Genomic DNA, 114,551 nt, shown 5'->3' with positions numbered 1-114,551 from the left:
ATTCGTGGTCTTCGTCGGCCCCTCGGGCTGCGGAAAATCCACACTGCTGCGCATCATCTCGGGGCTGGAGCCCGCCAGCGCCGGCGACATTCGCATCGACGGCGAGCGCGTCAACGATGTCAGCGCTGCACACCGCGGCTGCTCCATGGTGTTCCAGTCATACGCGCTCTACCCGCACATGAGCGTCTACGACAACATGGCCTTCGGCCTGGAAAACCTGGGCGTGGCCAAGGCTGTGATCGAAAGCAAGGTCAATGCCGCAGCCGCCATGCTGCAACTGACGCCGCTGCTGCAGCGCAAGCCCACCCAGCTTTCCGGCGGCCAGCGTCAGCGCGTAGCGATAGGCCGCTCCATCGTGCGCGAACCCAGGCTCTTCCTGTTCGACGAGCCGCTGTCTAACCTCGATGCCGAGCTGCGCGTTTCGATGCGCGCCGAGATTCGCGACCTGCATGCCCGGCTTGGCGCGACCATGATTTACGTGACACACGACCAGGTCGAGGCCATGACCATGGCCGACAAGATCGTGGTGCTGCGCGCCGGCCGCATCGAGCAGGTCGGCTCGCCGCTGGAGCTGTACAACCGGCCCTGCAACCAGTTCGTGGCCGGCTTCATCGGCAGCCCACGCATGAACTTCGTGCCGGTAGCGCAGATGCCTGGCGCCAGTCCCGGAACCCACACCGTGGGCATCCGGCCCGAACATGCGCAGCTCACCAACGACGGCCCGCTGGAGATGAAGGTGTCGCAGGTCGAGCAACTCGGCAGCACCAGCATCCTGCATGGCAACGTGGTGCCCGATGCGCCTTTTGAAATCATTTTGAGCGGGCAGACCAACATCCAGCGCGGCGACACCGTCAAGGTGACCGCACCTTCGGAACACCTGCATTTCTTCGACCAGAACGGCTTGCGTCTTTGAACCTGCGCCAGACGAAACATTGACCCGCCGACCATGCGCCTTGATCAAGCTCCCTCTTTCGCCCTGCAATCGCGCAGCGGCAACCACCTCGTCCTGAACAGCACCAGTGGCGCCACGGCCCACATCTGGGTGCTCGAAGAAGACATCGTTCGTGTGCTGGTGCTGCCGCAAGGACGGCTGCAGATGCCGCGCAGCTGGACCGTGGCGCCCGGACTTGAAAACTTGCCCGTTGAAGGCCGCGACCGCTTCGACGTGAGCGGCTTTTCGCTACCCGCGTTCGAGCTCAGGGAAGAAGGCGCACAGCTGCAGATCACCACAGCGGCCGTGCGCCTGACCATTGCGCTCGAGGGCTTCTTTTGTCGCTGGGAAAGCCGGCACCACGGTGTGTGGCAGGCCACCGCCGCCGACCGAACCACACAAAGCTACAACTTCGGATGGTGGGACGAAAAGGTCTACCACTACCTGCAGCGTGATCGCGGCGAGGCCTACTTCGGCCTGGGCGAACGCGCCGGCGACGCCAACCGCGCCGGCCAGCGCTACCGCATGTGCAACCTCGACCCCATGGGCTACAGCGCGCGCAGCACCGACCCGCTGTACAAGCACATCCCGTTCTACATCACCCGAAAGGGTGGTGAAAAAGACGCCGGCCTGTGCTTCGGGTTGTTCTACGACACCTTGTCCGACTGCAGCTTCGACATGGGCCGCGAGATGGACAACTACCACGGCCACTACCGATACTTCGTGGCCGACCACGGCGACCTGGACCTGTACTACATCGCCGGCACTGATCCGGCCGCCATCACGCGACGCTACACCTGGCTCACCGGCCGGCCCATCTTCCCGCCGCGCTACGCGCTGGGCTATTCCGGTTCGACCATGAGCTACACCGACTCACCGAATGCGCAGGAGCGCATGGGTGAATTCCTTGAACGCTGTGAAGAGCACGACATTCCCTGCGACTCGTTCCACCTGTCGTCGGGCTACACCTCCATTGGCCCGGGCCGCTACGTCTTCAACTGGAACCGCGAGAAGTTTCCCGACCCTGCGGTCTTTGTGAAAAGCTACCTGGACCGCGGCGTGCACCTGGTGCCGAACATCAAGCCCGCGCTGTTGCGCGACCATCCGCGTTTCGAGGAAGTCCGCCAGGCTGGCCTTCTTGTCAACGACCCGGATGGCCAGCCCACCGCCATACAGTTCTGGGACGGCACAGGCGCCTACCTCGACTTCACCAACCCCAAGACCATCGCTTGGTGGAAGAAGCAGGTGGCTGAGCAGCTGCTCGAATACGGCATCCCCGCCACCTGGAATGACAACAACGAATACGAGATCTGGAGCGACAAGGCGCTGGCCCACGGTTTCGGGGCGCCGCGTCCCGCGCGCGAAGCGCGCCCGCTGCAGACCTTGTTGATGATGCAGGCTTCGCACGCCGCGCAGACCGAGTTCGCGCCCGCGGAGCGGCCCTACCTGGTGTCGCGCTCCGGCGCCGCCGGCATGCAACGTTATGTGCAGACCTGGTCGGGCGACAACTACACCGACTGGGAAACGCTGCGCTACAACATCCGCATGGGCCTGGGCCTGGCGATGTCGGGTGTGTCCAACACTGGGCACGACATCGGCGGTTTCTCAGGCCCCGCGCCCGGCCCCGAACTGCTGGTGCGCTGGGTGCAGCACGGCATCTTTTTGCCGCGCTTTAGCATCCATTCATGGAACGATGACCAAACCGTCAACGAGCCCTGGATGTACCCCGAAGTGACGCCCCAGGTGCGCGAGCTGATTCGCCTGCGCTACCGGCTCATGCCTTACCTGTACGACCTGGTGTGGCGTTATCACAGCGCGTTTGAGCCCATCATCCGGCCGACCTGGCACGACTTCCCGGAAGAAACGCACTGCCTGGAAGAAAACGACGACATGCTGCTGGGCGCCAACCTGCTGGTGGCCTCGGTGGTCGAGCCCGGTCAGACGCTGCGCCCCGTGTGGTTGCCTGGCACCGGGGGGTGGTACGAAGTGCACACGGCGCGACACTTCGGCGCCGGCCAATCGGTAACGCTGGAGGCGCCGATGGACGGCGCGCCTCCGTTGCTGGCGCGGGAAGGCTGCGCCATACCGTTAAATCTCGGCGAGATCCATTTCGCAAAAGTGGAAGATGTGCGCGGTTTCCAGCTGTTTCCCTTCAAGGGAGCCGGAAATTTCGAGGCGACATGTTTTGAAGACGACGGCCATACCCAGGCCTGGCGCAGCGGCACATATGGGCAATGGCGCCTGCGCGTTGAGTCCACCGTACAAGATCTGCATATCGCGGTGTTTCGTGAAGGCGCACGGCCGCCAGCGCAAGGCAGCGTGGCTTTGCTGCTGCCAGCGGCTGAGCAACGTACGCTCAGTTTTTCCGGCGCGACGCTGGATCAGGATCAGCTTGATGGCGCCTGGAGGCAGTTGACTTTGAAGCTATAGCGAGGCAAGGCCAGCAGGCCCTTGGCCCTATGGCTCTGCGCCTTGTAGCTTCAGCGCTGGCGTTCGGTTTTGGCCTTTTTGCCAATGAATTGGGTCACGCCCAGCATCAACGACGTGCAAGCCACGATAAGCGTGGAGATGGCTGCGATGGTCGGATCCACCTGGTCGCGCAGGGCATTGAACATATTGCGCGTGAGTGTGGAGTTGTCGCCGCCTGAGACGAAGAGCGAAACAATGATTTCGTCGAACGATGTGAGAAAGGCCAGTACCGCGCCGGTGAAAACGGAAAAGCGGATCTGCGGAAAAGTCACCAGCCGGAAAGCTTCCTGCCGTGAGGCGCCCAGGCTGCGGGCCACCATCTCCTGGTTCAGGTCAAAGGTCTTGAGCGCCGAGCTGACCACCATCATGACCACCGGGATCGCCAGCATGCTGTGGGCCAGCACCAACCCTGTCAGTGTGTTGACGAGCTGCAGCTTGACGTAGACGTAGAACACGCCGATGCCGATCAGGATGACGGGCACCACGATGGGCGTGAGCAGCAGCATGGTCAGCAAGCCGGCATGGCGTATGCGCGAGACCAGCAGGCCATAGGCTGCCATCGTGCCCAGCGGCGTGGCGACCAGGGCCGTCAGTATGCCGGCTTTCAGCGAGGTGGCCGTGGCCTGCATCCAGGCGGCTGAGCTGAAATAGCTTTCGTACCAGCGCAGTGACCATTGCCGGGGCGGAAACTCCAGGTATTGCGAGTTGGAAAAGCTCATGGGGATGACCAGCAGGGTGGGCGCCACCAGAAAGATCATGACCAGCGCCGCGATGACGTACAGCCACAGGCGGCTGCCGCGGCGGATCTGGGTTTCAGTGACGGGTTGCCGCAGCCAGGTCTTCATGAAGTTCCCCTGTCGCGCAAGGCATCTTCCAGCTTGACCAGGCGCGAGGCCGCGAAAATAAGCAGCAGCGTCAGCAGCAGGAGCACCACGCCCAGTGCGCTGGCGGCGCCCCAGTTGAAGAAGATCTCGATGTCGTTGGCGATGCGGCTGGACACCATGATGACCTTGCCGCCGCCCAGCACCGCCGGTGTGATGTAGAAGCCCAGGCAGAGGATGAAGACGATCAAGGAACCGGTGAGCAGCCCAGGCATGGAGAGCGGGAAGAAGACCTGCCAGAAGGTGCGTGTGGGCGACGCGCCCAGGTTGACCGCAGCTTTGAGGTAGTCGCGATTGATGCCGCGCATGGTGGCGTAAAGCGGCAGCACAATGAAAGGCAGCATCACATGCACGGTGCCTATGAGCGTGCCGGTCAGGTTGTGTACAAGCTCCAGCGGTTGATTCCACAGGCCCAGTTCCATGCCCCAGCCGTTGATGAGGCCGCGCCGCTGCAGCAGCACCAGCCAGGCATAGGTGCGCACCAGCAGTGAGGTCCACAGCGGCAACAGCACCGCGATCATGCAGAGGTTGGCGATGCGTTTGGGAAGCTCGGACAGGAAGTAGGCCAGCGGGTAGCCCAGCAGAATGCAAATTCCGGTGGTCAGGAAGCTGACCTCGAAGGTGACCCAGAAGGTGCGCGCGTACGAGGGCTGCTCCCACATGCGGCGGTAATGCTCCAGGCTGAACGTGCCCGTGTCTGACAGCACCGAGAGATAAAACAGCCAGCCGACGGGCAGCACCATGATGACGGTGACCAGCAGTACAGCCGGCGACACCAGCGACAACAGCGCCCAGCGTTCGCGGCGCGCGCTGCCTGCCAGCGCTTCGGCGTTCTGTGCGATGTCGGCCGCAGCATTCATGCGGCGGCTTCCTGTGGCAACAGTACCGTGTCGCCAACCGCCAGGCCCAGCGTGAGCATGTCGCCAGCCGAAGGACAGGAATTGCCCGCATTGCTGCCCGACGCACCACGCACGCTGACGACGCTGCCGTCGGCGAGGGCCGCCTGCACCAGCGAGCTGTCACCCCGGTAGACGGTGGCGTGCACGCGGGCGTTCAGGATGTTCATGCTCGCGCCCAGTTGCGCGGCCACACCGCTGGCCAGAATCTTCAGCCGCTCGGGCCGCAGCATCAGCAAGCGCGGCCCGTCCTTTCCGGGATGGGTGGAAGTGGTGAGCGCCGTGCCATTGAGCACCACCGCGCCGTCGCGCACAGCCACCGGCACAAAGCTCGATTCGCCGATGAACTCGGCCACAAAGCGGTTGGCCGGCCGTTCATAAAGGGTGCGCGGCGTGTCGAGCTGGACGATGCGGCCGCCGTTGATCACTGCGACGCGGTCGGACATGGTCAGCGCCTCGCGCTGGTCGTGGGTGACGTAGACGGTGGTCATGCCCAGCTTGTCGTGCAGCTGGCGCAGCTCGATCTGCATGTGTTCGCGCAGCTGTTTGTCCAGGGCGGAAAGCGGCTCGTCCATCAGCATGATGCGCGGCTCGAACACCATGGCGCGCGCCAAGGCCACCCGCTGGCATTGCCCGCCCGACAGCTGGTGCACGCCGCGTTCGCCGTAGCCGGCCAGGCGCACCATCTCCAGTGCATGCTCCACGCGGCGCGCCACCTCTTCGCGCTTGACGCCGCGCAACTTCAGCGGAAACGCCACGTTGCCAGCCACCGTCATGTGCGGGAAGAGAGCGTAGTTCTGGAACACCATGCCGACGTCGCGCTTTTGCGGCGGCGTGCAGATCACCTCGGTCTCGCCGAACTTGAGGCTGCCGCTGTCGGGCCGCGTGAAGCCGGCCAGCACCGTGAGCAGCGTGGTCTTGCCGGATCCCGAGGGACCCAGCAAGGTGAGGAATTCGCCGCTGCGGATGTCCAGGTCAACGTGGTCCAGGGCATAGGCGGAGCCATAACGCTTGGTCACTTGCCGCAGGGTGATAGGCAGCGACGACTTGTTGCTCATGGATGCGCCTTCTCTTTTATCTTTGTTTTGCTTGCTTTGTTCTGTGGTCCCATCGGTCCGCCTGCACGGGGCAGCCCGCCTTTTTACTCGGTCAGCATGTTCTGGTACAGCTCGGAAGCCTTTGCTTCGTTCCTGGTGTACCAGTTCAGGTCGATGATGACCTGTTTGGCCGCGTTGTCCGGGTACGAAGGCAGCGTTTTGGCGTAGGCGGCGGGAATCGCCGGGCCGTCATAAGCTTTTTTGTTGGTCGGCCCGTAGGTGATGTACTTGGTGAACTCGGCCTGGTACTGCGGTTTGCTGATCTCGTTGAGGAACTTTACCGCCAGGGCCTTATTGGGCGCACCCTTGGGAATGCCGAAGCAGTCGTAATCCAGCAGGGCCTGGTTGAAGGTGTAGGCGACCTTGGCGCCGTCCTTGGCGACCACGTCGAAGCGGCCGTTCCAACCGGTGACCATGTCGACCTCGCCGTCCTTCATGAGCTGGGCATGCTGCGCGCCGGACGACCACCACACGGCGATGTTGGGCTTGAGCTCCTTGATTTTCTTGATAGCACGTTCGATGCCGCCGGGCGCCGACAGCACTTCATACACCTTGTTGGGCGGCACGCCGTCGGCCATCAGTGCCGGCTCCAGTGCTCCGGCCACGCCCTTGCGGTAAGAGCGCTTGCCGGGAAATTTTTTCACGTCCCAGAAATCGGCCCAGGTCTGCGGGCCTTTGTCGCCGTAGGTCTTGGTGTTCCAGGCCATCACGGTAGAGAACACGTCGCTGCCTACGCAGAACTCCTGCGTGAGGCCGGGTGCGAAGGAAGAAACATCAATGGCCTTGTAGTCCAGCGGATCCAGCAAGCCTTCGGCGCCGGCGCGGGCCGCGCTGCCCGACCCACTGGCCACGATGTCCCAGGTCACGGCGCCAGCCTTGACCTTCAGGCGCAGGTCGGCAATGCCGGTATAGGTTTCCTCCTTGATGGTGATGCCCAGTGCCTTGGCGGCGGGCTGGAACAGCGCCTTGCTCTGGCCCTCCTGGTAGGCCCCGCCGAAAGAGACAATAGTCAGCTGCGCGGCGGCGTTGCCGGAAAACAATGCGGCCAGGCACATCAGCGTGCCCAGCATCGCGGCACGGCTGCAGGCCGGTTTGTTCATAGACTTGTTCATCATTTCATCGACTCCTGTTGAACTGACACCCCAGAACTCCCCTGAAACCTCGATCACTTCAAGTGCTTCAAATGCTGCGACCGCCTCAAATACGTGCCGCTACGCTTTTGAGCTTGCTGTAGCTGCGCAGCGCCTCCAGCCCTTTTTCGCGGCCGAAGCCGGAGCGCCTGTTGCCGCCGAAGGGCACAGACACCCCGCCGGCAAAATATTCATTGATATAGATCTGGCCCGCATCAATGCGCCTGGCAAGCTGGTGCGCTGTGGCAAAGTCGCGCGTGAAGATGCCCGCGACCAACCCGAAGTCAGTGCCGTTGGCCAGCGCCAGGGCCTCGTCGATATCGTCAAACACCTGTACGCACAATACGGGCCCGAAAATCTCTTGCTGCACCGCTTCGTCGTCCGGCGCAAACCCGTCCAGGATCGTGGGCTCGTAAAACCAGCCTTTGCCGGTCAGCGGGTCGGTGGCGCACCGGCCGCCGCAGCGTACCTTCACACCGCGCGCCCAGGCGCGGTCCACGTAGCCGGCGATTTTGTCGAGGTGGACCCGTGAGTTCACCGCGCCCATACCGGCATCGCGCAGTCCGTGGCCCAGCGTCATGGCGCGCGCGCGCGCCACCAGCCTGTCCACGAAATCATCGTGGATGCGGCGGTCTATCACCAGGCGCGAGCCGGCCGAGCAGATCTGCCCGGCGTTTTCAAAGATGCCGCCCAGCACGTTGTCCACGGCTTTGGCGATGTCGCAGTCGGCCAATACCAGCACCGGCGATTTGCCGCCCAGTTCCAGCACCAGCCGGGTGACCTGGGGTGCGGCACCCTGCATCACATCAATGCCGGTGGCCACCGAGCCGGTGAAGCTGATGTGCTGCACGCCCGGGTGCCGCACCAGCGCGGCGCCGGCCTGCGCGCCGGTGCCGGTCACCACGTTGCACACGCCGAGCGGCATGCCGGCCTCCATGCAGAGCTGGGCCAGCATCAATGCCGTCAGCGGCGTCTGCTCCGCCGGTTTGGCCACTACTGTGCAGCCGGTAGCCAGCGCCGGCGCAATGCCGCGCGCGGCCGATGACAGCGGATAGTTCCAGGGAATGATGTGGGCGGTGACGCCGATGGGTTCGTGCACGGTGTAGGCAAGATAGTCCTCGCCCAGCGGAATGCTGTCGCCTTGGTGCTTGTCGCAGGCGCCCGCGTAGTATTCAAAAGTGGCCGCCGCGCTGGCGACGTCACCGCGTGCCTCCACCAAGCGCTTGCCGCTGTCCAGGGTTTCGGTGACGGCCAGCCGGTCAGCATTGGCGCGTATCAGGCCGGCGACCCGGTGCAGCAATTGGCCGCGCTGAGCCGGGGTGATCGTGCGCCAGGGACCGGCCAGCGCCGTTTGTGCGGCAAACACGGCGGCGTCCACATCGGCCGCATCGCCGGCGGCAAAGCTCGTGAAGGCCAGGCCGGTGCCCGGGTCCAGCGTTTCCATGCGCGCGCCGTTCTGTGACGGAACGAAAACACCATTGATCAGATGGCAATCAGGCAGGCCCGCGAGCGTGCCGCTCGTCTGCGCTTCGTGCACCAGTGCGTTCAGGGAGGCGGCCATGGTCAGGGGATCTCACTCATCTGGTAACGGGACTTTGCCAGCCATTCGGGGTTGATCTCGACCCCCCAACCCGGCGCGTCAGGCAGGGTAACCCGGCCGTCCCGCACGGTGTAGGGAGAGCTCACGAACAAACCTTCTTGCCAAGGGTAGTAGTCCGGCCCCTCGATCGACAGCTCCAGGTACTTGCCGGCGTTCGGTATGGCACAGAGCAGGTGCATGGTGAACAGGGTCACCATGGAAAGGTTGGCGCTGTGCGGTGTGCAGGGCAGCTGCGCGGCCTCGGCCATGCGGGCCACCCGCAGCGTGCGGGCGAGGCCGCCCATGTAGCAGACGTCAGGCTGGACGATATCGACGGTCTTCGATTCAATGATGTGTTTCCACAGCGGCATGTAGCAGTCCTGCTCGCCGCCGGTCACGTCGATGGACAGCGCCTCGCGCACCTCGCGCGTCTGCTCAAGTTCCCAATAGGGGCAGGGCTCTTCGAAGTGGCCGATGCCATGGTCTTCCAGCATGCGCCCCACTTCGATGGCGCGCCGCGGTGAATAGCAGCTGTTGGCGTCTACCAGCAGGGCTGGGCCTGCGCCAAGCGCGCCGCGCATGGCCGCGATGATCTCCTCGGTGCGGCCCGGCCACTCGTCCTTGTCATGGCCGTACTCGGCCCCCACACGAAACTTGAAGGCATTGAAGCCGCATTGGTCGCGCAGCGCGAGCATGCGCCTGACTTCATCTTGCGGCGTGATGTCGCGCTTCATGGACGATGCGTAGGCAGTCAGCGGCCGTGCCCTGCCGCCTATGAGTTCGCAGACGCGCTTGCCCTCGGCCTTGCCGCGCAGGTCCCACAAAGCGGTGTCCAGCCCGCAAAGGGCACGGTACAGGTGCGAGCCGGGGAACTTGTGTTCATGCTCGGCGATGGCGTCAACCAGGCCGTCGATGTCCAGTGCGTTGCGGCCCAGCGACCAGGGCGCAATTTGGCGGTGAAAGACCTGCGCGGCGATGTCGGCATGGTAGGGCGAGACCTGCCCCCAGCCTTGCGCGCCGTTGTCGGCGGTGACGCGCACAAAGCCCACGAAGGGGTCGCAAAAGGTTTCGAGTTTCCGGATAAGCATGCAGTAGCCCAAGCCGACAGGAGTGTTGGATGGAACCATCATCCCGCTCAAGTGGATTGCCGAAAAGGTCCATTTTGATTAATGCGTGATACCATTTTTCCCAACATAACAAAGGCAATCCATGGTCAAGCGTGCAGGCGGTTCGCTCTTGCTGTCGATCCGGATCGATCACAGCCACCACCATCCGGTGAGCACGCAGCTGTGCATGGCCTTGCGCGAAATCATCCTCTCGGGCGGCTTTGCCCCTGGTGACCGTTTGCCGGCCAGCCGCACGCTCGCGAATGACCTGGGGGTGTCACGCACCACGGTAGTTGAAGCCTTCAGCCGCCTCACGGCCGAGGGCCTGATCGATTCGCAGACCGGCTCAGGCACCTTCGTCAGCGCGGTGCTGGGGGCCGACAGGCCGATGCCGTCAAAGGCCAAAGCGTCCTCCCCTGAGCCCGCCGCGCCCAAGCTGTCGGCCATCATGGAGGAGGCCATCAGCCGCTTTGTGGAACGGCGCCGGCTGCCGCATGCGCCGCGCGCCTTCACCACCGCCCTGCCTGCCTTTGACGTGTTTCCCATGGCGCAATGGGCCAAGCTGTCGGCGAAGTGGCTGCGCGGCGACCAGAATGAAGTTTTGGGCTACGGCGACCCCTATGGGTCGATCCAGCTGCGCCGCGCGGTCGCCTCCCACCTGCGCGCGAACCGCGGCATCACTTGTGATCCCGAGCAGGTTTTCATCCTTGGCGGCGCCCAGCAGGCCTTTCACCTGATCGGCTCCATGCTACTCAATCCGGGCGACAAGGTCTGGTTTGAGAACCCGGGCGCCATCGGCGCGCGCAACAGCCTGGTTGCTTCAGGGGCCGACCTGATTCCCGTGCCCGTCGACGGACATGGACTGCGTGTGGAAGAAGGCCTGCGCCTGGCGCCGCGCTTTCGGCTGGCTTTTGTGACGCCCTCGCATCAGCAGCCCCTGGGTTGTGTGATGAGCCTGGCGCGCCGGTTCGCTTTGCTGCAGGCGGCCGAGCAAGCCGGTGCCTGGGTGATTGAAGACGACTACGACGGTGAGTTCTTCTTCGCCGGCAGGCCGCCGCCCACACTCAAAAGTGTGGACACCACGGGGCGCGTGATTTACGTGGGCACTTTCAGCAAGTCATTGTTTCCGGCGTTGCGCCTGGGCTATGTGCTGGCGCCTCCGGCTCTCGTGGGTACGTTCCAGACTGTCATGAGTCGATTCCTGCAGGGCGTTCCCTCGCACACCCAGGGCGTTGTGGCCGAATTCATCGACGAAGGGCATTTCGCCGTGCACGTGCGCCGCATGCGGCACATCTATTCCGAGCGGCACGAGGCCCTGGCCACCTCCGCCGGCAAGCACTTGCGCGGCTTGCTGGACGTGGTGCCCGCCAGCAGCGGCCTGCACACCGTGGGCTACCTGGCATCGCGGCTGGCGGAGTCCGACGTGTCGCAGGAGGCCGACCGGCGCGGCATTACGGCGTCGCCGCTGGGCCGCTTTGCCATCACGCCGCTCAGCGTCAGCGGCCTGGTGCTGGGATTCGGCAGCAGCCCACCGCCGGTGATCGAAGCCGGCGTCAAGGTGTTGGCCGATGTGCTGGACAGGCAGTTAAAGGCCAAGCCACAGCGCGCGGGGCGCAAGGCCGCCCTGGCGGCCTGAATCCTTTGTGCGCCGGCACCCCTGAATGGTCTGGCATTTAGTCTAAAACGGACCTGTGCATCAGGCCACCTGCCGTGAGATGCTCCATCCGGTGACAGAGTTTGATTTCATCGTTGTGGGCGCCGGGTCGGCCGGTTGTGTGCTGGCTCATCGCCTCAGTGAGTCCGGCGAGCACAGCGTGCTGCTGCTGGAGGCCGGCGGAAGCGACAGGCAATTTTGGCTGCGCGTCCCCATCGGATACGGCAAGTCCTTCTATAACCCGCAAGTGAACTGGATGTACCGCACTGCGCCCGAGCCGGCCCTGGCCGGTCGTGAGGCCTACTGGCCGCGCGGCAAAGTGCTGGGCGGCTCCAGCAGCATCAATGCCATGGTGTTCGTACGCGGGCAGCCGGCCGACTTCAACCAATGGGCCGCCCTCGGAAACACCGGCTGGTCATGGGACGACGTGCTGCCCTGGTTCAAGAAGCTCGAAGACAACGAGCAGGGCGCCGATGCCTGGCGCGGCGCCGGCGGGCCGCTGCGTATCAGCGACGTGAGCGGCCAGGTTCATCCCCTGTGCAAGGTCTACCTGCAGGCGGGCAGCCAGGCCGGGCTGCCGCGCAACTCCGATTTCAACGGTGGTTCGCAAGAGGGCGTGGGCATTTACCAGATCACGACCCGGGACGGGCTGCGCGCCTCGGCCAGCAGCGCTTACCTGCGCCCCGCGATGAAGCACACCAGGCTCAGCGTGCAGACGGATGCGCTCGCCACGCGCATTGTGTTTGACGGGCTGCGCGCCAGCGGCGTGGTGTACCGGCAAGGCGGTGAATTGCGCTCGGTCCGCGCGCGGCGCGAGGTGATTGTTGCGGCCGGTGCCGTCAACTCCCCGCAACTTTTGCAGCTTTCGGGCGTCGGCCCGGCGGCGCAGCTCAAGGCTCTTGGCATCGAGGTCGTGTGCGACTCGCCGGCTGTAGGCCAGAACCTGCAAGACCATCTGTGCATCGATCATCTCTACCGCTCCAGGCTGCCCACACTCAACAATCAATTGGGCCCCTGGCACGGCAAGCTGTGGGCCGGGCTGCAATATGCCTTGATGCGGCGCGGCCCGCTGGCGCTCAGCGTCAACCAGGGCGGCGGTTTCTTCCGGTCCCGGCCGGGCCTGGCTCATCCCAATATGCAGCTGTATTTTTCACCGCTGAGCTATCTGAAGGCCACGCCCGGCAAACGCGCGTTGATGGCGCCCGATCCGTATCCGGGCTTTTTGCTGAGCGCCCAGCCCTGCAAGCCCAGCAGCCGTGGCCAGCTGCGGCTGCGCTCGAACGACCCGATGGCACCGCCGCTGATAGAGCCCAACTCGCTGGCCACAGCGCATGACGTGCAGGAGATGATGGAGGCAACGCTGTTTTTACGGCGGCTGGCGGCCACACCCGCGTTCAGCGCGATCATCGACCAGGAACTGGTGCCCGGCCCCTCCATCCAGTCGAACGATCAGCTGATGGAAGACATCCGCCAGCGTGCTTCCACCGTGTTCCATCCCGTCAGCACCTGCCGCATGGGGCCTGACCCGGCGACGGCGGTGCTCAACCACCGCCTGCAAGTGCATGGCCTGGCGGGCCTGCGTGTGATGGATGCTTCGGCCTTTCCCTCGCTGACTTCAGGCAACACGAATGCGCCCACGATGATGCTGGCCGAAAAGGGTGCGGACGAAGTTTTGCGCGACGCGCGCAGTCAAAGGCCTTGAAGGATGACCGTGGATATTCTTGAACATTGCAAGCTCGCACCCTATTGGTGGGACGAAGTGCCGCGCCCCGTGCTGGAGCCGGCGCCCCTGCCCGAGAGTGTTGATGTGGCGGTGATGGGCGCGGGCTACACCGGCCTGCACGCAGCGCTGCAGACCGCGCGTGGCGGCCGTTCCACTTTGGTGCTGGATGCCGAGGACGCCGGCTGGGGCTGCAGCACCCGCAACGGCGGCCAGGTGTCCACCAGCATCAAGCCCGGCTTCGAGCTATTGGCTGCGCGCCACGGCAGTGGCAAAGCGTTTGACATCCTGCGCGAAGGACAGCGTTCGCTTGCCTGGGTGGGCGACTTCATCCGAAGTGAAGGCATTGACTGCAGCTACGGTCAGGTAGGGCGCTTTCATGCCGCGCACAACCCGGCGCAGTACGAAGCCCTGGCGGCCCGGCTGGCGCAGCAGCCCAAAGGCCTGGAGGTAGAAGCGCACATGGTGCCGCGCGCTGAACAGCGCAGCGAACTGGGCAGTGACGCCTATTGGGGCGGTGCGGTTTATACGCACCACTGCTCGGTTCATCCCGCGCGCTATCACCAGGGGCTGCTGGAGCGTGCGCTGGCCGCCGGCGTGCAAGTCGCGCCGCGCAACCCGGTTATCGGTATTGAAAGGCAGAACGGCTATTTCCTCGTGACTACGCCCAGGGGCACAGTACACGCGCGCGACGTGGTGGTGGCCACCAACGGCTACACCGGCAAGGTGACGCCGTGGCTGCGCCGCCGGGTGATTCCCATTGGCAGCTACATGATCGCCACCGAGCCCTTGCCCGAGGGCTTGATGGACAGGTTGATGCCGCGCAACCGCATCGTCAGCGATACGCGCAAGGTGGTGTACTACTACCGCGCCTCGCCTGATCGAAAACGCATCCTGTTTGGCGGCAGGGTGTCGCACCAGGAAACAGATTCCCGTGTCAGCGGGCCGCTGCTGCATGCCGAGATGGTGAAAATATTTCCGGAACTTACCGGTGTGCGCATTAGCCATTCCTGGTCGGGATTGGTGGCTTATACCTTTGACGAGCTCATGCATGTGGGCTTGCATGAGGGCCTTCATTACGCCATGGGTTACTGCGGCGCGGGCGTGGGCACCGCGAGCTATTTCGGCATGCGTGTGGGCCAGCAGGTGCTTGGCCTGAAAGAAGGGCACACCGCGTTGGATGGGTTGGCTTTCCAGACCAAGCCGTTTTATACCGGCAACCCTTGGTTCCTGGCTGCGTCAGTGCGCTACTACCGCTGGAGAGATAGGTGATGCCATGATCCGTAAACTTGGCACACCTTCCACTGCGCTTTCAGGCGCGCTGCAGGACTGGGGTACTGTGGGCTTACCGCTCAGCGAACCGGCTTGCACATTGCGCGGCGAAAAAGCGGTGTTGCCGTTAGACGGGCAACCGGAGATGGGTATCTGGGAATGCGCACCTGGCCACTATCGCAGGCAGGTGCGTTCGGCGGAGACCATGCACATACTCAGCGGCAGCGCGGTGTTCACGCCCGACGGCGGCGCGCCGGTGGCGCTGCGGCAGGGTGACGTGTATTTCTTTCCAGCCGACACAACCGGCGTGTGGGACATCCAGTCCACCATGCGCAAGGTCTACGTGCTGTTTAACCCACACTGAATCGCTTCGGCGCCTTTCGATACCGATGCCGATGCCCAAGCTCTGATTTTTCTCAGAGAGTCCTCCAGACGATATAAGACCTGCGCGGCCGGCTTGCCAGCGCCACCTTCGAGTCGCACCTGCAACCAATCAGGTTTCGGCTTCAGCCGTGTCGGTGATTCGTGGCTTGCCGGCATCAGGTCGGCCACGCCAGGCTCTGTGCCTTCAGAAGGTTTCCCATCCCCCGGTTTTCCATACATCTCTGGCATCGGGACATTGACCCGCGTGGGCAGGGAGCCTCAGGTAATAACAGGGGAAACCACAAGAGATACAAAAAGACACAGAAAGACTCAGAAGAACCGCGGAAGCGCTATGCCGTTTTTCTCCAGAACTATGCGAGAACGACATGCCCTGAAACAGGGCGCCTGGTGACAGATACGAACACGACCGCCGGTACTTCTCCCAATGAAACGGGGCCTTCTTCTCGAGCTTTCCGTCGCTGAAAAAACTGCTCCATATGCGTGCATGCAGCCAGGAAAAAAACGTGTTTCGAAAAAGTGGACCTTAGTTGCCTCGCAAAGTGGACCTTGTTGCAGGTATGCCCGGGTCCTAGCATTTACATGTCGAAACATTTTTGGTAACTCCATGACAGGTAGCGGTCAACGTAATTTTTCACATCTTCCTGGCCGGGGGCTATGGACGCGCGTTTTCCGGGGTTCCATGCCGCTTCGGCAGTTCGCAGTCGCCGCCAGCCTGGGCGCCCTGGCGTGCAACCTGTACGCCCAAACCTCCGCCGACCGCAACGAGGCCGCGCGGCAAAGCGAGATCATCCAGCGCCAAGCCCAGGAGCAACTGCAGCGCGACCTGGACGCCGCGCGAGGCGCGGAGCGGGCGCCATCGGGCCTGGATACAAAGAACTTCCTGCCGAAGGTGGACGGATCGGTTCCCAAGGGGCCCTGCCGGAACATCCAGACCGTCTCGATCAGCGGCGCTTCCCATCTGTCTGGGGCCTCACGCGAACGTGTCGTGCGTGAGTTCTCGGGGCGCTGCATTGGGGTGACGGAGATTGAGCAGATCCTGGGGGAGATCACCAAGGACTATGTCGAACGCGGCTTCATCACCAGCCGTGCCTACCTGCCGCCGCAAGATATGAGCACGGGAACGCTGGAAATCCAGGTCGTCGAAGGCGTGATCCAGGATATACAGATCAACGACGGCGGCTTCAAAAGTATCCGGCCTTTCAATGCCTTTCCGGCGAAAACCGGCGAGCTGTTGAACCTGCGAGATCTCGAACAGGGCATCGACCAGGTCAACCGCCTGTCTTCCAACAGCGCGCAACTGGACATCAAGCCGGGGGACGAGGCAGGTGCCAGCACCGTGGTGATCAACAACCAGCCGGCCACGCCTTTCCATGCCTCGCTGAGCTTTGACAACCAGGGCTCCGAATCCACCGGCAAGGACCAGGCCGGCCTGACGCTGATCGCCGACAGGCTGCTCGGCTTCAACGAACTCATGGTGCTCACGCATCGGCAGTCGGTGCCCAACGACCTGCAGCACAAGTCCTCCGTCAGCGACAGCTTCAGCATCGTGATTCCCTTTGGTTACTCGACTTTCACCGCGTCGAAGAGCCGGTCGACCTACGTCACCACCATCAATGCGCCCAGCGGCCTGCAACTCAGGTCTGATGGCGTTAGTTCTTCCGACAGCTTGAAACTGGAGCGCGTGATGTACCGCGACCAGCGCAGCCGCGTGTCGCTGTCCGGCGCGCTCACGCAGAAGGACTCGAAGAATTACCTCGAAGGTGAATACCTCGTGGTCAGCAGCCGGCGCCTCAGTGTGCTCGACCTGGGTATCAGCGCCAGTACCAACCTGCTGGGCGGCGTGATCTCGGTAGATATGGGCCTGTCCAAAGGCCTGAAGCGCGGCGCGGCCCTGGTCGACCCGGTGGGACTGCCCGACTACGCACCACGCGCGCAATTTGAAAAGCGCACCTACGGCGGCAGCTACTTCAGGCCGGTCACGCTGTTCGACACGGCGCTGACGTTTTCCAGCCAGCTCACCGGCCAGGACTCCAGGCACACCCTGTATGGGTCAGAGCAGATCTCCATCGGCGGCATCTACAGCGTGCGTGGTTTCAGCCGCAACAGCCTCTCGGGCGACAAGGGCTATTACCTGCGCAACGAGGTCTCGGTGAGGCCGACGTTCAACCTGGGTTCGGAGGCCATCGCCCCGCGCTTGTATGTGGCGCTGGACACCGGCAAGGTCGGCGGCAAGGTGCCCGGCCCCTTTGAAGGCAGCCTGACCGGCATGGCCGTCGGCGTGTCGGTCGCCTGGAAGGCCGTCAGTGTTGACCTGTCTTATGCCCGCCCGCTGTCCTTTCCCTCTTTCTTTTCCCGTGAAGCGCCCCAGACCTGGGTACGCATGAGTTTTTCAATCTAGAACAAAACCCTCTAAAAATAAAACGGAGTACCGCCATGCACAAACATGCCACCGCCAATCGCTCATTCAGGCTTGTATGGAGCGCCGCGCGCGGCGCCTACGTCGTCGCGCCGGAGACGGCCAGCGGCCGCTCAAAGAGCAGAGTATCCAGTGGAGGGCAGACCAGCCGGCTGGCCACCGCCATGGCGTTTGCTGCAGGCATCGCCTGGTGCGGCGGCGGCTTCGACGCCGCGGCCCAGGTGCTGCCTACGCCGACCACCGTGGTACCCGTCGGTGGCAACACCAAGGCCTACACCAACCCCAACGGCGTGCCTGTGGTGAACATCGCCACAGCCAACGCAGCGGGCCTGTCGAACAACCAGTACATCCAATACAACGTCGATACCAACGGCCTGGTACTCAACAACATCGCGAATGCGTCGGGCGGGCGTTCCTACCTGGCCGGCCAGGTGCAGGGCAACCTCAACCTCAGCGCGCCGGCCCGGGTCATCTTGAACCAGGTAGTCGCGCCCAACCGCAGCATGCTGGCGGGCTTTACCGAAGTGCTGGGCAGCAAGGCCGACGTGATCGTCGCCAACCCATACGGCATCACCTGCGGCGGCTGCGGCTTTATCAACACCGACCGCGTCACCCTGACCACCGGCTTGCCGACCATCGCGGCCGACGGGAGCCTCAGCGGTTTTGCTGTAACCGGCGGCGACATCCTGGTCAACGGCACCGGGCTCAATGCCTCAGCCCAGCAGATCCTGGACCTTGTGACGCGCTCGGTCCGGCTTGATGGACAGGTCAATGCGGCCGCCACCGGCGTCATCGGCGTCACGACCGGCAACAACCAATGGAACTACGGCTCCAGGACGGTCACCGGCAGCACCGCCGGTAGCGGCGCCGCGCCTTCGTTTGCGATTGACTCCACCGCGCTGGGCGGCATGTACGCCGGGCGCATCCAGCTGATCGCGACCGAGGCCGGCGTGGGTGTGCGCACGCTGGGCGAGGTCGCGGCCAGCACCGACGACTTCACGCTCAGCAGCGCCGGCAAGATCGACCTGCGAAACAAGGTCGCCGCGCAGCGCGACGTGACTGTCACCACAACCAGCACCGGTGCGGATGCCATCAACCTGGCGAACGCCCAACTGTCCGCCACACGCAACCTGCAACTGCAGGCCGCCACCGGCGGCGCCACCTTGAGCGGCGGCGTGCTGGTGGCCGGGGGCAACCTCGGCCTGTCGCTGGCCACGCTGTCCGACATCCAGAGCGGCGCGGCGATTACCGACAACAACAAGCGCTTCGGCGACACCGTGAATATCACGACGACGGGCGCCGCCGCGCTGGATGGTGTGAGCTGGGGCGCGGCGAAAGCCTTGAACGCGAGCATGGGCAGCCTTAGCGTGGGCGCTTCCGGCGGCACGCTGTCGGGCGGCACCACCACGACCCTGGCAACAGCGGGCGACATGAACCTGGGCAAGGCCACTGTCTGGTCTTCAGGCGATATGTCGTTGACGGCGGCCACCGGTGCCATACGCACGGCAGCGGGCGGGCAGGGCGTTGAAAGCAAAACCGGCAAGCTCGATATCTCGGCCGGCAACGGCCTGGACAATGACGGTGCCATCGCCGCGAGCAACGGCGCCATGACGATCAAGGTCAACGGAACGCTGGACAATTCCGGCACCCTGTACAGCAAGTCGGCCATGGCGATTTCGGACAAGGCCGGCGCCGCGACTGAAAACATCGTCAACAGCGGCACGCTGCTGGCGGACGGCACCCTGAACGTCAAGGCGGCGCAGGTGACCAACAGCGGCGACCTGCAGGGCACAGGCGGAAGCACCCTCACCGCCACCAGCCTGAACAACTCGGGCAAGTTCATTGCATCATCGACGGCGGGAACCTCGGCCACCCTGAACCTGGCCACGCTGGGCAACACCGGTGCTGGAACGGTGCAGGCCAACCAGGACCTGGCGCTCAACGTGTCCGGCTCGCTCACCAACGCCGGCAACGTCATCGCCGGCCGCAACCTCGCCGTCACCTCCACCGGCAGCGCCCTCGCGCTGACCAACCAGTCCGGCGGCACGTTGCAGGCCGGCGCCGCTACTGGCAGCACGCTCTCGGTGACAGGCCCAGCCGTCACGCTGAACAACAACACCGGCGCCAAAATGCTGGGCGATAAATTCACCGTGGCCGCGGCTACCGTGAACAACGATGGCACCTTGCAGGGCGGCACAAGCGCCAGCACGCTGGCCGTCACCGGAACGCTGACCAACAGCGGTACCGTCACCCTGGCTACTACCAGCGCCGGCAGCGGCACCATCAGCGCCAACAGCATCGCCAACAGCGGAACCTTGCAGTCCACCGGTGCCGCCACACTGAGTGCGGTTGCCGCGCTGAACAACACCGTGACCGGCAAAATCATGGCCGATCAACTGACCGTGACCGCGGCGACCCTGGTCAACGCCGGCGTGCTCCAGGGCGGTGCCGGCGTAAGCACGATCAACGTCACCAACACGCTGACCAATGCCTCCACAGGCACCCTGAGCCTGGCCACAGGCGCGGGCGGCAGCATCACCGCCAATTCGCTGACCAATGACGGGACGCTGCAGTCCAGCGGTGCGGCCACGCTGAATGTGACGACCGCGCTCAACAACAATGCGACCGGAAAAATCATGGCCGACCACCTGACCGTGGCGGCCGCCAACCTGGACAATTCCGGCGTGCTGCAAGGCGGCAACGGCGGCAGTACGATCAACGTCATCAACACGCTGACCAACAGCGGCATCTTGACTCTGACCACTAGCGCCGGCAGCGGCACCATCACCGCCGACACGATCACCAACAGCGGGACGCTGCAGTCCCCGAGTTCGGCGGCACTGAACGTCGCGACCACATTGAATAACAATGCGGCAGGCCGGATTCTGGCGGGCCACCTGACGGTGCGCGGCACCGACGCCGCCTATGCCGTGGACAACCAGGGCCTCATGCAAGCTGACACCGGACTGGATGTGAAAGGGCGGCTTGCCGGCAACGGCGTGACCATCGGGATCGGCGGTGGCGGCATGATGCTGGGAGAAACCGTAGACCTCAAGGGCCAGCGCCTGGTGATCGCCGACGGCGGGAGCCTGCGCTCGACCGGTGATATGACGGTGGTCGCCGACGCGCTGACGCTTGGCGGAACCACTGCGAAGATTGTGGGCTCCACCGGGGGCGGCAGAACCGATATCACCACCGCGAGTGCCTTCAGCAACCCCGGAGCCATCCATTCCGGCGGGACCCTGATATTCACTGCGCTTTCTCTCGACAACACATCCACAGGCGGCATGTCGGCGCTGGGCGACCTGACGGTGAAGGCCACAGCTGGCGACATCAGCAACTCCGGCGCGTTGTATGCCGGCAGCACGCTCACAGCGACCGCCGCTGGCCGCACCATCACGAACGTTGGCACCCTGTCGGGCCAGATCGGTACCATGGATAGCGGCACCGACATGACCCTGACCGCGGGCACCTTCATCAACAACAGCACCGTACGCGCCGGTAAAGACATCACGGTGAATGCGACTACCTTCAAAAATGAAGTACAGGGCGGAGACACCCGTCGCTTCGTCGAAGTGTCGCGGACCACACCGGATGATTCGAGTTCGGCGGGCGCCTACAAAGTGGACTCCTGGTACGGATTTCCCGACAACTACACCAACGAGTACTTCAAGGAGACCTGGAAGCTGGAGCAGCAGTACGCGAACAATGTGGCGCCAACCTTCACGCCGCAGATCGTGGGCGGGACCTCCGTCACCATCAAGGGTTTTTCGGGCACTACCAACGGCAACCGGGGTGCCATGATTTCAGCGCCCACGGTGACCATCAGCGGTAGCGGAGATTTCACCAACGACAGTCTTTCCCTCAGCTTCCAGAACTGGGACAGGACATGGGAACGTTATACCCACTACATCGCCCTGGGTCCCGCGGTGTACGAATCGAGAACACTCAAAAACAATTCCGGCAACCACCTGGTCCTCCCCGGAGTGCTCAGCACGCACAGCGGTGGAATTTATGCCTCCAGCCTGAATATGGGCGGTTTTTCCCTCACGGTCGCCGGCCCGCAGTTCCGCGCCGACCCCCAGACCAAGAGCGAGACGCCGGCCAATGGAGGCACCGGGCCCGACGCTGAGAGGCCGACGGGGCCGACCTCCCCGGTGCTCAACGTTTCTCCTGTGGGCGGCTTGACGTCCATCGCCTTTGGCGGGATCGTCATCCAGTTGCCCACCAACCCGAACGCTTATTTCGTGATGAAGCCGGGCGGATCAGCGTCTTATCTGGTGGAGACCAATCCACTGTTCGCCGCCGTCACCAACCTTTACGGCTCAAGTTACCTCGCGGGCCAGTTCGGCATGGACCCGGACCATCTCGCAAAACGCCTGGGCGATGCCAATTACGAGGCCTACCTGATACGCCAGCAACTGGTCGCGCAGACTGGTAAAAACCTGCTGGCTGGCTACCAGAATGAGTCCGATCTGCTGCAGGCGATGATGACAAATGGTGCCGTTGAGGCCAAAAGCCTGGACTTCATTTGGGGTGAAACCCCCACCAACGACAAGCTGGCCAAGCTGACGCACGATGTGGTGTGGATGGTCAAAGTCAGCGTCGCCGGCCAGGATGTGCTGACGCCCGTGGTCTACCTGTCGGCGAAAACCATTGCCGGCCTGCAGGGGGGCACCATGGTCGCCGCCGACACCATCACCATGACCGACATGCAGTCCGTCTCCAACAAAGGCGGCGCCATCGTCGCCAGCGGCGAGCTGAAAATCACTTCCAAAGGCGATATCACCAACCAGAGCGGAAGCATCAAGGGCGGCTCAGTCTCGCTCAAGTCCACGGAGGGCAGCATTGTCAATGAAACCTTGACGTCAACCGGTAGCACAGTGAGTGTGGGCGGGGTTTCCCAGACCAACGCGGGCTGCAACGAAGACGCGAAGTTCTGCAACACCACCATAGGCAATACCGCCGGGATTGAGGCGACATCGGGCAAGCTGACCCTGGATGCGAAAAATGACATCCGGGTGATAGGCGCGAACGTCAAGGCTGCGAAAGATGCCGAACTGATCGCGGGTGGAGGGATTACCTTCGACACTATCAAGGAAGTCTCCCGCACGTCGGAGTTTGGCTCGGAGAGGAAAGGCCTTTCGTCGATGCACTGGGAAACAGTTACCACAGAGACCAGGAACACCGGCTCCAGCTTGATTACCGGCGGCGACCTTACGCTGAAGAGCAATGGGGGCGACACCTCGCTGTACAGCGCCAATGTCGATGTCGGCGGAAACCTGACGGCCACGAGTTCCGGGAAACTGTTTGTGGGCACGCGCGAGGACACCAAGGACACCAAAACCATCGTGACGACCTCCATCGTGGCCGGGCAGGCCCTGTCCGCCGAAGCCCAAGCCAAAGCCGACATGGTGAAAGACCCGGCGACCGAGGTGGGACCCACGACCCGCGACTACTCCAAGGAGGACTACACCAGCGCCAAGCAGGTCGGTACCCTGGGAGGCGCGACCGTCGCGTTCACCGACAACCGGGACATCAATCGCGCCGCGGGGTCTCTTTTCTCCGCGACGACAACCACGGTCGTCGACAGCGACAAGAAGAGCAAAGCCTCCATCATCAGGGTAGGCGGCAACGCCACCCTGACGGCCTCGGCCGGGACGATCACGCTCCAGGGCTCGGACCTCAAGGCCAACGGCGACGTGACCCTGACCGCCAAAAATGTTGAGGTGCTCGCGGCCAAGGACGAGCACACGACCACGACCAAGACCGACAAGACTTCCGTCGGTATTTACGCGGACGGAAAATCTGTCTCCAGCACCGAGGCCGGCGCCTCGTCGGTGAACTTCAACGAAAAGGCCGACGTTCAGTTCAGGACCGAGAACGACGGGGCCGTGACCATAGGCGGCCGTACCGAAAACAAGACCACGGTGGAAAGCACCACGAAAAACACCGGCTCCAGAATCAGCTCCGGCGGCAAGCTCACGGTGACGGCGGCCGAAACGGCCAAATTCGTGGGGTCGCAAATGGCGTCCGGCGGCGACCTGAGCATTCTCGCGAAAGACATCACCAACGAGGCGGCCGAAGACAAACATTCAAAGACCACCACTTGGTCGCAGGAGACCCAGGGGCTCAGCGTAGACGCCAAATTCGACAGCCAGGCGTATGAGCGAAACCGCGCGACGTTAATCGGAACCCCGGGCGCGGGCGCCAAGGCGCTGGCGGACGGCAAGGCCGAAATCGGCGTCGGCTACCGTGTTAACCAGCGCTCGGGCTTCGAGAACTCCGGAAGCACCAACATGGTGGGAAACCAGTTCACGGCCGGTGGCAGTGTGACGCGCAAGGCGGGAACGACGGACAGCTCGGGTACTTTTACCGCATCGGGAACGATTGTCGACCAGGGAACGCAAATCACAGCCACGAGGGGGGATATCGTCCAGAGCGCAAAGACAATAGAGGACAAGGCGGTCCAAGATACGGCATGGCAAAACAAGTCCGAAACCAACAAGGACTACCGCGCGGGCCTGTACAAGGGCACTTGGGGCGAAGCGATTGCCGGTGTCCAGGCGGGCGGGGGCGGCTATGGCATGAACCCGGGCAACGACCCGACCATGGACCAGACCAGAGGAATCCGGGTCACGACGCTGGAGTCGACCAAAACCAAGAGCGACACTCTCACGGTCGCGGTAACTTCCAGCTATACGGCCGGCGGCAAGATCGACTCCACATCGACGGGAAAAACAACGCTGGCTGGCGCCACCCTGATTGCAGGAGGCGACGTAACGATCAAGGCCGGTGAATTCGAGTTCAAAGCCGCGGAAAACACCGACACGCGGCGAAGCACCAACGTTGAAATGAAAAATGAAGTGCGGGCGGGGATTGTCGACACCTTGAGCCAGGCCGACATGTCGGTGACCTCCGGTGTTATGGCCGAAACCGTCACTGGCTACGACCAGATGGTGATCAAGCAGAAGACAACGACAGCGCGGGCAGGATCGATCGCTTCGAACGGCGGCCAGGTAAAAATCACAGCCACTGGGGCGCTCGGCCAAGGCAACAACATACGCCTTGAGGGCACGAACATCGCGGCGGCGGCGAGTGTGGACGTCACATCCACCAACGGAAACGTGGTGCTTGACGCGGCCAAAACCACCACGACCAAGGACGGGCTGGGCGGCAGCGTGACCGAGAAAAACAGGGCTAAGGTCGCTCTGGGTGTCAGCGAGGAAACCGGCGTGGCATTGGAAGGTGGTGCCGGCATGGAGGCCAATACCGGCCACAGTCAGCAGAACTATGAAAGCGTCAAGAACACCGGCGTGAACATCAAGTCGGCTTCCGGTGATGTGACCCTGTCCGCGGGTAAGAACCTGACACTCAAGGGCGCCGCGGTGGAGGCCACCGCCGGCAATGTGAATCTCGGCGCCAAGACCGGCATAGCACTGCTGGAGGCCACTGATACTACGACGACCTCCATGAAAGGAAGCTCGAGCTTCGATACGGCGGGCTTCAAGACCACGGCAACGGGTTATGGAGGCTCCCTGGCTGCGGACGGCACCGTGCTGTTTGCGACCCATACCACCCAGCAGGGCCAGGTGACGACGATCAAGTCCGGCACCGGCAAGGAAACCTCGCTGGACACCGCGGCGGGCACGATCACGTCCCAAGGCGCCCAGCTTTCAGGCGGAACAACCGACCCCAGCCGCGCCATTACCAACACCGCCAAGTCCAACAGCGATGTTCGCACTGGCGGCGACATCGATATCGATGTGGTGTTTGCCGTGGGGATAAAACCCACCCGAACGGCGGAAGCCCAGCGTGTTGTCGACCAGGACATGTATGAGGTCAAAAACCGCATGCTTTTCGGTGCCAAGGACGAAGCCAAAGTCGAGCGTGTACAGGACAGGCAGGCGCTTGTGGCGCCAAGCCCCGCCGCTGCCCGGCCCGCCGTGCCAGCGCTGACGCCGCCGGCTCCCGTCACCACCCTTCCGCCCCCGACAACCCCCACTTCAGCGGCCACCCCGGCGCCGGCCCCTGTGAATACCTCCATGCCGGTTTTCGCGCTCGTCGCGGCCCCTGTGCCAAAGACCGCGCCCGTGGCGCTCGAGACGCGGGAAGCTCCGGAAGCCAGTGTGCAGGCGCCCAAACCCGGCGTCGCGCCGCAAGTCAAGGTGGCCGTGACCAAGCCGGCTATTAAGGCTCCGCCCGCCAAGGTGCCGCCGCGCGCCCCGCGCCATCCGCGCGGCAGATTGCTGGAGGCGACCGGGGCAGGGCAGGCGACAACGACCGCGCCAACCGCACCACCCGCGCCATCGGCAATGACGCCCGTCAGCGCGAATCAGCAAGCAGTGCCGATGACGGTTTCGGCCAAATCCTTGCCTTAGTCTTTGCCATACTCACTGACCCACTGCCGGGGAAACCCAAAACCCACGGCGGTGGCTGCGATTCTGGAAGGGGCTTCGAGTTTCCCGGCACCCTCCGGCGGGTGGGGCCGGCAAACCCGCACCATTTCACCCTCCCATATCGACACTGGAGCAACCCTTGGCACTTCAATGGCTCACCATGCCCATCCTGCGGCATTTCCATAGGAACGAGGCACCGGTGACGGAGACCATGCCGCCCGACCCTGGGGATGGTCCTGAATACCGCTTGCTCAAGTGGCCCGATCTACCGGACTCGCTTCATACCGCGGATGTGATGGGCGCTTTGTCCGTCATGACACAGCGGCCCGTGACATCCTGTTGGTTCGCCCAACGCGTGAAATGGCAAACCTGGAAGGCCATCGAATTCCTCGAGAGCCTGTGCATTTCGGGCGATGCCTGCCAGGTGACGGACGCCAAGAACGGTTGATGTTGCTCTGCAAGATGCTACGGCTAGATCACGCCGTTCGCGGCAACAGGCTTTAATCAGGCGTCTGTGTCGGGCCGCCGAAGCCTCAAAGGCCAGGCGGCGACTGGCCCGTCAACCACTGGCGCAGCGATTGGATCACGGGCGCCTTGGCGCGCTCGTTCGTCGTCACCAGGAAATAGTTGCGTGGCGAAATAAATGGCTTGTCATTCAGCTTGACCAGGCGCCCGGCCTGCTGTGCCGATGCGCTCACGTAGTCTGGCGCCAACGCGACGCCCAGACCGGCCTCCGCTGCCATCAATGCAAGCGACAGCAGGCCGTAGTGGGCGCCCGGCATCGGGACTTCTACAGACGCGCCCAACTGACGCAGGTAGGCCGGCCACGAGTTGGGCGCCATGGTCTGGTGCAACAAGGGCAGCGCGGCCATTTGCGTGCCCGTCAGCGGCGCCGCCAGCCGGCTCAGCGTAGGCGCTGCAAGAGGAAAGGAGTGCAGGGGGTGTAGCAGGTCGGCCACGCAGCCGGGCTCCGGCCCTTCGCAGTGGACGATGGCCGCGTCCAGCCCCGAGTCGCGCATGCTGATGGGCCCGGTATGCGTGGCCACGTCCAGCTGGATTTGCCGGTGCGCGATGGCGAAGGCGCACAGCCGCGGCATGGCCCACAGTGTGCCAAAGGTGGTGGGCACAGACAGCCGCAGTATCTTGCCCGGCATGGATCCCATGGACGCGGCGATGGTCGCTGACTCCAGCTCGTCCAGCAGGGTTCGCACCCGTCGCAGGTAGCTGGCACCGTCAACCGTCAGCTCCATCCCGCTAGTTGTGCGCCGGCACAGCGCTACGCCGACAAAGCCCTCCAGGTCCGACAGCTGGCGGCTCACCGCGCTTTGCGCCAGACCCAGTTCATCGGCTGCGGCAGTAATGCTCAGGCGCCGTGCAATCACCTCGAAGGTGTTGAGGTTGACGATGGAAGGCAGGTGGCGCTGCGTCGGATATTTCATGGTGGGTGCGGCCATTATTGGCATGGCATCCGTTCGCCCGCAATGAAAAAGGCTATGCGGGCATGAAATAAATGCAGGGGGGTATGCGTTTATTCCGTTGGACAGGCCGGCGCGCATGTCAGATATTCAGGGCGCCCCAGTGGGCAGCCCATCAAGAACAAAACGTTGGAGTCATCGATGCTGAAATTTCAAACACGCCTTGTGCTGCTCTTGGCGGCGGCCACGCTGGCTGGCACCGCCCTGGCGGCGGATTGGCCCGCCACCCAGCCTATCAAACTGATCGTGCCCTCGGCCGCCGGCGGCACGCCCGACCAGACCAGCCGCAAGCTGGCCTACTACCTTCAGGACAAACTCAAACAAGCGGTGATCGTCGAGAACCGCCCCGGCGCGGCAGGCACCATCGCCATGCAGGCGGTGGCCACCGCCAAACCCGACGGCTATACGCTGGGCTTCGGCAATATCGTGACCATGGCCATCAACCGCAGCCTGATTTCCAAGATGCCCTACAACCCCGATAAAGATCTGGCGCCGGTGGCCGTGCTCTCGCAGGTGCCCAATGTGCTGGTGGTCCGCCATGGCCTGCCCATCGCCTCGGTGCGTGACTTGGTCGTCTATGCCAAGAGCCACCCGGGCAATCTGACCATGGGTTCCGGCGGCAACGGCACCACCAGTCACCTCAGCGGCGAAATCCTCAAGGAAAAAGCCGGCATCAGCTTCAGCCACATTCCCTACCGCGGGGCCCCGCAGGCGCAGACCGACCTGATCGGCGGGCAGATCGACTTCATGTTTGACAACCTGCCGTCCATGGTGGGCGCGATCCAGTCGGGCAAGGTGCGTCCGCTCGCGGTTACCAGTAAACGTCGCTCGGCGCTGCTGCCCGACGTGCCGACCATGGAAGAGGCGGGCATTGCAGGCTTCGAGGTGGTGGCCTGGGGCGGCATTGTGGCACCGACGGGCACGCCTCGGCCCGTGATCCTGCGCCTGAACCGTGAGATCAACAACTGGCTGCAGGCACCTGCGACCAAAGCCGAATTCGCGCAAGTGGGGCAGGTCGCGCTTGGGGGAACGCCCGAGTTTTTCAAGACGCATATTGACAGCGAGGCGGAAAAGTGGGGTGACGTGATCCGTAAGGCCGGAGTGAAGCTCGACTGAGCGTGCCTTGTCTTCTCGCATAAACCTGCTGCTGCGTGTTTGCCATTCGCCCCACACCCGGTTGCGCTGACAGGCGCAACACATACCAAAACAGACCCCAAGGACAAGCATGTTCAGTTCCCCCGTCCCCGCTACCCAGGTTCTCGCGCACTGGGCTGCCACGGTCCCCGGTCAATGGGGTGAATCAACCCTGCGCACGGCGGAGCACTCCCTGGAGGACACCATCGCCGCCATGGTGGCAGGTGCTGGGGATCCGGTTTGCGCCTCGGTACGTGCGGGATTGCGTGTCGCGGGACCGGTCCCGGTGGTGGGTAGCAACACCGGGACTTGTGCCGCCTTCAGTGCGCTGGCCAACGGCACGGCCGCCCATGCGCGGGAGCTGGATGAGATGTTTTTCGTCGCCGGTGGACATTTTGGCTGCGCCGTGATCCCGGCCATCCTGGCGCAAGCCCACGAGATGGATGCCACGCTCGATGCGGTTCTGGATGCACTGATCGTCGGAAGCGAGGTGATGGCCCGCGTCGGGATGGCGATGGACCGGTCCCATGCCGAAAAAGGCTGGCATGGCACCCAAACCATTGGTGTAATTGCTGCCGCAGCCGCTTGCGCCAGATTGCTTGGGCTGGACGCTGGCAGGATGACGCACGCTCTCAGCTTGGCTGTTTCCATGGCAGCTGGACCCAAGGTCCAGTTCGGCACCGACACGAAACCCGTGCATGCCGGATTGGCGGCCCAAGGCGGTGTGCTGGCCGCATCGCTTGCGGCCTCAGGCGTCACCGGCAGCGATAAAGCCCTGGAAGGCCCGCATGGGTTTGGCGCACTCTATGCTGGGGGCTTGGCGGCCGACTGGCGGTCCATGACTGCAGTCAACGATGGCCCGCTGGCGATCGACAGCCACGGCCTGGGATTCAAGCTGTATCCCAACTGTGCGTCCACACACCGCTGTCTGGACGCGTTGCAAGCCCTGGCCACGGAACACCGATTCGGCATGGAGGATGTGGAGCGTGTCGAAACATTGGTCGGGCGCGTCAACTTGGTGAACCTCAAATACCCGGAGCCCCGGGATCCCCGCGAGGCCATGTTCTCCATGCCCTACGCAGTGGCAACGATGCTCCGTTACGGCACGGTCACGTTGGCCGACTTCACGCCGCAAGCGGTGCATGATGATATGACCCGGCGCCTCATGCCACGCGTCGAAATGCGCCTGGATTCGACACGCGTAGAAACCGCAACGCAGCTGCTCCCCCACACCACAGTCGTAACCTTGAAGGACGGACGACGCCTGGAGCGTGTGGTTCACCACGCCAAAGGGTCATTCCTGAATCCGTTTTCGCCGTTGGAGCGGCAAATCAAATTCGAACAATGCACCACGGGCATTATTCCGGAAGAGCGGGCGGCAACGCTTCGCGACAACCTGGCTCGACCGCAAGGCGTCAAGGTTCGCCAACTGCTGGCACTGCTGCAGTTCGAAGCCCGGGTTGATGATGGCACGCGTTTCGGCCGTCTACGAGACGGGTCGGGAACCTCTCCTTGACCTGCAATTGAATTCAGCCCCTGCTCAGGCAGGCCCGAACCTGACGGTGGCCGCCGCACAAAAAGGAAAGTCTCACCATGCGCAACCGTTGCTTGTCGTCAGCTTTCGCCGAAATCCTGATGGCACTGACTGTGGTTGGTTTTGTGATGAGAGCCGGTCCGACACTCGCCGCAGAGATCGTAGTGGGCCAGGTCGGCCCCATGTCAGGGCCGGAGGCTGGCCAAGGCCGCGCTTATGCCGCCGGCATGCAATTGCATTTCAACGCCCTGAACAAGGCCGGCGGCGTCAACGGTCATAAGTTCACACTATTGCGCAAGGACGACGGAGGGGCGCCCGACGACACGGTCACTTTGACCAAGCAGATGATTGCCGGAGATAAGCCGCTGGTCCTGGCCGGCTACTTTGGCGGCAGGAATGTGACCGGTCTGGTGTCTGCAGGCATTCTGGCAAAAGAAAAGATCGCCCTGGTAGGCTACCGCACTTCGGAGATCCAGCCAGACACCCCCTATCTATATAGCGTGCGGGCAGGTCTGCGCGACGAAATTTCCAAACTCATCGAACATTTGGCCACCATTGGGATTAAGCGCCTGGGGCTTTTCCATGAGGCTGGGCCGGGCTCAACTGCGGTAATCGCCGCGGCCGAGGAGTCAGCCAGGAAAGTCAGAGCGACGATCGAAGGACGCGCCTCCTACGTCGCCAATACGGTCAACGTCACTGACGCCGTGGACACTTTCATGAACATGCAGCCGCAGGCGATCATCATGGTTTCCAGCGGGTCTGCTGCGGCTGGCTTTATTGAGAAGTACCGTATCGCTGGCGGCGCGGCTCAACTGCTTGCCCATTCGGGCGCCGACATCGAGCAGCTCTCGAAACGACTGTCTCCGGAGCAGATGCAAGGTGTGGCTATCGCCCAGGTGACGCCAAGTCCGTACAGGGTCTCCAGTCAGCTCGTCAAGGAATTTACTGAGTCCGCTGCCAAGACACCCAACCTGGAAGTGCCTGTGAGCTACGCCATGATGGAGGGCTATATCGCCGCCCGCGTCATTTCTGAGGCGATACGGCGCCAAGGCAGCAGGCTCAGCCGCGAAGGGACCGTTCTAGCATTGGACAGCATGAGTAATTTTGATCTGGGTGGTTACTTGATCAGCTTTAAACCGGGACAGCACTCTGGCTCTGGCTTCGTCGAGTTATCCATCGTCACCAGTGTTGGCAGGATTCGGCAATAGCCGAAATAACTTGCCATGCATCAGTTGGGTAATACCGCTCCCCGCCGGTTTACATATTTCGCCGGTATTGCCCACCCACCTCGAACAGCGCATTGGTGATCTGCCCCAGCGAGCAGACCCGCACCGCCTCCATCAGCACCTCGAATACGTTGAGGTTCTCAATCACGGCCTGTTGCAGGCGTTTGAGCATGGCGGGTGATTCGGCGGCGTGGCGGCGGTGGAAGTCGTCCAGGCGCTTGAGCTGGCTCTGTTTTTCCTCCTCGGTGGAGCGGGCCAGCTCGAGCTTGTCCTGCACTGCGTCGCCGTGAGGGTTGCGGAAGGTGTTGACGCCGATGATGGGCAGCTCGCCGGTGTGTTTGAGCATCTCGTAGTGCATGGACTCGTCCTGGATGCGGCCGCGCTGGTAGCCGGTTTCCATGGCGCCCAGCACGCCGCCGCGCTCGGCGATGCGCTCGAATTCCAGCAGCACGGCTTCTTCGAGCAGTTCGGTGAGTTCTTCGATGATGAAGGCGCCCTGTGAGGGGTTTTCATTCTTCGCCAAGCCCCATTCGCGGTTGATGATGAGCTGGATGGCCATGGCGCGGCGCACTGATTCTTCGGTCGGCGTGGTGATGGCTTCGTCAAATGCGTTGGTGTGCAGCGAGTTGCAGTTGTCGTAGATCGCGATCAGCGCTTGCAGCGTGGTGCGTATGTCGTTGAACTGGATTTCCTGCGCATGCAGGCTGCGGCCCGAGGTCTGGATGTGGTATTTCAGCTTCTGGCTGCGTTCGTTGGCGCCGTATTTTTCTTTCATGGCCACGGCCCAGATGCGGCGCGCGACGCGGCCCATCACGGTGTATTCCGGGTCCATGCCGTTGCTGAAGAAAAAACTCAGGTTGGGCGCGAAGTCGTCGATGTGCATGCCGCGCGCGAGATACGCTTCGACAAAGGTAAAACCGTTTGACAGCGTGAAGGCCAGCTGGCTGATCGGGTTGGCGCCGGCTTCGGCGATGTGGTAACCGCTGATGGAAACGCTGTAGAAGTTGCGCACCCGGTTGTGCACAAAGTACTGGGCGATGTCGCCCATGACTTTGAGGCTGAACTCGGTCGAGAAGATGCAGGTGTTCTGTCCCTGGTCTTCTTTCAGGATGTCGGCCTGCACGGTGCCGCGAACGTTTTCCTGCACCCATTCGCGTATCTTGGCGGCCTCGGTGGCGGTGGGGTCGCGGCCATTGTCTTTTTTGAACTTGTCGAGGTTCTGGTCGATCGCCGTGTTCATGAACATCGCGAGGATGGTCGGCGCCGGGCCGTTGATGGTCATCGAGACCGAAGTCGATGGATTGCACAGATCGAACCCGTCGTACAGCACCTTCATGTCGTCCAGCGTGGCGATGGAGACGCCCGAGTTGCCGACCTTGCCGTAGATGTCGGGGCGCAGGGCCGGGTCGTTGCCATAGAGCGTGACAGAGTCAAACGCGGTGGACAGCCGCTTGGCCGCCATGCCTTCGCTGAGCAGCTTGAAGCGGGTGTTGGTGCGGAAGGGGTCGCCTTCACCGGCGAACATGCGGGTCGGGTCTTCACCCTCGCGCTTGAAGGCAAAGGTGCCGGCGGTGTAAGGGTAGCTGCCGGGCACGTTGTCCAGCATCAGCCATTTGAGAATTTCGCCGTGGTCTTCGTACTGCGGCAGCACCACCTTGCGGATGGTGGTGCCCGAGAGCGATTTGGTGGTCAGCGCTGTGCGGATTTCCTTGTCGCGGATTTTGACCACGTATTCGTCACCGGCGTAGGCGGCCTGCATGTCGGGCCACTGGGCGAGCAGGGCGCGGGCATCGGCGTCCATGCGCGCCTTACGGTGACCGGCCAGATCCAGCGCGGCTTCGGCGGCTGGCGCGCGGTCGGGCTTGTCGATCTTGAGCATGGAGGCCGCGGCTTTGAGCTGCTGCACCTCGCGCGCCAGTTGAGCTTGCGCGCGGGCACGTTTTTTGTAGCCGCGCACCGTGTCGCTGATTTCGGCCAGGTAGCGCGTTCGCGCGGCCGGCACCACCGGCGTCTGGTTGGTACTGTGGCGCACTTCGGCCGCGGGCAGCGCACCGCCCTCAAGCGCCAGGCCCAACGCGGCCAGGCGCGGCTTGAGCGCCTGGTAGAGGGCCGTCACGCCGTCGTCGTTAAAGCGCGCAGCCATGGTGCCGAAGACCGGCATCTTGTCGGCCGGCGTGCCCCAGGCTTCCTTATTGCGCTGCACTTGCTTTGAGACATCGCGCAGGGCGTCGAGCGAACCCTTTCTGTCGAACTTGTTGATGGCGATGAACTCGGCGAAGTCCAGCATGTCGATTTTTTCAAGCTGGCTGGCCGCGCCGAATTCGGGCGTCATCACGTACATGGGCACGTCGACGTGTGGCACGATGGCGGCGTCGCCCTGGCCTATGCCGGAGGTCTCGACGACGATCAGGTCAAAGCCCGCGCATTTGCAGGCGGCGATCACGTCGGGCAGGGCCTGGCTGATTTCGGAGCCGAAGTCGCGTGTGGCCAGGCTGCGCATGAACACGCGTTGCCCGCTGTCGGAGTTCTTCTGGCCGGCGATGGGCACTGTCCATGGACTGATCGCGTTCATGCGAATACGGTCGCCGAGCAGCGCGCCGCCACTCTTGCGGCGAGACGGGTCGATACTGATGATGGCCACGCGTAGCTTGTCGTTCTGGTCCAGGCGCAGGCGGCGAATCAGCTCGTCGGTCAGCGAGGACTTGCCCGCGCCGCCAGTGCCGGTGATGCCCAGCACGGGAATCTTGCGGGTAGCGGCTTGCGTGCGAACTGCATCGACCAGCGTCGCATCGGCCTTGCCGTTCTCTAATGCGGTGATCAACTGGGCCAGGGCTCGCCAGTTCATCTCGTCGTGGCCTTCAATGGCTTTGACATTCTTGGGGGCGAAGCCGGTCAAGTCCTTGTCGCAGCGCATGACCATCTCACCGATCATGCCGGCCAGGCCCATCTTCTGGCCGTCTTCGGGACTGTAGATGCGGCTGACACCGTAGGCATGCAGCTCGCGGATTTCGGGCGGCACGATCACGCCGCCGCCGCCGCCGAACACCTGGATGTGCTCGCCGCCGCGACTCTTGAGAAGATCGACCATGTACTTGAAATACTCGACATGCCCACCCTGGTAGGAACTGATGGCAATGCCCTGCGCGTCTTCCTGCAGGGCGGCCGTTACGACCTCGTCGACGCTGCGGTTGTGGCCCAGGTGGATGACCTCGGCACCCATGCTCTGCAGGATGCGCCGCATGATGTTGATGGCCGCGTCATGGCCGTCGAACAGGCTGGCCGCCGTGATGAAGCGCACCTTGTGCGTGGGGCGGTAGCTGGCGAGCGCTTTGTATTCAGCGGACATGTCGGTCATGGTTGTCTCCGGGAGGGGCGGGTTGGCTCCCTCGCTCACTGTAATTGACGTTTACGTAAACGTCAATCTTACTCCGTAAGTGGAGGCTGTTCAAGCGCCCGCCTCGGGGCGGGGGTATTCGAGGGGAAGCGGGCCGCCTCGCTGGAGAGGACCTCCGGCCGGTCAGCCGCCGCCGTACAGGAACTTCGGCAGCCAGAGTGTCATGCCCGGCCAGACGTACATGAACACCATGCACAGGATCACGATCAGCATATAGGGCATCATGCCGGCGAAGATCTGGTTCAAGGTCACGTGGGGCGGCGACACGCCTTTGAGGTAGAAGGCGCTCATCGCGACCGGTGGCGACAGGAAGGCCGCCTGCAGGTTCACGAAGACCAGCACGCCCCAGAGGATGGGGTCGATCTGGAAGTGCTGCAGCAGCGGCAGGAAGATGGGCACAAAGATCACGATGATTTCGGTCCACTCGAGCGGCCAGCCGAGGATGAAGATGATGGCCTGCGATACCAGCAGAAACTGCAGCGGCGTCAGCTCCATTGACAGCACCCATCTTTCGATCACGGCCTGCCCGCCCAACAAGGCGAAGACGGCCGAAAACAGCGCTGAGCCGACAAACAGCCAGCACACCATGGAGGTGGTTTTGGCGGTGAGGAAGACCGCTTCCTTGATGCGCTGGAAGTTCAGGGTCTTGGCATGCCAGGCCATCAGGAAGGCGCCCGCCGCGCCGACCGCCGCGGATTCGGTGGCCGTCGTGATGCCGAACAGGATCACCGCCAGCACGACGAAGGTGAGGATGGCCAGCGGCATGACGGAGGACACCAGCATGCGCAGAATCTCGAACTGCTCCGCATCGAACTTCCAGTAGTACCAGGCCAGCAGCAGCAAGGTGATGGCGCAGGCGATCCAGAAGCCGGTGAAGAACATGTCGGGAACGGCGACGGTGTGCGGGCCTTCGGCCGCCGGGTCGCCAAACTGCTGCATGGGCTCGTCCCTGGCGGCGCCGGCGGCCGGCTCCTCGGTTGCGCCAGGTGGGGCCGACAGCTCCTGCAGGCCGCTGGTTTCTGCCGGCGGTTCCTGGACGCCGCCGGCAGCCGGCGGTGCCTGGACAGCCTCGGCGCCGGGAGCCTCCTGCAGTCCGCCGGTGGCAGTAGCGGGTGCGGGCGCCTGGGCTCGCTGGGTGACCTGCGCCGCGGCGCTCGCAACGTTGTCCTCCTGGGAGTGGATCACCACATACCACCACACGGCGCCCAGGGTGACGGCCGACAGCGCCAGCGGCACCAGCGCCAGGCCCAGGCTGCGCGCCAGCAAGCCCCGGGTGATCTTCATGCCGTCCACGCCGGCTTTGAGGGCGCGGCCGGGCGATGCGGTCGCGGCCAGCAGCGCGGGCAGCATGCGGCGCGAATAGGCGCCGCCGATGGCGTGCAGCCAGGGCGGCACCGGCACCTGCTGCTGCTCGGGCGGCAGCCTGGGCGCGATCTTCGGGTTGATCAGCACCCAGCCGATGATGTAGACGAGGTACAGCAGGGCCAGGAAAAAGCCCGGGAACATGGCGGCCGCATAGAGCTTGACGACCGACTGGCCGGCAACGGCCGCGTAGACGATGATCATCACCGAGGGCGGGATCAAGATGCCCAGCGTGCCGCCTGCGGTGATGACGCCGGCCGCCAGCCGGGTGTCGTAGCCGGCGTTGAGCATGGGCCGCATGGCGATCACGCCCATCAGCACCACGACGGCGCCCACCAGGCCGCTGGCGATGCCCCAGAAGGTGCAGATGATCAGCGTGGTGACGGCCAGCGAACCCGGCACGCTGCGAAACGCGAGCTGCACGCTGTGGAACATCTTGTCCACCAGCGCGCCGCGCTCCATCACGTAGCCCATCAGCACAAAAAGCGGGATGGACAGCAGGGTTTCATTGGTCATGGCCCCGAAGGCGCGCTGCACCATGAGGTCGAAGATCTTGTTGTCGAGCCAATGGGCCGACGGGTCGTAGAACGCGACGAAGCCGAACATGATGCCCAGCCCCATCAGGGTGAAGGCGGTGGGAAATCCCAGCATGATCACGACCACGATCAGGCAGAGCATGGTCATGCCAAGGGCTGCATTGGTCATGGAGCCCCCACGTTTGCCGCCAAGGCGGTTGCACTGCCCCCCGAGGGGGCGCGATCTTGTTTGAAGCGGTTCTGCACTGCGATCATCATCTATCCCTTCATCCCTTTGGATTTTTCGATGGCGAGCCGCTTGGCATCCTCATCGACGAATTCGCTGCCGGCCAGCTGCTGTGCTACCACGTCGGCCTCCTCTGCGTCCTTGAGGCGCGGCGTCCACACACCGGTCCTGATGCACACCACGCAGCGGATCATTTCAGCGATGCCCTGCATCAGCACGATGGCGCCGGCCAGCGGGATCACGAACTTGAAGGGGTAGAGCGGAATCGGGTCAGCGTTGAAGGTCTGCTCGTGGATGGCCCACGAGTCATTGAAGTAGGTCCAGCCGGCCCAAGTCAGCGCGGCGATGCCGGGCAGGAAGAACAGGACGTACAGCACCAGGTCCAGCCAGGCCTGCATGCGCGGCTTCATGCTGCCGTACAGAAAGTCTCCACGAACATGGCCGTCCTGGGCCAGGGTATAGGCGCCGCCCATCATGAACAGGGTGCCGTAGAGCATGTTGTTGGCGTCGAAGATCCAGGCCGTCGGCGCGTTGAGCGCGTAGCGCTTGAAGACCTCGGCGCAGACCAGCAACATCAGCGCCACGATGAGCCAGGCGAAAGCCTTGCCCACCCAGGTGCTGATGGCGTCAGCGGTGTGAAGGAGACGTTGAACGTTCATGGCGGTTCCGATGGCGGGCTGCGACAAAGAAAAGCAGCCATCCAGGCGGGACCGGATGGCTGCTGTACTCAAGGCTCAGGCTCAAGCGCCGGCTAGGCTTTCTTGCCGGAGAAATAATGGTTGTAGGCCATCTTGAAGTCGACGGAATAGTCGTTGTGCCAGGACACGGCCCGCTGGGCGAAGGCCTTTTGCGAATCCAGCACCTTCTGGAACAGCGGGTTCTCGCCGGCCTTCTTGGCAATGGTCTTGTCCCAGGCGTCCAGCTGGGCGCGCAGCACGGCATCCGAGGTCTTGTAGAACTTGATCCCCTGCTTCTTCATCTCGATGTAGTCGCTGGAGTTGCGGTCTATCATTTTCCAGCTCATGTCGGCGCTGGCGGCCTGCACCGCGTAGTCGATGATGGATTTGAGTTCGGCCGGCAGCGTGTTGTATTTGGTCTTGTTGAACAGGATTTCGAACTGCTCGCCGCTCTGGTGAAAGCTTTGCAGCATGCAGTTTTTCACCACGTCGGGAAAGCCCAGGACCCGGTCGGAGGAGGCGTTGTTGAACTCGGCCGCGTCGATCAGGCCGCGGTCCAGCGCCGGCACGATCTCGCCGCCGGGCAAGGGATTCACCGCGGCGCCCATCAGCGTGAACATGTCCACGGCCAGGCCCACCGTGCGGTACTTCAGACCCTTGAGGTCGTCGGCCTTGGCAATGGGCTTCTTGAACCAGCCCAGCGGCTGGGTGGTCATGGGGCCGTACAGGTAGGACACCACGTCCATGTTGATGGCCTTGTAGATTTCCTCGAGCAGGGCCTTGCCACCGCCGTAGTTGTGCCAGGCCAGCACCATGTTGGAGTCCATGCCGTAGCCGGGGCCGGAACCCCACAGGGCCAGCGCCGAATTCTTGCCGTAGTGGTAGGCCACCACGCCGTGGCCACCGTCCAGCGTGCCCTTGTTGACGGCTTCCAGCAGCTGGAAGGCCGGCACGACCGCGCCCGAGGGCAGCACCTCGATCTTCAGGCGGCCGCCGGCCATGTCATTGACCTTTTTCGCGAAGTCGTTGGCGAATTCGTGGAAGATGTCCTTGGCCGGCCAGGTGCTCTGGAAGCGCAAGGACGTTGTCTGCGCCATGGCGACCATGGGGGCGGACAGGGCGCCGGCGGCAATCGCGGCGCCTTTCAGCAGGCCGCGCCTGCGGGGGTTTTTGCTCTCGGTCATGACTTGTCTCCTGTTGTTTCGAAAAAGGTAAGAGGACTCATCATTCCGCCTTGCCCATTCCTTACAAAGAGGGTTTCCACCAACGCTACAGGACGGTGCCCCTTCTCAGGGTGAAACTGTTTGTGCCTGACCGACAGGAACCGCCGAGGAGCTCAGGTGATTTTCAGCCCCTTGAGAGCCGGATCGCCTGGCGGAAAACGCAGCTTCAGTTCCTGCAACCTGGCCCGGACGAGGGTAGCGATCATCAGGTTGCGATGCGTCTTGGAGTCAGCCGGCACCACGGTCCAGGGTGCCCAAGGGGTGCTGGTGGCCTGGAGCAGTGCTTCGTAAGCCTTCCGATACTGCTTCCATTGTTTGCGGACCTCCAGGTCGCCTGCGCTGAATTTCCAGTGTTTGGCGGGGTCATCCAGTCGCTCCTGCAGCCGTCGCTTTTGCTCATCGGGACTGATATGCAACATGAACTTGAGGATCACGGTACCGGTTTCCGAGAGCATGCGTTCGAAGTCGTTGATATGCCGGAAACGCTGTGCTGTTTGTGCCGATGTGATCCATCCGTTGACGGGCGGCACCAATACATCTTCGTAGTGGCTGCGGTTGAAAATCACGATCTCTCCCATGCCCGGCATCTGCTGATGGATTCGCCACAGGTAGTCATGCGCCCGCTCGTCTTCCGTCGGGGCCTTCCAGCTGACCGTCCGTACGCCCAGCGGGCTGATGCGCCCAAAGACACCGCGCAATGTCCCGTCCTTGCCTGACGTGTCCGTTCCCTGCAGGACCACAAGAAGCTTGTAGCGTTTGTCCGCGTAAAACAGGTTTTGCAATCCGTCAATCTCTGTGGCCAGTGCTTCGACGGCAGCTTTGTCGCGTAGCTTGTCGCCCGTCGAGAACGGCTTGGCTGCCGGGTCAAGGCTGGCGAGGGAAAACCCCTTGGGCTTCGACGGAGAGGGTTGCCAGGGGGCTACGGTTTTGGCCAGAGCCTTGAAGCTTGCCTTGCCAGGCTGTACCTTTTGTGGAGAAGGTGTATCGGCGTTGCGGGGCATCGGGGTCTCCTGCAGTTCATCGGTAGGGTGATTGTGCATGTCACACCTGCGCCAGGGGATGCGCGGCCTGCCTATGCCCTCACTGTCTGGCGTGTGGTTGCAGGGGGATAAACTAGATCTGCTGGTTTCGGGTCGCTGTCATGCGGTGCATGCATGCCCGATATGCCTGTTGATCAACACCCCGAACTGAGAGGCCCTGTGATGGAAAAAAAAACTTCTGCAAATGGTTCCGCGCGACCTGGTGTCCAGCCTGCTTCCGGGTATGCGGGCGATATTTCTGCACAGCTGGCTTTTGAGTGGATGCAGTCAGGCGAGGCGGTGCTGGTGGACGTCCGGACCGACGCTGAACGCGAATGGGTGGGTTACGTGCCTGGCGCAGTACCCCTGGCGTGGAAGCAATGGCCGGGCATGACGATCAATGCTGGTTTTGCCGAGGGGCTGAAGGCCGCAGTGCCTGCTGGCAAGAAGGCAGTGCTGTTGTGCCGCAGCGGTGTGCGTTCGGTCGCGGCGGCCAAACGCGCGACCGAGCTGGGCGTCGAGGCTTACAACATCCTCGAAGGTTTTGAAGGCGATGCTGAGCAGGGGCAGCGCGGCCGCAAGGGGGGCTGGCGTTTTCGGGGCTTGCCGTGGAAGCAGGGTTGAGATGACTGCCACCTTCGAGGGCCGGCATATCTACTTTTTGTAACCTGAATATGTAAGTAAATGGCGGTTGGGCTTCCTCAAAACGAGGTGAATAGTTCACACCACGATGTCGCAAATTTGGTGTATTGATGTACCCCCTGTTAATTCTGACAGGGGATAAGAAGTATCAATTTGTTTGAGCGCTTTCAATGGGGTTTCCCTTTTTAACGGAGCTCCCTCATGCAAGTACTCGAACGCAAACTTTCCCCTGACTCCGCGCATTTTTCCAACCCTGCCCTTGGGGCCCAGTTGTGCCAGCGAATATCCCGTGACTTCACGCCGCGCTGGAACCAGCAGTGGAGCGGAAAGTTCATGCTTCATGGCAAAACACCGGACTCCAATGCCATCCGGCTGGACGGCAACGACTACCTAAGCGTCACGGGTCATCCGCACATCGTCCACGCGCAGGTGGAAGCCTTGCGCAAGGAGCAGGAGTTTGTGGTGCAGTCCGGTGTCTTCCACCTGAACCAGCATCCCACACACACGCTGGAGCTGGCACTGGCATCCTGGGTCGGAAAGGACGACGGCTTCATTTGCCAATCAGGTTATGCGGCCAATGTCGGCTTGCTGCAGGCGATTGCCGATGCGCAGACCCCCGTGTACCTTGATACGCTGGCTCATGCATCGTTGTGGGAAGGCGCCCATGCGGCGCGCGCCCCGGCTTTCGCTTTTCGCCACAATGATCCGGTTCATCTCGCCCGGATGATCGCCAGGAACGGCCCGGGCATCGTGGTGGTCGATTCCGTGTACAGCACCACGGGCGCCATCTGCCCTTTGGGCGAAATTGTCGATGTGGCCGAGCAGCACGGCTGCATGATCCTGGTGGATGAATCGCACTCGCTGGGCACCCACGGCCCGGAAGGTGCGGGGCTGTGTGCCGAGTTGGGCCTCACCAGCCGCGTGCACTTCATCACCGCCAGCCTTGCCAAGGCGTTTGCGGGCCGGGCCGGCTTTTTTACTGCGCCGGCGCACATGCGCTATTACATTCTCTGTTCAAGCTTTCCCAATATCTTCAGCTCCAGCCTGCTGCCGCACGAGATTGCCGGCCTTGCAGCCACGCTGGAGGTGATCCGCAATAGCGACGATGCGCGCGCAAGGCTTCACGCCCACACGCGCAGGTTGCGGTCCGCCTTGAGCGAGCTGGGCTATCCCATCCACCAAGGCAGCCAGCAGATCATTGCGCTGGAGGTCGGGCTGGAATCCGACACCATGGTGCTGCGGGACCGGCTGGAGGAGCGCAACGTGTTTTCGTCGATGTTCTGCGCGCCGGCCACCAGCAGCAAACGCGCAATGATGAGGTTGACCCTGAATGCCGGGCTGATGGATTCCGAACTGGATCATGTGGAAGCGGTCGCACGCGAAATCGCGCCGATCGTGAAGCCATGGGATTGGCCGATTGCACGGCGCGCCCGGGCCGGCCAGGAGGCGTGATGCCGGTGTCAGTCCTGCAGGTGTCTCTCACCCGAGGTGGCAATGAATCGCTCGTGGCTGCTCATGAAGCCGGGGTTAAAAGGCTCGCCGACAGTAAAAAGCGCCGCATGGAGCGCGGCCGGACCGGAAGCGATGGCGAAGGCCTGGCGCGGCTGGGGTTTGTGGCCGGCGCCCAGCGCCAGCTGCAGTTCCAGGTCGATGAGTTTCCTGCCCGCCGCCACGTCCTTCACGGTCGCGGCATCCCAGCCTTGCGATACTGCCATTTCGGCAAGCTCTGGCAGGTTCCCGGCGGGTTCCAGCTGCAACCAGCTGACGCTGCCTTTGCGGTCAAGCGCCAGCACACCGAAAGGTGCACCGATCACCACATGCTCGATCCAGCCTTGCCGCAGTGCCAGGTTTTCCAGCTCCTGCGCGACGGATGGTTCGCACAACAGCGCATGCTGCGCGCGGGACAGCGTCGCCCGCCAGGTCTGCTGATGCCGGGGATCGGGCTGTCGCAGCAGCGCCTGCACCGCATCGGTCAGGCGCAGCCGGATCTCCGGAGATTGCTTGGGAATGAATTGTTCGATCAGCCCGCGGTTGAAGGCCGACACGGCAAGTTGCTCGTCGGCCCTGCCTGTCAGCAAAACGCGCGACCCCGACCACCCGGTCAGCTCGCTCAACACCCTCAGCCCGCTCATGGCCGGCATGGAATAGTCCACCACGCAGACCTGCGTGAGCGCAAATCGCGCCGTGCCGTCGTCCCGCCAGTACTGCAGGATTTGCGGAATCAGGGCCGTCCCCTCGCGCCATCGATTGATGATTTCCTGCTGGCGCCAGGCATCCGCTTCCCAGCGCACCGGCTCCTGGAGCAGCAGGTCTATACACGCCACGGGGCGCAGGAACAGGCGTACATGCCAGTCCAGCGGCATGACTTCCGCGAGCATTTCGAGATAATCCGGGTCGTCATCCAGGAAAACCACGCCTCCGGGACGGCGGTAAAGTGCAAAGGACATGTTGTCAGTCTAGCGCGGGTTGTCAAAAGCAAATCATGTGCAAGGTATCAGGCCGTAATCGGCAGCTCGATGGTAAAAGCAGCTCCCACGGCGAACTCTGATTTCACATGAATGGTGCCACCTGCGCTTTGTACCACTTGCTGGCAAAAGGCCAGGCCCAGGCCGTGCCCCGTGCCGCGGTTGCTCGAGAAGAACGGCTTGAAAATCTGCGGCAGCAGGGCGGCGTCGATACCCATGCCCTCATCGGCCACCATGATGCGGCCGCGTGCCTGCGTCCGGCCGACTTCAATGCGCAGGGCGCCATGCGGGTATTTCGAGTCGGCCGCCATCAGGGAATGCAGCGCGTTCTTGATGAGGTTGTCCAGCACCTGGGAAAACTGTGTGGCGGAAGAACGGAAGGTGAAGTCATCGTGAACAAGCACCCGCACGCATTCCCTCTGGCGGCTCGACTGATAGGGATACGCCGCCACGACGTCCTGGACCAATTTGCCGGCCGCGACCTGTTGGGTATGCCGTGGCAGCTGCAGCAGCTTGGCATTCGCGATCTGTGTGTCGATCTGGTGGTTCATGTTTCGAACCAGTGCGTGAAGGCGCAGCGCCAGCTTGTCCAGCTGCAGCGCGCGCGGGTTGTCGGGCTGGCGCTGCACCTCCAGATGGATCGCATCGCCCAGCAGGGCTGCCGTCGACAGCGGCGTGCGCAGCTCGTGCGCCATGATGCCGATGGTAGTGAGCGTGCTGGAAAGCTGCTCTCGCCGCAGGTTGGCCGAGGAAAGGTTCAGCACCAGCGCGATCGACCAGGCAAACGCAAATACCACGGCATGCACGGTGCGCTGGTCTTCCGGCAGGGCGGGAACCGCCGGCCCCACGTACAGGAACATGACCCAGGCCAGTCCCCCACCGGTGATGGTGCCCAGGGTCGCCAGGCGCCAGTCAGTGACATGGTAGTAGATCAACACCATGGCCGCCAGGGTGGCCAGCCACACGGTATTGCTGCCGTTACACAGGTACATCCAGCTGAACAAGACCGGCAGCTCGAGCCAGAACACCACGCCAAACACCCGTTGCGCCAGCCGGCTTCCCGGGTCATGGTTGACGCGTTTGGTCATCAGGCTGTAGCCCAGCACGCTGGCCACGACGCGCAGCGGCAGGTTTTCATAGGGCTGCGGCAACCAGACCGACCAGATCCAGGCGAACAGGGCGTTGCCCGAAAAAAAAGAAAGACCCAGCCACCACAGCCGCCGCGGGGATGGATGCAAAATGGGCTCCAGGGGCGCAAGGATCAGTTCCTCGCGCAGCCACTGAAGCAGGGGACGCCGCGCAAGCCACGCGTGAAAGCGGGCGCTCCTCACGTTAAGAACTTCTCCAGCACAACCGGGAACCTGACTGATGATGCATTTGACATTTGACTGTATTGTCCCGGTTCTCATCTCGTCAAGCTAATGCTGTTACCTGCCAACTTTGACAGCGTCAGCCTGGACGGCGTCATCAGCGACTGGCTGTGCGCTCTTCGAGAGTTCTCGGTCGAGGCGCTCATGGTGCTGGGCCCTGACCCGTTCGGGGGGCAGGAAGACCGGCTGGTGCTCGCCATTCACCCTCCGCGCCTGCTCGATGCCGCCGAGGCCTTGGCCGAGAGCCGGGACTTCGGCGCCCCATGGCGCGACTCCGATGCACCTCTTGTCGCCTGGCAGGACATCTCAAAAACCGCTTTCGAAAGCCTGAGCCGCTGGCGCCGGCTGTGGCTGGCCCACGGCTACCAGAGCGTGGTGCGCATCGCCTTCCCGTTGACGGTGGGGCGGGCCTTTGAATGCTACCTCTTCAGCCCGAGGCAGTGGCATGACCGCAGCGAGGCGGCCTTGCTGGCCTGGTCGGCCCTCAACATCTGGCCGCTGCTCAAGCGCGCGCTGGCCGAAGCGCGCAGCCCGCTGAGCCCGCGCGAACTCGAATGCCTGAGCCTGGCCTTCCAGGGAATGACGGCGCGCGAGACCGGCGAATTGCTGGCCTGCAGCGAACGCACGGTGAACTTTCACCTCTCCAATGCCATGACCAAGCTCAAGGTCGACAACAAGCTGGCCGCCATCCAGCGCGCATGCTGGTTCGGACTGATCTGAGCATTCTTTGCCGCGTGTACTGGAAAACCTTTAGGCCTGTGCCCGCAGGCGAGCTTCAAACCTGTTCATAATCCGCCAAATGACCTTTCTAGCGCTTGACGTGGGTAACACCCGCCTGAAATGGGCCCAGTACGAATCCGCTGTGCCCGGGGCCAAGCTGCAAGCGCAGGGCGCCGTGTTCCTGGAAAACATCGACAAGCTATCCGAAGAAGAGTGGGGCGGCATGCAGCCGCCTTCGCGCATCCTCGGCTGCATCGTCGCCGGCGACGCCATCAAGCGGCGCGTGGCCGAGCAAATGGAGCTCTGGGACGTGGCGCCGCACTGGGTAGTTTCCAGCCCGCACGAGGCCGGCGCCACCAACGGCTATGACCACCCGGCAAGACTCGGCGCAGACCGCTGGGTTGCCATCATCGGTGCGCGCCACCGGCTGCTGGCGCGCGGCATCAACAAGCCTTGCGTGGTCGTCATGGTGGGTACTGCCGTCACCGTCGAGGCGATTGACGCCGGCGGCAAATTCCTGGGTGGCCTCATCCTTCCGGGCCACGGCATCATGCTGCGCGCACTCGAATCCGGAACGGCCGGTCTGCACGTTCCCACCGGCGAGGTGCGCGACTTTCCCACCAATACCAGTGATGCGCTGACCAGCGGCGGCACTTTCGCCATTGCCGGTGCGATACACCGCATGGTGGAAAACGTCGCCCGCCATTGCGGCGAGGAACCTGAATGCATCATGACCGGTGGCGCCGGATGGAAGATGGCGCCCAGCATGTCGGTGAAGTTTGAGCTGGTGGACAGCCTCATCTTCGACGGACTGCTCGAAATCGCCTCGCACCGTTTTGCAGCATGAAATTGGTTCACCCCTGTTAAGGCTTACTCGGTGTAGCCTTCCCCCTCGCTGCAGGAAGCGGCGTCGGTGGCCTCAAGATTTTTAGGTATTTTAGGCCTCTAGCCAACGAAAAGTCTAGACCAATAGCTATCAATTTAATAGCAATCGGACGTGAGCGCCTTGGCCCTTCAAGCGGGGGCCGCGGTCCGGCTTCGCCGGCCGCATGGCGCCTGTCCCCTGCAAGGGGAGAGGAGGCTACACGAAGTGAGCCTCAACAGGGGTGTACCAGATCACTCTCCCCAGGGCAGCATCAGCGTCACAATGGAAAGCTTGGCGAACTCCGGCACAAACTCGTCGATGATGCGCTGCGGTTCCAGGCACAGGGCGCTGTCGGTGATCACGCCAAACTGCACACCGCCGCCGTAGCTCAGGATGGACACGCCCAGTCCCACGTCGCCCGACTGCGGTACCCAGAACATGCTTTGCTCCAGTGTCGAGCCGCAGAACTTGAGCTTTTCGCGCGGGCCGGGCACGTTGGTCATCACAGCCGTGGTTTTCTTGGCAAAGAGGTTGAGCATCACGTCCTGCGCCGGCTTGATCAAAAGCCCCGCCACCGCCAGCAGGCTAAAGGCCAGCAGTGGCTGGTAGCTGCCCTTGAGCGCGGCCATACGTCGGCGCACTTCGTAGACGCGCTCGATCGGGTTGTCCACACCGATCGGCAGCACCAGCGGCACCAGGCCGAAGCGGTTGCCCAGCTTGTGCGCCTGGTCCAGCGGCCGCAAATTCACCGGCACCATGGCGCGGATCTCCTGGCCCGCCACATCGTCACCGAAGGTTTTCAAATATTCGCCCAGGGCACCCGCCACGCAACTGAGCAGCACATCGTTGATCGAGCAGTTGAGCGCCTTGCCGACGGCCTTGACTTCATCCAGCGGGATCGGCTGGCACCAGGCCACTTTTTTCGCGCCCCCGGGCTTGCCTTTGAGCCGGGTTTTGGAGTCGTCAGGCATCAGGGCCAGCGCGGCGCCGTCCTTCAGCACTTGCATCAGCACCTTGGCCATGTCCATGGAGTTGTGCATGCCGTCCTCCATGCCCTTTTTGGGGTCGCCCAGCATGCCCAGCGAACGCGCCGCGCCTTCGCCCACGGCGCCCAGTGCCTTGACTGTGATGTCGGTGAAAGGCTTGAGCAGGGTGTCGGCAATCCAGTCTTCCGTGCCGGCGGCCGCCGCCGCCTTCTTGCGCCGCTCAGGCGGTGGCGCACCCCCGTCGACCAGCGACATGGTGACGGAGATCAGCGCAATGCCGTCGGCGATGCAGTGGTGGATGCGCACGATCATGGCGCTGCCCTTCACGCCGTCGGGCCCGGTGTAGTCCTCGATCAGGTGGATTTGCCACAGCGGGCGTTTCGGGTCCAGGGGCTGGGTGGCAAGCACGGCCACGCGGTCCTGCAGGGCCTGCTCCTGGTTGGCCGATTTGGCCAACTTCTCCTGCACGACATGGTTGACCAAGTCGAAGTTGCGGTCCATCACCCAGGTGGCGCCGGCAGCGTCCTCCATCACACGCTGCTTGAAGCGGTCGTACTTCAGCAGGCTGTTTTCGATGCGTTCGCAGACGGCGGCGTACTTGACGCCCGGCGCCAGCTGCCACACGCCCACGATCATCATGAGGTTGGCATCGTTGTCCATGCGCAGCCAGGCCGTGTCGACCTTGCTCATGCGCTCCCCCGAAATACCCAGGGTTCCCGAGACGGCCCGCTTGACGTTCTTCTGGACGTTTTTTGCCACTTTGCGGCCAGCGGCCTGGGCGGTAACGCGTGTAACCATGAGCACTCCCGATGCAAAACTGATGCGAACTTACCCCGGATGGGGTAACTTCCCTATTTTGAACGGAACGGTCTGGCTAAGATACCGGGCAGTTACCCCAAGCACCTTCATTGGTGACGCACTTCTAAAAACGGAGATTCCTCATGTCAGACCTGAAAGCCGCCTTCGACAAAGCCATGGCCGATTCGAAAAACCTCAGCGAGCGCCCTGACAACGCCACGCTGCTGAAGATTTATGCGCTCTACAAGCAGGGCAGCATCGGCGACAACGCCGAGAAAAAGCCCGGCTTCGGCGACATGGTGGCCCGCGCCAAGTGGGACGCCTGGAACAACCTCAAGGGCACCTCGCAGGACGATGCGATGCAGCAGTACATTGATTTGATTGCTGACCTTAGCTGATCTGTCTTGAGGTCGCCCGCCGGTTCATGCTCCGGCTTGAGCGCGCTATTTGCTGAGTGTTGCTGGCCCGGAGGCGCCCGGCATGCGATTCACTTTTTTTGCATCGTGTATGGACCGGACTCATGGTTCGTTGAGTACTTCGGCTTTCAGTGAGCGGTGAAACCGCTCATCCTTGCCATTGGTCTACGGGTGATGAGGCCGGCTGTGGGTCGTTGGGTATCTCAAAGCGCAGCCAGGGCGTGGCAGCCTCACTGGCCTGGGCGTGATCAGACCATGGCGATGCAGGATGGAGGTGACGGTGCTGGGGCGACTTTGGCGCTCCCCAGATCGGGCAGGCGCCTGCTGAGATCTTGCGCCTGCGGCAGGCAGGATGTTGGCCGCGCAGCGCAACCACCGCACCTTCAATATCTGCAGGACAGATACCCGGGCTGCTGGCGGGCCTGCGCGATTGCTCGACCAAGCCCGAGCGGCCCTCGTCTTCGTAGCGCCGCAGCCACTTATAGGCTGTTGGCGGGCTGATTCCAAAGCGCCGGCACAACTCCCGGCGGTTGGCTCCCCTGATGCTGGGCCAACAGCACAAACTCCTGCTTCAAACTCATGATGTCCTGGGCCTTCCACGGCATAGATACCTCCCCGCAAGTTCGCCGGAAAGTGTCAACCTTGTCCCGGCACACCTGTTAACCATGTGTCCGGTCCATACAGCGACGCAAAGAAAAGTTACTTGCCCGGTTTCAACCCTTGGGCTTGTAGGCCACAACATCAATCTCCACCCGTGCATCCACCATCAACCGAGCCTCAGTCGTCGAGCGGGCCGGTTTGCCATTCGCAAAATAGCCCATATAGACGCGGTTGAAGCTGCCGAAGTCACGCGCATCCTGCAGCCATACCGTGCTCTTGCAGACGTCGTCCAGCGTGCAACCAGCCAGGGCGAGCACCGCCTGCAGGTTCTTCATCACCTGGTGGGTCTGCACCTCGATTCCGCCGGTCACGATCTCGCCATTTTCATTCGCCGGAACCTGACCGGAGACGTAGACAAAATCCCCGGCGCGCACGGCCGGCGAGAAAGGGCGAGGCTGGCGGTCGGAGGCCAGCGGCGGATTTCCCAAATATTCCAGAGGCATGAAAAACTCCTTTTAAAGTCTCTTTTTCAGCAAATATTGAAATATATTTTCAGAATTATGCGCAAATATTCGGGTTTATCCTGAAAATTACCATTTGTAGATCAATTAATCTTCACTTTTGAAATTTAACTTCAATCAGGAGTTGTCATGATCCGTGGAATCCGCATGCATCGCCGTACCGCCTTGTCTTCCCTGCTGGCCCTGGGCGCAGCCGGCGCCGGTTTCGGTCCGGCCGCCGCGCAGACGGGCAAGTCAGCCCTGAATCTGGCCATGGTGGCTGAGCCGCCGACACTGGACATCCAGTCGACCCCGGCCGACCTGGTCTGCATCATCATGCAGCACGTCTACGAGCCGCTGTTCACCTTCGACGCCAAGGCGGCCCTGGTGCCGATGCTGGCCGAGGCGATGCCCAAGATCTCGGCGGACGGCAAGCTCTACAGCATCGCGCTGCGCAAGGGCGTGATGCTGCACAGTGGCCGCGAGCTCCATGCCGACGACGTGGTGGCCAGCCTGAAACGCTGGATGGAAGTCTCACCGCGCGGCAAGTCAGTGGCGGTTCAGGTGGCCGACCTGTCGGCCAAGGGCCCGCTCAGCTTGGAGATCAGCCTGAAGAACGCCTATGCGCCGTTGCTCTCGCAATTGGCCATGGCTTCGGGCATGGCCGCCATCATGGCCAAGGAATCGCTAGCCCAGCCCCTGCGCGAATACGTGGGCACCGGGCCCTACAAGTTCAAGGAGCGCAAGCCCGACCAATACGTGCTGCTCACCCGCTTCGACGGCTACAGCGCCCGCAGTGAAGCTGCCAGCGGCTACGGCGGCAAGCGGGTGGCCGCGGTGGAGGAACTGCGCTTCGTACCAGTGCCCAATGCCAATACGCGAGTGGAAGGCGCGCTGGCCGGCCAGTTCCACTACGCCGACCTGTTGCCGATTGAGGCGCTGCCGCGGCTGGAAAAAGCCGGCGGCAAGGTCGTGCCCATCATGACGCCCTCTTTTGGCTTTCCTTACCTGGTGTTCAATACCAAGGAAGGCTCGCTGGCACGGCAGCCTGTACGCAAGGCGGTGCAAACCGCGCTGGGCGAAGGCGAGATGCTGGCGGCGGGCTTTGGCGACACGCGCTTTTTCATCGCCGAAGGCAACCACTTCCCGAAAGGCACGCCTTTCTATTCCACAGCCGGCACCGCAGCCTATAACGAGCGCGATGCCAGGAAGGCCAAGAGCCAGGCCGAGCAGGCTGGCTACAAGGGTGAGCCGGTGCGCATCCTGACCAGCCGGCAGTATGACTTTCACTACAACATGGCACTGATCATGGCCGAGCAGCTCAAGCGCGCCGGCTTCAAGGCCGAGCTCAACGTGGTCGAGTGGGCAACGCTGCTGCAGCGCCGCGCCGACCCCAAGCTGTGGGACATCTACATCACCCATTCGGGCCTGTTCCCCGAGCCCATGCTTTCGCCACCGCAACTGGGCGACGGCGCGCCGGGCTGGTGGAGCTCGCCCGCCAAGGCCGAGGCGCTGGCCGCGCTGAACCAGGAGCCCAACCCTGCCAAACGCGGCGCGTTGTGGGGCAAGGTGCAACAGGTGGTGTATGACGAGGTGCCCTACATCCAGGTCGGAAAATTTGCCAGTCTGTCAGCGCGCGCACCGGCGCTGCAAGGCTATACGCCCTATACCTATCCGTTCTTCTGGAATACCAGCCTGAAGAGTTGAGCCCCCACGCTCCCCCACTGCGTGTGGGTCGCTGCCCCCCGAGGGGGCCGCCCGCCTGCGGCCCGGCAAAGCCGGTTCCGCGACTTGACTGGCTTTATTTCGCTGTCTTTTGTAGCGAGCGTGGAGATGAGGATGTGGAGTGTTTTCGAATGAGTGAAAAATTCGCATCGTTGAATAGAGCAATGTCATGACACGGTACCTTCTGTCCCGGCTGGGCGGCATGCTGGTGGTCATGGCCATCGTGGCGGTGCTGGTGTTCATTCTCACGCGTGCCGCGCCGGGCGACCCGATCGCCGTGCTGCTGGGCGACCAGGCCACGGCCGAGGACATCGCCCGCGTGCAGAAGGTCTATGGCCTGGACAAGCCGCTGCCGGTGCAGTTTGGTCTGTGGGTCCGCGAGCTGGCGCGCGGCAACCTGGGTGAATCGATCTTCCTGCAGCGGCCGGTAACCCAGGCGCTGTGGGAGCGGGCCGAGCCCACGACCCTGCTCTCGCTGATGGCGATTGCCATTGCCGCGCTGATCGGTGTGCCCTGCGGCATCGTCTCGGCCGTGTATCGCGGCAGGGCCGTCGACCAGGCCTTCACCGGTTTTGCCATGCTGGGCGCCAGCATCCCCAGCTTCTGGTTCGGCCTGGTGCTGATGCAGATCTTCGCGGTCTCGCTGGGCTGGTTCCCGGTCTCGGGCTATGGCGAGCCGGGCGCCTCGCTGGCGGCCCGCATCCACTGCCTGGTGCTGCCGGCCACGGTGCTGGGCGTGCTCAATTCGGCGCTCATCATCCGCTTCACCCGCGCCTCCATGCTGGATGTGCTGGGCGAGGACTACGTGCGCACTGCCCGGGCCAAGGGGCTTTCGGAAAACGTGGTGGTGCTCAAGCATGCGCTGCGCAATGCGTTGGTGCCCATCGTCACCGTGCTCGGCCTGACAGTAGCGCTGATGATCGGTGGCGCGGTGGTCACCGAGACGGTGTTCGGCCTGCCCGGCGTGGGCAACCTGGTGGTGAGCGCGGTGATCCGGCGCGACTACCCGGTGATCCAGGGTGCGTTGCTGGTGGTAGCCGCGATCTATGTAGTGATCAACTTCGCCATCGATCTGCTGTACACGGTCGTTGACCCCCGTGTGAAGTATTGACATGCAGATTCCTCTTATTTTGCGCAAGCTGTTTCGCCGCCGCATAGTGCTGGCCGCGGCCATCGCGCTGGTCGTGGTGATACTGGTATCACTCTTCGCCGGCCCCCTGAGCGGGCTGGACCCGAACGAGACCGCCGTGAGCCAGCGCCTCTCGCAACCGTCTTCTGCTCACCTGTTCGGCACCGACGAACTGGGCCGCGACCTGTTTGCCCGCATCGCCTTCGGCGGCCGTTATTCACTGACCATCGCCCTGCTGACGGCGCTGGGTTCGGTAGTGGCCGGCACCTTGTTTGGCCTGGTCGCGGGTTTCTTTCGCCGGCTCGACGCGCCCGTCATGCGGGTGGTGGACGCCATGATGTCCTTTCCCGACATCCTGCTGGCCATCGCCCTGGTCGGTATCCTCGGCCCCTCGATGCTGAACGTGGTGCTGGCCCTGGTGCTGGTCTACACGCCGCGCGTGGCCCGGGTGGTGCGGGCCTCGACGCTGGTGGTGCGCGAGCTGCTCTTTGTGGAAGCGGCGCGAGCTGTCGGGGTCTCTACCGTGCGCATCCTGTGGCGCCATGTGCTGCCCAACCTGATGTCGCCGATTCTCGTGCAGGCTTCCTTCATCTTTGCCTACGCCATCCTGGCGGAAGCCGCGCTGTCTTTCCTGGGCGTGGGCGTGCCGCCCGAAATCCCGACCTGGGGCACCATGGTCGCCGGCAGCCAGCAATACGCCCACCAGGCGTTGTGGATCGTGCTGTTCCCGGGCCTGGCCATCATCCTTACCGCGCTGTCGCTCCAATTGCTGGGCGACGGCATCCGCGACCTGCTGGATCCGCGCCTGCGGAAATCGATGTGAACCGTCTCGAAGTACGCCACCTTTCCACCTTCTTCGATACCGACGAAGGCCTGATCCGTTCCGTCGCCGACGTGAGCTTCAATATCCGTGCCGGCAAGACCACGGCCCTGGTCGGCGAATCGGGCTCGGGCAAATCGGTCACCAGCCTGACGCTGATGCGCCTCTTGCCGCGAACCGCTTCAACGCAGGTGAGCGGCGAGGCCCTGTTCGTCAACCGTGCCGGCGAGACGCTGGACCTGTTGACGCTGCCCGAGCCGCGCATGCGCGCAATCCGCGGCAACGAGGTGGCGATGATCTTCCAGGAGCCGATGACCAGCCTGAACCCGGTCTTCACCGTGGGCGAGCAGGTGGCCGAGACGCTCCGCCTGCACAAGGGCCTGGGCCATGCGGCCGCCCTGGCCCAGGCCCTGCGCATGCTGGAGCTCGTCGAGATCCCGGCGGCTGCACAGCGCCTGCATGAATACCCGCATCAGCTTTCCGGCGGCATGCGCCAGCGGGTGATGATCGCGTTGGCCATGGCCTGCGACCCGACGCTGTTGATCGCCGACGAACCCACCACCGCTCTGGACGTGACCATCCAGGCGCAGATCCTGGCGCTGATGCGCAGGTTGCAGGCTGAGACCGGCATGAGCATCCTGTTCATCACCCACAACCTGGGCGTGGTGGCCCACCATGCCGACGACGTGGCCGTGATGTACGCCGGCCGCATCGTGGAGGCCGCGCCCGTCAACGACCTGTTCGCACGGCCGCAGCATCCCTACACCCAGGGCCTGCTGGCTTGCCTGCCGGCGCAGCAGCGCGGGCGGGCGCCGGCGGGCGAGGGCGGGAGCGAAGGCCCGCATGCGGCGGGAGGCAAGCGCCGGCTCTACGCCATCCGCGGCCAGGTTTCCAGCCCGCTTGCGCCGCCACCGGGCTGCGCTTTCGAGCCGCGCTGTGACAAGGCCATCGCGGCCTGCCGCGACGCCATGCCGGCGTTGCGCAACGACGAAGCCGGCGGCAGCGCCCGCTGCATTCTGGTGCCGGAGGCCGCATGAGCATAGAGACGCCCGCCGCCGCACCTCTGATCGAGGTGCGCAACCTGCAGAAATTCTTCGGCTCCTCCGTGCGGCCGGTGCGCGCGGTAGACGACGTGTCCTTCGTGATCCATCCCGGCGAGACACTGGGCCTTGTGGGCGAATCGGGCTCGGGCAAGAGCACCATCGGCCGCGCCCTGCTGCGCCTGGTCGACAGCACCGGCGGCACAGTGAGCTACCGCGGCGAAGACCTCGGCGCGGCTTCAGGCAGCCGCATGCGTGCGCTGCGCAGCAAGCTGCAGATGATCTTCCAGGACCCGTACGCCAGCCTGAACCCCAAGATGCGGGTACGCGATATCCTGGGCGAGGCGTTGCAGGTGCATGGCCTGGCCAAAGGCAAGGGAGCCACCGCGCAGCGCATCGCCGAGCTGCTGCAACTGGTCGGGCTGCCGCCAGAACACGCGGCGCGTTACCCGCACGAATTTTCCGGCGGCCAGCGCCAGCGCATCGGCGTGGCGCGGGCGCTGTCGGTGCAGCCCGAATTCATCGTGGCCGATGAGCCGCTCTCGGCACTGGACGTGTCCATCCAGGCGCAGGTGGTCAACCTGCTGTGCGACCTGCGCGACAGCCTGAAGCTGACCATGCTGTTCATCTCGCATGACCTGGATGTGGTGGAATACCTGTGCGACCGGGTGGTCGTGCTGTACCTTGGCCGGGTGATGGAAGTAGCGCCGACGGCGGCGTTGTTTGCGCGGCCACTGCATCCCTATACCCAGGCCCTGCTGGCCGCTTCGCCCAAACCCGACCCGGCTTTGAAGATGGTGCATGTGCCCTTGAAAGGCGACATGCCCAGCCCGCTCAACCCGCCTTCGGGCTGCGTATTTCGCACACGCTGCCCGCATGCCATTGACGCCTGTGCCGAGACGCGGCCGGAGCCGCGCGACATGGGCGGCGGCCGCCTCAAAGCCTGCATCCGGGACGACATCGAATCATTGACGACACCATGACACTGCAAGACATTCTCGACCCCCTGCTCGACGCCTCCTGGAAGGGCTTTCCGCACCACAGCCCGCCGCTGCGCCGCTCGGCCGTCGGCACCCAGGGCTGGAACGTGCTGCGCGGCGACCTGCCGTTGCCGCTGGCCGTGATCCGTCGGGACGCCCTGGCCGGCAACCTGCAATGGATGCAGGGTTTCGCAGGCAGCCACGGCGTGGGCCTGGCTCCGCACGGCAAGACCACCATGTCGCCGCAGCTGTTCCGGCGCCAGCTCGATGCCGGCGCCTGGGGCCTGACCTTCGCCACCGTGACGCAGCTGCGCGCGGGCGTGACGGCCGGTGCGAAGCGCTGCCTGATCGCCAACCAGGTGTTCCAGTCGGTGGACCTGCAGGGCATAGCCGACCTCAAGCGTGCCAATGCCGGGCTGAGCGTGGCTTTTCTGGTGGATTCCCTGGCGCAGGCAGAACTCATTGAAGCCTGGCATGCGGTGAATGCACACGCTGAGCCTTTCGACGTGCTGCTGGAGATCGGCGTGGACGGCGGCCGCACCGGCTGCCGCAGCCACGAGCAGGCGCTCGCATTGGCCAAGCGCCTGCGCAGCGGCACGGCCACGCGGCTGGTCGGCATCGAATGCTACGAGGGTCTGGGCGCCACCGGCCAGTCGGCCGCTGACACGGCCTACGCCAATGCGCTGATGCAACGTGTGCGCGACATCGCCCAAGCCTGCGACGAGCAGCAGTTGTTCGAAACGGATGAAATCCTCCTCACGGCCGGCGGCTCCGCCATCTTCGATCTGGTAGCCGAACACCTGAAGATGAAACTCTCCCGGCCCGTGCAGGGCCTGCTGCGTTCGGGCTGCTATGTGACGCACGACCATGGGACCTACCACCGCTTCATGAATACGGTAGCCGCGCGCATGGGCTGCGGCCATGGTTTGCACGCGGCGATGCAGGTGTGGGCGGCGGTGCAATCCTGCCCCGAGCCGGGCCTGGCCATTCTGGCAGTAGGCAAGCGCGACATCTCCTACGACCTGGAGCTTCCCGTACCCCTGGGCGTGTGCAGAGCAGGCGAGGCCACCATGACACCGGCGCCGGCCGACTGGAAAATAGCCGGCCTGAACGACCAGCACGCCTACCTCCGCCACGCGACCCCGGCCGGCAGCGACCCGGAACACCAGGCCCTGCGCGTGGGTGACCTGGTCGCGCTGGGCATCTCCCACCCCTGCACCACCTTCGACAAATGGCGCTGGATGCCGGTGGTGGACGAACAAAACAACGTGTGTGACGCCATCGTCACCTGCTTTTAATGACCCCACGCGTCCTTGAAAAAATTGCCGAGATCATGGACCGCGCGCCCGCCGCGCGGCGCACCGTGCTGGCCCTGATCCTGGAAGACCCGCAGCGTGTGCTGGACGAGACCTTCGAGACCTTGGCCCAGCGCGCCAACAGCTCGGTCCCCACCATCATGCGTACCTGCCGCGACCTGGGCTACCCCGGGCTGCGCGAGTTCAAGCTGGCGCTGGCGCAGGAGCTGGCGGTGGGCGGCTCACCGCTGAACCGGCGCGTGCGCATTGACGACGACACCCGCCAGGTCATCGCGAAGGTGACGCGCGGCGCCGCCACGGTGATCAACAGCGTACAGGCCCAGCTCAATGTGGAGGCGGTGCAGGCGGCGGCCGATGCCATCGTCGATGGCGCACGGGTGGATTGCTATGGCGTCGGCGTCACCTCCAACTTCATGGCCTCGGACCTGCAAGCGCGGCTGTACCGCATGGGCGTGGCTTCCAACAGCTACCTGGACCCGCACCTGCAGCTGATCTCGGCTGCCACCATCGGCCCGCGCGGCGTGGTGATGGCCATCACCCACGTCGGCGGCATGCCTTCGCTGCTGGAGGCGGTGGACGTCGCGCGCTCGCAAGGCGCCACCATCATCGCGCTGACGCAGCCCGGCTCGCAGCTCGCGGCGCTGGCCGACATCGTGCTGGGCGTGGAAGTGGCGCCCGACCCGGTGATGCCGGTGGGGCCCGAGGCCTACCTGGCGCACCTGACGGTGATCGAGATACTGACCGTGCTGGTGGCGCAGCGCCTGGGCGACAAGGCCGTGAACCGGCTGGCCAACATCCAGCGCACGCTGGAAACCCGCGGCGTGGACATGCACCACCACCCCCGGCTGGACTGGGACGAAGGCGCCAAGCTCACCATGGGAAAAGTACGATGACGCGCGCCACCTTGCTGGAAAACGGCCTGCTGGTAGACGGTACCAGCGCGGCTGGCAGACCTGGGGACCTTCTGCTGGCGGGCGACCGGATCGTGGCCGTGGGCGCGGGCCTGCGGCACGGCCTGCCGGATGGCCTGACTTTGGCCGACGCCGATGTGTACGATTGCAGCGGCCTGGTGATCGCGCCCGGCTTCATCGACGTGCACACCCACGACGACGCCATTGTGCTGAACGCGCCAGGCATGTTTCCCAAGCTGTCGCAAGGCATCACCACGGTGGTCACCGGCAACTGCGGCCTGTCGGTTGCGCCCTTCGTGGTGAAGGAGCCGCAGGGCGCCCTCACCCTGCTGGGCAATTCATTCAAGTATCCCTCGGTGGATGCTTATGCGCAGGCGGTGGGCGAGGCGCAGCCGGCCGTCAATGTAGCGCCGCTGATCGGCCACACCACGCTGCGCTATGCCTGCGTGGACGACCTCAACCGGCCAGCCACCGCCGACGAAGTGGCCGCCATGTGCGCCCTGCTGGAGCAATGCATGGCCCAGGGCGCGATCGGCCTGTCGTCGGGCCTCTTTTATGCCGAAGCAATGCCGGCACCGGCCGCCGAGGTGACATCGCTGGCGCGCGTGGTTGCGCGACACGGCGGTATCTACGCCACCCACATGCGCTCGGAAATGGCCGACATCCTGGAGGCCATGCACGAGGCTGCCGGCTGCGCCTTCGAGGCCGGCGTGCCGCTAGTGATCTCGCATCACAAATGCGCCGGCCCGGCCAACTGGGGCCGCACGCGCGAGACGCTGCCGCTGATCGACACGCTGGCCCGGCGCCAGGACATCGCGATGGATGTCTACCCTTACGTGGCCGGCTCGACCGTGCTGCGGGAAGACCTGGTGGACGGCGTGATCGATGTCCTCTTGAGCTGGTCGACTCCCCACCCCGAAATGATGGGCCGTACGCTGGCCTCGATTGCCGAGGAGTGGAGTGTCGACCAGAAGGCCGCCTGCCGCCGCCTGCAGCCGGGCGGCGCCTGTTATTTCCAGATGCACGAGGACGACGTCAAGCGCGTCATGGCGCATCCCCTCTCCATGATCGGCTCCGACGGCCTGCCGCATGACAAGCATCCGCATCCGCGCCTCTGGGGCGCTTTTCCGCGGGTGCTTGCGCGCTACTGGCGCGAGCAGCAGCTTTTTTCGCTGGAAACTGCGATCTACAAGATGACCGGCCTGTCGGCACGCAACTTCCGCCTGCACCAGCGCGGCCAGCTGCAGCCCGGCTGGCATGCCGATGTCGTGGTGCTGGACCCGGCCCGCGTGCGCGACGTGGCAACCTACCAGGACCCGATCGCGGTGTCCGAAGGGATTGAGAAAGTGTTTGTGAACGGCGAGCTGGCCTATGTGGCCGGTGATGCCGACGCGGTGAACACCAAGGTGCAGGCGCGTGCCGGGCGTTTGCTCAAACGCGGCGCGGCCTGAGTTTCGGTCGCTCTCCTCGCATATCTACAAAATGCTCTTTGGATTTGCAGCATAGCTCACCATAAATTCCCGAAATGGGAGTGCCATTGGCTCTCCAGGCGTGGCATCCTCCGCCACTCGATATACATGTGCAGGTTGCAATGGCTCGCCAGTGAACCTGACTGCATATAGCCAGCTGTTCATCAAGTAATCAGAAAATGCGAAGCAGTCCGGATACGAAAAGCGATCTGGATAGATGACACCGGTACTGTCGTCGAGTACTTCGTGAACCGGTCGAATCTCGGATAGCGGCCAAAACCTATAACAATCCGAGTCCGTAAAATCGAAACTGCTTCCATCCACGGTTTCGAGATACTCAAGTACGTCACGTGGAATGGTTACGCCGTACTTAGACTGAAATTCGGCCACTTGCGACGGCTGCACACCCGGGCGGATAGGAATCCCGCTAAGGCGCCAGTATTCAATGATCTTGGCCCAGGGTTCGACCACCGGCATATTTGAAGGATGGGTCAGCTGTTGCAAGGCTGACGCTCCGTTCTCTGAAGTCGGGCGGCACTTCGACAGCGCCTGTCGAATAACACTCAAGCATGAGTTCGCGATTTTCGACAAAGACCAGGTAGCCAACTTCATACTCCTCAATTCGGCCGACGACTGCCGGTTCATCGAACACTGCGCGCTCCATCGGTAGCAGCGGATGTCTGACCGTAAGAAAGTAACCCACTCCAGTGCGCTCAAAAGCCACAAACCCGGAGTCTTTGAGGACTACCTCGACCAGAGCGTTGCCGAGCTCGGGCATTGCGAGCATACGAACGGCTTGCTTCTCAAAGTCGCGAAAGTGGCTCATAAGCGCCTGACGTTGAAGTTGGGCCTTGCCACCGGTACGGAACTGTTACCTGGCAGCATAGGTTACGGGAACCGATTTGTATTTGGCCAGTTCTTCGGCCGATGGGCAAGGCACTTTATCGAGGTAGAAGTGGTATCCCGTTGCGATAAGAGCAATTGGTACGGCGGCCTTGGCAAAAGTACCCGGAGAAGCACTTGTGCGAAGACAGATGCGAGATCCATGCTGCAATTTGAATTGAAGGCGGGTGGGCTCCGCTGTTCTTGCCTGCACGAAAATCTCCCGCTCGCCAGACGACAGGTTTGCAATGGCGTACTCGGAATTCGATAGCGATGCAAATGCTGCACCGTCTGTACCTACGGCGAGCGAGACGCCACCGGCAATGAACGACGACTCCCTGAAAACAAGAATCTCACCTTGCGCTGACGGCGACGGTTTGGGTATGGCAACGATGGGCTGGCTGGCGCAGGCGACCAAAGACGCCGCCACCAAGGCAATTGAAGCAAGTCGTACAAATGTCATGGGACAGGTTCTCTGGGTTAAGTGTGAAGGGCTAACGGTTAACTTGAGCGGCGTCATCAGGCGTTCGCTCGAATGATGGGTGGGGCGCTGGCATCGAAGCCGGGGCACTGTGCCAGCCCTTCGACGCCTCAGGGCGAACGGAAGCGGGGCTCAATCGAGGGAATCCACTGTATCCGGATCCGGCACATCGCCGATTGCCTCCCGCGTCAGCGCGGCCTGGCTTTTGAGCCAGTCGCAAAAGGCCATCACTTCAGGCCGGGCCACATTGCGCGGGCCGATGATCAGCCAGTAGCTCATGGGCGACTCCATGCGCATCTGCGGCAGTGGCTCCACCAAGTCGCCCGAGGCCAGACTCTCGGCAATCAGCGGCAGGCGCGCCAGCACCACGCCTTGCCCTGTCAGGGTCGCCTGCACCATCTGGTAGGCATAGTTGAAGTACAGCCAGCGCTTGGCTTCCAGCTTGGGGCTGGCATGGTCGCTCAGCCAACGGCGCCAGGTCAGCCATTCCAGGTGGGTGTGATGTGCGTCGCCTGCCTCGATCAGCGTGAACTGGGCCAGGTCGTCTGGCTTCTTCAGGCGCGGCCCGCTTTTAAGCAGCCAGGGGCTGATGACGGGCGTGATCTGCTCGCCGAAAAGGCGTATGGCGCCTGGCGGCATGTGGCTGGCCGGGGCGTAACGCAGGGCCAGGTCCAGGTCTGAAATGTCCAGGTCCACCGCCACGTCCGACGCATCAATCCGGATGTCGATGTCGGGATTGTCGCGCTGAAAACCCTCCAGCCGGGGGATTAGCCACATCGAGGCAAACGAGGCAAAGGTGGTGAGCGACACGCTCTTGCGCCCGGCGGTCTGGCGTATCTGCCGCACGGCGTTGTCAATGCGCTCCAGCGACGGCGTGACGGCCCGCAGCAGGATGCCGCCGGCGGTGGTGAGCTCCACGGCGCGGGTGTGGCGATGAAAAAGGCTCACGCCCACGTCTTCTTCCAGGCCCTGGATCTGGCGGCTCACAGCCGACTGGGTGAGGGCCAGTTCTTCCGACGCGGCGCGGAAGTTGAGGTGGCGGGCGACGGCCTCAAAAGCCCTTAACTGGCCGGCGGAAATCGGCCGGGACCGCAAGTGTGTTTGTGAATGGAGCATGACGGTGTGGGGGTGAAAAAGGCCAAATAGGGCAATTCGGGCCTAATTGATTGATGCGATTATGGAATCAATAGCTTACCGCGATTTCATTGGACTGTGCAAGCCCGTGGCGAGATGATTCAACCCTCATCACTCACTTTGTGCCTTTTTAGGAGAACACCATGGACCACGCAGCTCACCTCTCAGGAGATCGTTTCTTGCAACAGGCTTCCGATGCCACCAACGGCCATGTGGCCGGCCTGGCGGGCTTCTGGAAACTGGGCGCGGGCCGAGCGCTGACGCTGCGTGCCTCGCAGGCCGGTGTGTTGCGAATTGCGCATGGCCGGGTCTGGGCCACCTTCGACTCGGCCAGCCAGGACATCCAGGTCCGCGCCGGCGACCATTTCCTCAGCCGGGGCGAAAGCCTTTCGCTGCGGGCGGGTGAGTCGCTGGTGATGGAGTCCTTCAGCGCTGGTCACGCTGCTTCCGCTTATTTCAGCTGGGAGCCGGCAACGGCCTGCGCCGAAGTGCCCGAGATGAAAGAGACTTCCGGCTGGCGTGCCGGCGTGATGCAGCCTTTGGGTGACTTGCGTGCCGCCTTCGGCCTGGCCACCAGCGCCCTGGGCCGCCTGGTCCGCGGGCTGGCGATGGGTGCTGTCGCCGCTGTTGAAGCGGTACTGACCCCCGTTGCCCTGGTGTTCGTCACTGCCCGCGCCCGGCCACACGTCACCGGCCACGACTTTGACGCCTACAGGGACAATCAGCTCCAGCCGCGCAACTACAACGTGCTGGCCATGTCCAACCTGGTCTAAGCGCAGATAGCCAACAGTTTTACTCCGGGAAAACCGTTTAACCCGCAGTCGCAAGGCTGCGGGTTTTTTTATGGGCGCCTGGTTCGGGGCTTGGCCGTTTTGGCGGTCCTGGTTGCCGGCGCCTTTGGCGTTTTCCTCGCCTTCGCTGTCTTGGGCGCTTTGGCCGCCTTGGCCGCACGCGCCTTCAACGCACACTCCAACGCTACACGCGCCCACTCCAGCATCACGGCGGGCGACTCCATCGCCTCTTCGGGTGCCGCGTAGTAGTTGAGACTGTGCGGCGCACTGACGCCGTTGCGTGTCATTTCAAAGGTGAACCGCTCACAGCCGTGGGCTTCATACAGGCTGCGGGTCTGCGCATCCGCCTTGAGCCACAGCTTCTCGCCGCCGCCCAGGTCGGCCACCAGGGCCAGCGTCAGTCCTGAGGTGCTGATGCCAAACCCGCCAAACATGCGCCTGGCCGTGCAGGGCCCGACGCCTGACAAAAGCTCGCAGCAGTAGGTCGCAAAATCATTCGTGGAAGAGGCCATCGCGCAACCATACCAAACCCGGCGCAATTGTGTTGCGGCGGGCGCAGCGCGCCATGGCTGCCGCTTTGCTCAAAAAAACGGTGCCTGGCAGATATCGCGGGCGCGACGCGCAAAGACGCGGCGGGCCGCGATAATTTGGGCATGGCCCCAGCTTCCCAGACCCATTCCTTCCCCGCGCCCGGTGTGCGCTACGCCGCCCCGGCAGTCCATGTGGTGGTCATGGGGGTGGCCGGCTGCGGCAAGTCGGCGGTCGGGCGTTTGATGGCCGACCAGCTGGCGTTGCCGCTGATCGAAGGGGATGATTTCCATCCCTCCGGCAACATCCAGAAGATGCAGCAAGGCATTCCCCTCACGGACGAGGACCGCGCTGACTGGCTGCGCCAGCTGGGTGTGGAACTGGCGCGTCACCCAGCCGGTGTTGTGCTGACCTGCTCGGCCCTCAAGAGCGCCTACCGCGACAGCCTGCGCGGCGCCGTGCCCGGTCTGCAGTTTGTGCATCTGGCCATCAGCCAGGCCGAATCCCTGCGGCGCGTTTCCGCGCGGCCGGGCCACTTTTACCCGCCCAGCCTGGTCGCCAGCCAGTTCGAGGCGCTGCAGGACCCTTCGGCCGAGCCGGGCGTGTTGACCCTGGCCGGAAATGCTTCCCTGGAAGCCCTGGCCGACAGCGCGGTCGCCTGGCTGGCAATCCGCGGGTAGCGCCCTGCCGCCGGCCCGCCTGCAGGGCCGTTTTTTGGCATCAAATTGCCTTGCAGGCCAATCAGGACGAGCGCAAGCAGCTATCAAATCAATAGCGGCCTTGAAAATCGTTTCACTGGGCAGGTGTATTGGTTCAACTATCCGTAACGCATTACGTTTAAGTAAAATGACCCAAAACTGCCGCCGGGTTCATTGAACCGCCGGCACAGCGTCCCCAACACAGGAACCGCATGTCCAAAGCCTTCGCCTCGCAGTCCGATCTCACCGACAAGGTCATCACTTTTGAGCAGCTCAGCGCACATTGCTGGGCTTATACCGCCGAGGGCGACCCCAATTCCGGCGTGATCATTGGCGACAAATTCATCATGGTTAGCGACGCCACCGCCACCCCGGCCATGGCGCAAGACCTGATCGCCCGCATCCGCACCGTGAGCGACAAGCCCATCAAATATGTGCTGCTGACTCACTATCACGCGGTCCGGGTGCTGGGCGCCAGCGCCTACATTGCGGAAGGCGCTACGGAAGTGATCGCCAGCCAGGGCACGTACGAACTCATCGTCGAGCGCGGCGCGCAGGACATGCAAAGCGAGATGGAGCGTTTTCCGCGCCTGTTCCGCAACGCCGAAAGCGTGCCCGGCCTGACCTGGCCGACATTGGTCATCGACGGCGGCAACCCGGTGAAGGGCGAAGTGCCCGGCAAGCTGGTGCTGGACCTGGGCGGTGTCAAGGTGCAAGTCTGGCACCCGGGCCCCGGCCACACGCGCGGCGACACGATTGCATGGGTCGAAGAAGAAAAAGTGCTGTTCTCGGGCGACCTGGTCGAGTACGAGGCCGGCGTCTACACCGGCGACGCCCAGCTGGAGGAATGGCCCGCCACACTGGAAGCCCTGCGCGCGCTCAAAGCCGAAGCCATCGTGCCCGGCCGCGGCGAGGCCATGAAGGGCGCGGGCAACGTCAACAAGGCGCTGGACTATACGAAGCGCTGGGTCGAAACCCTGTACCAGGCGGGCAAGGAAGCCGCGGCCGCGGGCATGGACCTCAAAGCCGCCATGGACCACACCCGCAAAAGCATGGACCCGATCTTCGGCCATGTGTTTATTTACGAGCACTGCCTGCCGTTTGACGTGAGCCGCGCATTTGACGAAGCCAGCGGCATCAAGAACCCGCGTATCTGGACAGCCCAGCGCGACCAGGAAATGTGGCAAGCGCTGCAGGGCTGAACCTCAAGCGTCGAGATCCAGCCTGGACAGCAGCCCCACAAATGCCTCCAGCGCAACTTGCCCGTCCATCCGCTCCATGCGGTCCAGCACGTCGTCGTCTTCGACCATGCAGTAACCCAGGCTGAAGCGCCGGAATCGCCGGGCAGCCAGTTCGTCGTGGTGCAGAACCTGCATGTTGATGTGGCGGGTGTCCTGGCGGATGCGCTCCAGCAACGCCAGCACCTGCTTCTGGTCGCCCTCCAGTTGCTGGCAAAAGCGCATGCCGTCAAAAATCAGCAGCCCGGTGATGTCCCGCTCCGCGTTGACCAGGCGAGCCTTGGCCGCAATATCCCCCACTACGCTCAACGGCGCCTCCGGCGCGAGTGTGCTGACGTAAAGAATTTCATACAAAGTGGTGCTTATTTTTTTCATTGCGCCGAATGTAACGACGGACGGCACACCTCACAATGTCAAAAGACACAGGCATTTGCGCCTAAGATGTGCCTTCCATGAGCATTCCGACGCCAACATCAGCCATCTGCCCGCCTCGCTGTAATGCTTGCGGGTTACGCAGCACCGGTGCATTCATGCCCGTGAAAGCGGAAGAGCTCCAGTTCATCGAGGCCTTCCGCACCGGCATCTTGCAGGTAGCCGCCGGCACGACCATCCTGCATGAGCAAAAGCCCAACGGCAAACTCTTCACCCTCTACTCGGGCTGGGCCTTCCGCTACAAAACCCTGAGCGATGGCCGTCGCCAGATACTCAATTTTTTGCTGCCCGGAGACTTCATCGGCCTGCAGCAAAAGTTCGCGGACGGCGCCATGCACGGCATCGAGGCCGTGACGGATGTAAGCCTGTGTGTGTTCCCGCGGGACGGCCTGTGGGAACTGTTTCGCAACCACCCCAGCCTGGGCTACGACATCACGTGGATGGGCGCGCGAGAGGAAGGTATGGTCGATGACCATCTGCTGACGGCAGGCCGGCGCAACGCCACCGAACGCGTGGCGATGCTGTTGATGCACCTGTACCGCAGGCTGGAACGCGTGGGCATGGCCGAAAAAGGCTGGATAGGGTTTCCCATCAACCAGCAACATATTGCCGACGCGCTGGGACTGTCGCTGGTGCATACCAACAAGACGCTCAGGCGTTTGCGCCAGCTGGGCCTGCATGAGATTGAAAATGGGCAGCTCCGCTTGCTCAATACCCGCGCGCTGGAGCGCATTGCCGATTACTACGACACGCCGCCTGCACACATTCCTTTGCTCTGATTTCATCTGTTTCTGCTTTGGTTCAGGCGTGTAGGCGGTTGCTGACAACAAGGCCATGGGGCGGATGACAAACGCGGCGTCTATCCGGTTTTAAGGTGACTCTCTTGCCCGCGATTTGCCCCCCTCCGAAGGGAAGGCCGTGGCGGCGCGCACCGACAACCACCCAGGAGACGTTCATGAACCACGCACAAGCACCCGGCGCACGCCTGCAGCAGCAACCGCGCCGTGTTTCGGACCGCCAGCAACAGCAAAGCAGCGGATCACGCGAGTTCCAGCCGCGGCAGTCCAGGCCGGGCGATGCCCCGGCCGGTCAGATGGGCGAAGGGAGCTATGAAGCCACCCGCGACTACCAGAAGAACATCAAGTCCTATCTCAAGGATGCAGATGTCGCTGCCGATGCGAAGGCGGCGAAACCCGATTCACCCCAGCAGGCGGCAGAACTGAAGAAAGCTGAACAGGAAGGCTTGTCCCATTCCAAAGCGCCCGGCAAATAAGCCGGGTTGCGCGGGGCAGGTTCCGGTGTCAGGACTTTTGGCTGTGCAGGGCTTTGAAATCCCGCTCATAGCGGTGAAGGTTTTCCACTGCTTTTAAGCGCTGGGCGGGCGTCGTGCTGTTGTGCAGTTCTGCAAAGCCCTGGCAAATGTCCTGGGTCAGGCGTTCGAGGTAGTCCCGATAAGCGATGTCTGGTGAGTTCAGCGTGCGTTCAAACAGTCCGTTCACGGCGGCCTGCGTTTTCTCGGGTGTGCTGTGGCCGTCAGCCAGCGGGCGCAGGGTTTGCAGGGCATCCTGCTGGCGCCGCAGCCTTTCCCGGTAGGACACGGCGGCGTCAAAGTGGGACGCATCGATCCGACGGCCAATGATGTCCAGCTGTTTTTCTTCCAGCCGCCCGTAAAGCATTTCGGCCCGATTCACCGCCTCTTTGTAGCGTTTTTTGCGGCTCGTTTTGGATGACTCCAGAAAGTCCTCGCGGTAGTCGGCATTGCCTTTTTCAAAACGCTGCTGCAGCTTCTTCATCTGGCTGACGTGGAGCGTGCCCGCCAGCTTCGTCATGAGGGGTTCCGCCTCGTTCGACACCACCAGCAGCTTTCGGCGGAGGTCGGTATAGACCGCACAAGCCTTTGCCGTATCCATGTCCTGCGGCATCTGGTGCTGCAGTTTTTGCAGCGTGTCGATATAGCCCGGAAGCTGGGTTTGCCGGTGCCAGGCATGCAGCTTGTCCAGGTCAGCCCTGACCTGCACGCTTTGCGCATCGGTGAAGTCAAAATGGCTGTCCAGATGCCAATACACCAGTTCAGGTGCCTGGTTGTAAGCCAGTTTCATCATCACGTTGCAGCCGGGCAGCACGGCACCCAGCAGCACGGCGGCAAGCACACCGATAATCCGTAAGCTGCGTACCAGCCCTGCCCCGGCGGGGGTGGCACGCTTTTCAAATCCTGTCCTTCGAAAATCCAGAGGAAACTTCATGGCAACCCCAGTTGATGTCGTCATCATGGCCGCGGGCAAAGGCACGCGGATGAAAAGCAGCTTACCCAAGGTTTTGCACCGATTGGGCGGGAAGGCTTTGCTGCAGCATGTCATCGAATGCGCTGCGTCTTTGTCAGCGCGCAAGGCGGTCGTCATTACCGGCCATGGCGCTGAGGTTGTTGAGGCCGCCTGCCAGGGCTTTGCGCAGCAGGAATCAGGCGCGGATTCGAAGCTCAGCCTGCAATTTGCGCGTCAGGAGCCACAACTCGGTACGGGCCATGCGGTGCAGCAGGCAATTCCCCTGCTGGCCGACGATGGCGTCACCCTGGTGCTGTCGGGCGATGTGCCGCTGACCCAGGCCACGACCCTGCAGGCCCTGCTGGCGCAGTGCGACGGCCAGCGCCTGGCGCTGCTCACGCTCAGCATGGCCGACCCCACGGGTTATGGCCGTATCGTGCGCGTGCAAGCGCACGCCTCCGAGCCCTTGCGGGCCGGCAACGAAGCCTCGGCGCAGGTGCGCGCCATCGTTGAGCATAAAGACGCAACGCCTGCCCAGCGCGAGATCCGCGAAATTTACAGCGGCATCATGGCCGTGCCCACGCGCCTGCTGCGTGCGTGGCTCTCCCGGCTGGACAATCAAAATGCCCAAGGCGAGTATTACCTCACCGACATCGTCAAGTTTGCGGTGGCTGATGGCGTGGCCGTGGTGGCGCAGCAGATTACCGATGCAGCCCAGGTTGCCGGCGTGAACAGTCCGGTGCAACTGGCCGAACTGGAACGCGTGTACCAGAGCCGCCTGGCCACGGCGCTGATGGAGCAAGGCGTGCGGCTGGCCGATCCGGCGCGGCTCGATGTGCGCGGCACGCTGCGCTGCGGCCAGGACGTGGAGATTGACGTGAACTGCGTGTTCGAAGGCCAGGTCACGCTGGGCGACGGCGTGCGCATAGGGGCCAACTGCGTGATCGCCAACTGCACCATTGCAGCCGGGGCCATGATCCATCCCTTTACGCATATCGACGGCGAGAAGCTGGGTGTGCAGATCGGCGAGGGCGCGTTGATCGGGCCCTTTGCCCGCTTGCGGCCCGGCGCGCAGCTGGGCGCCGAGGTACACATCGGCAATTTTGTGGAAGTCAAAAATGCCACCCTGGCCAAGGGCGCCAAGGCCAACCACCTGGCTTACCTGGGCGACGCGACAGTGGGCGAACGCGTGAACTACGGCGCCGGCAGCATCACCGCCAACTACGACGGCGCCAACAAGCACCGCACGGTGATTGAAGCCGACGTGCACATCGGCAGCAACTGCGTCCTGGTGGCGCCGGTGACCATAGGCGCGGGCGGCACGGTGGGCGGAGGCTCAACCATCACCAAAAGCACGCCACCGGATTCGTTGAGTGTGGCGCGGGGCAAGCAGGTCAGTTTGCCTAACTGGAAGAGGCCGGTGAAGGCGCCCCGCCAGCCTTGAAGGCGTTTTCTTCGGGTATTCCCGGGGTGGCTTGAATGGCGGTTACGTGACGTAACATATGCCCAGCGGCACTCGCAATGAGGGCCGTTCATTCCAATAAATCAACGAGGGGTTTTTCATGTTTCAACAGCTCAGGCGTGTTGTCCTGTTCACGGGTATTGCCGTGTCTGCGTTTTTGGTGGGTTGCGCGGGCCCGGCACCCAACTATGCGCCGTCCATCGACAACGTCGAGACGCTCAAGAAAATGGACGGCGCGCGCGCCGTGAAGACCGGCGTCATCAGCGTTGCGCCAGACCTGCAGGGCGGCGCCTCGCTCAGCCTTCGCGCCAATACCATGACCTCGCCCGTCGGCAAGAACTATGGCGACTACATCGCCGCGGCGCTGCGCCAGGAACTGGAACTGGCCAAGCTGTACAACCCGCAATCGGGCGTTGAAATCAGCGGCACCCTGCTCAAGAACAACATCGACGCGGGCGGTATGAGCACTAACGCCGGGCAGATAGAGGCGCGCTTCGTCGTGACGGCCAACGGGCAGGTACGCTTTGACAAGGTCAAGCGCATAGAGCGCAAGTGGGAAAGCTCCTTCGCCGGCGCCGTGGCCATTCCGCTGGCGGCCAACAACTACCCGCTGATGGTGCAGTCGCTGGTCGCCTCGCTGGTGACCGATCCCGACTTCGTCAAAGCCATTCGCAACTAAGCCGGGACATCCATCATGAACCGATTTGTTGGCTATGTTTTTTCCGCGCTGGCCTGCGTTGTATTGTTTGGCTGCGCACACCCCATCACCATGAACCCGGACCTCGCGGCGGTCACCTTGCCCACCGGCGCCAGGCCCATCGCAAAAAAAGTGGGTTACCACATCCCTGATGCCTTGCGTTCGGTGGAGGTGACAACACCCGGCGGCGGCGGTGACAAGGTGCGTTACTTCCCGTACCGCGATATCGAACCGGGCTTCTATAAGGCGCTGTCCGAAGCCTTCAGCAGCGTGACCAAGGTTCAAAATCCCAAGGACTTCGCGGCGCTGCAGGCTGGCGGTGTTGCATTGCTGATCACGCCGGAAATCACCACCAATTCGTCTTCCGACGGCGCATTCACCTGGCCGCCCACACAGTTCACAGTCAAGCTGGTTTGCACCATTGTCGATGCCGGTGGCAAGCCCGTCGAGACGATACGGGTCAGCGGTGAAGGCGGCGCTACTTTCTCGGAATTCAAGAGCAATTTCTCGCTGGCTGCTGTGCGCGCTTCCAACGACGCGCTGGCCAAGCTGGTCAAGGCGCTGGTCGAGTCGCCCGCGCTGCGCAAGTAAGCACTTTCAGGCCGGCCGGCGGTCGGCCTGAAACCTGGCCCACTTATTTGATGCGGTTGACCAGGAACACCCCAAAAATCGCCAACCCTCCGCCAGCCAGCAAACTGATACTCAAGGGCTCCCCCAGAATCAGCCAACCCAGCAGCACGCCAAACACCGGCACCAGGTTGTTGAACACCACGGTGCGTGCCGCGCCCAGCTGGCGCAGGCCTTCGTAGTACCAGACAAAAGCCACCGCGGTGCCGAGCACGCCGAGAAACGCCAGGCCGGCCCACACCTCAGGGGTGAATGATTCGGCATATACGCTGGCGATGTCGCGCAGGGCCAGCAGGCCCAGGAACAGCGTGCCCCAGATGGCGGCCCAGAGCGTGGCCAGCACGGGTGACAGGCCCTGCAACAGCTTGCGTCCCAGCAGCGTGTACACCGCCCAGGCGCACACCGCGCCAAACATCGACAGCTCCCCCTTGCCAAGTGACTGCGCGATTTGCGAAAGGTCGCCTCGCGTGACGACGATCCACACGCCCAGCAACGCCAGGGCCACACCCAGCCAGCGCACTGGCGAAAGCCGGTCGCCCAGGAATGCGGCGGCCAGCAGCAGTGTGACCACCGGGTTCAGGGCAATGATGAGCGAGGTGCGGCCTGCCGGCAGCACGGAAAGCGCCGTGAAGAACAGCAGGTTGTAAATAAAGATACCGGTGGCGCCCAGCGCCATCGTGCCCAGCAGCTGGCGGCGCGACAGTGTCGTGAGTGCGCGCAGGCCTTCGGTGAAATTCAGCGCCACCAGCAGGGCCAGCGTGGCAAACACAAAGCGTATGAAACCCGCCGTGGCGGGCGGCAGGTGGGCTGAGATGACGCGCCCGGCAATGAAGGTGCCGCCCCAGAGAAATGGCACGCAGGTCAGGCGCAGGTACAGGCCCAGAAGGCTTTTACCAGCCGGCGGAGTCGTGGGCACAATGCCGGGCAAGGGCGCTGCGGTGGAAGATGTGGCTGTGGCTGTCATGCGGTTTTTATTGGAAAAAAGACTGGCATCGGTTAGATTGATGCATGAGATTAACTGCTATTTAGTTCACCATCAAATGAGTGTTTACTCATCATTGCCCATGCACCGCTTTACCGTTTTACCGCTTTTCCAAGCCGGCCATGACACTCGCCCAACTTGAAGTCCTGATCACCCTCGATGAATGCCGCAGCTTTTCACGCGCGGCCATGCGGCTGGGCACGACGCAATCGGCCGTCAGCCATGCGCTGCGCGCGCTCGAAACGCAGTTCGGCGTCAAGCTCGCACAGCGCGACGCGTCCGGCGTGGCCATGACGGATGCCGGTGAGCGCCTGCTGTTGCGCGCCCGCGAAATGACCGCCCTGGCCGCCACCATGACGCAGGAGCTCGGCGACGCCCGTGAGCTGAAAACCGGCACGCTGCGCATCGGCTCGTTTGGGCCCACATCCACCGTCAACCTGCTGCCGCCATTGCTGGCTGCCTTTAAAAAGCGCCATCCGGGCGCGCAGGTGCGCATTGAAGAGGAAAGCGACGAAGTGGTGGACGACTGGCTGCTGCAAAAGCGGGTGGAACTCGGTTTTGTCGTTGTGCCCGACGAGCGCTTTGAGGTGCTGCCGCTGGTGCAGGACGAGTTTGTCGCCATCCTGCCGGCCAAACACCCACTGGCCAAACACAAGGCCGTGCCGGTTACCGCTCTGACGGGGCTGGACTTTGTGCTGACGGAGGCCGGCTGCGGCCCGGTCATTGTGCCCATCCTGCAGAAAAACATCGCGCTGCCCAAGGTGCTGTATCACTTCACGCAGATCATTTCCATCCTGCAATTTGTGCAACAGGGTTTGGCGGTATCGGTAGCTGCCCGCCTCGCGCTGCCCGACGCACCCAGGGGCGTGGTGTACCGGCCCCTGTCACCGCCGCAGCCGCGCACGGTCGGCCTGGCCTGCCTGGATGTGGCCAAACTCTCGCCGCTGGCACGCGCCTTCTGGAACACCGCCCGTGAAGGGGCCAGAGTGCACTGAGTCAGTTTGCTACTTATTTGATAGCTGCTTGCGCTTGTCCTGATTGGATTTCAGCCGGTTTCTTTCTAAATCAATGAGGGTTGCATAGGGGCTTTTCTGCCGGCTTACCCGGCACCGCGCCGCCGGTGCTCACGAGTGGGTCCATCAAGTACCATCAGCCCATTCCGCAGGCTGGCGCGCGACATCGCAGCACGGAAAACAACAGGGAGGCCGGGGTCATGATTATCTGGAGCATTGTTTGGGGTGCCGTGCTGGGCTGGTTCTGGCCGGGCTATGGCGATTTCGGTGTTTTTCTGGGGGGCTTCCTCGGTTTGTTCGCCGGCCTCTCCTTGCGTTGGGCCGTGCGAGCCGAAGTCGAGGCTGCACACAAAAAGCATGCGCCGCAGGTGAGGGCGGCGACCGCATCGGCACAGCATCCGCCTGCCATGCCGCGCGGCAGCATCCAGGTTGAGGAAGACGACGGCGGATTCAGGGAATTTGAAAACACCGCTCCTTCGCCCGTTGCCCAGCTTCCTGCACGTGCACCTGCTGCGCCGCAAACCATGGCGCCAGCGGCCGCCAGCGCTCTCAGTGCCGTCAGCAATGAAGAGGCATCCCTGCAAGAAGACCTGGCCCCGAACGGCCTGCCGCGCGGTCAGGCCGCCCCCGCCAGCCGGCCGACATACACACCGGCCCAGCCCAATGCCATCGAGCTGGCCCTGATTGCCGGCAAAAACTGGTTCCTGGGCGGCAACACCATCGTGCGGGTCGGGCTGGTCATTTTGTTCATCGGCCTGTCGTTCCTGGCGCGCTACGCGGCATCGGCCGGGCTCTTCCCGGTGGAATTCCGCCTGGCGACCATCGCCGCCGCGGCGATCGCGCTGCTGGCCGTGGGTTTTCGCAAGCGCACGGAAAAGCCCGGCTTTGCACTCGCTCTGCAGGGCGCCGGTGTGGCGGTGATGTACCTCACGGTGTTTGCGGCCTTTCGCATGTACGGCTTGCTGCAACCGTTGCCGGCCTTTGGTTTGATGATTGTGGTGTGCGCGCTGAGCTGTGCGCTGGCATTGCTGCAAAACTCGCGTGCGCTGGCGGTGGCGGCCTTCGCCGGAGGTTTTGCCGTGCCGATTCTGCTGTCGACAGGGCAGGGCAGCCATGTGGGTCTCTTCAGCTATTACTCAGTGCTGAACCTGGCCATTTTGTTCATTGCCTACAAACGTTCGTGGCGCATCCTGAACGTGGTGGGTTTTATCGCCACCTTCGGTGTGGCCACTGCCTGGGGTGTTCTCAAGTACACGCCAGAGCATTACGCCAGCACCCAGCCCTTCCTTATCGGCTTTGTACTGATCTATCTTTTCGCCGCCATCCTCTATGCGCGCAACACGCCCACGAAGCTCGGCAACGCCGTCGACACCATGCTGGTGTTCGGCACGCCGCTGGTGGGCTTCGGCCTTCAGGCCGGGCTGGTGCGCACCATGGAACTGGGCACGGCCTTTTCGGCACTGGGCTTTGCCGCGCTGTACCTGGTGACGGCGATGGTGCTGGTGCGCCGGGCGCTGTCCAGCTACCGCCTGCTGATTGAATGCTTTATTGCAGTGGGTGTGGGTTTTGCCACGCTGGCGGTGCCGCTGGCGCTTGATGCAAAGTGGACCTCGGCTGTCTGGGCGCTCGAAGGCGCGGGCGCGTTCTGGGTCGGCATGCGGCAGGCGCGCTGGATGCCGCGCGCTTTCGGCTTGCTGCTGCAGGGCGTGGCCGCCATGGCGTTTTTGGGTGGGCTTGATGACGCAGGCGCGTTGGGCAACCCCGTATCGGCCATTCCGTTCGGCAACCCGGCCTTTATCGGCGCCATGCTGATCGCGCTGCCGGCGCTGCAGCTGGCCTGGTGGCTGCGCCGGCCCCTGCCGCACAGCGAGTCTTCGTGGGCCAAGGCCTATGCCGGTGTGGAGTCGCAGCTCAGTGTTCCTGTTTACCTCTACGGTTTTTTCTTTTGGTGCCTGGCCTGGTTGCTGGAAATCAACCGCCGTGTGCCGGCGCTGGAGGCCGATGCCTTTCCCCGGCAGGCCTTTAGCGACCGCACCACCGGCCTGCTGATGATGCTGGCAGTGGTGGCCAGCGCGGCCTTGTCGATGGTGCTGGGCCTGAAGAAGCAATGGGCGGTGGCGACCTGGCCCGCGCGCATCACCGTGGGTGTGCTGGCGCTGGGTTATGTGGCGCAGGCCGGTCAAGGCTACCGCGTGCTCGCTACGCCGGCGTGGGCCGTGTGGCCGGCGGTGCTGGTGCTGCATTACTGGATGCTGCGGCAGACGGACCGCCAGGCGTTGGCGCAGGCTACGTCCACTGGCGCCTCTCAGTCGCCCTATGGTTTCCTGCACGCCGCAAGCGCATGGCTGGTGACCTTCCTCCTTGCAGACTGCCTGTGGTCGGGTATCGGCAAGGCCGAGCTTTGGCGCACTTCGTGGGCCGGCGTGGTCTTGCTGGTCAGCGCCATCGCGGTGCTGATGCTGCTGGCGGTCTGGGCGGGGCGGGCCAACAGCGCGGCCCTGCGACAGGGCGCGAAGTGGCCTCTCAATCCGCATGCCCAGGCTTACTACTGGTATGCAGCCTTGCCGCTGGCGGTGCTGGTGTTCTGGGGGGCTCTCGCTGCCGCCGTCACTTCCTCGGGCCGTACCGCGCCCCTGCCTTACATCCCGCTGCTCAACCCGACCGACCTGACGCTCGCGCTTGCGCTGGGCAGCCTGGTGTTCTGGCGCCGCGTGCTGGTGACGGCCGCGCCGCCGCCGGGCAATGCGGGGTGGGTCACCGGCCGCAATGCGCTGGTGGCTTTGGCCTTGCTGGTGTTTGTCGCCGTCAATACCGTGTGGCTGCGCATCGCCCACCATTTCTTCGGCGTGCGCTGGGATGCCGACGCGCTGTTCGGCAGCTTCGTGGTGCAAACCGGTTACGCCATTTTGTGGACGCTGCTGGCCCTGAGCCTGATGGTGCTGGCGCACCGGCGCGTGCAGCGGCCGCTGTGGCTGGTGGGCGCAGGCCTGCTGGGCCTGGTGGTCGTCAAGCTGCTGTTGATTGACCTGTCGAACGCCGGCGGTGCGGAGCGCATCATCGCGTTCATCGTGGTGGGTGTGCTGATGCTGGTGGTGGGCTACTTTGCGCCGCTGCCGCCCAAGGCCGCTGTTGCTGCCACTTCGGAAGATCTCTTGCCCGCGGGTGCGGGTGACCTGAAAGAAGCCCAGTCATGAAAATCAACCAACGCTTTTTAACGCTGGCGCTGTCCGCCGGACTCGCAACCCCGCTGCTGGTGCAGGCCGCCGACGCCGCGGATGCCGGCAGCGCCAAATCGTATGCCGTTCGCATACCCGTCACGCTGGCGCCCGACGCGCCGCTGCAGCGGCTGCTGGTGCCTGCCGAGGCCCTGGTGCGGCTGCAAAGTGCCGGTTATGGCGACCTGCGCCTCTTCAACGCGGCGGGTCAGCCGGTGCCCATGGCGCTGGCCAATGTTGCCGCGGAAACGGCGACGCAGGAGCAGCAGGTCAAGCTCACGGCGTACCCCATTCTGGGTGCCGCAGGCGCTGCCGGCCTGGAAGGCCTGTCGCTGCGCATTGAAGAGCGGCAGGGCCGGCGCGTGGTGCAGCTCAACACGGGCAGCGGCGCAAACACCGCGGGTGCAGCTTCATCGCAAAAAGTGCTGGGCGCGCTGCTCGACACACGCAGCGTCAATGCGCCTGCCGCCCGCATGACGCTGGACGCCGACCTGCCGGTCGGCCAGCCCGTCAGCTTTAATGTGCAGGCCAGCAAGGACCTGAAGAACTGGCGGCCCCTGGCCGACACCGTGCTGTACCGCGCCGATGCTTCTGCCAAAGCCGCGAGCCTGGGCGACAACAGCCTTGCGCTTTCCATGGCGGATTTGAAAGACCAGTACCTGCGCATCACCTGGGGCGACGCCGCCGTCACCCTGCGCGGCGCCACGCTGGTCACGTCCCGCAGCACGGCCCTGCGCCAGCGTGTGGGCGCCACCATGACCACGCCGGTGCTGACGAATCCCCATGAGCTGACTTTTGCGTTGCCCTTTGCCACGCCTGTTGCCGCTTTAAAGATCACGCCGCAAGGCAGCAATGTGCTGGTGCCCATCCGCGTGCTGGGCCGTAATGACCGCAACCAGCCCTGGGCTTTGCTGGCCAGCGCCGTGGTCTACCGGATGACAACCGCAGGTAAAGAGCAAACCAGCGGGCCGGTCGAATTGCAGGGCTCATCAGTGCGCGAAATGAAGATCGAAGCCGACCTCAAAACGCCGGGGTTTGCCGCCGCGCCTGAAATCGTCCTGCAGTTTGAACCGGCGCAACTCATCTTTCTGGCCAGCGGGCAGGGCCCTTTCACCCTGGCTGCGGGCCTGGCCAGCGCAACGGGCGCAGCAGGCGCTTTTCTGCCCATGGCCAGCCTGATTCCTGGCTATAAGGCGCAACAGGAAAACGCCTTGCCTGTCGCCCAGGCCGACGTGTCCAAAGCAGACGTCACCGGTGGCAGTGCCGGTGCGGCCGGCCCGCTGGTGGCGGCGCAGCCCCCCAGCCAGGGCATGCCCACACGCAGCCTGGTGTTGTGGGGCGTCTTGCTGGCGGGCGCGCTGGCGCTGGGGCTGATGGCGTGGGTGTTGCTCAGGCAAACCCGGCAGGCGCCGAAACCGGAGCAATAGTTTCCGGCGCGTTTCCCGACTCGCGTCGGGCGCTTTTGCAGATTACCGGACGCTATGATTTTGATAGCTGCTCGGGCAGTTATTCATTGCGCTAGAAGCACTTTTGGTTCAAATTTTGCGCGTTTGGTGCTGAAAAAAGCCTTTACGTTGCGCACATTCGCGTCGCTGGTAAAAAGCCGCTGCGCCAGCGCCAGGTAGCGCGGCATGTCGGCCACATGCACCACCAGCATGAAGTCCGGCCCCGGTGAGACGCGGTAGCACTGCTGCACTGCTTCGTCCTGCACCACCCGCGCCTCAAACGCTTCCTGCTGCTCGGCGCCTTGACGATCCAGCGTGATTTCGACCAGGGCCGTCAGCCCGTGGCCGGTGAGGGCGGCCAGTTTGTCGGGGCTGAGCAGTGCGATTTCACGTTCCACCAGCCCGGCATCGCGCAGGCGTTTCACGCGGCGCAAGCAGGTTGGCGGCGAGATATGGACGCGTTCGGCCAGCGCCTGGTTGCTCAGTGAGGCATCGGTTTGCAGGCTGGCCAGTAGCTTCACGTCGACGTCATCAATGGTTATTTGTTCCATTCAATAAATATAAATGAAATTTAATTCAATAAACTGAAATGTATGAAATTAAATTCCATTAAATAGAAAAAATAGATCACATTGGAAAACTGTAAATACGTAGCATCACCGCATTGATCTTCAGGAGACCTTCATGTGCGGCATTGTTGCTTCCGTTTCGACCCGAAATATCGTTCCCATCCTGGTGCAGGGTTTGCAGCGCCTCGAATACCGCGGTTATGACTCCTGCGGCGTCGCCGTGTACGCCGGCGGCCTGAAGCGCGCGCGCAGCACCTCGCGTGTGGCCGAGTTGCAGGAGCAGGTGAGCGCTGACAAACTCGAAGGCGGCACCGGCATTGCCCACACCCGCTGGGCCACACATGGCGCGCCAGTCGTTCACAACGCACATCCGCATTTCAGCCATGGCAGCGGCGCGGGCGCCACGGCGCGCGCAGGCAAGGTTGCACTGGTGCACAACGGCATCATCGAAAACTACGAAGAGCTGCGCGCCGGCCTCAAGGCCAAGGGCTATGTCTTCGACAGCCAGACCGACACCGAAGTCATCGTGCATTTGATGGACAGCCTGTACGACGGCGATTTGTTCGAAGCCCTCAAGGCCACCGTCGCGCAACTGCACGGCGCGTATGCAATCGCAGCCTTCTGCAAGGACGAGCCGCACCGCGTCGTCGGCGCGCGCGCCGGCTCGCCGCTGATCCTGGGCGTGGGCAAAGACAAGACCGAGAATTTCCTCGCCAGCGACGCCATGGCCCTGGCCGGCGTGACGGACCAGATCGTCTATCTCGAAGAAGGCGACATGGTCGACATCCAGCTCGGCAAATACTGGGTGCTCAACAAAGAGGGCAAGGCGGTCCAGCGCGAAGTCAAAACCGTGCACGCCCACAGCGGCGCCGCAGAGCTGGGCCCCTACCGCCACTACATGCAAAAAGAAATTTTTGAGCAGCCGCGCGCCATTGCCGACACGCTCGAAGGCGTGGAAGGCATCGTGCCTGAGCTGTTCGGCGACGAGGCTTACCGCGTGTTCAAGGATGTTGACTCGGTCCTCATCCTGGCGTGCGGCACCAGCTATTACAGCGGCTGCGCGGCCAAGTACTGGCTCGAGTCGATTGCCGGCATCCCCACACAAGTCGAAGTGGCCAGTGAATACCGCTACCGCACCTCAGTACCCAACCCGAAGTCACTCGTCGTCACCATCACGCAAAGCGGTGAGACCGCCGACACGCTGGCCGCACTGCGCCACGCGCAAAGCCTGGGCATGACGCAAACCCTCACCATCTGCAATGTGTCAACGTCGGCCATGGTGCGCGAGTGCAAGCTCGCCTACATCACCCGCGCGGGTGTGGAAATTGGCGTGGCTTCCACCAAGGCCTTCACCACGCAACTGGCAGGCCTCTTCCTGCTCACGCTGGCCCTGGCCCAAAGCAAAGGCAAGCTCAGCGACGAAGAAGAAGCCGGCCACCTCAAAGCCATGCGCCACCTGCCCGCCGCCCTGCAAGCCGTGCTGGCGTTAGAGCCGCAGGTCATCAGCTGGGCCGAAGACTTCGCCAAGATGGAAAACGCACTCTTCCTCGGCCGCGGCCTGCATTACCCCATTGCGCTCGAAGGCGCGCTCAAGCTCAAGGAAATCAGCTACATCCACGCAGAGGCCTACCCCGCCGGTGAACTCAAACACGGCCCCCTGGCTTTAGTCACCAGCGAGATGCCAGTCGTCTGCGTAGCGCCCAACGACACGCTGCTCGAAAAACTCAAAAGCAACATGCAGGAAGTCCGCGCCCGCGGCGGCGTCCTCTATGTATTGGCAGACGCCGACAGCCACATCGAAAGCGGCGAAGGCCTGCACGTCATCCGCATGCCCGAACACTACGGCGCGTTGAGTCCACTGCTGCACGTGGTGCCGTTGCAGCTGCTGGCGTATCACACGGCTGTGGCGCGGGGGACGGATGTGGACAAGCCTCGCAATCTTGCGAAGAGTGTGACCGTCGAATGACGGTCACGGTGCGCTAGCGCTGTTATTCAGCGCAATTAAGGCCGTAAACAGGTTATTAAAGTCGTAAACACGGCTCCAGGATCTATGCGGGTTTGCGGGCAACAGACATACCCACGTCGGGAGTCGTGGGCGAGCCCGCAAACCAATGACTGCGGCGAGGATCCACTAATAGGCCAAAAGGCAGAGATTTTGCTAGCCCAAGCAGACAGGAAAATCCTTGTTCGTCCGAAAGGTGTCCTGCAAGCAGTTGGGTTAAAGAATGGGACTTCTTCAACCCATATCTGGACATGCAATGACTGAGCCCATTAACGCCGATCGTTCCTTCCCAATCCCTTTCACTCGCCGCAGCGTGCTCGCCAACGTAGCCGCCTTGAGTGGGGCTTTCATCGGGCTGATGGCCACTGCCCCCCCGGCGCGATCTGCCTCAGTCCCAGTGGCCAATGAAGGCAGAGTGCCCGGTTTTGTGGCACGCAATGCCGAAGTAAACGGCACGCGAATTCACTATCGCGTAGGCGGTAGCGGCCCGGCCGTGGTACTTCTGCACGGTTATGCGGAGACCAGCCACATGTGGAACCCGCTGATGCCGCAACTCGCGAAGACCCATACTGTTATCGTCCCCGACCTTCGCGGCGCCGGTGGATCGGCCAAGCCGGAAGGCGGCTATGACAAGAAGAACATGGCCGTAGATATCCATGAACTCGTGAAATCGTTAGGCATTAACAACGCCGCTGTTGTGGGCCATGACATTGGACTCATGGTGGCTTACGCTTATGCTGCACAGTTCCCGAACGAAACCAGCCGCGTGGTGCTGATGGATGCTTTTTTGCCGGGCATCGGCAACTGGACAAATGTGTGGCTTTTGCGTGATTTGTGGCATTTCCATTTCCACGGAACAACGCCGCTGGCTCTTGTCAAAGGACGTGAACGAACTTACTTCGAACATTTCTGGAATGACTTTGCTGCCGACTCCAAGCGCTCGTTGTCGGAACACGACCGGCGTCTTTACGCAAGCGCCTATGCGCAAGAAGGAGGCATGCGCGCGGGCTTCGAGTACTTCAAGAATTTTGAAAAAGATGCTGCCGATTTCGCGACCCTGGGCAGTGTCAAGCTCGCCATGCCCATGCTGGTGCTTTCGGGTGAAAAAGCCGGAGGCACTTTTCTGATCGAGCAAGGCCGACTCGTTGCGAACGATGTCAAAGGCGTGGTCGTGAAGGGCTCTGGTCACTGGCTGATGGAAGAAGCGCCTGACCAGGTGATCCCTGAGCTGCTTCAGTTCCTGAATTAGGCACGGATCGTGCATTCGCACCAGCCAGCCATGGCTCTGCGGTTGTCGGCCACGTACCAGATGGTGCACTGAACGGCAGCTTCGGCAACCTGCAGCTGCCGGTCAGTCACTACGATGCATGCGCTGCTCATCGCAGGTGCTGCGCAGCTGAAGGTCATGGTCTCAATCAATAGCTGCACGTTATCATGCGACTCCGTTGACCGGAATGAACCGAACTCTCCAATGCCATTGACCTCCAACGCAAGCATCGCCTCATCTCCCGAACGCATCTCCCGCCTGCAAGTGATCGCATTGCTGGTTTGTGTCGTTGCTTTTGCATTTGATCTGTTCGAGATAGCGATGGGCAGTGTTCTGTCCGCCGTTTTTTCAGCGCCACCTCATCAGATACCGGGTCCACAACTGGCGTGGCTTCTTTCGTCTGTGTATATAGGCGCCATCATCGGTGCACCCACCTGTGGTTGGCTGGCTGACAGATATGGTCGGCGGCTGGTGCTGACAGGCAGTCTGGCGTGGCTGTCACTGGCGTCGCTCGGTGCCGCATACAGTGCGGAGGCATTGCAGCTCGGAATTTTCCGCGGGCTGTCCGGAGTCGCGCTGGGGGCATTCCCTCCATTGATGGTGGCCTATATGGCTGAGATCATGCCGGCTTCGCGGCGGGGTATGCTGTTGTTTATCGTCTCCGCGCTGGCCTTCCTGGGCCCGCCGCTGGGCATCTTTTTAATTCGTGAATTGGCGCCACTTCAGCCCCTGGGAATGGAATCCTGGCGCTGGGCTTTCGTCGCCGGCTCATTGGGAGCGGCGATCGCTGGCTTATTTTTCCTGTGGCTTCCCGAATCGCCCCGATGGCTGCGGGAAGGTGCACAAAGACAGGCATCGGGCCAGCGTGCGTATGAAAGTGCGTCACGTTGGGAAACCTCGCCGACCGTTATCGGTCTTCGCTCCCGCGTGAGCGACAGCCCTTCAACCCAACAGACCACCGATTGGCAAACGCCTCGCACCCGGCATGGCGTACGTTTGGTTCTGGTGTATTCGCTCAATTTCCTCAGTCCGTGGTTCAGCGTCGGGTTTGGTCTGGTGTCGGGTGCTTTGCTAGTACAAAAAGGCTTCCAGCTCTCCGATACCTTGCTCTACATAGCCATTTCCACCATGGGGCCGACGATCGGCACATTGATCGCCTCGGCCGTCGTAGATCACGTGCCGCGGCGATTGGTGTTGGCGGTATGCGCCGCAACCATGCTGGTATCCGGTGCCATATTCTCCGTAAGCCAAACCATGTTGCCACTGGCCGCTGCTAGCCTGCTTTTCAGTATTTGTTTTGCTTTGTACGTCCCGGCCTTGAATTTGTACGTGGCTGATCTGTTTGCCACCCGCGTCAGGGCCTGGGCGATCGCCAGCGCGTGGACTTTCAACCGTATAGGTGCCGCGTTGTTGCCGTTTGTGCTCCTGCCGGTGCTGAAAAGCGCAGGACCCGTCGCAATGTTCTCCATCATTGCTGTTGCGCTCGTTGCCACCCTGGCTCTGCTGAAGTTCGACCCAGTCTGAGCCATAGCGCGAGGTGTGACCTCGGCGCTGAGAACTCAGTTGGAAGCCGATCCTTTTTGCGCCAGTTCCGCCAACAGCAATGCTGAGGCTCGCAGGTCGCCGGTGTCCAGTCCTTCCTGGAACTGCGTGTGAACCGCCAAGAGCGCTTGGTGCGCCTGCTCATACATACCGCTTATGCCCCACATCCGTGCCAAGCTCATTGTGGCGCGCAGCTCCCAAGCCAGCGCGCCTTGCTGCTTCGCCAACGCTTTAGCCTCCACTAGTAGCAGCTGTGCAGACGGGAAGGCTGCAACGTCGCCGGATTGCAGCAAGTTCTCTGCTTGACCTCTCAGTGCCTCGGGAGCGCACCACCCGACCGATCCGGCACGCACACGCCTGAGCGTGTCCTGCCCGAGCAAGGCGGGGTTGAAAGTGCATAAGTGGTCGCGCATCTTCGCCCTGGACGGATCATTGGATTCCACCAGACTTTGAAGCGGGGAAGATACCTTGCCGTCAGACTCAACAGCAAGACTGAAGGCCGTTTCCCACTCCTGCCAGAAACCGAAATTAAAGCTGCGCGTCACTTTCCGCAAGGAAGCTAGTCGTGTGCGCGCTGCCATCATGTCCCCTCGCCAGATTGCGATGGGAATAGCCGCTAGCGCATAGACCTGTGAAAGCTCTGCCGGATTGTCATCGTGAGTCAGAGCCAGGGCCTGTTGAACAAGTTCCTCGGCCTGCTCTGGCATCCCCATGATCCATCGCTCCCGGGCCATGACGATGCGGATCGAAACACCTATCGCGACATAAGACCCGAAGTACTTGATCGGAATTCCAAGTGCCTGGTTGGCGTACACATACTGGATCGGCTCTGCCGCTTCGGCGTACCGCCCCTGAAAATGCAGCGACTGCGCCAACATCCTGGAGCCTATCAGCTTGCATACCGGATCCATTGCAACCGCTGCCACACGAAGCATCTCCTGCGACCAATATTCATTCTCGGCATAGGCGGCCATCTGAAGCGTGGTGCTGAAATGTACGATGATGGGAGCAGCAGCCAGATCGGGCATGTCGGCAGCGTACGCCATGGCGATAGCCCGGTTCAAACGCTCTGCATACACCGGCTCGTTCTGTGGCAGCTTGTGTGGCAGCATCAATGGAATGGACAGCAGGCGTATCACCATCTCCGGATCGGCGTCAGGTATTCGAGGGAGAGTTTCCACCGCTTTGTTGACCCACTCGTCATACTCCGGCAGCAGCGTGGTCTGGGTTGCCAGTGCCACTGCCGACAAGGTCAATTCCAGGCTGAGGCGAATGTCACCCCTAGAGGAAAAGGCCCAATTTGACGCGGCCCGCAAGTCGTCGGCATAGGAGCTGTAGGTTCGTCGCCATTCCTGTTTCGGTAAAGTCATCCACGCCTTCTCGGCATCGCGCAGAACATCGCGCGCATACAGTGCATGTTGCCGTGCCACCGCGTCGTGTTCGGCAGTCAGCGCTAATTTTTCCTTTGCGTAAACGCGGGTGGTATCCAGCAATCGAAGCACCGCGTGGCCTCGGGCGTCGTTGCTGGCAAGCAGCGACTTGGCCATCAGGTTCAGTATGGTTTCGGTAATTTCGTCGACGTCGTCTTCTTGGAACGAGACCACCCGACTGGCTGCATCCAGATGGAAGCCCCGTGGAAAGATGGCCAAGCGGCGTAACACTGTCTGCTCCAGCCCGGAAAGCAATCCGTAACTCCAGTCCAACATGCGGGCCAAGGTTCGGTGGCGCTCAGGTCCTTGATGGACGGGGTTGGCAAGGGCCAACAAGTGCATTTGCATCTGGCCCACAAGCGCCTCTGTTCCCAGACTGGGCGCGTAAGCCGCGAGCAGCTCGATCGCCAGTGGTATGCCATCCAGTTGCCGGCATACGGCCACCGCAGATGCAACGTTGTCGTCCGTTAATTGGTACTCCGGAGCACTTTGACGCGCGGTCTGGGCGAATAGTTGAATGGCCGGGAAGGTCAGCGCCTCGCTCGCCGACAGGTGGTTCTCGATATCGGGCAAACCCATCGAATCCAGACGGTGCAGACGCTCACCGAGGGACTTCAGCGGCTCTCGACTGGTCGCGAGGACATAGATCTGCGGACATGCCGACAAGACTTTCTCGACCAGATTCGCCACGGGTTCCACGATGTGTTCGCAGCTGTCCAGCACCAGCAACAGATGCTTTCCGCGTATCAGATTGATCAGGACCGATACGTCCGAAACCATGTCTACTTCCATGGCCGAGGCGATGGCGCTTACCAGCAGCCGCGGTTCCATGATGGGTGCCAAGTCGACGAAACTCACGCCGTCGGTATAGCCCGTGCTCAACACTTGTGCCGTAGCAATGGCCAAGGTCGTTTTTCCCAGACCCCCCGCCCCCAGGACGGTGACCAAGCGGTGCTGAGACAGCTTGGTGCCAACTTGCTGGATGGCTTCTTCGCGCCCAAATACCGGTGCGCGCCTAGCGGGTAGGCGCGATGACCGGTGTGGAGCGTTTTCAGGCCCGTCGACGGGGGTTATTCCAGCCGAACCGGGCAACACGAGGCTGAATCCTTGTGCGGGGTGGAACGCGATATAGCCCGAAGCCGGAGACAGCGCTTTCAAACGCCTGTTTAGCCCAGCCACCCGGGACCACAACCGGTTGCTGCTCCCCGCGTCCAAGGCGCCTATGTGTTTGGCCAGCGCAGATCGGCCCACCGCTCCACCGACCTGTTCGACCAGGACAGACATGATCGCTAGATCCCCGCCATCCAACGCCAGCAATTTCCCGTCAAAATGGAGTTCGCCCGCCGCGGCAAACCACTGATAGAGGCCGTAGGCGAAACCACCGGCGGCGGCCTTGCGGCTGTCGATACTGCTACGGTCAGGCATGTTGTGCAATGCCGTTCGCCAAATGCGACTCCAGCTCTCGCATCAGCAAGCGAGCTGCGATGTGGTCTGCGGTCTCTGCTCCTTCCGAAAACTGATTCAGGGTTCGCGCCAGAAGCGCTAAACCTTTGTCCAGGCTCCCTTGAACCATCCACAACCTGGCCAAACTGTGCGCACAACGCAGTTCCCACGACAACGCGCGCTGCTGTTGTGCCAATTGAAAGGCTCGGATCAGGATGGCCTCGGCCTCATCGATGGCAGAAGACCCCGCTTGCTTGTATAAGCCCTCAGCCTGCGCGCGCAGGACTTCAGGCGCGCACCAACCAGCCATGCCGTTTTCGGCGCGGAGCACGCTATCCGCAGTGACCAGATCAGCACATAGCGTGGCCAGCATGTCCACGCTGACTGGGTTGGACGAATCCTTCAACGCCGACAGCACGTCGTTGGCTCCCATGGGACGCCGATGCATAGCCCAGCCCATGTGCAAAACGCGGTGCCATGCTTGCCAATAGCTCTGCGGATGGCGCACGGCATGCTGTCCCAACGAACTCAGCAATAGTTCTGCCCGGGCGTCACCTCGCCAAATAGCAATTGGCACTGCTGCGAAGGCCATGGCATAAGAATAGGCCGACGGGTGTTCACTAACGCTCAGCTTGACGGCATGCTCAGCCACCACAACGGCTTGGTCTACGAGCCCCTGGATCCAGAGGATGCGCGCCAGCATGATGCGCATGGAAACCTGCGGGGAGATTTGATGGTAATACCTGCTGGAGGGGTGGTCGACAGGATCCTCCAGTACACGCTCAATGATCGCTCGAGCTTGCTGGTTCTCACCAAGATAGTGGCAATTGAGCACCATGAAGCGGTCCGACAGCAGCTTGGCAGAGGGGTCGTAAGGATGCTCAGCTATCTGACCAATGCGTTCAGCGATTTCCTTGGATTTTTTGTAGTTTCCAGACCCGAACGAGCAGACGCACATGCTGTAGAGCGCCTCCACGGTATATCGGGGCGAGTTGGTCTCCTCAATCAGCGCGTTGATGCGGGAGAAGATTTTGTCCTCCCCTCCTGGATCACTGACCGCCATGCCGTTGGAAAAGCACAAAGAGGCGAGCAATCGCAATTCAAGGACAGGGGGCGGCGCGGCTACCCTTTCCATGGCCTCCATGGCTACTTTTACGCGATGCAGGTGAAGATCGTAATTTCCCAGTTCGTAAGTCAGCTCTAGCGCGGCACATGTCAGCATCACGCCAAGAAGATCATCACCCTCGGGAGAGAATGCCCAGTCAAGACCGGCGCGCACGTCGTCTTGGCAAGTGCCGTAAATAGCCATCCATTCCGAACGCGGAATTTCGGTTTTCTGCATGCGGGAGCGGTCGAGGAAAGCTTGAAAGTGTTGCGCATGGCGGCGTGCAAGTTGCCGAGCTTCGCCGCTGCCATCGAGCTTTTCCTTCGCATAGATGCGAGTGGTTGACAACAAGCGGTACTGGATGACGTTTCCGCTGGTATCAGTGACCACAAGCGACTTTGCTGCCAAGCTGGCAAGACTATCGATGACGTCCGACGGTCCGACGTGATCGAACGAAACAACGCTGATTGCTGATTCCAGAGCGAACGATGCGCTGAACACAGACAGGCGCCGTAGCACGATACGCTCGAACTCATTGAGCAGGTCGTGACTCCAATCCAGCAGCGCCTGCAGCGTCTGATGACGGGGCAACGCGGTGCGGCGCCCCCGGCGCAGCAGCCTGAACATGTCATCAAGTCTATTGACAAGGCCTCGCAGGCCAAGGCTGTCGATGCGACCGGCTGCAAGCTCAATAGCCAAGGGCATGCCGTCCAATTGCTGGCACAGATGCGCCACCAGCGGATAGTTATCGGGCAACACTGCAAAGCGATCATTGTCAGCGGCGGCACGCTCGATAAAGAGCTGCAGCGCAGGGTACTTGATGGCCTGCTCAAGATTGTCGGAGACTGACGCGTCCGGCAGGCCAAGCGCGGCCAGCCGGTATACCCATTCACCCTCGGATTTAAGCGGCTCTCTGCTTGTCGTGAGCAAATGGATGCCCGGCGCACTTCTGGCGATATGCTCGGCCAGCACCGCTGCACCGTCGATCACATGTTCGCAATTGTCCAGGACGATCAGCATCCGGCGTTCAGCCAGGTAGGTCCGCAATGCGAGCAACGGGTCGCTGGCTGGAAGCGAGACCCCCAAGACGGTGGCCAAGGCGCTCGAAGCCAAGGCGGCGTCGGTGAGAGGCGCGAGATCCACAAACCACACACCGTCTACATAGTTGGCCAGTCGCTCTTCCGCAACCGCAAGCGCCACGGTGGTCTTGCCCATACCCCCGGCCCCTACGATGGAGACGAATCGCTTGGCCTCCAGATGTTTGTGCAGTTCGGATACCGTGTCGGACCTCCCTATGACCTTGGACAGTCGCACCGGCAGGTTATGCGCGACCGCAGGAACAGCCTTGGGCACAGCTGCTGCTGAGAGCGAAGGCTCGACGGCATGCTTGATGGCCATGACAAAGCTGTATCCACGGCCGGGCACGTTCAAAATATAGCGCTCGCTGACACCGCCATCGCCGAGTGCTTTTCGCAGCGCGGAAATATGCACGCGCAGACTGGTGGCCTCCACCACCGTGCGGGGCCAGACGTAGGACTCCAGTTCCTCTCGACTGACGACATCGCCCGCCCGGTCAACAAGGACGATCAGCAAATCCATGGCTCGGCTTCCCAACCGAACCGGCTTGCCGGCTTCGATCAGCAGCTTACGATGCGGATAAAGCAGGAACGGGCCGAACGACAGTGCTGTATCCGGAGAAGTATCGCGCGCGTCTATCATCGGAATTCCTGAGGCGATAAGGCCTAGAAACTGTACCTTGCGGTTAGCAAGGCGGTCCGTGGAGCGTTATAGAACACCGAATCGACCCCTACCGGAGCAATGCGAGTGCGTACGAGAGCATAAGTCTTGTTCAGCAGGTTCTTGATCCTGAGCGACACGCTCCATCGCCCGTTTGGCTCGGTGTAGGTGGCATCCACATTGACATAAGTCTGCTCCGGCGTCTTCAGGTCGGGCGTGTTGGCCACGTCGGTGAATTGGGGGGCAGTGTATTGCACGCTGCCCGTCAGCGCCAAGGCCCCACCACCTGATATGGGCTCCACGTGACGCAGGCTGGCACTCAATGACACATGAGCCGCATATGGCAGGTCGTTACCGGTGAAGTTACTTGCAGCGGCCCCGGTGGGGTTTGCAAACTGATCAAATCGCGCTTGCAGAAATTCTGCCGCCAGTGTCCATTGAGTTTGGCGCGCCAGCTGACCAGCCAGTTCCAGATCCAAGCCATAAGTCTTGGCCCTGCCCGCGTTGACCAGCACGGCATCCGTTACCAGTACCCCGTTGACAGTGCTGTTGGACAGCGACGCCAGGTAGTCCCGGTACTGGTTATAGAACAACGCGGCGCTGGCAGTGAGCTTGCCGTCAAAAAAGCGCCCCTTGCTCCCCAACTCATAGGTGGTCACGCGCTCAGGATTGGCAGCTACCTGCGCGGACAGCAAGGACTCGGCCGCGCGATTGAAGCCCGCAAATTTTGCGCCTTTGGTGTAGCTGCCGTAGAGGAACACGTCGGGTGTCCACTGATGCTCAAGACTAATACGAGGCAGCAGGCCGCTTGTCGAGGTAGACAGGTTATTGGCGTCGTACACCTGCGTCGTTCGCACCTGTTGAGCCTGCGTCAGCCAGAACCGATTGAACCCGGTTTCCCGGGTGTGATATGCGCGCAAGCCCATTGTGAGTGCGGTTTGGGCTGAAAGCGCATGCCGGAGCTGGCCATAAAGGCCGACATCGCGTGTCTGCTGATAGGTCTGTGCCTCGGTGTATCTCGAAGCTGGTGCACCGGGTGGTGTCACCGCAAGAAAACGATCGAATGCGAAGTTGTCCGCGATAAACATCAGCCCCACCGTCCACTGGTTTGCGCCGGCGTCGCGCTGCAACTGCAATTCTTGAGACAGCGTGCGCTGTTCCACGGTCTGGGACAATGTGTACCGCTGCACAGCGAGTCCGCCGAAGTCGGCCACCGTCGGGTCATCGCGGTAGCCGCGCAATGCCGTGATGGACTTGAACACGGTGTCCGGGTTAACTTGGCTTGTTATCTTCAGTGACGTACCCCCTGCAATACGTCGGAAGGCGCCAGCGTCCACCGCCGTAAAAGTGACGCGTGGGGCCGCTCTTGGATCATTCAGAGGAAAGTTCGTTGTGTTGGTGTCCGATGTGTCTTTCAAGCCGTCAATGGACCACACCACGCTGTTTCCGCTGGATGTTTGCCATCGGAATTTCGCGCGAAATTGCGTGGCGTCGAGCTTGTTAACGTCTTTATTCAAGGTGGCGTTGTAGCCAAATCCATCGTTGCTGCGGCGGGAGAATGCGATGCTGGCGGTTGTAGGCGCGTCGGCCGTTCCGCCTATGGCGCCGGTTGCAAAACCATGAACCTCTCTCGCCCCCTGGCTGCCAAAGCCCGCGGATAACCAAGCCGAGCGTTCAGCGGTAGGATCGGCAGAGATGAGCTTCACCGCGCCGGCCGTTAGATTCTGACCATAAAGAGTTCCTTGAGGCCCGCGTAGCACTTCAATGCGCTCCATGTCGGGCAGGTCCCACAAGGCGTTGGCATAGCCGCGCACAAGCGGCACATCGTCGACGTAGATACCCACAGCCTGGCTCATGGCCGGCAATGAAACGCCGACCCCACGGATGCCTACGGCCTGCGGCTGATTGCTAAAGCCGTTCGGCACTGCTACACCAGGTACCAAAGCCACCAAGTCACTAAGCTGGGCTACGCCCTTGGCCTCGATCTCGGCCTCGCCCACCACGCCCACAGACACCGGCGTTTTGCGCAACACCGTTTCGCGGCGCTCAACGGTCACCACCACTTCCTTGAGAGATGAAGTCGCCCCTGAATCTTCGACCGGCAGGCCTTGCGCACTGACTTCTGTCAACCCTGAGACCATCAGTAACGGCGTAAGCAGTCCCGCTGCCACACCTTTGCACGCCCAATATGTTTTATTTTGCATTCTTGAATTGCCCGCCAAGCTAGTCCATTTTCAGCACTCACCCAGAATGATGCAGCGCTGCATTACGTGCGGTGTTAATCGTTGTGAATTTGATTTGGAAACAGCCTAAACGGGGGACGTTTCCGGCGATTTCGAAGCCGTTTTGGTGCGAAAAGGTTGTTAAACAGCAACACCGCTCGCAGCGGCGATGTGCCCGGTACCGCCGAGACCGCTCCATCCAAAAGAGGTAGCCAAAAGGGGTCTCCTGGCCGATAGACCTAGCCGGGCCGCGCGCGAGATAGTTGCCTGGCGCGGATTGCCGAACGCCGCGCAGTTCTCAACGCATTTCATCCACCAATTGTAAAAAGGCCGATATGACACTCAAGCCTCTACTAGTACTGGCGGCTATAGCGCTGCTATCTCAGACAAACGGGACGCTCGCTGGTGAGCGCATCGCTTCTGCCACCAAATTGACTTTTGGCGATGCGAGCACCCTGTTTATTGCGGATTGGAAAAATGCGCGCATCCATGCCGTAACCGTCCCGATCTCTACTGCAAAGGCTGATGGCCCCGCGCCGTTCAATCTGAGCGACATCCAAGGGCCAATCGCCGGTGCGCTGCGCGTGAGGCGAAATTCGCTTCGGTTTGAGGACATGGTGGTACAGCCGGGCACCGGCCTTGCGTACGTTGCAGTGACCATTCAACAGGACAACGCGACAACCAAGCCTGCAGTGGTGACGATTAACTCAGCGGGCAAGGTTCAAAAGATTAATCTGGCGAATGTCGTCCAAAAGTCCACTCCGATTACAGACCTTCCAGACGGAGATGCCACCTTCTGGCGGAGCTTGCCATATCGAAGCCTGACGGTTACCGACATGAAGTTTTATGAGAACAAACTGTATGTCGCGGGGCTGTCTAACCAGGAGTTCGCATCCACTTTGYGTGTTTACGACTACCCATTCACTGGCAAGCCTTCAGCTACGACCATTGAGATTTACCACCCTGTGCATGATCAGATCGAAACGCGGGCGCCTATTCGTGCAATGACCATCATTTCACTGTCGGGCATTCCCACCYTGGTCGCCGCTTATACCTGCACGCCGCTCGTCACAATTCCATTGGCCGATCTGAAGGCCGGTACGCACATTACCGGAAAAACCGTAGGTGAACTTGGTTGGGGCAACGCGCCGACCGGGCTTGTCACGTTCAGCGCTGGGGAGGAAAACTATGCCCTGATCACCAACACCAGCCGCGCTGCAGATCTACTTTCGTTTTCGGCAATTTCGGAAGTCGCTGCCAAGCCAGGCTTGAACACACCCATCAATTGGCCCACGGAACCCTATCGCGGGGTCAAGGCAATCATGGCGCCGATGGCCGCTGTGATGCGGCTGGATAACCTTAACAAGGAGCTTTTTCTGGCGCTCCGGCGCGACGATCCATCGGGGCGGATGCAGCTGGTGTCCATACCCAAAGGGGCCTACTTGCGTGTGAGCGATTTCGTCAACGAATACGATTTCAAAGACTACAAATACCCGCCTAACGACAAGTGGAGCGGCTACCACAAGTATTTTCGCACCATTGAAGGATTTCCTGAGCTGGCTCAGTGAGAAAGAAGCGGGCAGCTTATGAGAGTGGTGTTGACATCGGCACTGGCTATCGTCACCGCAATGGCGGCGGGGGCTGCGAGCAGCGCCCCGAAGATACTGCCTTCGGGCGAAAGCGTGCCCGAAAATCTCCTGCGGATCGAACTCGTGTTGGACAGGCCCCTTAAAGCGGTGTTGGACATTTCCCGCGTTTCGCTGGCGGATGATAGGGGAAATCCAATAGCCGGCGCTTTTTACGACGTCCCGCTGGTCAGCCCAGACGGGAAGCGAATTGCCATACTGATGCATCCCGGCCGCGTTAAAACAGGCGTCGGCCCGAATAGGCAAGCAGGCTTGGCGCTTCGGGACGGTCAACGTGTCACCATGACCATTGCCGATCCTCAGCTTCCTCACCCAATAAAAAAATCGTGGGACGTAGCACCTGCTATTCATGCCCGGATCGATACCCAGGCGTGGCGGCTGCTGCTACCCAAGCCTGGCGGTCGCGAGCCACTACAAATCCAGTTTCCTGCCGCGCTGAATGCGAACGCCAAGGACCTGATTGCGGTGTCAACCTCGGACGGACGGCGCGTGGAAGGGCGCGCGATCTTGTCGCAGGGGGAACGGCATTGGAAATTTCGACCCAAAACGGCTTGGACGTCCGGACACTTCCATATACGAGTGCATGCAAGTCTCGAGGACCCTCAGGGCAATCGCATGTGCGCGGCCTTCGAACAGGCGAGGCAAAGCGCGATCGACTGCGATGAACATGCCCGGATTCCTTTCGAGGTCATCGATGAGACGGCGCGACGGGCACTCCGCAAATTGCGGGAGCTATAAATCTAGACGCCTGCCGGGTCGCTACCGACGCCTCCACTGGCAGAAACTGGCGCGCTCGGCGGCGTGCGACTACCGAACGTTTGCCTGAACATCTAACACGGCATGCGAAACAACGGGTGCTTCCATGTCGCCGGCTAGGATGACAGCAAGCCCCGGCGTTCAGCCAACTTTGCGACCTCTGTTCGGCTCCGGGCTCCGAGTTTCTCAAAAATCGTCTTGAGGTGCGACTTGACGGTGCCGATTGCGATGTCGAGCTCACGGGCGATCACCTTGTTGCCACAACCTTCAACAACAAGGCGCAAAACCTCGACTTCCCGATTGGTCAAGGTCGCATGTGCCATGCTGTCAGCCAGACGCCGTGCCGCGGGCGCGCATAGGTGGCGCATCCCGCGGTGCACGGTCCGAACTGCAACCATCAGTTCTGGCAGGTCGCATCCGTGAACTAGGTAGCCTCGCGCGCCTCGCTCCAGGGCTGTCCTGATCTCCCACTCGCTTTCGCGCGCGGTGAGTATCAGTACTTTTTGGCGACAGGGGGAGGCGCTGCCCTCCGCCTTGGCCTCAGCAATAAGCTGCAGGCCCCGCTCGTAATCTGCGACGACGACATCAGCATGGTCTTCGTCCTGCGGCACCCAGGCTAGATCGGGCTCCTCGCCAAATGCCGCCTTAAGCCCGGTGCGCACCAACGGGTCGCTGCAAAGCACCTGCACGCCGATCCTGAGGGAATTAAGCATGGTCTGACTCCACGGTTCCTATCGACGGGCGAAATGCACGCCGGTGGTGTAACCGATGATCATTCCTCTCCGTGTTGATGGGAAGTGAATTGCCGTGAATTCCAGTTAACACCCCATGCGGAAGACCACACTGTGTGAATTTGTGTGAATACAACCCACTGATCGCGCGATTTCCTTGCATCACGTCGGCAGCGCATGCTCACAGTTGTCGAGCACCAGCAGCATCTAGCGATCCTCCACAAAAAGTCGGCCAATGGTGCAATCGAAGTCCGAGAGCCAGGGCGAGATTTTCATACCTCCTCGAGGTGAGGTGCGGCAGCTGAAAGCGTCACAGACTTCGGTGATGGAAATCATGAAAGCTCCTTTGCAGTCCGTCGCCGCAGGCCTGGTCGTGCCGAGGCTCCCGAATACCAAGTGCGGCGACGCTGACACATTGGCTTTCGCCTCGTTATGCGCGGCCTATGGTGCAGAGGGCGGACTCGCCCCGGCAGACAGGCTCGTGTTTGACGGCGGCGGCCGTCTGGCCATCGGCACGGTTGCCCGCTGGATCGTGGAGCGGCAGTTGATAGTGGTTCACTGGAACGGCGATTACTGGCTGCCGCGCTTCCAGTTCGCCCCGACACTGGTACCTCATACGGAAATCGCAGCTCCACTCGCGGAACTTCGTGCCGTGCTTGACGACTGGGACATTGCGGGATGGTTTTCCGAGAGAAACTGTTGGCTGGGCGGTCAAAGGCCGTGTGCGGTGATCCTCCAGGCGCCACGCGAGGTGCATGACGCCGCTCGAGCGCTGCGCTTCCTTATCCGCGCCTAGGTAGTCCGCTCCACCTGCCAGATCCCCGGCAGCTCATCCGGCTTGGCTTCGAAACACATAGTTCCCGCCAGCGAAGAAGGCCCCGGTAATCCTCCAAAAGGAGGAGGTGCGCATCTCCCATTGCGCCGCCTTCGAGGCCTTATTTCCGGGAGATGCGAAGACAAGAGCCCGTCCGTAACCTTCACTCAAACCACCAACAATTCCGAAACCGCCGTGACGGGCGACATCTCATGAATAAGCCAAGCACATTAACCTCAAGCTCGCCGATTCAGGTCGGCAAGCGGTCTTCCATGGCCATCTACGCACTGACGATAGGCGCCTTCGGGATTGGCACGACAGAGTTCGTCATCATGGGTTTGCTACTTCAGCTGGCGGCGGACATGCATGTCAGCGTACCTACGGCGGGGTTGCTGATCTCGGGCTATGCATTGGGCGTTTTCGTGGGTGCTCCGGTACTGACGGCGTTGATGAGCCGTGTGCCGCGCAAGAAGGCGCTCCTGATTTTGATGGGGATCTTCACACTCGGGAACGTGGCCTGCGCGCTGGCACCCAACTATGCGGTGCTCATGGTCGCTCGCGTCATCACCTCACTTGCACATGGAACATTTTTTGGCATTGGCGCTGTCGTGGCCACGAGTGTGGTGTCGGCAGACCGTAGGGCGGCGGCGCTGTCAACAATGTTCACTGGACTCACGGTGGCGACCCTCCTGGGTGTGCCGGCTGGCTCGTGGTTCGGGTTGCATTTTGGATGGCGTTCCACGTTTTGGGCAGTATCCGTCATCGGCCTTGTAGCGATAGCCGTCCTCGCCATCTTTGTGTCGGCGAAAGAGGCGGGTTGCGGTAGTCGCGTGTCGCTACGTGAGGAATTCACAGTCCTGGGACGAGCTCATGTGTTGTTGGGACTGGGGGCGACCGTCTTCGGCTTCGCGGGCGTGTTTGCCGTCTTCACGTATGTTCAGCCCTTGCTAACGCAGGTCACCGGGTTCGCTGAGTCTCAGGTTTCCGTGATTTTGCTCATGTTCGGCGTGGGCATGGTTTTTGGGAACGTCATTGGTGGTCGCTTGACTGACCGCGCACCGGTGAGAATGCTGCTTGGATCGCTCGCGGGATTGGCCGTCATCCTCGTGTTGATGGGATTCGCCATGGAAAACCGTGTAACGGCGGTCCTTTTTGTGGGACTGCTTGGTACGGGTGCGTTCTCTACAGTGGCGCCGCTGCAGCTGCGAGTGTTGAACAAGGCGCAGGGTGCCGGGCAAAGCATGGCTTCCAGCCTCAACATCGCCGCGTTCAACCTCGGAAACGCCCTGGGGGCATGGCTAGGTGGTGTGGTCATCACTCAAGGAATCGATCTGGCGCACCTTCCATGGGTGGCCGCAATACTGACGCTGTCCGGCTTGGCCTTGGCCGTCTGCAGTGTTCTAAAGGAGCGGACTTTGGACCTCAAAGGATTGCCTTCGGGTGTAGCAGCCGGATACGCCGTTAAGCGCCGCCGCGCCTAGATCGAACGGCGTCGACATTTTCATCAACCGCGCTGACGAGTCGGCGCATTTTCCAAAGGAGATTCCATGTTCAAATTAATCCAGAGCACTCTTGCAGTCGGCATATTGACCCTCTCGGCCGTGAGCGCAGGGGCTGCCAGCCCCAAGCCGACGATCGTTCTTGTCCATGGCGCTTTTGCCGGCTCGTCCAGTTGGAATGGAGTCGTGGCAGAGTTAACCAGGCAGGGCTACCCCGTCGTTGCGGCAGCCAACCCCTTGCGCGGCGTGGCAAGCGATGGTGCGTACGTGGCGTCGCTGGTGAAGTCAATCGCAGGCCCAGTTGTGCTCGTGGGGCACTCGTACGGCGGCTCGGTCATCTCGGCAGCGGCCACTGGTCTCGACAAAGTCAAAGCACTGGTGTTCGTCGCAGCCTTCGCGCCTGCACAGGGTGAGAGTGCGCTGGCCTTGACCGGAAAATTCCCGGGTTCGACGCTGCCGCCAACCCTGGCTGCACCCGTGCCACTGCCCGACGGCGGTGAAGACCTTTATGTCCAGCAGGACAAGTTCCCGCAGCAGTTCGCAGCGGACGTTTCCCTTCCGGAGGCCAAGGCCATGGCAGCCACGCAGAGGCCGGTCAAGGCCGCGGCCCTGCAAGAAGCGTCCCCTGAGCCGGCGTGGAAGTCAATCCCCAGCTGGGCCATTTACGGTACAGGTGACCTCAATATTCCACCAGAGGCAATGGGCTTTATGGCTGACCGTGCCAAGGCCAAGAAGACCGTGGTGGTCAAAGGCGGATCCCATGCGCTGATGGTTTCGCGTCCAGCTGAGGTGGCTGCACTCATCCAGGAAGCTGCGGGCAACTGACCCGTTTTCAGATCGAATCGGTCGGACGCCAATGCCCAATTCGCCAGACGGATTGGGTATATTTTCGTTTCATTCATATAGGAAATCGACATGGATTTGCAACTCAATGGCAAGTTAGCTCTCATTAGTGGCAGCACGGCCGGCATTGGATACGCAATCGCTCGTACCCTGGCACAGGAGGGCGCTACCGTTATCGTCAACGGTCGGACGCAAGCGGCCGTCGATGAGGCGGCAGACCGCATTCGCTCGGAGACGGGTAGCACGGTGCACGGATATGCCGGAGACCTCAGCAGCCCCGAGGCTGCGAATGAGGTAGTGCGACGTTATTCGGGTATCAGCATCCTCGTCAACAATCTGGGCATCTTCGAGGCGAAACCTTTCGAAGATATTCCCGACGAAGATTGGCAAAAATTCTTTGACGTTAATGTCCTGAGCGGCGTTCGTCTTTCGCGCCTGGTGCTGCCAGGGATGAAAAACGCGAACTGGGGGCGAATCATATTCATCTCCAGCGAGAGCGCCGTACAGATTCCCACGGAGATGATCCACTACGGCATGTCAAAGACTGCACAGCTCGCCGTTTCGCGCGGGCTCGCGGAGTCGGTCGCCGGCACAGGCATCACGGTTAACAGCGTATTGCCTGGCCCGACCAGATCACGTGGGGTTGGTGACTTCGTCGAGGGAATGGCGAAATCGAGCAATAAAAGCGCCGAGCAGGTCGAGGCAGAATTTTTCGAAGAAGTACGCCCAACCTCGCTGATCAAGCGTTTCGGGACTCCGCAGGAGGTGGCTTCGCTTGTAGCCTATGTGGCGAGCCCGCTCGCCTCGGCGACCACTGGCGCGGCGTTGCGCGTGGACGGCGGCGTCGTCAAGAGCGCCTTCTGAGGGGTGTGTGCGACGGGTGAGGCTCATGTTTACGACTTCAGCCTTGCCTGTTGTGAATTTTTAACGCCGCAAACCCGCATGGATTCTAGGCCTATGTTTACGACTTTAATTGCCCAGAATAGCTGTTATTCCGCGCAATTAAAGTCGTAAACAGGTTATTGAAGTCGTGAACACGGCTCTAGCATCCATGCGGGTTTTCGGGCGGTTGGATATTGAAGACGGATTTCTAAAGTCGTAAACACGTACTGGTTTATTCGGTCTCTGCCTGGCTGAGAATCCACGCTTCGAATCGCATCAGAGCAGCAGCTCCGGAATGCTTTGACGGCCACCTGAAAAAATAGGACCGATTGGCCCGCCATCCGATGTCGCTCAAACGCACGAGTTGGCCTGTTTCCGTTGCGCTACGGGCAATGTAGTTCGGCAGCAATGCAATTCCGATGCCGCTCATTGCGGCTGTCAGTGCGAGAGACGCCTGCGCGTAGACAGGACCTCTTCCGGCCTTTTCAGCGAGGCTTTCATTGCTGAGGCCCGCTTCCGCAAGCCAGGCCTTCCAGGCGCCAGCCATGCTGGTTCTGATCAAAGGGAAATTCAGTAAAAGTTGCGTCAGCACACCTTCAGGCAGTGCCTTGCCAGCGGTGAGCGTTATTCCGGATCGTTCGATAAGGGCTGCGGCGGCGTAAGGCTTGTACACCAGAGACAGCACCTCTCGCGCCTCAATGCCTGGCGTGGCGCCTTCACATAACTCAACGGCGGCGTCTTCATTTCCCACAAAAACGTTCTGCGCATCGACGCGGTTCGTGAGACTGAGAATGATGTCCTGGTTGTCGTCCACAAAACTGCCCAGCCGCGGCATGAGCCAGTAATTGGCAAAGGCCGAAGCGACCGCGATGTTCAGCTGGATGCAAGCCTGGTCCCCGGCCACCGCGCGAACTGCGGCTCGCTGCAGTTGGTGCAGCACCGTCGAAGTGTCCTCCCAGTAGCGCTGACCGCTGGCTGTCAGCTTCAGGCCGCTTCGGTCACGTTCGAACAGCTCGACGCCCAGTTCCCGCTCGAGTACCTGGATGTGGTGGCTGACCGCGCTTTGCGTCAGGTTCACCGCCTGCGCTGCCTTGGTGAAGCTGAGCAAACGGGCACTCGCATCAAAGCATCGAAGCGCAGTGGTGGAGGGTAGATGGCGCATGGATCAATTTTTTGAGGGCCTCCAACAATAATATCCGTTTGCCAGGCAGCGGTCGGCCTTCTAGCATTTGGTTCGGAGACTTGTGAACGACTCGGTTGCCGAACGCCAAAAAAGGCGGCAGGGTATCCCGCGGTTGAGTCGTATCACGGTTTTTCATAACTATTAAGGACATATCTTGGAACACGTGAACCTTCGCCGCCTGGTTGCTGCCGCAAAACTCTTGACCTCAGCTCTGGCATTGGGTGCCATCAGCCTTCATGCGCAAGCCCAGCCTTATCCCACCAAGCTCATCCAACTGATCGCTCAGCAACCTCCGGGTAGCCAGTCGGAAGCCATCAGCCGCGTGTGGGCAGAATGTGCGTCCAGGGAGTTGGGCCAGCCTATCGTGATTCTCAACAAGCCAGGCGCCAACGGCGTGCTCGCCACGAACTTTTTGAAGAGCCAGCCCGCAGACGGATACAACGTCATGACGGTGGGGATGTCGCAGATGACGATCACGCCCTACATTTACAAGCAGCTTCCGTACAGCCCGCAGAAGGACTTCGACGGCATCACCGTTTTGAGCACCTCGCCCTTGCTGCTCGTCGCCAGCGTGCAAAGTGGCATCAAGCAGTATGCGGACATTGCGACCGTCGCAAAAAAAGCCAACGGGGGCATCGATTTCGGCTCGCCTGGAAAGGGAAGTCCGGCCCATCTGCTGACCGCTGCCGTGGCTCAGCAACTTAAAGTGGACGGCACGCATGTTCCCTTCGTCGGAGAGGGGGCTGCCGTCACTGCGCTGATGGGCGGCCAGATTCAAATCATGACTGTCACTTCAGGTACGGCAGCGCCCTTGATCAAGGACGGCCGAATGATTCCCCTGGCGATTTACACGGAAACTCGCGACAAAGCATTTCCACAGATTCCGACGATTGTGGAGCTCACTGGCTCTAAGGAGATGGCATTGCCCGGATGGCTGGCACTCGTCGCAAGGGCAGGCACTCCGCCCGCTGTTCTGAAGCGACTGGGCGATGCAACGGTCAAATGTGTCGATTCCGACGCGTACAAAACTCGCATGGAAGCCATCAACGCCGTTCCCTTGAAATCGTCTCCTGCGGATGTGAAAATCTGGACAGACCGATACACAGCTGTCTTCAAACCATTGATCGAGAGGCTGAATCTTGCCGAGTGACGTCTCGATGGCGGATGGGTTGCTGGTTTCACCGGGTGAAGGTCATCGACCGACGGTTCAGGTGCGTCTGCATCACGGAGGCCTTCTCGAAGGGGCTCTGGAAAACGGCATCGCTGTATACCGGGGAATTCGATATGCACAGCCCCCTTTCGGCAACCTGCGCTTTCACCCGCCGGAACCCGTTCCCGCGTGGGCTGGTGTGGTGTCGGCCTTTGAGTTTGCACCGGCCTCGCCGCAGGCACCGCGCGATGCCGATGCCTTGATGTTCGGAGGTGAGGACTGCCTTGCTTTGAATATCTGGGCGCCTGCAGATGTGGGTCCTGGATGCCCCGTCATGGTGTGGATTCCCGGTGGCGCATACATGCGAGGAGACGCTGCCGATCCCGTTTACGACGGAGCCGCTTTTGCGAGAAAAGGTATTGTTTTTGTATCGATGAATTACCGTGTGGGCATCGATGGGTTCATGGCGATACCGGGCGCACCGGCCAACCGTGGGTTGCTCGACCAGATCGCTGGACTTCAGTGGGTAAAAAGGAACATCGATGCTTTTGGAGGCGATGCTTCGCGAATCACCGTGGCCGGGGGATCGGCCGGTGCCGGGGCTATTGCGTGTTTGATTGGCATGCCGTCCACGCGAGGCCTTTTTGGCAAAGCCATCCTCCAGAGCCCAAGCCTGGCGACCCACACGGCGGCTGAAGCGGGTGTGTCTGCTGCGGCCATCGCCACGCTGCTGGGAATACCGCTATCGCGCGAAGCTATTGCTTGCGTGCCATTGCCAAAGGTGGTTGCCGCGCTAAAGCGCTTGGCGGACGACCCGTCCTTGAGAAGGGACTTGGGATTCAGCACACGGAATTTTTTCCCATTGAGGGCCGTTGTCGACGGGGATGTGATGAAGGCCCCGCCATTAACGTCCATGGCAAATTCTTGGAAACACCGGTCGCCCGATTTTTCGTTGCTGGTAGGTTGCAACAGGGATGAAATGCGGCTTTACACCGTTCCAACCGGTGGCATAGAGAAAACCACACAAAGTGAGCTTCTGGAGTTTGCACGCGATGTGGGTGTGACCGAACATGCCATGATTTCTTATGCAGAAAATCCGGAAACGAAATCCAGGGCCAGTCCTGGTGAGATTTTGTGCGCCATGCAGTCGGATTACTTCTATCGAATTTCGGCTCGAAAGATTGCCGCAAATGCAAGCTCTGCAGGGGTCGCAACCTACCTGTACGAGTTCGACTGGCGTTCGCGTCGATGCGATGGGAAATTAGGTGCTGCGCATGGAATTGAAATCCCTTTTGTTTTTGACCAACTGCGGACGCCGGCAGGCGCTGAAATCACAGGCCCTGGTGCGCCGGCGGCGCTGGCGGAGGAAATGCACCGCTATTGGGTCAGGTTCGTGAAGGAGGGTAATACTGGTTGGCCTCGACATACTAGCCAATTCGCCGACCTGATGCATTTCGCCGATGAAAGTCAATGTGAACGGGATGTTTGGGCCCCATCTGGAGAACTTTGGCAAGTGTGTTGAATTGCACTGAAGTCTGACCCGAGTTTTCAATCGAATCTTGACCCACACGCTTTGTGAGCAGAATGTGCTCACGATGTGGATAAGTTCTTGGTTTTCTCCTTTTTGGGCTGAGTCTTTGCAGAGTGTGTGGATCTGCCTCAAAGTGCGCCGCTGTTTCCGCGATTTTGTTGCCTCGATTACCAGCCAGGTGGCCAGCTTCTCGGCATAGGGATCGAGCTTGCTAGGGGTTGCCCGCCTTTGGTAGCTGGGCTCGCTCTCTTCCGACCGCAGGTGCTTCTTCACTGTGTTGCGAGCCAGGCCTGTACGCCTTGAGATCTCGCGGATGGACATCTGATCTCGCAATGCCCAACGCCTGATGACATTCAATGTCGCCACGTCTATCACTCCTAATTTCCCTCTTGCTTTTAAAACAAGCGAGGTAGTGTCTACGTGGGTCAGTTTTGGATGGAAATTGCTGCCAAGTGGATCAGATTTCGACGGAACTCAACACCTACGAAGTAGTGAATGTCAACGATCATCGAACGGTGCGAACACTTCTGCGACCCAATCGACGAACAGTCGAATTTTGGCGCTAAGGTGACGATTGCTCGCGTAAAGCACATGAAATGGTTGTTGCGGTCGCGTCCAGTCTTGTAGAACTGTGCACAAGCGCCCACTTTCGAGATGGGGCATCACCATGAACTTGAATGCCTGTCCGATACCAACGCCTGCAAGTAGCGCACTCAGATGCGCGGTGCTCTCGTTGACTGCGACCTCCACCTGGCCGTTTATCTGAATATGCTCGCTGCCCTTGTGGAATTCGAGCGGGAACGCACGTCCCGTCAGCGACGAAAAGTAGCCAGCGATAGCGTGGCCTGGAATGCGACCCTCGGCCGCCTTCGTGGGCGTTGCGGTAGGCATAAGTTCGGATGGATGCTTCGGAATGCCACGCGCCTTCAGGTACGCCGAGCTCGCGCAGGTGACCCAGTCCATGTCGGCGATGCGTCGCGCCACGAGCGTTGTGTCGGGCAGTGTGCCGCCCCGGATTGCGCAGTCGACGCCTTCGCCGATGAGATCAATCGGTCGGTCATTGACCCCGAGGTCAATATGTAGTTCCGGGTAGCGCGCGCGAAATGCCGGCAACGCCGGGATGAGGATCATGCTGGCTAGTACCGATCCGATGTCGACGCGGATTCGCCCGTGCGCCCGAACGCGTGCGCGTGACGCGCTTTCGTCCATCTCGTCGAGTTCATCGATCAGGCGTGTCGCCCGTTCGTAGTACGCCGCACCGTCCGGCGTCACGTTGACGCGGCGGGTCGTGCGGTGCAGTAGCTTCGTCCCTAGATGCTCCTCCAGGTCTTGCACAAGCTTGGTCACAGTGGGACGTGGGAGGTTCATCGAGTCGGCAGCGCGAGAGAAGGCGCCCGATTCGGCGATCCGCACGAAGACACGTAAGGCAAGAAGTTGGTCCATGGGCAATGTGCCTGAGTTTGTTACTCCGATTATTCACCAGCATGAAATAAGAAATCAATATTTAGATCTTTATTCATCGTTATGAATTTTCTAAACTTCGCTCACCCTATCAACAAAAGGAGTACGACATGGGAAACAAACTATCCGGCAAGGTCGCAGTCATCACTGGCGGGACTACCGGCATCGGTCTAGCTGCGGCCAAGGCCTTCGCGTCGCAAGGCGCTCACGTGATCATCACCGGCCGTCGTCAGGCTGAACTGGACGCGGCCGTTGCCGCGATCGGGCAGAACGCGACGGGGGTGCAAGCCGATTCGACCCGGCTTGGCGACCTGGATCGTCTTTACGAACTAGTACAGAAGCAGCATGGCCGTATTGACGTGCTTTACGCCAACGCGGGCGGCGGAGAGATGATTCCGCTAGGCGCTATCACCGAGGCGCATTTCGACCAGACTTTTGATCGGAATGTGAAGGCAGTGGTGTTCACGGTGCAGAAAGCATTGCCGCTGCTGGAGAAGGCCACGAACGGTGCGTCCGTCATCCTTGCCGGCTCGACCACCAGCGTGAAAGGTACGGCGAACTTCAGCATTTATAGCGCGACCAAAGCGGCGGTGCGCAACCTCGCGCGCAGTTGGTTGCTGGATTTAAAAGGGCGGGCAATTCGCATCAATACGCTGTCACCCGGACCTATCCACACGCCTGGACTGGTGGAACTCGCTGGACCCGACGTAGCCCAACAGCAGGGCCTGCTCGACTACTTGACCGCGCAGATACCCCTCGGTCGCATCGGCCAGCCCGACGACGTCGCCAAGGCTGCAGTCTTCCTCGCGTCCGACGACGCCGCGTTTATCACCGGGGTAGAGCTGTTTGCCGATGGCGGCATTGCTCAAGTATGAACACATTTCAACAACACACTTAACCCAAAAAAGGAAAAATCATGACCTCTGCACTACAACTGCTCCAGTCCTATCAGGACAACGTCCGCACGCCCGCAGCTGCCGCCGCACTCTTCGCTGAAGATGGCGTGCTTGAACTGCCTACCGTACATGCCCACGCCCGCGGCCCCGCAGCCGTGGAAGCGTTGCTCTCCGGCTTGCTGGCGAAAGTGCCCGACTTCCGCTTCAAAGATTTCAAGGTCTGGATTGACACCCCTGAAAGGGTCTTCGGCGAATATTCCGTTGAAGCGCTGGTGGTTGGTACTGGCAAGATGTATCAGCAAACCTATGCTGGCGTACTGATTGCGGAAGGTGGCAAGATCAAGCTGCTTCGCGAGGCGCTTGACACCGCCGCCGCCGCCCGGGCGTTCAGCAAAGATTGATGCGGGTCCGCTGCAGCGTCTCGGAGCGGCCTGAGTCCAATAACTTGGACTGGTTTATGCCGTAAGTCCAAGTTATTGTCCGCACCCCCGCCCTTAACGTGAGTCTGTCTTCTGCTGAGCCATATGCGACACGTCAGGAGTTTTGGTGGGGTTAGTTGGACTCGTCCGCGATCAATGCCTGCTTCCCCCCCCCGGAAGGATGTGTGCGTCAATCGTGGAAAGAGACAGACCGAGGTCACTACAAGGGTGCGCCGCTTCCGAATTGCGCGAACGCCTGTTCATCGGCGAACATGACGGCTACAAGCGACTAGGATCAGGAGGAGACTTGTCCTCGTGCCTCGTGCCTCATGCCTCATGCCTCATGCCTCATGCCTCATGCCTCATGCCTCATGCCTCATGCCTCATGCTGAAAGTGCGGATTGTCTCGAAGAGCAGCTGCGACATGCGTCATAAAGGCTTTGATGCGTGCCGATCCGCGCGAATCCGCGTGCGTGAGGAGCCATAGATCCACGCACGCTGCATTTGGAACTCGAGTGACTTCTTTCAGACGCGGGTCAGAGGCGCCGACGAAGCGCGGAAGTAATGCAACCCCCATACCCTCAGCGGCCAGTTTTGCAAGACCGACAAACGTATCGATACTGGCCACGATCGTCGGGGCGTCCAATTGCGACTGCAGCCAGGATCCCATGGTGGAGGCAAACAGTTCTCCACCGGGCATGATCCAGTGAAGGGCAGTCCAAGGAGACTGGCTATGTGCCTCCAAATACTCGTGGGAAGCATAGATGGCGAATCCCATTCGTGCGAGCCTCATGCCAACCCAGGCCTCGGGGGGATGGCTGCTTGGCCTTAGCGCGATATCTGCATTCCGGCCGTCGAGATCGATCAGCTTATTGGTCACAAGTACATCCACCTCAATGGCAGGGAACTGAGACCGAAATGAGGCGAGCAATGGACCCACAAGGTTATGAGCTATGGAATCGGTTGTGGTGAAACGGAGCTTGCCCGTCAGTTCGGCTACTTGACCGTCGGCAAACCTTTGGGCATCTATGATCGCTTGCTCGACGATGGGACCTACTTCGCACAGCCTCATGCAGAGGTCTGTCGGCACCAAACCTGAATGCGACCTACGGAAGAGCGGCGCGCGAAGCTGCTTTTCCAGGATCTCGACACACCTGAATACCGTCGCGTGGGAGACCCCGAGGCTTCGGCCGGCTGCTGCCGCAGACCCGGTGCGCTTCACCTCGAGCACATATTGCAGATCGTTCCAGTCCAAGCTGTCCTTTCGTGCGCAGCGGGTTATGCGGCCGGGGAGGTCAAGGCGCAAACGGCTGGACACGCTCGAGCGCCTGCGGCGTCTTCCAGCGCACCGACAGGCGTGGCCGCGCGCTCAAAGGCGGCTGCGCAGAAAGCAGCACAAGAGGCGGTCGATTCCGCCCGCACGGCGGCCGACCTGGTCAAGCTCACACTGCAACTGGCCGAAACCGCCGCCCAGGACGTGCTTTTCGGTCGGCATCAACGTGATGTGTTCGCCGTACATTGTTTAATTGCCGAGAGCGTGAATTCAACTCCGAAATTCTCAACGGACTTTGGCAGATTAAAAAGTAGGTCCGCACACAGCGCAATATTCCGACGCCCTTCGAGCATCCGCTCAGAGAACGCCCAATGCTCGGTCAACCGAGGCGCGTCCGGCGCCCCGGCCGACCAGATACAGCAGCAAGGCCGCCCATGACAAGTGCGTCGGCCACGCATCCGGGTACACAAAAACTTGAATGACCAGCGTCATCCCCATCAGGGCGAGCGCCGAGTAACGCGTGAATAGACCCAACACCAGCAATAGCGGTAACAGATGCTCGGCATAGGTCGCCAAGTGCGCCGCAATCTCTGGCGGCAAGAGCGGCAGCCTGTACTCGGTGCGAAACAACTCATAGGTGCTGTCGGTCAGCGTCAGGAAGCCCGCTACTTTGGTGCGCCCGGAATAGAAAAAAATCGCAGCAATGCCCAAACGCGTGGCCAGCGCCAGCAGATCGTGAGTCACCATGCGCGAAAGCCAAGTGGCGACCGAGTTCAAGCGAGCGCGCAGACCACCGTCGCTGGCGCTTGGGCTTGGAATGGTTTGGGAAATTTCGACATGGGTGCTCATGGTGTTCCTTTTCGTAGGGGGATGTGTCATATCGAAGTGCTAGCAAACGCGCCGGAGCGCAGCAGGATCGCAAAGGTGGTTGCTAGGTCTGCCTTCGGTTCAGCTGCCAGCGCGCAAGCTGTTGCGTCAGCGAGTGTTCCGCCGCCCGCGCAGGCATCGAGTAAAGCGCAACCGGCTTTCGTGATTTCGCTCCAGACCACCGCATCGAAAGGCCGCGTCAGCAGCGCGCCTTCACCCCGCCAGGTCAAGTCTTCGTTGATTTCGTTGTTTCTGCGATTACGCTCCCAAATGCTGTAAACCGGTTGTTCGTCGAACCAGGCCCAGCGTGCCGCCGGGTGAGGACTTAGCACCAGGGTAGCCATCTGCTCCGGCGTGTGGCTGGCGACCCATGCGGCATCAACGGCGGGACCGTCGGCTGCGGCATGGGCCTCGCGCCAGAAGGTGTCGAGCTGCGCTACGCCGGGCAGGTAGACAAGTTCGGCTGCTGGCTCAAAGCCGTGCAAGAAGTCGGAAAAACCGTTGCCGTAATACAGAAGGCGTGCGTCTTTCGGCGCTTCGGTCCCCACGTATAGCGCGGCAGCGGCACGAAACCACTCGACCCCCACCAAGCGCACAACCGCTGGAAAGTTCGCTTCCAGCGCGTCGATGCAAGCCTTCATCACCGTATTGCGGTACACCGCAAAAGCAGGTTGCGTGGCGAGCAATTGCATCCCGGTGCCGACGTCCGCGGTATGTGCGAACAAGGCCTGGGCAAAGGCCTGCTGGAATTGTCCCAGCGGCAGCGGCAGCGGCGTGCTCATGCGATGGCCTCCCGCGTGCGGCGTTCGAGCTCAAGTAAGGCCTGATCTCGCTCAGTCATCAGTTCGTCAAAAGCCGGCACGTTGCCGTCGCGTTCGATCAGCGTGGGCCGCGCGCCAGATCGCTCGACGAAACGGCGATAGAGGCGCCAGACCTCCGGCGCGACGGGCATGTCGTGCGAATCGATCAAAAGGCCTTCGCCCAGGCTGGGGTCGGTGGTATGGCCCGCAAGATGAATTTCGCTGACCAGCGCTTGCGGAAAACGGTCCAGCCAGTCCTCTGCGCAAAAGCCGAGGTTGCGCGCTGAAACATGCACGTTGTTGATATCGAGCAGCAGCGAGCACCCGGTGCGCCGGGCCAGCTCGCTCAGGAAATCGATTTCGTCCCATTCATGCCCGTCAAGATGCAGGTAATGTGAGGGATTTTCGATGGCGATCATCGTGCCCAGCGCGTCCTGAGTGCGTGCAATATTGACAGCGATGCGGTGCAGCGCCGAAGTCGTGCGCGGAAAAGGCAGCAAATCGGGAAAGTACTGGCTGTTCCATCGGGACCATGCAAGATGTTCGGAAATCAGCGACGGCTGGATGCGCCGGGCCAGCGCCGCCAGCCGTTGAAGATGAGCGGTATCCGGCTCTGCGTCCCCCGCGAGCGACAGGGACACGCCGTGCAGGGACACCGGGTGATGGGCACGGATGGCGTCCAGCCACCCCATCCGCGGGCCACCCGCCACCATGTAGTTTTCGGGGTGCACCTCGAACCACAAGCCATCGGCCCGTGTTGAAAGAGCCGGCTCGAAGTGTTCAGGCTTGAGGCTCAAGCCAGCCGTGAGGACATCTATCATGGCAGCTGAATGGACGGCTTGTGACTCGGTCAGGATTTCATCGATTGCAATGAGCCGGTTCCCTTGGGAGTCTTGATCGTGGTGCAGGTGCCGGCTGGCACGTTCTTCCACGCGTTACCCTGGTAATCGACTTTGGACGTACCGGCGCAGGTTGTGCCAGGGCCGGCGGCGCAGTCGTTTTTCCCGGCCATAGAGACGCCGTAACATTTTTCCATCTTGGCCATGTTGTCGGTCATTGGTTTGTCCTGGGCCATGGCAGAGCCGGCAGCGAGCGCGCCAAGGACGAGGGCGGAAATGACGAGAGGACGGTTAGTCATGAATGAACTCCTGAAGATGATTGAAGCGTAACCACGCCGAATGCGTAGTTACTTGGTACTTCGTGCCCCGCATCGCTGCGGTTACAGCGCAAGGCACAATCGGACAAGTTTTTTTGCACTTTTTGTAACCAGACAAGTCGAAAGACCGAATGACAAGAGGGAGCGTTAGGAGTGTTGTGGTGAGAAGCGATGCGGAACAAGTGCTGCATGACCTGTTCATGCGCGGCCTCGATGGAGATACCGCTGCCTACCGAGCCTTCCTCCAAAAGCTCAGTACCTATTTGCGCGCGTTTTTGCGTAAACGCCTCTTCGGCTGGCCCGATGAGGTGGAGGATCTTGTCCAGGAATGCCTGCTCGCCATGCACAATCAGCGCCACACCTACCAGAGCGACCAGCCGCTGACGGCCTGGGTGCATGCGATCGCGCGCTACAAAATGATCGATCTGCTACGGGCCAAATCGATCCGGGAAGATCTGCATGACCCGCTGGACGACGATTTGGCGGTGTTTGCCGAGTCGGCCACGGAAGCCGGCGACGTCAGACGCGACCTGGCTGGTCTGCTTGAAACCCTGCCGGAACGCCAGCGCTTGCCTATTGTCCACGTGAAAATAGAGGGCCTGTCGGTAGCGGAGACGGCAAGTCTGATCGGCATGTCGGAGTCGGCAGTGAAGATCGGCATTCATCGCGGCCTCAAGGCCTTAGCGGCCAGATTCAGGAGCAACACAACATGAAAACTGACGATTTTGTAGCGATGCTTGCCAATGGGGCGGCTGCCGTTCCAAAAAACGCGGCCGGCCGTCGCATCAGACTAGCGCTGTTGGTCGGTGCGCCGGTATCTTTGACGATTTTCTTCGCAGGCTATGGATTGCGCGACGACTTGAGGCAGGTCATTTCATCGCCGATGTTCTGGGTCAAGCTGTTGTTTCCGCTGTGCATTGCCGCTTCTGCCTTTGTCACGGTGCTGCGTCTGGCGCGGCCGGGCGTCGAGGTGCGGCGCGCCTGGATGGGCTTTGTGGTACCCGTACTCCTGGTCTGGACGATGGCCGCCATGGCATGGTTCGGAATGCCGGCGGAGGAGCGCATGCCGTCTCTGCTAGGGCAGTCCTGGCGCACCTGCGCGTTCAGTATCGGCCTCCTGGCCTTGCCGATTTTTGCGGCGACCTTGCTGGCGCTCAGGGATCTGGCGCCCACCCGGCAGACACTCGCCGGCGCTGCTGCCGGTGCGCTGGCCGGTGGTGTGGGGGCTGCGATCTATGCGCTGCATTGTGTGGAGCTTACCGTTCCGTTTCTTGGTGCCTGGTATGTCATCGGCATGGCAATTCCGGCGCTTGCTGGCGCAGTGTTGGGGCGTTGGTTACTGCACTGGTAGATTTAACGCTACCTGACCTGATTTCTTAGTCGCTTCTCGCGCGAAACAATCCATGGGATCACCCCTGGTTCTGGCTGCAAGCTCGCTTGGACTACACTCGCTCAAAAATCGGCTCTTTGATCTTATCGAGTTGGTTGAGTTGTGGTGGCTTTGAGGGGGCATGATCTTTTCATGACTGATGCGACATCGCTCTCACTACTGCCGAACCTCGGACCCAAGTCTGCTCAGATGCTGCAAACTGCGGGCATAAAAACGCTGGGTGACCTGCGAGCACTTGGATCTGTGGCTGCCTACGTGAAAGCCAAGCGTGCTGGCCAGCGTGTCTCTTTGAATCTTCTTTGGGCGCTGGAAGGGGCCCTCACGGGTGAGCGGTGGCAGGATGTCGCCCGCAACCACAGGACGAGCTTGCTGCTTGCCCTGGATGAATACGAGCGCGGGGAATAGAGACTGTAGGGTAGGGGAGCGCCAGACGGTCGGGCGTTCGCACCTGGGTCCGGGGGTTGCGGCGTTTCAAACACTGCGCATATTATTCAGCATGACCTACCCTGTCGAAGGCGGATGCGATTGCCGCTACATCCGGTATCGTCTGGCCACCGCGCCGATGATCGTCCATTGCTGCCATTGCCGCTGGTGCCAGCGCGAATCCGGCGCTGCGTTCGCACTTAACGCGATGTATGAGGCTGATCGCGTCGTTCACCTTGGAGGTGAGCCCGAGGTGATTGACACCCCGTCCGCGAGCGGCGCGGGCCAGAAAGTCGCCAGATGCCCAAAGTGCCGTGTAGCGGTCTGGAGCCACTATGCCGGCTCCGGTCCGGTGACGAAGTTCGTCCGAGTCGGGACACTCGACGATCCGGACATGATGCCTCCGGATGTTCACATTTTCACCGGCTCGAAGCAGCCCTGGGTGATCATTCCTTCAGAAACGCCCGACTTCGCCGAGTACTATGACCGCAAAGCGGTGTGGTCAGCCGAAGCCCTTGCACGCCGGGAAGACCTTCTGCCGCAAATCGAGGCATATCAAGCTGCACGGCGGTGAGCCTCTTGAGATCGCCGTCGGCGTGAGGACTCATCCAGGCTCTGCAGGTATTCGAGGGTCACACAAGTGTGGGGGAGTGGACAATAACTTGGACTGGTTTATGCCGTAAGTCCAAGTATTGTCCGTACCCCGGGTCAGACTTCAGCGGAATTCAACAAGTGGCGTTTGCCTCATAGTCCGCTTGCTCATGGGCCACCACGTTAGATTGAATGCAGGGTATCCTGCCGCAGGCTTGTCAAAGCTGGAGACGCGAAAGATTGCGGGAATTCTGCGGAAGTCAATTGCGGGCACCGGTCAACCTTCTCACTTTTGAGCGACAAGTTCGGACAACTCCACCACGCCGACCGGCGGACGGATCAACCAAGGCAATATGAAGACCCGTTTGGCCAGTCCGCTGGACATGCGTTCCATCTGCTTGCGCTCGCCGGCAAGTCGCACCGCCAGCAGGGGGTCCGTGGTGCCGGCCGTCAGCACGCTCTTGTTGAGCACCCACGCATAAGGCTCGATGCCGGCGCGGCGCAGGTCGTCCTGCAAGGCGGCTGCCTGCGACACCGGGGTCACCTCCGGTAATGCCACCAGAATAATTTTTGTGTATGCCGCATCCTGCAGCCTCATCAGCGGCGTGACCACGCGCGCGGTGCCTTGTCCTTCATACTCCCGCATCATCTGCCGGTGGTAGGCGCCGGTGGCGTCCATCAGCAGCAGGGAATGGCCGGTCGGAGCGGTGTCCAGCACCACAAAGGCACTGCGTCCTTCGCTTACAACGTGCGAGAAGGCGTGAAACACGGCCACTTCCTCGGTGCATGGCGACTGCAGGTCTTCCAGCAGCAGGGCCTGCTCCTGCGCATCCAGGCCGGGTGATCTGGCCGCCATGATCTTGTCGATGTAGCGCTGCGTTTCAACTTTCGGGTCTATGCGGCCCACCCGCAGGCCCGGCACTTCGCCACTGATCGTGCCCGCAAGGTGGGCCGCAGGATCGGTGGTGCTCAGGTGCACGGTTTTGCCGCGCTGGACCAGTCCAAGGGCCAGCGCTGCGGCTACTGTCGTTTTGCCGACGCCACCCTTGCCCATGACCATGATCAGCCCGTGTCCGCTCGCAACCAGTTCGTCGGCCAGGGCGTCCAGACCCGGGAAAGGGCCGATGGGCTCTGCCGCAAGCGTCTTGCCGGCCGCCATGCGACCGGTGTCTGCCGCAAGAAGCGCGCGCAGGGCCGGCAAGCCAACGGTGTCGAACACCCTCAAGGGCACTCTGTCCTGCGGCAGTGCGCGCAGGGAAGAGGGCATTTCTGCCAGGGCCTGCTGCCCGACAGCCTCGATGGCCGCCGCCACCGCATCGGCTGTATCGCTGGCGTGAAACTCGCCATTGACCACCAGCCGCTGGTTGTTCAGGCCGAGGGTGCGCAGCTCTTCCGAGGTGCGCGCAGCCTCTGCAATCGCACCCCTGTCCGGCCGGGTGACGAGAATCACGGTCGTCCTGGTCGGGTCGCCCAAAGCTTCCAGTGCCGCCTTGAATCGCTTCTCCTGCATCTTCAGGCCCGAGTGCGGGCCCAGGCAGGATGCACCGCGGTCGTTGCCTTCCAGAAATCCGCTCCACGCCTTGGGCAGGCTGAGCAGGCGCAAGGTGTGCCCGGTCGGCGCGGTGTCGAAGACGATATGGTCGAAGTGGTCCGCATCGTCGGCCAGCAGCGATGCAAACTCATCGAAAGAGGCGATCTCCGTGGTGCAGGCGCCTGACAGCTGCTCACGAACCGTCAAAAGTTCCGCTTCGCTGACTTGCTCTCCCATCTGGGCCATCACACGCTGCCGGTAGGACTCTGCGGCCATGTCCGGGTCGATGTTCAATACCGACAGGCCAGGCGCGCCGGGCACCGCTGTGGGGATGTTGCGCAGCTCGATGCCCAGCATTTCGTCGAGATTCGATGCCGCGTCGGTACTGACCAGTAAAACCTTTTGGCCGACGTCGGTCAGTGCCAGTGCCGTGGCGGTGGACAGCGAGGTCTTGCCGACCCCGCCCTTGCCGGTAAAGAAAAGATATCGTGTCGGCATCTTGAGAAAGCCCATGGCCTCGGGCTGCAGCGGCCGGTGTGCTTCTTCATGTGTGCTGATGCCGTCATTAGTGATGGTGTTGTGCGTGAGCATTTTTGACCGACCTTATATTCAGAATGCTTTAACCTTCAGCGCGCGGCGGGATCTTGTGTGCCGGCGCGGGGCAAGCCGAGTCCGACGGGCGCCGTGTTCAGCGGGATTCGCAAATAAGACACACCGTTGTCGTCCGGTGGCGGAAGCTGCCCTGCACGCACGTTCACCTGCAGTGACGGCAGGATCAGGGTCGGCGCGTCCAGCGTGGCATCCCGCGCTGCGCGCATCTCGACGAATGCGTCCTCGCTGACCCCATCGTGCACGTGGATGTTTTCCTCACGCTGTTCTCTCACGGTGGTCTCCCAGGCGGCCTCCCGCGTCGGCGGCGGATAGTCGTGACAGACGAACATCGTCGTGTCCTGCGGTAACTCCAGCAGCCGGCGGATGGAGCGGTAAAGCTGGTGCGCATCGCCGCCCGGGAAATCCGCGCGCGCCGTTCCCACGTCGGGCATGAAGAGTGTGTCGCCCACGAATACAACGTCTTCCAGGGCGTATGCCATATCGGCCGGCGTATGTCCGGGAACAAGGAGCGCGACGACTTCGATCTGTCCGATCCTGAAGCGCTCGCCATCTTTGAACAGGTGGTCGAACTGGCTGCCATCCGGCAGGAAAGTGCGTTCCAGATTGAAGAGTTTCTTGAAAACCGCTTGCACCTGCTTGATATTCTCGCCAATCGCAATTTGGCCGCCAACGCGCTTTTGCAGGTAGCAGGCGGCGGACAGGTGATCGGCGTGCGCATGGGTTTCCAGTATCCACTGCACCTTCAGGCCTGCGGTCGCAAGGTAGGCCAGTATCTGGTCCGCTCTCTGTGTATGTGTGCGGCCCGACTTGAAGTCGTAGCCAAGCACGGGATCAATCACGGCGGCGCTGCCCGTCGCCGGGTCGGACACCACATACGACACGGTCCACGTCTCCGTGTCGAAGAAGGGCTCAATACGTGCTGTACGGGTCATGGGATGTTCCTTGAAGGACTGTTTTGCGCCGGCCGCTTGCTTTCCGGCTCCGGGCCCGGATCTGCAAGACCGGAGCCGATCTTGTCCATTCTCCATAGAACGCCCAGCACGATCACAGCTGCGATGGGACCCGCCCCGGGATGAAGGATAAAGGCCACAACCGGGGCGACGAGCAACAGTTGCCTCAAACCCCAGCCATAGAGCACGCCGGCCCTGCGCACATAGGCGATGCCTGCCGGCGTCCATTGTTTCCGGGCGTCCGAACCGACGGGCATGCCGCCTATGAACCCCGCATGGTTGTAGTAACGCACGGCCATCACTGAAGAGACCAGCGAAGCGAACAGCAATGCCAGCAGGATGAGTTCCATGACCAGCCAGGGCTCGAAGGTGGCATGCCAACGGGGGTTGCCGCTCAACTTCTCGCGCAGCGCCGGTACGGCCAGCGTCAGCGTTCCCATCAATGCCAGCGCGGCCGTGGAGGCGGTCATCGACGCCGACATCAATGCGTTGCGCAGTGTCTGCACCGCCAGGATCTCCGAGCCCTTTTGCTCGGAGACAGCAGCAAACCACTGCTCGCGCAAGCTGGCATGCGCAGCCGGGGCCAGCTGCTCGGGCCTGCGAAGCTGGGCGAAGGCAAGCGTCGCCTCGTAGAAGAGCAGCGCGACACCGGTAACGCAGGCGGCCAGCCAGACGAACATCGCGTCCATGGACTCACACTGCTTTCGGATTGCGGGGATTGCCCTGCCGTTCGAACAGTTCGAACGCACCCATTCCCACCAGCATGGCCGCAACAAACACAAGCGCCTTTGCTTCGCCCATGCCAAGCGCGACGAGCGCCGGACCCGGACAGAAGCCGGCAATACCCCAGCCGATTCCGAACAGCAGGCTGCCAACGACCAGCCGGCGGTCCACCGTGCGAGAGGAAGGAAGCTTCATTTCCTGCCCCATAAGGCTCAGGGGGCGACGGCCCGCGACTCCGAACGCACTGGCTGCAATGGCGATGGCGCCTGCCATGACTAACGCCAGCGAAGGGTCCCACGGGCCCGCCAGATCCAGAAATCCAAGCACTTTGGCGGGGTTCGCCATGCCGGAGACAAGCAGACCCAAGCCGAAGACCGCGCCGGCGAGCAGGGAAAGAAAGTTATACATATTGGCTCACCCTACAAGAAAACATGACGCACGAGGAAAACCGTGGCGAAGCCGGCCAGCATGAAGGCGACCGTGGCAACCAGCGAACGAGGCGACAGCCGCGAGATGCCGCAAACACCGTGTCCGCTGGTGCAGCCGGAGCCGTAGCGTGTACCCAGCCCGACGATGAATCCGGCCGCCAGCAGGGACTCATAGCCGGCGTCGATCTGCAGCGGCGGCAACGAGGTGAGCAGCGCATACACCAACGGCGCGCCCACCAGCCCCGCCAGGAACGCCACGCGCCAGCCGAGGTCACTGCGCGCGGGACGGAACAAGCCTCCC

General features: G+C 61.9%; 96 protein-coding genes and 2 pseudogenes (2 of these 98 cut by a window edge). 53 read left to right on the top strand and 45 right to left on the bottom strand.

Annotated features, from left to right (window positions below; genetic code table 11):
• Both AC1DYR_RS13540 and AC1DYR_RS13535 read left to right on the top strand, forming a co-directional pair.
• On the top strand, positions 1-913 hold the 3' portion of the coding sequence (locus tag AC1DYR_RS13540) for an ABC transporter ATP-binding protein (RefSeq protein ID WP_477705546.1). It extends 89 nt beyond the left edge of the window; only the last 913 of its 1,002 coding nucleotides appear in the window; its start codon lies off the left edge, out of view; its stop codon occupies positions 911-913.
• A gap of 33 nt (positions 914-946) precedes the next feature.
• Positions 947-3,361: a glycoside hydrolase family 31 protein gene (locus tag AC1DYR_RS13535; RefSeq protein WP_477705545.1), complete on the top strand. Its 2,415-nt coding sequence runs from the start codon at positions 947-949 to the stop codon at positions 3,359-3,361.
• A 50-nt stretch (positions 3,362-3,411) separates the two neighbouring features.
• Here the strand turns inward: AC1DYR_RS13535 and AC1DYR_RS13530 are convergent, their stop codons facing one another.
• The 6 genes from AC1DYR_RS13530 to AC1DYR_RS13505 all read right to left on the bottom strand — a co-directional run bounded on the left by AC1DYR_RS13530 (position 3,412) and on the right by AC1DYR_RS13505 (position 10,110).
• Complete coding sequence (locus tag AC1DYR_RS13530) at positions 3,412-4,245, bottom strand: ABC transporter permease (protein ID WP_477705544.1); 834 nt, start codon at positions 4,243-4,245, stop codon at positions 3,412-3,414.
• Complete coding sequence (locus tag AC1DYR_RS13525) at positions 4,242-5,141, bottom strand: ABC transporter permease (RefSeq protein ID WP_477705543.1); 900 nt, start codon at positions 5,139-5,141, stop codon at positions 4,242-4,244. The genes AC1DYR_RS13530 and AC1DYR_RS13525 overlap by 4 nt, the downstream gene beginning before the upstream one ends.
• Positions 5,138-6,235: an ABC transporter ATP-binding protein gene (locus AC1DYR_RS13520; protein WP_477705542.1), complete on the bottom strand. Its 1,098-nt coding sequence runs from the start codon at positions 6,233-6,235 to the stop codon at positions 5,138-5,140. Before AC1DYR_RS13520 ends, AC1DYR_RS13525 begins: the two co-directional genes overlap by 4 nt.
• Positions 6,236-6,318: 83 nt before the next feature.
• Positions 6,319-7,389 carry an ABC transporter substrate-binding protein gene (locus tag AC1DYR_RS13515; RefSeq protein ID WP_477705541.1) on the bottom strand — a complete coding sequence of 357 codons (1,071 nt, stop codon included), beginning with the start codon at positions 7,387-7,389 and terminating at the stop codon, positions 6,319-6,321.
• 82 nt (positions 7,390-7,471) lie between these two features.
• Positions 7,472-8,965: an aldehyde dehydrogenase family protein gene (locus tag AC1DYR_RS13510; RefSeq protein ID WP_477705540.1), complete on the bottom strand. Its 1,494-nt coding sequence runs from the start codon at positions 8,963-8,965 to the stop codon at positions 7,472-7,474.
• A gap of 2 nt (positions 8,966-8,967) precedes the next feature.
• Positions 8,968-10,110: a mandelate racemase/muconate lactonizing enzyme family protein gene (locus AC1DYR_RS13505; RefSeq protein WP_477705539.1), complete on the bottom strand. Its 1,143-nt coding sequence runs from the start codon at positions 10,108-10,110 to the stop codon at positions 8,968-8,970.
• Positions 10,111-10,192: 82 nt separating this feature from the next.
• Between AC1DYR_RS13505 and pdxR the strand changes: the two genes are divergently transcribed.
• The 7 genes from pdxR (at position 10,193) to AC1DYR_RS13470 (ending at position 26,382) form a co-directional block, all read left to right on the top strand.
• Positions 10,193-11,725, top strand: a complete 1,533-nt coding sequence (gene pdxR / locus AC1DYR_RS13500) for a MocR-like pyridoxine biosynthesis transcription factor PdxR (RefSeq protein WP_477705538.1) — start codon at positions 10,193-10,195, stop codon at positions 11,723-11,725.
• A 91-nt stretch (positions 11,726-11,816) separates the two neighbouring features.
• Positions 11,817-13,445 carry a GMC family oxidoreductase gene (locus AC1DYR_RS13495; RefSeq protein WP_477705537.1) on the top strand — a complete coding sequence of 543 codons (1,629 nt, stop codon included), beginning with the start codon at positions 11,817-11,819 and terminating at the stop codon, positions 13,443-13,445.
• Between the two features lie 9 nt (positions 13,446-13,454).
• The gene (locus AC1DYR_RS13490) at positions 13,455-14,735 is read left to right on the top strand and encodes an NAD(P)/FAD-dependent oxidoreductase (RefSeq protein WP_477705536.1); all 1,281 of its coding nucleotides are present in this window, start codon (positions 13,455-13,457) and stop codon (positions 14,733-14,735) included.
• Between the two features lie 4 nt (positions 14,736-14,739).
• Positions 14,740-15,099, top strand: coding sequence for a cupin domain-containing protein (locus tag AC1DYR_RS13485; protein WP_477705535.1), 360 nt, complete (start codon positions 14,740-14,742; stop codon positions 15,097-15,099).
• A 699-nt stretch (positions 15,100-15,798) separates the two neighbouring features.
• A complete protein-coding gene (locus tag AC1DYR_RS13480) occupies positions 15,799-17,517 on the top strand; it encodes a ShlB/FhaC/HecB family hemolysin secretion/activation protein (RefSeq protein WP_477705534.1) in 1,719 nt (572 codons plus the stop codon).
• A 35-nt stretch (positions 17,518-17,552) separates the two neighbouring features.
• Complete coding sequence (locus tag AC1DYR_RS13475) at positions 17,553-25,916, top strand: two-partner secretion domain-containing protein (RefSeq protein WP_477705533.1); 8,364 nt, start codon at positions 17,553-17,555, stop codon at positions 25,914-25,916.
• Between the two features lie 157 nt (positions 25,917-26,073).
• Entirely contained in the window at positions 26,074-26,382 is a 309-nt protein-coding gene (locus AC1DYR_RS13470) for a hypothetical protein (RefSeq protein WP_477705532.1), read from the top strand.
• Positions 26,383-26,467: 85 nt separating this feature from the next.
• Here the strand turns inward: AC1DYR_RS13470 and AC1DYR_RS13465 are convergent, their stop codons facing one another.
• Entirely contained in the window at positions 26,468-27,373 is a 906-nt protein-coding gene (locus AC1DYR_RS13465) for a LysR substrate-binding domain-containing protein (protein WP_477705531.1), read from the bottom strand.
• Between the two features lie 177 nt (positions 27,374-27,550).
• Here AC1DYR_RS13465 and AC1DYR_RS13460 point away from each other — a divergent pair, with 177 nt between their 5' ends.
• From AC1DYR_RS13460 to AC1DYR_RS13450, 3 genes are all read left to right on the top strand, one after another.
• Positions 27,551-28,525: a Bug family tripartite tricarboxylate transporter substrate binding protein gene (locus tag AC1DYR_RS13460; RefSeq protein WP_477705530.1), complete on the top strand. Its 975-nt coding sequence runs from the start codon at positions 27,551-27,553 to the stop codon at positions 28,523-28,525.
• Positions 28,526-28,634: 109 nt separating this feature from the next.
• Positions 28,635-30,059 (top strand): MmgE/PrpD family protein, encoded by a 1,425-nt coding sequence (locus tag AC1DYR_RS13455; RefSeq protein WP_477705529.1) that lies wholly within the window; start codon positions 28,635-28,637, stop codon positions 30,057-30,059.
• A gap of 77 nt (positions 30,060-30,136) precedes the next feature.
• Positions 30,137-31,285: an ABC transporter substrate-binding protein gene (locus tag AC1DYR_RS13450; RefSeq protein WP_477705528.1), complete on the top strand. Its 1,149-nt coding sequence runs from the start codon at positions 30,137-30,139 to the stop codon at positions 31,283-31,285.
• Positions 31,286-31,334: 49 nt separating this feature from the next.
• On the opposite strand, the gene icmF is transcribed toward AC1DYR_RS13450, so the two are convergent.
• The 5 genes from icmF to AC1DYR_RS13425 all read right to left on the bottom strand — a co-directional run bounded on the left by icmF (position 31,335) and on the right by AC1DYR_RS13425 (position 39,722).
• The gene (gene icmF, locus AC1DYR_RS13445; protein WP_477705527.1) at positions 31,335-34,658 is read right to left on the bottom strand and encodes a fused isobutyryl-CoA mutase/GTPase IcmF; all 3,324 of its coding nucleotides are present in this window, start codon (positions 34,656-34,658) and stop codon (positions 31,335-31,337) included.
• A gap of 162 nt (positions 34,659-34,820) precedes the next feature.
• Complete coding sequence (locus tag AC1DYR_RS13440; RefSeq protein WP_477705526.1) at positions 34,821-36,764, bottom strand: TRAP transporter large permease; 1,944 nt, start codon at positions 36,762-36,764, stop codon at positions 34,821-34,823.
• Between the two features lie 89 nt (positions 36,765-36,853).
• Positions 36,854-37,480 carry a TRAP transporter small permease subunit gene (locus AC1DYR_RS13435; RefSeq protein ID WP_477705525.1) on the bottom strand — a complete coding sequence of 209 codons (627 nt, stop codon included), beginning with the start codon at positions 37,478-37,480 and terminating at the stop codon, positions 36,854-36,856.
• A 92-nt stretch (positions 37,481-37,572) separates the two neighbouring features.
• Positions 37,573-38,682 carry a TRAP transporter substrate-binding protein gene (locus AC1DYR_RS13430; RefSeq protein ID WP_477705524.1) on the bottom strand — a complete coding sequence of 370 codons (1,110 nt, stop codon included), beginning with the start codon at positions 38,680-38,682 and terminating at the stop codon, positions 37,573-37,575.
• A 152-nt stretch (positions 38,683-38,834) separates the two neighbouring features.
• On the bottom strand, positions 38,835-39,722 hold the full coding sequence (locus AC1DYR_RS13425; RefSeq protein ID WP_477705523.1) for a PPK2 family polyphosphate kinase: 888 nt from the start codon (positions 39,720-39,722) through the stop codon (positions 38,835-38,837).
• A gap of 201 nt (positions 39,723-39,923) precedes the next feature.
• Between AC1DYR_RS13425 and AC1DYR_RS13420 the strand changes: the two genes are divergently transcribed.
• Together AC1DYR_RS13420 and cqsA are read left to right on the top strand one after the other, a co-directional pair.
• Positions 39,924-40,364: a rhodanese-like domain-containing protein gene (locus AC1DYR_RS13420; RefSeq protein ID WP_477705522.1), complete on the top strand. Its 441-nt coding sequence runs from the start codon at positions 39,924-39,926 to the stop codon at positions 40,362-40,364.
• Positions 40,365-40,583: 219 nt separating this feature from the next.
• Positions 40,584-41,834 (top strand): alpha-hydroxyketone-type quorum-sensing autoinducer synthase, encoded by a 1,251-nt coding sequence (gene cqsA / locus AC1DYR_RS13415; protein WP_477705521.1) that lies wholly within the window; start codon positions 40,584-40,586, stop codon positions 41,832-41,834.
• 8 nt (positions 41,835-41,842) lie between these two features.
• On the opposite strand, the gene AC1DYR_RS13410 is transcribed toward cqsA, so the two are convergent.
• Both AC1DYR_RS13410 and AC1DYR_RS13405 read right to left on the bottom strand, forming a co-directional pair.
• Positions 41,843-42,829, bottom strand: a complete 987-nt coding sequence (locus tag AC1DYR_RS13410; RefSeq protein ID WP_477705520.1) for a response regulator — start codon at positions 42,827-42,829, stop codon at positions 41,843-41,845.
• A 47-nt stretch (positions 42,830-42,876) separates the two neighbouring features.
• The gene (locus AC1DYR_RS13405) at positions 42,877-44,085 is read right to left on the bottom strand and encodes a sensor histidine kinase (RefSeq protein ID WP_477705519.1); all 1,209 of its coding nucleotides are present in this window, start codon (positions 44,083-44,085) and stop codon (positions 42,877-42,879) included.
• Positions 44,086-44,268: 183 nt separating this feature from the next.
• Here AC1DYR_RS13405 and AC1DYR_RS13400 point away from each other — a divergent pair, with 183 nt between their 5' ends.
• Both AC1DYR_RS13400 and AC1DYR_RS13395 read left to right on the top strand, forming a co-directional pair.
• Positions 44,269-44,937, top strand: coding sequence for a helix-turn-helix transcriptional regulator (locus AC1DYR_RS13400; protein ID WP_477647485.1), 669 nt, complete (start codon positions 44,269-44,271; stop codon positions 44,935-44,937).
• Between the two features lie 79 nt (positions 44,938-45,016).
• Entirely contained in the window at positions 45,017-45,784 is a 768-nt protein-coding gene (locus AC1DYR_RS13395; RefSeq protein WP_477705518.1) for a type III pantothenate kinase, read from the top strand.
• A 269-nt stretch (positions 45,785-46,053) separates the two neighbouring features.
• Here AC1DYR_RS13395 and AC1DYR_RS13390 read toward each other — a convergent pair whose 3' ends face one another.
• Entirely contained in the window at positions 46,054-47,586 is a 1,533-nt protein-coding gene (locus AC1DYR_RS13390) for a wax ester/triacylglycerol synthase family O-acyltransferase (protein ID WP_477705517.1), read from the bottom strand.
• A gap of 143 nt (positions 47,587-47,729) precedes the next feature.
• Between AC1DYR_RS13390 and AC1DYR_RS13385 the strand changes: the two genes are divergently transcribed.
• A complete protein-coding gene (locus tag AC1DYR_RS13385; protein WP_457281267.1) occupies positions 47,730-47,984 on the top strand; it encodes an acyl-CoA-binding protein in 255 nt (84 codons plus the stop codon).
• A 172-nt stretch (positions 47,985-48,156) separates the two neighbouring features.
• Here the strand turns inward: AC1DYR_RS13385 and AC1DYR_RS13380 are convergent.
• Together AC1DYR_RS13380 and AC1DYR_RS13375 are read right to left on the bottom strand one after the other, a co-directional pair.
• Positions 48,157-48,607 (bottom strand): annotated as a pseudogene (locus AC1DYR_RS13380) (helix-turn-helix domain-containing protein); the annotation flags it as partial.
• 108 nt (positions 48,608-48,715) lie between these two features.
• On the bottom strand, positions 48,716-49,105 hold the full coding sequence (locus AC1DYR_RS13375; RefSeq protein ID WP_477705516.1) for a RidA family protein: 390 nt from the start codon (positions 49,103-49,105) through the stop codon (positions 48,716-48,718).
• A gap of 147 nt (positions 49,106-49,252) precedes the next feature.
• Between AC1DYR_RS13375 and AC1DYR_RS13370 the strand changes: the two genes are divergently transcribed.
• From AC1DYR_RS13370 to AC1DYR_RS13335, 8 genes are all read left to right on the top strand, one after another.
• Positions 49,253-50,809 carry an ABC transporter substrate-binding protein gene (locus AC1DYR_RS13370; RefSeq protein WP_477705515.1) on the top strand — a complete coding sequence of 519 codons (1,557 nt, stop codon included), beginning with the start codon at positions 49,253-49,255 and terminating at the stop codon, positions 50,807-50,809.
• Positions 50,810-50,996: 187 nt separating this feature from the next.
• Positions 50,997-51,938, top strand: coding sequence for an ABC transporter permease (locus AC1DYR_RS13365; protein ID WP_477648166.1), 942 nt, complete (start codon positions 50,997-50,999; stop codon positions 51,936-51,938).
• Between the two features lies 1 nt (position 51,939).
• A complete protein-coding gene (locus AC1DYR_RS13360; RefSeq protein WP_477705514.1) occupies positions 51,940-52,779 on the top strand; it encodes an ABC transporter permease in 840 nt (279 codons plus the stop codon).
• Positions 52,776-53,813: an ABC transporter ATP-binding protein gene (locus AC1DYR_RS13355; RefSeq protein WP_477705513.1), complete on the top strand. Its 1,038-nt coding sequence runs from the start codon at positions 52,776-52,778 to the stop codon at positions 53,811-53,813. The genes AC1DYR_RS13360 and AC1DYR_RS13355 overlap by 4 nt, the downstream gene beginning before the upstream one ends.
• Entirely contained in the window at positions 53,810-54,799 is a 990-nt protein-coding gene (locus AC1DYR_RS13350) for an ABC transporter ATP-binding protein (protein ID WP_477705512.1), read from the top strand. The genes AC1DYR_RS13355 and AC1DYR_RS13350 overlap by 4 nt, the downstream gene beginning before the upstream one ends.
• A complete protein-coding gene (locus AC1DYR_RS13345) occupies positions 54,796-56,094 on the top strand; it encodes an amino acid deaminase (protein WP_477705511.1) in 1,299 nt (432 codons plus the stop codon). Before AC1DYR_RS13350 ends, AC1DYR_RS13345 begins: the two co-directional genes overlap by 4 nt.
• Complete coding sequence (locus AC1DYR_RS13340) at positions 56,094-57,005, top strand: MurR/RpiR family transcriptional regulator (protein WP_477667444.1); 912 nt, start codon at positions 56,094-56,096, stop codon at positions 57,003-57,005. The genes AC1DYR_RS13345 and AC1DYR_RS13340 overlap by 1 nt, the downstream gene beginning before the upstream one ends.
• Positions 57,002-58,474 (top strand): N-acyl-D-amino-acid deacylase family protein, encoded by a 1,473-nt coding sequence (locus AC1DYR_RS13335; RefSeq protein WP_477705510.1) that lies wholly within the window; start codon positions 57,002-57,004, stop codon positions 58,472-58,474. Before AC1DYR_RS13340 ends, AC1DYR_RS13335 begins: the two co-directional genes overlap by 4 nt.
• 24 nt (positions 58,475-58,498) lie before the next feature.
• On the opposite strand, the gene AC1DYR_RS13330 is transcribed toward AC1DYR_RS13335, so the two are convergent.
• From AC1DYR_RS13330 to AC1DYR_RS13315, 4 genes are all read right to left on the bottom strand, one after another.
• Positions 58,499-58,996: an SMI1/KNR4 family protein gene (locus AC1DYR_RS13330; RefSeq protein ID WP_477705509.1), complete on the bottom strand. Its 498-nt coding sequence runs from the start codon at positions 58,994-58,996 to the stop codon at positions 58,499-58,501.
• Positions 58,935-59,318, bottom strand: a complete 384-nt coding sequence (locus AC1DYR_RS13325; protein WP_477705508.1) for a hypothetical protein — start codon at positions 59,316-59,318, stop codon at positions 58,935-58,937. The genes AC1DYR_RS13330 and AC1DYR_RS13325 overlap by 62 nt, the downstream gene beginning before the upstream one ends.
• A gap of 45 nt (positions 59,319-59,363) precedes the next feature.
• Positions 59,364-59,837 (bottom strand): hypothetical protein, encoded by a 474-nt coding sequence (locus tag AC1DYR_RS13320; RefSeq protein WP_477705507.1) that lies wholly within the window; start codon positions 59,835-59,837, stop codon positions 59,364-59,366.
• Positions 59,838-59,987: 150 nt separating this feature from the next.
• A complete protein-coding gene (locus tag AC1DYR_RS13315; RefSeq protein WP_477667439.1) occupies positions 59,988-60,971 on the bottom strand; it encodes a LysR substrate-binding domain-containing protein in 984 nt (327 codons plus the stop codon).
• A gap of 161 nt (positions 60,972-61,132) precedes the next feature.
• On the opposite strand from AC1DYR_RS13315, the gene AC1DYR_RS13310 reads away from it, so the two are divergent.
• Positions 61,133-61,762 (top strand): DUF2917 domain-containing protein, encoded by a 630-nt coding sequence (locus AC1DYR_RS13310; protein ID WP_477673165.1) that lies wholly within the window; start codon positions 61,133-61,135, stop codon positions 61,760-61,762.
• 68 nt (positions 61,763-61,830) lie between these two features.
• Here the strand turns inward: AC1DYR_RS13310 and AC1DYR_RS13305 are convergent, their stop codons facing one another.
• Entirely contained in the window at positions 61,831-62,292 is a 462-nt protein-coding gene (locus AC1DYR_RS13305; RefSeq protein WP_477705506.1) for a TfoX/Sxy family protein, read from the bottom strand.
• 141 nt (positions 62,293-62,433) lie between these two features.
• On the opposite strand from AC1DYR_RS13305, the gene AC1DYR_RS13300 reads away from it, so the two are divergent.
• Entirely contained in the window at positions 62,434-62,988 is a 555-nt protein-coding gene (locus tag AC1DYR_RS13300; RefSeq protein WP_477705505.1) for a gluconokinase, read from the top strand.
• A gap of 230 nt (positions 62,989-63,218) precedes the next feature.
• Complete coding sequence (locus AC1DYR_RS13295; RefSeq protein WP_477705504.1) at positions 63,219-64,208, top strand: MBL fold metallo-hydrolase; 990 nt, start codon at positions 63,219-63,221, stop codon at positions 64,206-64,208.
• 3 nt (positions 64,209-64,211) lie between these two features.
• Here the strand turns inward: AC1DYR_RS13295 and AC1DYR_RS13290 are convergent, their stop codons facing one another.
• Positions 64,212-64,619 (bottom strand): BLUF domain-containing protein, encoded by a 408-nt coding sequence (locus AC1DYR_RS13290; protein ID WP_477705503.1) that lies wholly within the window; start codon positions 64,617-64,619, stop codon positions 64,212-64,214.
• A 77-nt stretch (positions 64,620-64,696) separates the two neighbouring features.
• On the opposite strand from AC1DYR_RS13290, the gene AC1DYR_RS13285 reads away from it, so the two are divergent.
• Both AC1DYR_RS13285 and AC1DYR_RS13280 read left to right on the top strand, forming a co-directional pair.
• Positions 64,697-65,455: a Crp/Fnr family transcriptional regulator gene (locus AC1DYR_RS13285; protein WP_477673170.1), complete on the top strand. Its 759-nt coding sequence runs from the start codon at positions 64,697-64,699 to the stop codon at positions 65,453-65,455.
• Positions 65,456-65,631: 176 nt separating this feature from the next.
• Positions 65,632-65,949: a hypothetical protein gene (locus AC1DYR_RS13280; RefSeq protein ID WP_477667432.1), complete on the top strand. Its 318-nt coding sequence runs from the start codon at positions 65,632-65,634 to the stop codon at positions 65,947-65,949.
• 28 nt (positions 65,950-65,977) lie between these two features.
• On the opposite strand, the gene AC1DYR_RS13275 is transcribed toward AC1DYR_RS13280, so the two are convergent.
• Positions 65,978-66,826, bottom strand: a complete 849-nt coding sequence (locus AC1DYR_RS13275; RefSeq protein WP_477705502.1) for a DUF6279 family lipoprotein — start codon at positions 66,824-66,826, stop codon at positions 65,978-65,980.
• Between the two features lie 91 nt (positions 66,827-66,917).
• On the opposite strand from AC1DYR_RS13275, the gene glmU reads away from it, so the two are divergent.
• From glmU to AC1DYR_RS13260, 3 genes are all read left to right on the top strand, one after another.
• Complete coding sequence (gene glmU / locus AC1DYR_RS13270) at positions 66,918-68,381, top strand: bifunctional UDP-N-acetylglucosamine diphosphorylase/glucosamine-1-phosphate N-acetyltransferase GlmU (RefSeq protein WP_477705501.1); 1,464 nt, start codon at positions 66,918-66,920, stop codon at positions 68,379-68,381.
• Positions 68,382-68,499: 118 nt separating this feature from the next.
• Positions 68,500-69,078, top strand: coding sequence for a hypothetical protein (locus tag AC1DYR_RS13265; protein ID WP_457282484.1), 579 nt, complete (start codon positions 68,500-68,502; stop codon positions 69,076-69,078).
• Between the two features lie 15 nt (positions 69,079-69,093).
• The gene (locus AC1DYR_RS13260; protein WP_477694651.1) at positions 69,094-69,687 is read left to right on the top strand and encodes a hypothetical protein; all 594 of its coding nucleotides are present in this window, start codon (positions 69,094-69,096) and stop codon (positions 69,685-69,687) included.
• Between the two features lie 43 nt (positions 69,688-69,730).
• On the opposite strand, the gene AC1DYR_RS13255 is transcribed toward AC1DYR_RS13260, so the two are convergent.
• The gene (locus tag AC1DYR_RS13255; protein ID WP_477705500.1) at positions 69,731-70,687 is read right to left on the bottom strand and encodes a DMT family transporter; all 957 of its coding nucleotides are present in this window, start codon (positions 70,685-70,687) and stop codon (positions 69,731-69,733) included.
• 140 nt (positions 70,688-70,827) lie between these two features.
• On the opposite strand from AC1DYR_RS13255, the gene AC1DYR_RS13250 reads away from it, so the two are divergent.
• The 3 genes from AC1DYR_RS13250 (at position 70,828) to AC1DYR_RS13240 (ending at position 76,360) form a co-directional block, all read left to right on the top strand.
• Positions 70,828-71,700, top strand: a complete 873-nt coding sequence (locus tag AC1DYR_RS13250) for a LysR family transcriptional regulator (protein WP_477701623.1) — start codon at positions 70,828-70,830, stop codon at positions 71,698-71,700.
• Between the two features lie 218 nt (positions 71,701-71,918).
• Complete coding sequence (locus AC1DYR_RS13245; protein ID WP_477705499.1) at positions 71,919-74,912, top strand: DUF2339 domain-containing protein; 2,994 nt, start codon at positions 71,919-71,921, stop codon at positions 74,910-74,912.
• Positions 74,909-76,360 carry a DUF3999 domain-containing protein gene (locus AC1DYR_RS13240; protein ID WP_477705498.1) on the top strand — a complete coding sequence of 484 codons (1,452 nt, stop codon included), beginning with the start codon at positions 74,909-74,911 and terminating at the stop codon, positions 76,358-76,360. Before AC1DYR_RS13245 ends, AC1DYR_RS13240 begins: the two co-directional genes overlap by 4 nt.
• A gap of 83 nt (positions 76,361-76,443) precedes the next feature.
• Here AC1DYR_RS13240 and AC1DYR_RS13235 read toward each other — a convergent pair whose 3' ends face one another.
• Positions 76,444-76,929 (bottom strand): Lrp/AsnC family transcriptional regulator, encoded by a 486-nt coding sequence (locus AC1DYR_RS13235; protein ID WP_477705497.1) that lies wholly within the window; start codon positions 76,927-76,929, stop codon positions 76,444-76,446.
• Positions 76,930-77,062: 133 nt separating this feature from the next.
• Here AC1DYR_RS13235 and glmS point away from each other — a divergent pair, with 133 nt between their 5' ends.
• Positions 77,063-78,913 carry a glutamine--fructose-6-phosphate transaminase (isomerizing) gene (gene glmS, locus AC1DYR_RS13230; RefSeq protein WP_477705496.1) on the top strand — a complete coding sequence of 617 codons (1,851 nt, stop codon included), beginning with the start codon at positions 77,063-77,065 and terminating at the stop codon, positions 78,911-78,913.
• A 292-nt stretch (positions 78,914-79,205) separates the two neighbouring features.
• On the top strand, positions 79,206-80,198 hold the full coding sequence (locus AC1DYR_RS13225; protein WP_477705495.1) for an alpha/beta fold hydrolase: 993 nt from the start codon (positions 79,206-79,208) through the stop codon (positions 80,196-80,198).
• Here AC1DYR_RS13225 and AC1DYR_RS13220 read toward each other — a convergent pair.
• The gene (locus AC1DYR_RS13220) at positions 80,195-80,377 is read right to left on the bottom strand and encodes a hypothetical protein (RefSeq protein WP_477705494.1); all 183 of its coding nucleotides are present in this window, start codon (positions 80,375-80,377) and stop codon (positions 80,195-80,197) included. The two genes, AC1DYR_RS13225 and AC1DYR_RS13220, sit on opposite strands and share 4 nt — an antisense overlap.
• 43 nt (positions 80,378-80,420) lie before the next feature.
• On the opposite strand from AC1DYR_RS13220, the gene AC1DYR_RS13215 reads away from it, so the two are divergent.
• Positions 80,421-81,740, top strand: a complete 1,320-nt coding sequence (locus tag AC1DYR_RS13215; protein ID WP_477705493.1) for an MFS transporter — start codon at positions 80,421-80,423, stop codon at positions 81,738-81,740.
• 35 nt (positions 81,741-81,775) lie between these two features.
• Here AC1DYR_RS13215 and AC1DYR_RS13210 read toward each other — a convergent pair whose 3' ends face one another.
• Genes AC1DYR_RS13210 through AC1DYR_RS13200 form a run of 3 tightly spaced genes read right to left on the bottom strand, consistent with a single transcriptional unit; the run spans position 81,776 to position 89,677 of the window.
• Positions 81,776-84,613: an ATP-binding protein gene (locus AC1DYR_RS13210; protein WP_477705492.1), complete on the bottom strand. Its 2,838-nt coding sequence runs from the start codon at positions 84,611-84,613 to the stop codon at positions 81,776-81,778.
• A complete protein-coding gene (locus tag AC1DYR_RS13205; RefSeq protein ID WP_477705491.1) occupies positions 84,606-87,455 on the bottom strand; it encodes an ATP-binding protein in 2,850 nt (949 codons plus the stop codon). The genes AC1DYR_RS13210 and AC1DYR_RS13205 overlap by 8 nt, the downstream gene beginning before the upstream one ends.
• A 23-nt stretch (positions 87,456-87,478) precedes the next feature.
• Positions 87,479-89,677: a TonB-dependent receptor gene (locus AC1DYR_RS13200; protein WP_477705490.1), complete on the bottom strand. Its 2,199-nt coding sequence runs from the start codon at positions 89,675-89,677 to the stop codon at positions 87,479-87,481.
• 353 nt (positions 89,678-90,030) lie between these two features.
• Here AC1DYR_RS13200 and AC1DYR_RS13195 point away from each other — a divergent pair, with 353 nt between their 5' ends.
• Positions 90,031-91,263 carry a hypothetical protein gene (locus tag AC1DYR_RS13195; RefSeq protein WP_477705489.1) on the top strand — a complete coding sequence of 411 codons (1,233 nt, stop codon included), beginning with the start codon at positions 90,031-90,033 and terminating at the stop codon, positions 91,261-91,263.
• Between the two features lie 18 nt (positions 91,264-91,281).
• A complete protein-coding gene (locus AC1DYR_RS13190; RefSeq protein ID WP_477655326.1) occupies positions 91,282-92,079 on the top strand; it encodes a hypothetical protein in 798 nt (265 codons plus the stop codon).
• A gap of 134 nt (positions 92,080-92,213) precedes the next feature.
• On the opposite strand, the gene AC1DYR_RS13185 is transcribed toward AC1DYR_RS13190, so the two are convergent.
• Complete coding sequence (locus tag AC1DYR_RS13185; RefSeq protein WP_477655325.1) at positions 92,214-92,810, bottom strand: LuxR C-terminal-related transcriptional regulator; 597 nt, start codon at positions 92,808-92,810, stop codon at positions 92,214-92,216.
• Positions 92,811-93,162: 352 nt separating this feature from the next.
• Here AC1DYR_RS13185 and AC1DYR_RS13180 point away from each other — a divergent pair, with 352 nt between their 5' ends.
• The 4 genes from AC1DYR_RS13180 to AC1DYR_RS13165 all read left to right on the top strand — a co-directional run bounded on the left by AC1DYR_RS13180 (position 93,163) and on the right by AC1DYR_RS13165 (position 96,848).
• Complete coding sequence (locus AC1DYR_RS13180) at positions 93,163-93,624, top strand: hypothetical protein (protein WP_477705488.1); 462 nt, start codon at positions 93,163-93,165, stop codon at positions 93,622-93,624.
• Positions 93,625-93,854: 230 nt separating this feature from the next.
• Complete coding sequence (locus AC1DYR_RS13175) at positions 93,855-95,123, top strand: MFS transporter (protein WP_477655323.1); 1,269 nt, start codon at positions 93,855-93,857, stop codon at positions 95,121-95,123.
• A gap of 66 nt (positions 95,124-95,189) precedes the next feature.
• Positions 95,190-95,966 carry an alpha/beta fold hydrolase gene (locus tag AC1DYR_RS13170; RefSeq protein ID WP_477705487.1) on the top strand — a complete coding sequence of 259 codons (777 nt, stop codon included), beginning with the start codon at positions 95,190-95,192 and terminating at the stop codon, positions 95,964-95,966.
• Positions 95,967-96,056: 90 nt separating this feature from the next.
• A complete protein-coding gene (locus tag AC1DYR_RS13165) occupies positions 96,057-96,848 on the top strand; it encodes an SDR family NAD(P)-dependent oxidoreductase (protein ID WP_477655321.1) in 792 nt (263 codons plus the stop codon).
• A 250-nt stretch (positions 96,849-97,098) separates the two neighbouring features.
• On the opposite strand, the gene AC1DYR_RS13160 is transcribed toward AC1DYR_RS13165, so the two are convergent.
• Positions 97,099-98,028 carry a LysR family transcriptional regulator gene (locus tag AC1DYR_RS13160; protein WP_477705486.1) on the bottom strand — a complete coding sequence of 310 codons (930 nt, stop codon included), beginning with the start codon at positions 98,026-98,028 and terminating at the stop codon, positions 97,099-97,101.
• Between the two features lie 184 nt (positions 98,029-98,212).
• On the opposite strand from AC1DYR_RS13160, the gene AC1DYR_RS13155 reads away from it, so the two are divergent.
• Together AC1DYR_RS13155 and AC1DYR_RS13150 are read left to right on the top strand one after the other, a co-directional pair.
• Positions 98,213-99,199: a Bug family tripartite tricarboxylate transporter substrate binding protein gene (locus tag AC1DYR_RS13155; RefSeq protein ID WP_477705919.1), complete on the top strand. Its 987-nt coding sequence runs from the start codon at positions 98,213-98,215 to the stop codon at positions 99,197-99,199.
• Positions 99,189-100,721, top strand: a complete 1,533-nt coding sequence (locus AC1DYR_RS13150) for a carboxylesterase/lipase family protein (protein ID WP_477705485.1) — start codon at positions 99,189-99,191, stop codon at positions 100,719-100,721. Before AC1DYR_RS13155 ends, AC1DYR_RS13150 begins: the two co-directional genes overlap by 11 nt.
• Positions 100,722-100,847: 126 nt before the next feature.
• Here the strand turns inward: AC1DYR_RS13150 and AC1DYR_RS13145 are convergent.
• Together AC1DYR_RS13145 and AC1DYR_RS13140 are read right to left on the bottom strand one after the other, a co-directional pair.
• Positions 100,848-101,105 (bottom strand): annotated as a pseudogene (locus AC1DYR_RS13145) (IS21 family transposase); the annotation flags it as partial.
• A 123-nt stretch (positions 101,106-101,228) separates the two neighbouring features.
• The gene (locus AC1DYR_RS13140) at positions 101,229-102,173 is read right to left on the bottom strand and encodes a LysR family transcriptional regulator (RefSeq protein WP_477705484.1); all 945 of its coding nucleotides are present in this window, start codon (positions 102,171-102,173) and stop codon (positions 101,229-101,231) included.
• Positions 102,174-102,301: 128 nt separating this feature from the next.
• Between AC1DYR_RS13140 and AC1DYR_RS13135 the strand changes: the two genes are divergently transcribed.
• Together AC1DYR_RS13135 and AC1DYR_RS13130 are read left to right on the top strand one after the other, a co-directional pair.
• Positions 102,302-103,066 carry an SDR family NAD(P)-dependent oxidoreductase gene (locus AC1DYR_RS13135; RefSeq protein WP_477705483.1) on the top strand — a complete coding sequence of 255 codons (765 nt, stop codon included), beginning with the start codon at positions 102,302-102,304 and terminating at the stop codon, positions 103,064-103,066.
• Positions 103,067-103,107: 41 nt separating this feature from the next.
• Complete coding sequence (locus tag AC1DYR_RS13130) at positions 103,108-103,488, top strand: nuclear transport factor 2 family protein (RefSeq protein ID WP_477659515.1); 381 nt, start codon at positions 103,108-103,110, stop codon at positions 103,486-103,488.
• A gap of 394 nt (positions 103,489-103,882) precedes the next feature.
• On the opposite strand, the gene AC1DYR_RS13125 is transcribed toward AC1DYR_RS13130, so the two are convergent.
• The 6 genes from AC1DYR_RS13125 to AC1DYR_RS13100 form a co-directional block, all read right to left on the bottom strand.
• Entirely contained in the window at positions 103,883-104,761 is an 879-nt protein-coding gene (locus tag AC1DYR_RS13125) for a LysR family transcriptional regulator (RefSeq protein WP_477705482.1), read from the bottom strand.
• Between the two features lie 114 nt (positions 104,762-104,875).
• The gene (locus AC1DYR_RS13120; protein ID WP_477705481.1) at positions 104,876-105,025 is read right to left on the bottom strand and encodes a hypothetical protein; all 150 of its coding nucleotides are present in this window, start codon (positions 105,023-105,025) and stop codon (positions 104,876-104,878) included.
• A gap of 111 nt (positions 105,026-105,136) precedes the next feature.
• Positions 105,137-105,628 carry a DoxX family protein gene (locus AC1DYR_RS13115; RefSeq protein WP_477705480.1) on the bottom strand — a complete coding sequence of 164 codons (492 nt, stop codon included), beginning with the start codon at positions 105,626-105,628 and terminating at the stop codon, positions 105,137-105,139.
• Positions 105,629-105,654: 26 nt separating this feature from the next.
• Positions 105,655-106,428, bottom strand: coding sequence for an HvfC/BufC N-terminal domain-containing protein (locus AC1DYR_RS13110; RefSeq protein WP_477705479.1), 774 nt, complete (start codon positions 106,426-106,428; stop codon positions 105,655-105,657).
• Complete coding sequence (gene bufB, locus AC1DYR_RS13105; protein WP_477705478.1) at positions 106,425-107,267, bottom strand: MNIO family bufferin maturase; 843 nt, start codon at positions 107,265-107,267, stop codon at positions 106,425-106,427. Before bufB ends, AC1DYR_RS13110 begins: the two co-directional genes overlap by 4 nt.
• A 29-nt stretch (positions 107,268-107,296) precedes the next feature.
• Positions 107,297-107,584, bottom strand: coding sequence for a BufA1 family periplasmic bufferin-type metallophore (locus AC1DYR_RS13100; protein WP_477705477.1), 288 nt, complete (start codon positions 107,582-107,584; stop codon positions 107,297-107,299).
• Between the two features lie 149 nt (positions 107,585-107,733).
• Here AC1DYR_RS13100 and AC1DYR_RS13095 point away from each other — a divergent pair, with 149 nt between their 5' ends.
• The 4 genes from AC1DYR_RS13095 (at position 107,734) to AC1DYR_RS13080 (ending at position 109,989) form a co-directional block, all read left to right on the top strand.
• The gene (locus AC1DYR_RS13095) at positions 107,734-108,315 is read left to right on the top strand and encodes a sigma-70 family RNA polymerase sigma factor (protein ID WP_477705476.1); all 582 of its coding nucleotides are present in this window, start codon (positions 107,734-107,736) and stop codon (positions 108,313-108,315) included.
• On the top strand, positions 108,312-108,953 hold the full coding sequence (locus AC1DYR_RS13090; RefSeq protein WP_477705475.1) for a DUF1109 domain-containing protein: 642 nt from the start codon (positions 108,312-108,314) through the stop codon (positions 108,951-108,953). The genes AC1DYR_RS13095 and AC1DYR_RS13090 overlap by 4 nt, the downstream gene beginning before the upstream one ends.
• A 171-nt stretch (positions 108,954-109,124) precedes the next feature.
• Positions 109,125-109,397 carry a TfoX/Sxy family protein gene (locus tag AC1DYR_RS13085; RefSeq protein WP_477705474.1) on the top strand — a complete coding sequence of 91 codons (273 nt, stop codon included), beginning with the start codon at positions 109,125-109,127 and terminating at the stop codon, positions 109,395-109,397.
• Positions 109,398-109,488: 91 nt separating this feature from the next.
• The gene (locus tag AC1DYR_RS13080; protein ID WP_477705473.1) at positions 109,489-109,989 is read left to right on the top strand and encodes a GFA family protein; all 501 of its coding nucleotides are present in this window, start codon (positions 109,489-109,491) and stop codon (positions 109,987-109,989) included.
• Positions 109,990-110,292: 303 nt separating this feature from the next.
• On the opposite strand, the gene arsA is transcribed toward AC1DYR_RS13080, so the two are convergent.
• The 5 genes from arsA to AC1DYR_RS13055 form a co-directional block, all read right to left on the bottom strand.
• Positions 110,293-112,050 (bottom strand): arsenical pump-driving ATPase, encoded by a 1,758-nt coding sequence (arsA, locus tag AC1DYR_RS13075; protein ID WP_477705918.1) that lies wholly within the window; start codon positions 112,048-112,050, stop codon positions 110,293-110,295.
• A gap of 113 nt (positions 112,051-112,163) precedes the next feature.
• Entirely contained in the window at positions 112,164-113,081 is a 918-nt protein-coding gene (locus AC1DYR_RS13070; RefSeq protein WP_477705472.1) for an MBL fold metallo-hydrolase, read from the bottom strand.
• Positions 113,078-113,788 (bottom strand): DUF599 domain-containing protein, encoded by a 711-nt coding sequence (locus tag AC1DYR_RS13065; RefSeq protein ID WP_477705471.1) that lies wholly within the window; start codon positions 113,786-113,788, stop codon positions 113,078-113,080. Before AC1DYR_RS13065 ends, AC1DYR_RS13070 begins: the two co-directional genes overlap by 4 nt.
• Before the next feature lie 4 nt (positions 113,789-113,792).
• On the bottom strand, positions 113,793-114,230 hold the full coding sequence (locus tag AC1DYR_RS13060) for a DUF6691 family protein (RefSeq protein ID WP_477705470.1): 438 nt from the start codon (positions 114,228-114,230) through the stop codon (positions 113,793-113,795).
• Positions 114,231-114,241: 11 nt separating this feature from the next.
• On the bottom strand, positions 114,242-114,551 hold the 3' portion of the coding sequence (locus tag AC1DYR_RS13055) for a YeeE/YedE family protein (RefSeq protein WP_477705469.1). Its footprint extends 122 nt past the window's final position; only the last 310 of its 432 coding nucleotides appear in the window; the start codon falls outside the window, past its right edge; it ends in the stop codon at positions 114,242-114,244.

It is taken from the genome of Polaromonas sp. P1_F9, assembly GCF_056405615.1.
The sequence above is the reverse complement of the archived record's forward strand: the minus strand, read 5'-3'. Positions and strand labels throughout refer to the sequence as shown.

What these genes read in the sequence shown, in the direction of transcription:
- AC1DYR_RS13310 (WP_477673165.1), top strand. Translation starts at nt 61,133, where the DNA reads ATGGACCACGCAGCTCACCTCTCAGGAGATCGTTTCTTGCAACAGGCT.
- AC1DYR_RS13095 (WP_477705476.1), top strand. Translation starts at nt 107,734, where the DNA reads ATGACAAGAGGGAGCGTTAGGAGTGTTGTGGTGAGAAGCGATGCGGAA.
- AC1DYR_RS13420 (WP_477705522.1), top strand. Translation starts at nt 39,924, where the DNA reads ATGGAAAAAAAAACTTCTGCAAATGGTTCCGCGCGACCTGGTGTCCAG.
- AC1DYR_RS13140 (WP_477705484.1), bottom strand. Translation starts at nt 102,173, where the DNA reads ATGGACCAACTTCTTGCCTTACGTGTCTTCGTGCGGATCGCCGAATCG.
- AC1DYR_RS13515 (WP_477705541.1), bottom strand. Translation starts at nt 7,389, where the DNA reads ATGATGAACAAGTCTATGAACAAACCGGCCTGCAGCCGTGCCGCGATG.
- AC1DYR_RS13200 (WP_477705490.1), bottom strand. Translation starts at nt 89,677, where the DNA reads ATGCAAAATAAAACATATTGGGCGTGCAAAGGTGTGGCAGCGGGACTG.
- AC1DYR_RS13410 (WP_477705520.1), bottom strand. Translation starts at nt 42,829, where the DNA reads ATGTCCTTTGCACTTTACCGCCGTCCCGGAGGCGTGGTTTTCCTGGAT.
- AC1DYR_RS13215 (WP_477705493.1), top strand. Translation starts at nt 80,421, where the DNA reads ATGCCATTGACCTCCAACGCAAGCATCGCCTCATCTCCCGAACGCATC.
- AC1DYR_RS13235 (WP_477705497.1), bottom strand. Translation starts at nt 76,929, where the DNA reads ATGGAACAAATAACCATTGATGACGTCGACGTGAAGCTACTGGCCAGC.
- AC1DYR_RS13435 (WP_477705525.1), bottom strand. Translation starts at nt 37,480, where the DNA reads ATGAACGTTCAACGTCTCCTTCACACCGCTGACGCCATCAGCACCTGG.
- AC1DYR_RS13280 (WP_477667432.1), top strand. Translation starts at nt 65,632, where the DNA reads ATGAACCACGCACAAGCACCCGGCGCACGCCTGCAGCAGCAACCGCGC.
- AC1DYR_RS13395 (WP_477705518.1), top strand. Translation starts at nt 45,017, where the DNA reads ATGACCTTTCTAGCGCTTGACGTGGGTAACACCCGCCTGAAATGGGCC.
- AC1DYR_RS13455 (WP_477705529.1), top strand. Translation starts at nt 28,635, where the DNA reads ATGTTCAGTTCCCCCGTCCCCGCTACCCAGGTTCTCGCGCACTGGGCT.
- AC1DYR_RS13375 (WP_477705516.1), bottom strand. Translation starts at nt 49,105, where the DNA reads ATGCCTCTGGAATATTTGGGAAATCCGCCGCTGGCCTCCGACCGCCAG.
- bufB (WP_477705478.1), bottom strand. Translation starts at nt 107,267, where the DNA reads ATGATAGATGTCCTCACGGCTGGCTTGAGCCTCAAGCCTGAACACTTC.
- AC1DYR_RS13130 (WP_477659515.1), top strand. Translation starts at nt 103,108, where the DNA reads ATGACCTCTGCACTACAACTGCTCCAGTCCTATCAGGACAACGTCCGC.
- AC1DYR_RS13390 (WP_477705517.1), bottom strand. Translation starts at nt 47,586, where the DNA reads ATGGTTACACGCGTTACCGCCCAGGCCGCTGGCCGCAAAGTGGCAAAA.
- AC1DYR_RS13485 (WP_477705535.1), top strand. Translation starts at nt 14,740, where the DNA reads ATGATCCGTAAACTTGGCACACCTTCCACTGCGCTTTCAGGCGCGCTG.
- AC1DYR_RS13135 (WP_477705483.1), top strand. Translation starts at nt 102,302, where the DNA reads ATGGGAAACAAACTATCCGGCAAGGTCGCAGTCATCACTGGCGGGACT.
- AC1DYR_RS13110 (WP_477705479.1), bottom strand. Translation starts at nt 106,428, where the DNA reads ATGAGCACGCCGCTGCCGCTGCCGCTGGGACAATTCCAGCAGGCCTTT.
- AC1DYR_RS13530 (WP_477705544.1), bottom strand. Translation starts at nt 4,245, where the DNA reads ATGAAGACCTGGCTGCGGCAACCCGTCACTGAAACCCAGATCCGCCGC.
- AC1DYR_RS13440 (WP_477705526.1), bottom strand. Translation starts at nt 36,764, where the DNA reads ATGACCAATGCAGCCCTTGGCATGACCATGCTCTGCCTGATCGTGGTC.
- AC1DYR_RS13340 (WP_477667444.1), top strand. Translation starts at nt 56,094, where the DNA reads ATGACCCCACGCGTCCTTGAAAAAATTGCCGAGATCATGGACCGCGCG.
- icmF (WP_477705527.1), bottom strand. Translation starts at nt 34,658, where the DNA reads ATGACCGACATGTCCGCTGAATACAAAGCGCTCGCCAGCTACCGCCCC.
- AC1DYR_RS13370 (WP_477705515.1), top strand. Translation starts at nt 49,253, where the DNA reads ATGATCCGTGGAATCCGCATGCATCGCCGTACCGCCTTGTCTTCCCTG.
- AC1DYR_RS13505 (WP_477705539.1), bottom strand. Translation starts at nt 10,110, where the DNA reads ATGGTTCCATCCAACACTCCTGTCGGCTTGGGCTACTGCATGCTTATC.
- AC1DYR_RS13120 (WP_477705481.1), bottom strand. Translation starts at nt 105,025, where the DNA reads ATGTACGGCGAACACATCACGTTGATGCCGACCGAAAAGCACGTCCTG.
- AC1DYR_RS13185 (WP_477655325.1), bottom strand. Translation starts at nt 92,810, where the DNA reads ATGCTTAATTCCCTCAGGATCGGCGTGCAGGTGCTTTGCAGCGACCCG.
- AC1DYR_RS13295 (WP_477705504.1), top strand. Translation starts at nt 63,219, where the DNA reads ATGTCCAAAGCCTTCGCCTCGCAGTCCGATCTCACCGACAAGGTCATC.
- AC1DYR_RS13060 (WP_477705470.1), bottom strand. Translation starts at nt 114,230, where the DNA reads ATGTATAACTTTCTTTCCCTGCTCGCCGGCGCGGTCTTCGGCTTGGGT.
- arsA (WP_477705918.1), bottom strand. Translation starts at nt 112,050, where the DNA reads ATGGGCTTTCTCAAGATGCCGACACGATATCTTTTCTTTACCGGCAAG.
- AC1DYR_RS13160 (WP_477705486.1), bottom strand. Translation starts at nt 98,028, where the DNA reads ATGCGCCATCTACCCTCCACCACTGCGCTTCGATGCTTTGATGCGAGT.
- AC1DYR_RS13115 (WP_477705480.1), bottom strand. Translation starts at nt 105,628, where the DNA reads ATGAGCACCCATGTCGAAATTTCCCAAACCATTCCAAGCCCAAGCGCC.
- AC1DYR_RS13525 (WP_477705543.1), bottom strand. Translation starts at nt 5,141, where the DNA reads ATGAATGCTGCGGCCGACATCGCACAGAACGCCGAAGCGCTGGCAGGC.
- AC1DYR_RS13265 (WP_457282484.1), top strand. Translation starts at nt 68,500, where the DNA reads ATGTTTCAACAGCTCAGGCGTGTTGTCCTGTTCACGGGTATTGCCGTG.
- AC1DYR_RS13175 (WP_477655323.1), top strand. Translation starts at nt 93,855, where the DNA reads ATGAATAAGCCAAGCACATTAACCTCAAGCTCGCCGATTCAGGTCGGC.
- AC1DYR_RS13290 (WP_477705503.1), bottom strand. Translation starts at nt 64,619, where the DNA reads ATGAAAAAAATAAGCACCACTTTGTATGAAATTCTTTACGTCAGCACA.
- AC1DYR_RS13090 (WP_477705475.1), top strand. Translation starts at nt 108,312, where the DNA reads ATGAAAACTGACGATTTTGTAGCGATGCTTGCCAATGGGGCGGCTGCC.
- AC1DYR_RS13535 (WP_477705545.1), top strand. Translation starts at nt 947, where the DNA reads ATGCGCCTTGATCAAGCTCCCTCTTTCGCCCTGCAATCGCGCAGCGGC.
- AC1DYR_RS13400 (WP_477647485.1), top strand. Translation starts at nt 44,269, where the DNA reads ATGCTGTTACCTGCCAACTTTGACAGCGTCAGCCTGGACGGCGTCATC.
- AC1DYR_RS13480 (WP_477705534.1), top strand. Translation starts at nt 15,799, where the DNA reads ATGCCGCTTCGGCAGTTCGCAGTCGCCGCCAGCCTGGGCGCCCTGGCG.
- AC1DYR_RS13250 (WP_477701623.1), top strand. Translation starts at nt 70,828, where the DNA reads ATGACACTCGCCCAACTTGAAGTCCTGATCACCCTCGATGAATGCCGC.
- AC1DYR_RS13205 (WP_477705491.1), bottom strand. Translation starts at nt 87,455, where the DNA reads ATGATAGACGCGCGCGATACTTCTCCGGATACAGCACTGTCGTTCGGC.
- AC1DYR_RS13315 (WP_477667439.1), bottom strand. Translation starts at nt 60,971, where the DNA reads ATGCTCCATTCACAAACACACTTGCGGTCCCGGCCGATTTCCGCCGGC.
- AC1DYR_RS13305 (WP_477705506.1), bottom strand. Translation starts at nt 62,292, where the DNA reads ATGGCCTCTTCCACGAATGATTTTGCGACCTACTGCTGCGAGCTTTTG.
- AC1DYR_RS13325 (WP_477705508.1), bottom strand. Translation starts at nt 59,318, where the DNA reads ATGAGCCACTTTCGCGACTTTGAGAAGCAAGCCGTTCGTATGCTCGCA.
- AC1DYR_RS13385 (WP_457281267.1), top strand. Translation starts at nt 47,730, where the DNA reads ATGTCAGACCTGAAAGCCGCCTTCGACAAAGCCATGGCCGATTCGAAA.
- AC1DYR_RS13365 (WP_477648166.1), top strand. Translation starts at nt 50,997, where the DNA reads ATGACACGGTACCTTCTGTCCCGGCTGGGCGGCATGCTGGTGGTCATG.
- AC1DYR_RS13180 (WP_477705488.1), top strand. Translation starts at nt 93,163, where the DNA reads ATGAAAGCTCCTTTGCAGTCCGTCGCCGCAGGCCTGGTCGTGCCGAGG.
- AC1DYR_RS13240 (WP_477705498.1), top strand. Translation starts at nt 74,909, where the DNA reads ATGAAAATCAACCAACGCTTTTTAACGCTGGCGCTGTCCGCCGGACTC.
- AC1DYR_RS13065 (WP_477705471.1), bottom strand. Translation starts at nt 113,788, where the DNA reads ATGGACGCGATGTTCGTCTGGCTGGCCGCCTGCGTTACCGGTGTCGCG.
- pdxR (WP_477705538.1), top strand. Translation starts at nt 10,193, where the DNA reads ATGGTCAAGCGTGCAGGCGGTTCGCTCTTGCTGTCGATCCGGATCGAT.
- AC1DYR_RS13510 (WP_477705540.1), bottom strand. Translation starts at nt 8,965, where the DNA reads ATGGCCGCCTCCCTGAACGCACTGGTGCACGAAGCGCAGACGAGCGGC.
- AC1DYR_RS13460 (WP_477705530.1), top strand. Translation starts at nt 27,551, where the DNA reads ATGCTGAAATTTCAAACACGCCTTGTGCTGCTCTTGGCGGCGGCCACG.
- AC1DYR_RS13350 (WP_477705512.1), top strand. Translation starts at nt 53,810, where the DNA reads ATGAGCATAGAGACGCCCGCCGCCGCACCTCTGATCGAGGTGCGCAAC.
- AC1DYR_RS13360 (WP_477705514.1), top strand. Translation starts at nt 51,940, where the DNA reads ATGCAGATTCCTCTTATTTTGCGCAAGCTGTTTCGCCGCCGCATAGTG.
- AC1DYR_RS13475 (WP_477705533.1), top strand. Translation starts at nt 17,553, where the DNA reads ATGCACAAACATGCCACCGCCAATCGCTCATTCAGGCTTGTATGGAGC.
- AC1DYR_RS13425 (WP_477705523.1), bottom strand. Translation starts at nt 39,722, where the DNA reads ATGCCCCGCAACGCCGATACACCTTCTCCACAAAAGGTACAGCCTGGC.
- AC1DYR_RS13465 (WP_477705531.1), bottom strand. Translation starts at nt 27,373, where the DNA reads ATGAAATATCCGACGCAGCGCCACCTGCCTTCCATCGTCAACCTCAAC.
- glmS (WP_477705496.1), top strand. Translation starts at nt 77,063, where the DNA reads ATGTGCGGCATTGTTGCTTCCGTTTCGACCCGAAATATCGTTCCCATC.
- AC1DYR_RS13170 (WP_477705487.1), top strand. Translation starts at nt 95,190, where the DNA reads ATGTTCAAATTAATCCAGAGCACTCTTGCAGTCGGCATATTGACCCTC.
- AC1DYR_RS13245 (WP_477705499.1), top strand. Translation starts at nt 71,919, where the DNA reads ATGATTATCTGGAGCATTGTTTGGGGTGCCGTGCTGGGCTGGTTCTGG.
- AC1DYR_RS13070 (WP_477705472.1), bottom strand. Translation starts at nt 113,081, where the DNA reads ATGACCCGTACAGCACGTATTGAGCCCTTCTTCGACACGGAGACGTGG.
- AC1DYR_RS13520 (WP_477705542.1), bottom strand. Translation starts at nt 6,235, where the DNA reads ATGAGCAACAAGTCGTCGCTGCCTATCACCCTGCGGCAAGTGACCAAG.
- AC1DYR_RS13260 (WP_477694651.1), top strand. Translation starts at nt 69,094, where the DNA reads ATGAACCGATTTGTTGGCTATGTTTTTTCCGCGCTGGCCTGCGTTGTA.
- glmU (WP_477705501.1), top strand. Translation starts at nt 66,918, where the DNA reads ATGGCAACCCCAGTTGATGTCGTCATCATGGCCGCGGGCAAAGGCACG.
- AC1DYR_RS13430 (WP_477705524.1), bottom strand. Translation starts at nt 38,682, where the DNA reads ATGACCGAGAGCAAAAACCCCCGCAGGCGCGGCCTGCTGAAAGGCGCC.
- cqsA (WP_477705521.1), top strand. Translation starts at nt 40,584, where the DNA reads ATGCAAGTACTCGAACGCAAACTTTCCCCTGACTCCGCGCATTTTTCC.
- AC1DYR_RS13210 (WP_477705492.1), bottom strand. Translation starts at nt 84,613, where the DNA reads ATGCCTGACCGTAGCAGTATCGACAGCCGCAAGGCCGCCGCCGGTGGT.
- AC1DYR_RS13100 (WP_477705477.1), bottom strand. Translation starts at nt 107,584, where the DNA reads ATGACTAACCGTCCTCTCGTCATTTCCGCCCTCGTCCTTGGCGCGCTC.
- AC1DYR_RS13225 (WP_477705495.1), top strand. Translation starts at nt 79,206, where the DNA reads ATGACTGAGCCCATTAACGCCGATCGTTCCTTCCCAATCCCTTTCACT.
- AC1DYR_RS13285 (WP_477673170.1), top strand. Translation starts at nt 64,697, where the DNA reads ATGAGCATTCCGACGCCAACATCAGCCATCTGCCCGCCTCGCTGTAAT.
- AC1DYR_RS13255 (WP_477705500.1), bottom strand. Translation starts at nt 70,687, where the DNA reads ATGACAGCCACAGCCACATCTTCCACCGCAGCGCCCTTGCCCGGCATT.
- AC1DYR_RS13450 (WP_477705528.1), top strand. Translation starts at nt 30,137, where the DNA reads ATGCGCAACCGTTGCTTGTCGTCAGCTTTCGCCGAAATCCTGATGGCA.
- AC1DYR_RS13300 (WP_477705505.1), top strand. Translation starts at nt 62,434, where the DNA reads ATGGCCCCAGCTTCCCAGACCCATTCCTTCCCCGCGCCCGGTGTGCGC.
- AC1DYR_RS13345 (WP_477705511.1), top strand. Translation starts at nt 54,796, where the DNA reads ATGACACTGCAAGACATTCTCGACCCCCTGCTCGACGCCTCCTGGAAG.
- AC1DYR_RS13080 (WP_477705473.1), top strand. Translation starts at nt 109,489, where the DNA reads ATGACCTACCCTGTCGAAGGCGGATGCGATTGCCGCTACATCCGGTAT.
- AC1DYR_RS13190 (WP_477655326.1), top strand. Translation starts at nt 91,282, where the DNA reads ATGAGAGTGGTGTTGACATCGGCACTGGCTATCGTCACCGCAATGGCG.
- AC1DYR_RS13085 (WP_477705474.1), top strand. Translation starts at nt 109,125, where the DNA reads ATGACTGATGCGACATCGCTCTCACTACTGCCGAACCTCGGACCCAAG.
- AC1DYR_RS13320 (WP_477705507.1), bottom strand. Translation starts at nt 59,837, where the DNA reads ATGACATTTGTACGACTTGCTTCAATTGCCTTGGTGGCGGCGTCTTTG.
- AC1DYR_RS13165 (WP_477655321.1), top strand. Translation starts at nt 96,057, where the DNA reads ATGGATTTGCAACTCAATGGCAAGTTAGCTCTCATTAGTGGCAGCACG.
- AC1DYR_RS13335 (WP_477705510.1), top strand. Translation starts at nt 57,002, where the DNA reads ATGACGCGCGCCACCTTGCTGGAAAACGGCCTGCTGGTAGACGGTACC.